The following is an 82,599-nucleotide window of genomic DNA, read 5'->3' as shown; positions in this document are numbered from 1 at the left end:
GTAAGCGTCCGCTGAATCCCATGCCTATTTTTTAATTTTGGTCGGATTTCCAGCGGTGTGGCAGTAATTCTTCTATTTGGGTGACTTTATGCGTCGGCAGCCTTTTCAGCACATCACTTAAATAGGCATACGGATCCAGTCCATTCAGCTTTGCTGACTGGATTAAAGTCATAATATTGGCAGCTCGTTGGCCGCTGCGCAGCGAGCCAGCAAATAGCCAGTTCTTACGTCCCAACGCCCAGGGGCGCATCTGATTTTCAATCCCTTGCGCAGCAATGCTGCTCATATCTATAGGCAAATTGCCATCATCCAGATAGCGGCAGAGTGCCTGCCAACGTTTTAGGCTGTAATTGATCGCCTTGGCAGTTGGAGAACTCGATGGCACCGCCAGATAATGTTGGTTGAGCCATTCATACAGTTGTTGCATCACCGGTTGGCTATGCTGTTGCCGGTATTCGCGGCGATGTTCTGCTGTACCATCGGTCTTTTTCCTGAGTTCTGCTTCTATGGCATACAGTTTCTGAATCAGCACTAATGCCTGTTCAGCGATCTGACTTTTCCCGGTCACATGCAGTTCATGGAATTTACGACGTGCATGTGCCATGCAGCCCACCTCAATGACCTGGCCTGATTTAAAGCGTGCTTTATAACCACTGTAATCATCACAGACCAGATGACCCTGCCAGCCATTCAGGAACGCTTCAGCATGCTGACCTGAACGACTATCCTGAAAGTCATAGATCACTGCCTGAACTGGATTGTACTGTGTAGTGGCATAGGCCCAGACATAACCTTTCTTCGGTTTTTTCTCATCATCACCCATCCGCATGATGGTGACCGGCGTTTCATCGGCATGGATCACCCGCTGTTGCAGCACCACCTGTTTTAAGGCATTGGCCAGAGGTTCCAGTTCCACACCGCAGCGACCAATCCAGTCAGATAAAGTAGATCTGGACAGATCAATGCCCGCCCGCTGATAGATCAGGCGCTGACGGTACAGCGGCAAATGATCGGCATACTTCGATACCAGCACATGGCTGAGCAATTCAGGTGAAGCAATGCCTTTATCAATCACATAGGCAGGCATCGCTTGCTGAGTCAGAGTGTCGCACTGATCACAGACCCATTTGCCACGGACATGCTGTTCCTTGTAGAACTGTGCCGGTCTGAAATGCAGTTTTTCACTGATATCTTCGCCGATACGACGTAACTGGCAGCCACAACTGCATTGGGTTGATGCAGGTTCATGCTCAATACGGATGGTGTGTAGATGATCTGGCAGCAGTCGACGTTTAGGTTTGTTGACTGTGGCTTTCTGTGTCGCTGCATCAGTTTTATCTGCATTTAATCGTTCTAATTCTAGATCAACGGCTGCGATATCCTCTTCGACCGCTTCGTCCCATAGATGGATTTGTTTTGCGTTGAGATGTTCGTTTTTACTGCCGAATTTATGCTTTTTAAACAGCGCCAGTTCATGCTCGTATTTTTGATTGAGAATAGAAAGATGCTGAACTTTGGCATCCAATTGCTGGTTTGATTTTTCTAATTCTTGATTTGATTGTGCCAGAGACTGATGCTGCATCGCCAACTGCCGGGTAAATTCCAGCAGTTGTTCATGGGTCAGTTGGCTTAAATCAGGCAGCATTTTCATGACCGCAGTATGCCTGAGGTCATGACGCAGAGGAAATAGAACGTTTGGAGAATAGCACAATGTAGCAGCCTAGTTTAGAGCATTGTTACCACTTGCTGTCGTCCAATGCGCTGCCAGGGCAAACCCTGAATGAGTGCCTGTAACTGTTCTGGACTGAGAGCTACGTTTTCACCCTGGTGAACTTTGGCCCAGTGGAATTTTCCCTGTTCCAGCCGCCTGGCACACAGCCAGATGCCCAGTCCATCATGTACCAGCACTTTCATACGATGGCCACGTTTATTACAGAACAGGTAGGCGCAATGCGGTTTGATTGAGCCAAAGGCTTTTATAATCTGCGCCATGGCCGTATCCATACCCGCACGCATGTCCATGGGCTGGGTAGACAACCAGATTTCATCGATACGGATCATTTGATCAAGCCCTGAAGTAAAAGCAGTAATTCAGTTGCAGACTCCACCGGCCATTCGATTTCGATCATCTGATCCCTTACGGAACCTTGTTCATCATGTAATGGAATCCTGATATGAGCGGTAGCTTTCTTCTCTGGCACAGGTGGCGGAGGTGCTTCTTGTTTGACTGGCGTCGGGTGAAGAATGACGGGAAGGAAGTCGGTCTGTGGAATGGATGAGATTGTTAATGATGGAACCATTGATCTGGACTGACGAATCCATTTATGCAACAGATTGGCATTGATCTGATGTTGCATTGCGACCTTAGCCACCGATGTATCTGGCTGCTGGCATTGCTGAATAAGTTGATGTTTAAATTCAGCCGTGAAGGTTCGACGGGGCTTTTTTAGCGTTGGTGCAGTGTCTATAACTGTCTTTAAATCCATAAATAGGTGTCCACTTAAATTTTAGTGGACACTATCGCGGTATTAATGAGTTAGAAAAAGTGGGGCTCAGCGGACGCTTACGATTGTCCTTATAAAACTCTAGTGATTTCCATTTTGGTTTCTTTTCAGATGTTGACCTTTCAATACCAAACATGCGATTACCATTTATTTTTATTGCTTACATGGATTTTTAGAATTAAAAAAGCACTTAAGAGAATCGCTCTTAAGTGCTTGATATATTTGGTGGGCCCAGACAGACTTGAACTGTCGACCAACGGATTATGAGTCCGCTGCTCTAACCAACTGAGCTATAGGCCCTAAATGCTGAAAACTTTATTTATCAATAAGTTCAGGCGTCATGAATACTAGCTAAGATTTTTTGGAAAGACAAGTAATTTTATGACCACTTGAACATTTAGGCAGCAATTATGAGTGAGTTGTCTAAACCAGAATATCGGCTATTTAAGACTTCAGTATAAGAGCCTTCTCAGGCTTGAGAAAATAACAGGCAATTCAAAACAAATGAACCTCTGAATTTCAACCTCATCTTATCAATCTCATCCTTAAATTGATAGATTTAACGTCTTAGTATATCTATAAGGTATCAAAATTCTTTATTAGATGAACAGAGATTTAGAGAAAAAAGCATTTAGCCGAAATAGAGGAAAGCACTAGAATTCAGACTTCATTTCTTCGTCTTTACGCAAATCCTGTTTGATTTCGATTAAAGACCATACAATTATGAGTGCCAAAATCAGCATAGACACTATAAAGGCTGCAATGTAAGTCATACTTTTCAATCTCAGCGTAGAAAGAATACGAAAATAGAAAAGACCTGTATAGGGTCTCTTCTTCGACAAAAGTCTAATAATTAAAATGTGTTCTGAATAGTCATTTTTTCACCATTTTAAGACTTTTTTTATATTCAGTAATACTCATAAAATATTAGTGTGATTTTTCTTATATATTTTAACTCTTAATTTTTAATTTAAAAAAAATGAATAAATCATAGATTTTTACATTATTCACCGATTTTATTGGAAAGCCTATTGACTGTATCATCGAACAAGATGAAATTATGCAGTTCTCTTCATACGGTTTTTACTTCTCTGTACTTATGCTAAATAAATTCCTTGGCGAATCTGCATTTAAACTTGCAGGTTGGCAATATCATGTCGAACCAGATGTGCTTGAAGACAAACAGGTCATTATTGGATTTGAACATACTTCAATGATGGATGCTGTGTTGTCAATTGCACTGTTCCAGATTTATGACCTCAAAATTCACACCCTAATTAAAAAAGAATTATTTAAAGGTCCATTCAAACCGCTATTAAAAGCTGTAGGGGGTATTCCAGTTGACCGCAAGGCCAATAAAGATATCGTGACCCAGATGGTGGAACATTTTCAGAACAATGAAAAGTTTAATCTGGTGATTGCACCAGAAGCAACACGGGCCAAACAGGGTGAAGCGCGCAAACCGATTCGCACCGGTTTCTGGCATATTGCCAAGGCTGCCAATGTACCGATCGTGCTGTTATATGCCAACTCCAAAACTAAGCAAGGTGGCATTCTGGGCAAGATCTATCCAACAGACCTTGCGCATGACCTGGCTTTGATCAAGCAACTTTATAAAGACAAAGTTGGTCTGGATATCGTTATTCCTGAATAAGCTTTTTAAAAGAAAAGTACGGGCATAAACAGCAATTTTGCTGTTATGCCTTGGTCATCTGTCTATATAAATGCATAAATAGAATTATAAATCCCCTTATCCTCTTTAGAATATTTTTCTCGATATTGCACTTTTTTTGTTTTTATCCTGAAATCTCAAATCCAGGCACTTTTTTTTAAAAAAACGCTTATGGTAGAATTTCGGCATTCTGATAGGCATACAGCCAATCTACAAGGAGCATAGTTCGCATGGCGGGTCATTCCAAGTGGGCCAATATTAAGCATCGCAAAGCAAAACAAGATGCGAGTCGTGGTAAAGTTTTTACCAAATACATTCGTGAATTAACCACTGCTGCAAAGCTTGGTGGTCCAGATACTGCAAGCAACCCTCGTCTACGTGCTGTGGTTGAAAAAGCATTATCAGTGAATATGACACGTGACGTGATCAACCGTGCCATTCAACGTGGTGCTGGTGGCGAAGATAACGACGACCTGAAAGAAGTGACCTACGAAGGTTATGGTGTAGGTGGTGTTGCGGTTATTGTTGAAACCATGACTGACAACTTGAACCGTACCGTACCTGACGTACGTCATTGCTTCTCTAAAACTGACGGTAACCTAGGCACCAACGGCTCGGTTGCCTTCCTGTTCACTAAACGTGGCGAGATCACTTTTGAAGATGTGTCTTTGGAAGATCAAATCATGGAAGTGGCATTAGAAGCAGGTGCTGAAGATATTGAAGTCACTGAAGATGAAATTCTGGTCATTACCACACCTGAAGCTTTCGGTGATGTTCAAGATGCTCTAACTGCTGCAGGTTTAAAATCCGATAACGCTGAAGTGGTGATGAGCCCTTCAACCAAAGCAGAAATCACAGACATCGATCAAGCGAAAAAAATCATGAAAATGATTGATATGCTTGAAGACTTGGATGATGTCCAGAACGTATATACCAACGTTGAATTCTCAGATGCCGTTTTAGCAGAACTGGATGCTTAACTATCACTGATTCAAAAAACGCACCCCTGGGTGCGTTTTTTATTGCTATCTGCCATGCTCATCTGGGATTAAACCTTATTGAGTAATCCGCTACAGTTAAAAACATTATATTCTTTAATGACAAAGCTCGAATGCAGCGCAACCACATGTTCAATTTTCCCAATCCGTTTGAGCAGGATTTCACTATAATTTTCCATATCACGTGCCACCACTTCGACAATAAAATCTGCCGACTGACCAGTGACCAAAAAGGCATTAATCACTTCAGGAATACTTTCCAGCTCTTCCAGAAATTTGGCAAAAGTGTCGCTATCATGTTTGCTTAAAGATACCTGTAACAGTACATGCAGGCTGAAACCCAATTTCTGGTAATTGATTTCACGCTTTAAGCCACTAATAATATTATGATCTATTAAGTGTTTGATCCTGCGATGCACCGAACTGACAGATAAATTTACCCGCTCGGACAGCTCATTCAAATTGACATCTTCATGCGTCAATATTTCCAGAATATGTTTATCGAAACGATCCAGTTCCATTTTTGTACTCTATATATCAATAAACAGTAAATGCAGAAATTTTTGCACTTTCTCTGTTATACAACAATTATTTATTTTTCACAAAAATTTAATATTCTGAAAATATTTTTCAAATTGTAGACGCTATTATAATAGCTTCGCAGATCCTACTATCATTCGCCTGACTCAACTGGCATCTTTCAAGCATATGAAAATAGATTCACACAAAGAGGCTTAAAATAGATAATCATCTAAATTTTTCAGCGATTTAAGATTATCAATACAATCGATAATTATAATTTCGGTGGTTATTGTCAATGTGGCTATTATCGATTGAGTTGGCGGATGGGCAGGTGAAAAATCATGCGTGGTTTTGCTATCTGTGGCAATCTGGATATGCGAGCATGATCGAAGGGATTTTCACTATTTTAAATGACTTTGACTGGGTAAATCTTATCTGGCTTTAATTCTGTTTGCTTCCTGAGAAATTTTCTCAGAATAATCCTTTCAATTAATCATCGCCTTAAAAAGCACATTTCATGCGCATTTTTAAATTTTGAAAGTAGCATTAAACCTATACACCACGCCAGTCTACCCGTGCATTACGTTCAGCTCGGTAAGTACGGCAAATATATTCACCTAGTGGCAGCTGATTCAAGTACTGCTGATAGTCACGATATTCTTCAGACAAGCTTTCAAAATTCTCCTTTTCCCACGGTGTACCTGGAATCGCCAAAAGCGGTGCCAACATGGAACAAACCGCAATATCTGCCAGACCTAAACGATTTCCGACAAAATAGTGCCCACCTTGACTGACCAGCATCTGGTTCAGTTGCTGTACAGCCACCTCAATATGCTGTTTGGATTCTGCTACGGTTTTTTCATTCAAGGCATAACCCTTGGCGACCATTGCTTTCAATAAAGGTTTGGAAAATTTTTCAAACTGGCGCAGATAGCCCTGCTCCCCAATTAAGATATCCAGAGACTCATGATCAGAAGTCAGCGCTTGAGAGAGCATCCAGCGGCGGACATGACGGCCTAATTCCAGCGTAATTTCATTAATTTCTAAAGCTTTATTTCGAAAATGTCCTTCTGCATACAATAAGCGGTGCTCTGGATAAGTATCATCCAGATATAAAGCAATCTGGGTGGAATCTGCGACCCAGCGGTCCTGATCGCGCAAAATAGGCAGACGATTCTGACCGGTTTTCAAGCGGGCAAAAGCGCGATGTACTCCGGGAATCAGATTGTGAGCAACATAATTCAGCTCTTTATGGTCCAGCATCCAACGTGCTTTTTCGCAAAAGTGAGATAACGGAAACTGGTATAAAGTTCGCATGTATACTCCATGTTTATGATTATTGGATTAGGGCATATGTAAGCCACTGTTTTATTCAGATACTTTAGTCACTCAATTTTAGAAAAACAATGTGATTTTTATTCAAAAGTAAAATACTGGGTGATTATATCTCCATATTTAACGGACTCATGACAAATTCTGCTAAGCCTGACAGCCCATATCAGGCAGCCAGAAGTATTTGATTGCAATAAACCGCAAGCGCATGACCTGACTTTAGCCGTGCTTTCATGTAAAATCGGGGGCAATTTTTATATAACGCTTTTGTGAGTTATTTCATGGGTTTTAATTGCGGTATTGTCGGCTTGCCGAACGTTGGTAAATCTACACTTTTCAATGCCTTAACCAAAGCTGCTATTGCTGCAGAAAACTTCCCTTTCTGTACGATCGAACCAAACACCGGGATTGTGCCTGTTCCTGATCCACGTTTAGACAAATTGGCAGAAATTGTTAAACCGCAACGTATTATTCCAACTACTATGGAATTTGTAGATATCGCAGGTCTGGTCGCAGGCGCATCTAAAGGCGAAGGCTTAGGCAACCAGTTCCTGGCAAACATTCGCGAAACTGATGCGATTGCTCATGTTGTGCGCTGTTTTGAAGATGAAAACGTCATTCATGTGAATGGTCGTATTGATCCACTAGATGACATCGCAACGATCAATACCGAACTTGCGCTTGCAGACCTAGACACTGTTGAGAAAGCTGTAACCCGTTTAACCAAATCTGCCAAGGGTGGTGACAAAGAAGCGATTGCCACTAAAGCAGTGCTGGAAAAGATCCTGCCTTTACTGAATGAAGGTAAACCGGCACGCGCAGCGAATTTGGATGATGACGAACGCAAGCTGGTACGTGGTTTTGGTTTAATGACGCTTAAACCAACCATGTATATTGCCAATGTTGCTGAAGACGGTTTTGAAAACAACCCGCATTTAGATGCAGTAAGAAAATTAGCTGCTGAAGAAAATGCGATTGTAGTTCCACTTTGCAACCAGATTGAAGCTGAAATTTCATTGCTTGAAGATGAAGACCGTGCTGAATTCCTGGAAGCGATGGGTATGGAAGAGCCGGGTTTAAACGTGGTCATTCGTGCAGGTTATTCACTGCTTGGCCTACAAACTTATTTCACCGCTGGCGTGCAAGAAGTTCGCGCCTGGACCGTGAAAGTTGGCGCAACTGCACCACAGGCAGCTGGTGTGATTCATACCGACTTTGAAAAAGGCTTTATCCGTGCAGAATGTATCGCTTATGATGATTTCGTGCAGTACAACGGCGAAGCTGGAGCGAAAGAAGCCGGTAAATGGCGTCTAGAAGGTAAAACTTACATCGTTCAGGATGGTGACGTTTTACACTTCCGTTTTAACGTTTAAGTATTTACTGTTTAAAAAAGCCCTTTCTTGGGGCTTTTTTATTGCTTTTAAAAGAGGGGACATACATATAACCACCTTGCTGTCAGCGCACAATATCAACACGCATTAACAATAATAATTATTCGCATATATAAAGGTTTAATTAAAGCGTATCTTAAATCTTATGAAAATTAACCCAGCTTTATTTTACGCAAAGAAACCTGACGATGAGCTATCTCCCGCCTGCATTGCCTTATGATGCCTATAAATGTGCTAGAACTTCATATCAATAGCAAGACCATGGCAATTTATTATTTATTATAAGTAAGCCTCATCAAACTTCTATCAATAATATCCATGCAGGTACAGCAGGCACAAAATGAGAAGCAGTAAATTATCGTTATCTGAAAGCGTTGAACATACTTTAAATCTTTGAGGAGATCGGCCATGTTTACACGCACGCTGATACAATACATGATTGGCAGCACACTCCTGATCTGTGATGTATTCGGCTTTTATTAGAACAAGTGTGGATGCCCTATTTTTAGAGTTTATTTTGCTAAAAAGCCAGGCTGAATGACTGGCTTTTTTGGGCAAATTTGAACAAATAGGGATTTATTGCATATTGGCAATCGCTGTACCCTTCTGTTTAGGATCAGTATTTCCCAGTGCAGGATTGGCAATCGCATTCTGGCATTGCAATTTATCCCGTTCATAATCTGCCTGCTTTTGTGACAGGCCATTACCATTTTCGATGATAGTGCGCGCCCAGATATCCAGACTGGTCAAGGCTTTACGGCACAGGGCATATTTCCCTTCAGTTACCGAATCTGTCATTTTGACATTAATGCGCCACTCTGTACTCAGTTTACGTACCGGTTGACGTACCTGACTTTCCAGCTGATCCACTTCTTTATGATAAACCAGTGGGTCCACTTCATTGATCAGCTGCCAGGCAGCCTTGGCATAAGTCGTCGCATCATTGCTCAGTTTAGGTGCCGGTTTAATTTCTGGCTTTTCAGTCGATTGACTGTCATTCCCACACGCTTGTAATAACATTGCCGTGCCTATTAAAGCAGCAGTCAGCATTGTGCGTGTCTTGAACATCCACATATCAGGCTCGCCAATTTAAACATTTCGGCCTATGCTATTAAATTCACGTAGAATACACAATCTCCATTTGACCCATCGTTCCACTCTTCTTCAAGGTGTGTCGTGTCTGAACCGAATCAACTCACTACCCAACCTGCTGGCTTCTGGCAAGGTGCAAAAGACAGCCAAGCAATTATCTTCACTTATTTACCAGTGTCGTTTGCGTTTGGTGTTTCAGCCACCCAGTTTGGCTTTACCGCCTGGGAAGCCTTGTTCCTGTCCTGCTCGATGTATGCAGGTGCCAGCCAGTTTTTGGTGGTCGCTCTCTTAGGCAGTGGAACATCTATCTGGATGACGGCATTAACGGTGATAGCTTTAGATATTCGCCATCTGCTTTATGGGCCGGCGCTGCAAAACCTGATTCAAGACCGGCTCAATTTAAAGAAAACAGCAATCTGGTCTTGGGGTCTGACCGATGAAGTCTTTGCCTCTGGCATGATCAAGCTCTCGCAACGGCGTCAAGAGTGGTCGGAATCATGGATGCTGGGTTTAAGCCTGTTTAGCTGGATGTCCTGGGCTCTCGGATCTTTCCTCGGTGGCTTATTTGCCGATCAGGTCAGCAACTTGCCACAGTTCTTGCAGGCTGCACTAGACTTCCTGTTACCTGCACTATTCCTGAGTTTCTTGTTGGCAGCCTTTGAAAAGAAACATACTTTTGTAGTAGCCGTCACAATTCTGGTGTCTGCGATTGCCTGTTACTTTATCGACTTGTCTGCCGCGATTTTTATCGGGATTAGTTCGGGTATTTTTGCCGGCCTGTTCAAGCACTATATTCTAAAACAGCCAGATCCTGAACACGCAGGAGATCAAGCATGAATCTAGAGATTATTCTGGTGGGAATTATCGTCGGCATTGCCAATTTCGCTTCCCGTTTCGGACCTTTTTTTGTGATTCAGAAATTTCAGCAAGGTTCGCAAAAACGTGGAGCATTGTGGCTAAAAATTGCTTTGGGCTCAATTGGTATTGCTGCGATCAGCTCCATGCTGGTGGTTGCTACCCTGCCACCTTTATTAGAAACACCGAATAAAAGTTTTGCGATGCTGGTCGGCTTTATTGTGCTCACGGTTTTGTACTTCAAGTTTAAACGGATCGTGATGGCGACCCTAACCGCAGCGCTGACCTATGGTCTGGTTTATACTTATGTCCCCATGCCTTTTTAGGCCTTAAACAATTGATCAATCAAGACAAAGGCTTATGCAAACTCATAGCATAGGTCTTTTTTTATATAACAATAAAAACAAGGAAGGATGCGCATGTTTGAAGTCAAACAGGTGATTGAAGGCAAAATCTTTATTCATCATCAGCGCGATGAAATGTTAACCGTGTTTCATCGATATGAATTACCGAGACAGTATTTTGAATGTTTTATCAATGCTCAAAATTTTACCGGACATTTTGTTAACGTGCACTGCCAACCTGCTGATGAAGTCCGTGTTGTTTACATACAGAAAAATGGCCAAAATAAAATCATAGCCATGTGGAATCACACTCAGCAAGTTTTACATTTGTATCCCAGCACCATCATTTTTAGTCGATGGAGCTGGATGCATCGGGTCATTCCTAATTTAATCAAAACTATAGCTATTTCCCTGATTTTGCTGACGGGCTTTTTCTTTCTGGTTAGCGCAAGTTTTGAACGTGCCGTGCGGGATGCAACCCTCTTTAGCTTCTGGGGTTTATTGTTAGCATCGATTTTGGTCGGATTACCAATGTTGATATTTTACCGTCATCGGCAAGCACAAACCCAGGAACTGCTACACCTATTCCCTCTAAGCTCAGCGCATCTTCTGGACATGGAAAAATTAAATCCACCAAGCCGGATTTATCCTTTAGCAAAACCAGTTGAGTCACTCACCAATACCTCAATTTCAAGCCCGGATAATATTAGAAAACTTTATAAATAAAATTGTTAGGCAATATCACAATTTTATATGAATCTTGGCTTAACTGCCGGCTCAGTTCTGCTATGCTAAAAGTCCATAAAATCAAGCATGGATGACACACATGAGCGTGACTATTGGTACTCCACTTCAATCTTCTGCCTACAAAGTTCTATTATTGGGTTCTGGTGAACTAGGCAAGGAAGTGGTGATTTCCCTGCAACGTCTTGGAGTCGAAATTCATGCTGCTGACCGTTATGATCATGCCCCTGCCATGCAGGTTGCGCATTATTCCTATACCTTGAATATGGCAGATGCCGGTGAATTAAAACAACTCATCAATCAAATCCAGCCACATTTAATCGTGCCTGAAATTGAAGCGATTGCAACCGAAGTTCTGCTTGAGATTGAAGCCGAGAACATTGCTACGGTCATTCCTTCTGCCAAAGCCGTCAATCTGACCATGAACCGTGAAGGTATTCGTCGTCTGGCTGCAGAAGAACTTGGTCTGCCCACTTCAGATTACCGTTTTGCCGACAGTTTAGAGTCTTTCCGTGCAGCCTGCGACGATGTCGGCTATCCAAATTTTGTGAAACCAGTGATGTCATCTTCAGGTAAAGGCCAGTCTCGTGTCACCTGCTTTGATGAAGTCGATGCGGCTTGGGAATATGCACAAACTGGAGGTCGGGTCAATCAGGGCACCGTCATTGTAGAATCACAGATTGACTTTGACTTTGAAATTACCTTATTGACTGTTCGTGCCAAAAATCCGGCAACTGGCGAAATCGAAACGTCTTACTGCGATCCAATCGGACATCGTCAGGACTCGGGCGACTATGTGGAAAGCTGGCAGCCTCAGCCGATGACTCCGGCAGCGCTGCAAGAATCCAAACGTATTGCCAATAAGGTTACTACAGCACTCGGTGGTTGCGGAATTTTTGGTGTGGAACTCTTTGTAAAAGGTGACAAGGTATGGTTTAGTGAGGTTTCCCCTCGTCCGCACGATACCGGACTGGTGACTTTAGCTTCACAATTCCAAAGTGAATTTGAGCTGCATGCACGTGCTATCTTAGGCTTGCCGGTGAATACTGCACGACATAGTATAGCTGCCAGCGCGGTGATTTATGCCGGAGTCGATGGACGCAATCTTTCCTTTTCTGGTCTGGATCTTGCTTTAGCAGACGGCAACACTGATTTGCGCCTGTTTGGCAAACCGGAAGGCTTTAAACGTCGCCGCATGGGTGTCGCCACTGCACGTGCAGAAACTATCGAACAGGCACGTGAACTGGCACTACAGGCAGCAAACCAAGTTAGTGTCAACCAGAACTAAACTGAAATACCAACGGACGACTGTACATGATCAACACCCATCCACTGCTGAATTACGCTAAAAGCAACCATGACATTAAAGCTATCAATCAATGGCGCAGTGATGTCGAAAATCAGCTTCAGGAAAGTTTTGAAAATGGCCAGTCGATTCGGGATATTATTCTGGCGCGCTCCAATCTGATCGATGAAGCCCTGCAGTTTCTCTGGCAGCATGCTGAACTGGATCAAACCGATTTGGCCCTGTTTGCTGTTGGGGGCTATGGTCGCCGTGAAATGCTGCCTTATTCTGATGTCGATATCATGATCTTGTCAGAAGATGACATTAGCCCAGAACAGGAACAGCTGATTTCTATATTTATTTCATCGCTATGGGATGTTGGGAATTTCAAACCGGGTATCAGTGTCCGTACCATCAATGAATGTGTCAATCAGGCCAGTAGTGACTTGAGTGTAGCTACCACCCTCATCGAAGCACGCCTGATAACTGGCAATGAAAATCTTTGCAAATGGCCACGTCGCATCGTGTCACGTACATGGACCGACAAAACCTTTTTTGATGCCAAGATGGATGAGCAGCACAAGCGTTATGCTCAGCACAACAATACTGAAAGCAATCTGGAACCGGATATTAAAAATGCGCCAGGCGGTATCCGTGACATTAACCAGATTGGCTGGATTGCCAAACGGCATTTCCGCGTCAACCGGATTTATGATCTGGTACATCTCGGTTTTATTTCAGAATTTGAACTCGGTGTGCTTGAGGAAGCAGAAAGTTTCCTCTGGGAAATCCGCCATCATCTGCACCGCTTGACCAAGCGCGATGAAAACCGCTTATTATTTGATTATCAACGTGATATTGCAGCCAAGTTCGGCTATGTGCGTGAAGAAGACCATCACCCAAATTATCCTATCGAACAGTTCATGAAGCGTTATTATCGCACTGCACAGCAGGTATCGACGCTGAACGAAATGTTGCTGGCTTATTTCAACGAATCGGTGATTACCCCGCGTTTGCCGCAATATGAACGCCAGATTGAAGAAATTAATGAAAATTTCAAACTGGTCGATGGCAAACTGGCTGTCCAGCATCACAAGATTTTCTCAGAAAATCCAAGCGCAATTCTGGAAATTTTCTATCTGTTGGCCAATCGTCCCGAGATCGAAGGCATACGTGCGCGTACCTTACGCCTGCTAACGTTGGCTGGAAAACGTATTGATCAGGATTTTCGTGATAATCCAGTGCATCAAGCGCTGTTCATGGCAATTATCCGCTCACCGCATCGGCTGTACGACACCATGGTCGCCATGAAGCGTTACGGTGTGCTCGGAAATTATATTCCGGCCTTTGGTCAGATTATGGGGCTGATGCAATATGATCTGTTCCACATCTATACGGTCGATGCGCATACTTTATTGTTGCTACGTAATTTAAACCGCTTTAAAGAACCTGAATTTGCCAAAGAATTCACGGTGGTCAGTTCAGTATTCCAGCGTCTGACCCGTCGTGACATCGTCTATCTGGCAGCAATTTTTCATGATATTGCCAAAGGTCGCGGTGGTGATCACAGTGAACTCGGCGCCAGCGATGCGATCAAGTTCTGCCGTAGTCACGGCTTTACCGAACGCGAAAGTAACCTGGTGGCCTGGCTGATCCAGAATCATCTGGTAATGTCTGTCACCGCCCAGAAAAAAGATATTTCCGATCCGGATGTGGTCAAGGAGTTCGCCGAAAAAATGGGCGACATGGAGCATCTGGATTATTTATACACCCTGACGGTAGCCGATATTAATGCCACCAATCCGAAGCTGTGGAATACCTGGCGCGCCTCGTTAATGCGTCAACTATATACTCAAGCACGTGACGTAATCCGTTCTGGTCTGGGCCGTCCGGTTGATTATCAAATGCTGATTGAAGATACCAAATTTGCAGCCAGTGAACTTCTGGTTCAGGACTTCTCACTGGATGAGGTCGAAAAAGTCTGGCAGGAACTTGGTGATGACTATTTCCTCAAAGAAACAGCAGATGAAATTGCCTGGCATACCCGTGCCATTTTACAGCACGGCGACAATCCTGCCCCGCTGGTGCTGATGCGGGCACATCGTAATTACGCCCAGGATGCGGTACAGATCTTCATTTATACGCAGGATCAACCCAACCTGTTTGCCACCACGGTGGCTATTCTGGATCGTATGAACCTGGATGTACAAGACGCACGGATTATTACTGCCACCAAAGCCTTCAGTCTGGACACCTATGTAGTACTCGACCGTTTTGGTACCTTATTGACCGATCCAGAACGCGAAGCCACAGTCATTGAAGCCCTAAAAGATGCCTTAAGTCATTCAGATGAATATCCGGGCTTGATGCAGCGCCGGATCCCACGTCAATTACGTCATTTCGATATTGAAAATACAGTCGATATCAGTATCAATCCTGCCTTGAATCAAAATATGGTTGAAATTGCCACCCTCGATCACCCTGGTTTACTTGCCAAAATCGGTGGTTTATTTATGATGCAAGGCCTGGATATCCACTCTGCCAAAATTGCCACACTTGGCGAACGTGCCGAAGATATATTCTTTGTCACCAAAAAGAATGGTATACCAATGACCCCAACGGAGTCTCAGGAATTTGCAGCTGCGCTCAAAGCTGCCCTGGATGAGGCTTCACATCAGGTCAGCGGCCAACACTAACATTTTGCTCGGTAACACATTCATGAACTCTAGCTTGTCTCTACTGCATCCTTATCCGTTTGAAAAGTTAAATCAGCTTTTTGCGGATATCCAGCCTGCTAATATGCCATTAATTCCCCTGTCGATTGGCGAACCAAAGCATCCTGCACCGGAGTTTGTGAAACAAGCCATTATTGATAATTTCAAGCATTTGTCGACGTATCCAAACAGCAAAGGCTTGCCGGAGCTACGTGAAAGTATCGCCCAATGGCTGACGCGCCGTTTTCAGCTAAATAGCATCAGTGCAGACAGCAATATCCTGCCTGTTTCCGGTACGCGTGAAGCGATTTTCTCGTTTGTACAGGCTTTGGTGAATCGTGAAGAGGCACCTTATGTGGTCATGCCGAATCCGTTTTACCAGATTTATGAAGGTGCAACACTGCTCGCAGGTGCCAAACCTTATTTCATCAACTGTACTGAGGAGAACAATTACCTTGGTGATTTTGATGCTGTTCCGGCAGAAGTCTGGGAAAAGACCGCACTATTATTTGTCTGTACCCCGGGCAATCCAACCGGTGCAGTGCTGTCGAAAGAACAGTTTAAAAAACTGATTGCCCTGTCGGATCAATACAACTTTGTGATTGCTTCAGACGAATGCTATTCGGAACTGTGGTTTGATCAGGCACCTGTAGGTTTACTGGAAGTTTGTGCTGAAATCGGTCGGGATAACTATAAAAACTGTGTGGTGTTCCATTCACTGTCTAAACGTTCTAACCTCCCGGGCATGCGTTCAGGTTTTGTTGCTGGTGACGCGAATCTGTTAAAACCTTATTTGCAATATCGTACTTACCACGGCGCGGCGATGCCGGTTCAACATCAACTGGCGTCGATTGCTGCCTGGGATGATGAAGCGCATGTGGAAGAAAACCGGGTGCAATACCGGGCCAAGTTTGATTTATTTCAACAGGAACTCGGACATTTATTGCCATTGAAAAAGCCAGATGCCGGCTTCTACTACTGGTTAAAAGTCGACAACGATGAAGCCTTTGCTAAACGCCTGATGGAAGAAGCACATATTAAAGTTCTTCCGGGTCGCTATTTATCCCGCGATACCGAACAGGGCAATCCGGGTGAAAATCATGTACGTCTAGCACTCGTAGCCGATCTGGCGCAATGTGAAGAGGTTATTCGACGGCTGAAAGCTATCCTCTAAGTTTTGATCAAAACTAAAAAACCCACTGGTTTAAAGTGGGTTTTTAATTGAAATCAGATGAGTTCTATTTTTATCTCATACTGAGAAAATGATGCTAATCATTACAATACTTTGGCAATTTCATCTTCAAGATCTTCAGGCTTGGTGGTCGGAGCAAAACGGTTCAATACCTTGCCATCACGTCCGATCAGGAACTTGGTAAAATTCCATTTAATCCCATTGCCTAAAATACCTTTGGAATTATTGGTCAAATAGCGAAAAATAGCATGTGCCTCAGGGCCTTTGACGTCCACCTTGGAAAACATCGGGAAAGATACCCCGTAATTTTTCTGGCAAAATTCACCAATCTGTTCATTAGAACCTGGATCTTGACCACCAAACTGGTTACATGGAAAGCCTAAAATTTCCAGACCTTGATCTTTATATTTTTCGTAGAGTTTTTCCAATCCTGAAAACTGGGGGGTAAAACCACACTTACTCGCTGTATTGACAATCAAAAGTACCTTGCCTTCATAATCCGCAAGCGCCTTGCTTTTGCCATTTAACAATTCAGCTTCAAACTGATAAATGTTAGTCATGGATAGGTTTCCTCATCATTTTTTTCTTGTGTTTCTAGATCTAGAGAAGCCGAGTTGACACAATAACGTAAGCCTGTCGGTTCCGGACCATCCGGAAAAACATGCCCTAAATGTGCGTCACAATGATGACAAACAATTTCGGTTCTGACCATTCCATGTGAAGTATCAGGTAATTCTTCTACTACTGAATTGCTGATAGGACGGTAGAAGCTTGGCCAGCCACAGCCGCTGTCATACTTGGTCTCTGATGAGAACAGCGGGGTGCCACAGCAACGGCAAACATAGGTTCCATCTTGCTTAGTATTCCAGTATTTTCCAGTAAATGCCGGCTCTGTGCCTTTCTCGCGGGTAATGCGAAATTCCTCAGGTGATAACTCTCTTTGCCACTCACGGTCTGTTTTATTGAGTTTTCCCATGCTTACGCACCTTTTTATCTTGCTATTTAAAATAGGATAATCCTATATTTACGTGATTCATTTTAAAAATTCTAGTCTTTATTCAATATTTTACAAAAGATAATAATGCCCATAAAAGCAAAAAGTAAGCAAATGCAAAATATATAAGTAAGCAATTTATGTATTAAATGATTCTATGTGAGCAAATTTAGTGATATCCTTAGTTTTAAATTTGCTCAGGATTAAAAAATGTCGCAAAAGAAGAGCGTAATTTTTAAAAATCTGCTGCCTGTGATCAAACAGTATCAACAGCTTGGATTTACGCATGAGAAAATTGTTGCACTACTCCGCGATGATCACCATCTCGATCTAGTCACAACTGAGACATTTAAAAGTTATTTATATCGTTATGCAAAAGTGACCTCCACTCCATCCGAGAACATCAAAATGCCGAACACTATCCAATCCCCTCGCGAAATCAAGAAATCATCCAAGCTTGATCATGTTTGCTACGACATTCGCGGACCTGTGTTACGAGCGGCCATAGAGATGGAAGAAGCTGGCCATAAAATCATTAAATTAAATATTGGTAACCCTGCCCCATTCGGCTTTGAAGCGCCGCAAGAAATTATCAATGATGTAGCTTTAAACCTGCCAAATGCGATTGGCTATACCGATTCCAAAGGGATTTTCCCGGCGCGTAAGGCCATCTGCCAGTATTACCAGCAAAAAGGTATTCTGGATATGCACGTCAATGACGTCTATGTCGGTAATGGGGTATCGGAACTGATCGTAATGGCCATGCAAGGCCTTCTGGATGATGGCGATGAAATGCTGATTCCGATGCCAGATTATCCGCTCTGGACGGCAGCAGTGAATCTGTCTGGTGGTACAGCGATTCACTATAAATGTGATGAAGAAAATCACTGGTATCCAGATATTGCCGACATGGAAAGCAAAATCACGCCGAATACCCGCGGCATTGTGATTATTAACCCGAATAACCCGACTGGTTCGGTTTACCCACGTCATGTCTTGCAACAAATCGTCGACTTGGCCAAGAAATATGACCTGATTTTATTTGCTGACGAAATCTATGACAAAATTGTCTACGATGGGATCGAGCATGTTGCTGTGGCTGCCTTGGCAGGTAATCAACTTTGCGTATCATTTAACGGCTTGTCTAAAGCGTATCGTATTGCCGGTTACCGTTCGGGCTGGATGGCAATCACTGGTGACAAGTCTCGTGCAGCAGATTATATCGAAGGTCTGGATATGCTGGCGTCGATGCGCCTGTGCGCCAATCATCAGGCACAATATGCGATTCAGACTGCGCTGGGCGGTTATCAGTCCATTAACGACCTGATTCGTCCAGGTGGGCGTTTATATGAACAGCGCAACATTGCCTGGGAAATGCTGAACGAGATCCCCGGGGTATCTTGTGTCAAGCCTGAAGGTGCAATGTACTGCTTCCCGAAACTGGATCCGAATGTGTATCCAATTCAGGACGATGAAAAACTGATGCTGGATTTGTTACGCGCAGAGAAAGTACTTCTGGTTCAAGGTACAGGCTTTAACTGGCCGACACCGGATCATTTCCGTGTAGTATTCCTGCCGGCTGAAAATGAACTGCGTGAAGCTATTACGCGTGTTGGCCGTTTCCTGGCCAAGATGCGTTAATTCCGGCACCAGACGATATAAAAAACCGCATTTTTAAATGCGGTTTTTTTTACTTTTTTGAAAAGTTCAGGTTTTAACTTATACATTTTAAAAAGCCTGGCGGTTTTCTTGCACAAATTTCTGTACTCCAGGGTTTCTTAACGGGCAATTCCTCCTCAACCATAAAAATTCATGTTATTTTTTGACCAAATATAAAATTCTATGAGTACACGGATGTCCTCAAATACAATAAAACTCAGCCTACTCCTCTGTCTTAGCATGTGCTTAGGTATTGGTATTCTTCGTTTTTCTTATACCGCCCTGTTACCTGGTACACGCGAAGCCTTTGGCTGGAGTACAGATTTTGCCAGTCTCTTGGGCAGTGCCAATTTGCTGGGCTATTTGATCGGCGCATTTACCGCCATGCGCCTGCCTCAAGACCGGAGTATGAGCACTTATATTCAAATTTCAGCCTTTGCCGGCATGTTCAGCCTGATGTGCTGTGCATTTTCTGGTTTTTCTGAAGCATGGTATATCGCTTGGCGGATTATTTCCGGGATCAGCGGTGGACTAATGATGATCTTATCGCCGAGTGTGGTCGCGCAATGCTGTGAACTTCAAGACCGTCTTAAAATCAACTTTATTGGTTTTAGCGGAATTGGAGTAGGTGTTTTAGTTGCAACCCTGTTTCTGCCTTATCTGGATCAAATTTCCATCCAGACTGCATGGCTGATCTTGTGGGGCTTTGCCCTGCTTATGTCTATTGTTTTAAGCTTACTACTACAGCAGTTTAAACCCTATCTTTCTCTACAGGCACCTGCTGTTACCGCTCATCTCCCTCTGAATAGTATTTTTTATAGTTTATTGACGGTCTACGCCTGTAGTGCATTCGCCTATATACCGCATTCACTCTTCTGGATTGATTATTTAAGCCAGCAGTTGGGATTGAGCTTGTTCTGGATTAATTTCAACTGGATTCTGTATGGACTCGGCAGTGCCTTGGGTGCTTTGAGTGCTTATGCACTGGCCAGAAAATGGGGTAATTTTGCTGCACTGAAAATTCTTTATAGCCTTTATATTATGGCCATTTTTATTGCGACTCTAGATGCCTATCCCTTACTCACTTTTAGCTCTTCCTTTTTTACCGGGATGCTAAATCCCGCTGTGGTCTTCCTGACCTCTTACACCATTCTACAACTGTATGGATTGGCTTATAAAAAACTCTGGAGTATTGCCACCTTATGTTTTGCCGCTGTTCAGCTGATCGGTGGTCTTAGTTTCAGTGCGCTACAGTATCTGGGATTAAGCTACCATCAGCAGTTTATATTGGCTGCATTTGTCCTTTTATTGGGAACAATGCAACTATTCTGGTATACAGGTTTCTCCAGACTCAAAACCAACAAACACATTCAGCCAGATTCTACTCAAGGAGAAGGTACCAAATAAGGATACGGATTGGTAGCCCCTTGCCCCCCTAAATAAATCCCATAATGTAAATGCGGCGGGGTATTTTTAGCATTACCCGTATTACCCACATAAGCAATGACTTCACCTGCCTCAACCCAGTCACCTTCCTGAATATGTTCTGCATAATCGTCCAGATGTGCATAATAATGTTGGCTCATATTTGGACCGGTCACCCAGATGATTTTTCCACCCAGATTATTGGTCCCAATCTTCCCTACAATACCTTGAGTCGCACTAAATACAGGTGTACCACGTTTGGCAAAAATATCTGTACCTTCATGTTTGCGACCAGCACTACGTGCTGCTCCCCAGGTATCATTGATTTGGCCGACTCTAACCCCTTCCACCGGAATCTGTAGCGGCGCTTCTAACTCGGTTCTTTGTAATTGCCAATATAGATATGGGCTTTTCCATCCCGCTGCCTGACCTGACGGCGGTGGCTGACAGGCCGTCAGTAAAAACCCCATAGACAACAGTAAGCTTATAATCCAAAGAAATTTCACCAATATTCGCATCTAATTAAATAAATGACTTTTATCTTAATCACAACCGCCTAATTTAAAATCATAATCCTGTTATTTTTAGTGATGATTTTATATAAGCTTTTAAATAACAAAACCCTCAAATGAGGGCTTTGTTATTTAGGTTAAAAAAGAGATTACCTGCGTTTTTTTGCGCGAGATGGTTTCGATGGTTGTTGTTGCTGTTGTTGCTCTTCGTTCTGAGCATTGTTCTGCTTGTCTTTTTGCTGGACCTGCTTATGCTTCGCTCTAGTTTTCGCCATTATATACTCCTTTAGAGAACCGTCTCTATATCACTGGAAGTTCCATTCATTACTGTACCGTGTATACAAAATAAGCCAATCGCTGAGCTGTATCCAAATACGTTAATGTAATACAAATTTCACTAAGTCATTCAGCTATGAGCGAATCATTTTGGGGCTTATTACACTTCTTACATAAATTTGCAGCCTGATACCCATTTTAACTTTCAGCTAAAATCACTTAAACTTTTAGTGAAAAAGCAGCTATAAAAAAACCCGCAGTTAATGCAGGTTTTGATTTATAAATTACAGTTTTAAGCATCCATGTTGTCAATGATGGCCTGACCAAACTCAGAACAACGAAGTAAAGTTGCACCTGGCATCAGGCGCTCGAAATCATAGGTCACCGTTTTTGCCGCAATTGCCCCTGAAATACCCTTAATGATCAGGTCGGCAGCTTCTGTCCAGCCCATATCGCGCAGCATCATTTCTGCAGACAGAATAATCGAGCCTGGATTCACCTTATCTTGTCCGGCATATTTAGGCGCTGTCCCGTGGGTTGCTTCATAGACTGCAATCGAACCGCCAATATTGGCACCTGGTGCAATCCCGATTCCCCCGACTTCCGCAGCAAGCGCATCAGAAATATAATCACCATTTAAGTTCAGTGTGGCAATCACGGAATAATCTGCCGGACGCATCAAGATTTGCTGCAAGAAAGCATCGGCAATGACATCCTTAATAATAATGTCTTTACCTGTTCTTGGATTTTTGATTTTAACCCACGGTCCACCATCCAAAAGCTCTCCACCAAAACGTTCTAGCGCAACTTCATAGCCCCATTCTTTAAACGCCCCTTCAGTGTATTTCATGATATTGCCTTTGTGTACCAAGGTCACACTCGGCTTGTCATTCTCAATAGCAAACTGGATAGCTTTACGCACCAGTCGCTGGCTACCCTCTTTGGAGACAGGCTTGATCCCGATCCCACAATTGTCTTCAAAACGAATGTTGGTTACACCCATTTCTTGTTTCAGAAACTTGATCACTTTTTTTGCTTCGGGAGAATCTGCTTTCCATTCAATTCCGGCATAAATATCTTCTGAATTCTCACGAAAAATGACCATGTCGGTCAGTTCCGGATGATGTACCGGTGACGGTACACCTTCAAACCAGCGTACCGGACGCACACAGACATATAAATCCAGTTCCTGGCGTAATGCCACGTTCAGGGAACGAATCCCCCCACCGACTGGCGTAGTCAGTGGACCCTTAATAGATATCACATAATCTCGCAGCGCTTCCAGAGTTTCTTCAGGCATATAAATGCCATAAATTTTATTAGCTTTTTCACCGCAGTAGACCTCCATCCATTCGATGGAACGCTTCCCGGCGTATGCTTTTTGCACAGCAGCATCTACCACAGCCTGCATTGTTGGTGTAATATCAACACCAATTCCATCCCCCTCAATAAATGGGATAATTGGATTATTTGGTACGTTGAGTGAAAGGTCTGCATTTACGGTAATTTTGGTACCATCCACAGGTACTACGATTTTTTGATATCCCATTATTAGTATTCTCCCTAATGCCGCTGACAAATCTTAAATAATTGCCAATTAGGCAATACTTTCAGCTGTTCTTAACGCATAATATTCTAATCCAGATTTGTTGTTTTTGAGATTTATACGGGAAATAACAAAGTTTCCCTTTTAAATAAACCTCTACATTTTTTAAATTAATGTAATTATAGAAGTTATTTCCTATGAAAATCGTCATTCTAAACAAACCTTATGACGTCCTCTCCCAATTCCGTCCGGATGAAAAGCATCCTACCATGGCCGATTTCGTCAACGACAAAGATCTGCGTCTTGCTGGCCGTTTGGACATGGACTCAGAAGGTCTGGTTTTTCTCACCGATCACGGTGGTCTCAACCAATATATCACCAATCCTGCCAATAAAAAGTTTAAAACTTATATGGTGCAGGTTGAAGGTGATATCACTGACGAGGCCCTTGAACAGCTTCGTAAAGGTGTTGAGCTGAAAGATGGCATGACGCTTCCTGCACGTGCTGAAAAAGTGTCTGAACCGGAATGGTTGTGGGAGCGTAATCCTCCTGTTCGTTTCCGTGCCTCTGTTCCGACGTCTTGGGTTGAGATTTCCATCTGTGAAGGTCGTAACCGTCAGGTTCGTCGCATGACTTCTGCTGTCGGCTTCCCGACCTTACGTTTGATCCGTACCAAAATTGGTGAGATTGATTTGGTTCGTATGGGATTGCAGCCGGGTGAGACCAGAGAAATTGAGCCATTACTTTACCCTGACTTCCAGAATATCCCTGCTGAAGAACCATATCGTTCACGTTCTTATGTGAAGAAGCCGGGGGGTACGGGTGGCAAACCAATCGTTCGCAAGAACAAAGATGGTTCCGTGAAAAAGTCTGGCACCAAACGCATCTGGCAAATGGACGAAAGCGAAAAGCCGAAACGTCGCACCAATGGTACTACTCGTCCAAATACCAAGGCACCACGTGGTCGTGGCCGGGGTCGTGGTTAAAGCTCAGCCTATTCATCAGGTAGTGACAGGCTAAATACCACGCCAGACGGCGTATTTTCTACAGTTGCTCCCCCCTGATGGAGCTGCATAATCGACTGCACAATGGCAAGGCCCAGACCACCCGTCTGGGCTTTTTCATGTCGGCTGTCATCTATCTGGTAAAAACGCTCAAATAAATGCGGATGATGCTCATCTGCAATCCATACCTCTGGCGTCAGCACCGATATTTTAATGCTATGGTTCAGTCGCTGTGCCGACACACTAATCTCACTCCCCGGCTGACCATAAGTAATGGCATTGCTGATCAGATTGGCAACTGCGCGCTGTAATAATGCGGTGCTGGCAGTCAGACTTAAATCTGATGGAACATTAATTTTTAAATGCATCTGCTTTTCTTCAGCCAGAAAACTGAAGTACTCAAGTAATTCTTGCAGCATCTCATTCAGATTGAAATGCTGTTTTTCAACCGTAAATCCACCATGCTCTACCCGCGCGATAAACAGCATGCTTTCAATCATCTGGCTTAGACGTTCATATTCTTCTAGGTTGGAATAGAGCAGATTTTCCAGTTCAGCAAGCTCGCGCGGCCGCGATAACAGAATCTGTGTTTGCCCGATTAGATTGTTTAATGGCGTGCGAAGTTCGTGCGAAATATCCTCAGAAAAACGTGCCAACTGCTGATATGCAGACTGAATATTACCGAGCATATCGTTCATGGCCTGACTCAGCTCTTGCACCTCCAGCGTATTACTCTGAACATCAATGTGCTGATTGGGCTGCTGAATATTGACCTGTGCTGTCGCCAGCATCAGCTGACGCATTGACTTTAGAATATAGCGTCCAGCCAGCCAGGCCATAAAGGTCGAGAGCAATATACCAAGCAGACTATAGAGCACCAGCTTTGATAAATAGGTTGCCAGTGCCCTTTGTCCTTCTGCCAACTGTTTACCTGCTACCAGCTGGTAGCTGCGACCCTCAAACTGCACCTGTTTAAAAGCCAGACGTGTTGAAGGATGTTCAGCCTGATTATTCTGAAACTGTAATTTGGAGGAATAATGCAATGCCGGAATATGAACCTGCAAAGGATTGATTTCGATCAGACGACTTTTTTGATGCTGCAGCAACAGTAAATTATCTTCCTGTCCCAGCATATTTTCATATAATTTGGGATGCTGGACCAGAAGTTTGAAACTCTGGGCATCTTCAAGAAAAATCTCAATCCGGGAAATACGAGCGGCCAGCGCCTGATCCTGCTGGGTCTGAATCATCTGTTGCATATTTTGATAAGACAGCAACGCCACACTCAGAAACACCACGCAAGACACCAGTGCAAATGCAATACTTAAACGTGTTGCCAACGGCAATAACACTGGGTTTTTCATGGACATTCATCTAGCTTATAACCCATGCCACGTACGGTATGGATCAGTTTTGGCGTGTAATGATCATCAATTTTGCTACGCAGCCTGCGAATAGCCACATCCACCACATTAGTATCAGTATTAAAATTAATATTCCAGACCATGGACGCAATCTGGCTCCGGGTCATCACCTGTCCCTGATGTTCCATTAACAATTGCAACAGCGCAAATTCTTTCTGGCTCAAGTCGATCTTTTGTCCGTTACGGTAAACCTCATGCTTTAAGCGGTTCAATACCAGATCTGAAACCTGATAGGCCTCCTGCTCCAGACGCGGCACACGGCGCAACAGACTTTTGATTCGGGCCAGTAATTCAATATAGGAAAAAGGCTTGGTCAGATAATCATCGGCACCAAGCTCCAGTCCTTTAACCCGATCTAGCACATGATCACGTGCAGTGAGCATTAATACCGGAATCTGGCTAAAAGTTCGCAGGGTGTGTAATACCTGCCAGCCGTCCAGGTCCGGCAGCATCACATCAAGCAGCACCAGATCAAAAGACTGTTGCTGCAAACACGATAATGCACGCACGCCATTTTCTGCGATGGCCGTACTATAACCTGACTCATTCAGTCCTTTTGCCAGATATTCAGCAATCTTGACTTCATCTTCTACAATTAAAATATGCATGTCAGTAGTTTAGCTGTTTTTAGCTAGTTCTAGATTACAAATTGGTAATCTGATTGTCATGCTGCACTGGCGGATTTTTTTCTAAGATAGCCCCAGTAGCCAATTGCATGAAAGATAACCATGAAAATTTCAATCGCCAACACAACCCTGACCTTGCTCAGCAGCGTATTACTACTCAGCTCAGTGGCGCATGCAGAATTTAAAACGGCGCCAGTCATGTCGCTAGAAGTAGCAAAGCTCATGGCCAGCAACGTCATGCTTGCTTGTCAGCAACAGGCCAAGCCGGCGGCAGTCGTTATTCTAGATCAGGGTGGCAACCTGCTGGCCAGCCAGCGCCATGAATCTGTCGGCATTCACAACCTGATTGCAGCGGAACGGAAAGCTTTCACCGCGTATTCAACTAAAACCAGCACACTGGATTTTATGCGCAATGCCCAGAAAAATCCGGATGCACAGAATCTGAATAGCTTGCCTGAATTGCTATTACTGGGTGGTGGTGTCCCTGTCATTTACCAAAACCAGATTGTAGGCGCAGTAGGCGTCGCAGGTGCAGGCGGCTCAGCACAGGATCATCAATGTGCTAATAGCGGCATTCAAACCACCTTAAAGCAGCTTTGATATCTTTTAATTAGTAATTTTTTATTCCTTTGATTAAACATTATTCCGTCATTCCAACGAGGAACACAACATGAAAAAAATCTTAATCGCGACTCTTGCCACTACTGCAGCAACTCTTTCTTTTGCCCAGAATCCGCTGAGTGTACACGTGCTGAATCTGGAAAATGGCTTGCCTTCTCCAAATGTAGAAGTGACGCTGGAAACACAGAAAAATGGCAAATGGGTACAGCTTTCACAAGCAAGGACCAATCCTCAGGGTCGTATCACAGCACTGTACCCAGAGAATAAAACCTTTGATAAAGGAATCTACAAAGTGACTTTTAAAACTGGTGACTGGTTTAAAACCCAAAAGCAAAACAGCTTTTTCCCGGAAGTACCGGTGATTTTTGAAGTAGATGGCTCAGTCAATCACTATCATATCCCGCTGCTATTAAGCCCCTATGGTTATTCAACCTATCGCGGCAACTAAGCTCTCCCACTTAAGGCCCACCCTCTTTGGGCCTTCCTTTTTTTTCTTGTTATTCTTTTATTGAAATGCCATTTACGATTCATATTTAGTGATCTAAAAAATAAAATGTATTCAAAAAAGGAGATTTGTATTGGATCAGCAAGTTAACCGGATGTTTAATCAGGACCAAGATGTCTTTGCGATACATTGACTGCTATAGCAGAACGCAAAGCCAATAATGGTCGTACTAGCATTTTATGATATTCAAATGAGGAATCAGCATCATTAAATCGCAAGCTAAATTCAATGGAATTTCCTGACTGCTCATTAAATAAATATCATGTTGATATTTAGTCAATAAAAAAACCGATGCCTAAGCATCGGTTTTAAAGTTTGAAATTGAATTAAGCTTTAAGCCACTTTTCAGCTTTGGCCTGATCTTCAACTTTCAGTTCAACTTCGGTCAGTTTAGAACCGCCTGCCTGAACTTCAAAAGTCATCAGCTCATCTCGACGGAACGCGTATACTGTAAAACTACCGTTCTGTTTTGCATAGCTTTCGAGAAGCTTGGTCGTGGCTTTTAGACCGTCAATCGCAATAATCACGTCATTGGCAGAAAGACCGGCCTGTACAGCCACAGCATCACGACGCGCAGATTGAACCAGTACGCCTTCCGGCTTATCTGCCAGCTTTAAGCCAAATGGCAAAGACTTGTCATTTTTCAGGCTATAACCAATACCAAACTCAGGTAAGAGCTGATCCAGCGGCAGTTCATCTGTCGTATTGATCAAGTGATTAATCTGTTCTGACCAATCATCACCTGTCAGTTCTTTGCATAATTCAAAGATTGTCCGTTCGTGCACCTGAATACCATTTTGCGCATTTTCATACAAACGGCGCATTAAGGCATCCAGACTTGAACCACGTAAACGCAGTCCCAAGTCCAGACAAAGTGCTACCAGACAACCTTTGTTGTAATAGCTGGTTCCGGCATTATTGGAGTTTTCATCCTGACGGTAGAATTTCACCCAGGCATCAAAACTGGATTCAGACACTGACTGAATCGCACGTCCCGGATTCTGCAAATAACGGTCAATCTGTGCTTTTAACAAAGCAATATATGATTCCTGATTAATCACGCCGCTACGCAGCAAAATCAAATCATCGTAATAGGAAGTAAAGCCTTCAAAGATCCACAGCAAAGACGTATAGCCTTCTCTGTTTAGATCATAGTTCACGAAGTTTTCAGGTCGAATAAACTTCACCAACCATGAATGGAAATATTCATGGCTACATAAGCCGAGGAAACGCTGATAATCTTTTGAAGGTTCTTCAGGTTCATTGGCTTTCGGCAAGTCATCGCGTGGTGTAATCAGGCTGGTCGAGTTCGGATGTTCCAGCCCCCCATAGCTGTTGCCGGTTGCCATCGTCATAAAAGTATAGTCCGCAAACGGTGCTGAACCAAACATGGAAATTTCTGTACGACAGATTTTTTCAATGTCCTGCTGCATACGCGTAGCATTCATGGCGTGTTTACCGGACACTACAAATTCATGTGGAATACCATTTGCTTCAAAACTGAAACGGGTTTGTTCTGCCAGCTCAAATGGCGCATCAATCAGTTCGGCATAGTTTTTAGCTTTCAGCGTGAAACGGCCTTTGACCAGACTTTTGGCCTGCATGCCGGTTGCCAATTGGAAATGCTTTAATTCATCTGGCAGGAAGATTTCCAGTTCAATTTCTTTATTTTCCTGACCTTCCAGCCCCAGACATGCACAAGCCGGGTTCACGTAGAGACGATTTTGATCCACGTATGCACCACGAACGGACAGGTCATAGGCATAGACATCATATTCCACCGTAATCAGCTCATGATCGGTGTTGAATAAACGCCATTTATTCTTTTCAAACTTCTGGATTTGTAGCTGGCGCCCATCTTCATCATAAGCCTTGACCGCTTCAATATGTTTGGAAAATTCCCGGATCAGATAGCTTCCTGGAATCCAGGTCGGCAATGACAAGACTTGCGTCGGATCAGCAAGAAAGCGAACAGTTACGTGAATAAGATGCTGACGATAATCGTCAAATTCGATTTGATAATGCAACATAATAGACGATATAAAATTAAAATAAATGAGATATAGCTTAGCTTAGCATTTTTTAAGCCAGGATGGTTTAGCTGTCTTATTTGTCTACATTTACGACTAGCTATCTGTATAAAAAAGGCATAGCATGCGTGAAAATTAAATCGTTCAACACCCAGCGGGTTATCAAGGAACACCATTGAAATACATCATCTCACTGATTGCGGTTTTCAGTTTATTTATTTCTGCATTTTCCCATGCTGCCCTACTCAATATTGTGCCTGAAAGCGTTGAAGCTGAAGCCTGGACCATTCTGGATTCACAATCTGGTCAAGTTATTGCCGAGCACAATGCTGATGTTCAGCGTGCTCCGGCCTCGCTAACCAAAATGATGGTGGCTTATATTGCCTTGAAGGAAATTGAGGCCAGAAAATTAAATAAAAATGAAGTTTTAACCGCGACTTCTGTGGTGAAAACTGTGATGTGGGATGAGTCACAGATGTACCTGAAAGAAGGTGATCAGATTTCAGTCGATCAGCTTCTGGCGGGCTTAATTATCATGTCTGCCAATGATGCTGCAGTCACGCTGGCTGAGAAAATTTCGGGTGGTATTCCGCAGTTTGTTGAACGCATGAATCAGGAAGCCAAAATGCTGGGCATGCAGCATACCAATTTCCAGAATCCGGCAGGTATTACCATGCCTGAACATTATTCTACTGCCGCAGATTTGGCCAGACTATCTATGGCAGTCGTCAATGAAACTCCGGATTATCTGTATTATTCCAAACAGCCAAGCTTTACCTATAACCGACATTTTCATCGCGCAACCAACCGTGTGCTTCAGGTAGATCCTACGGTGGATGGTTTAAAAACCGGTTTTACCCGTGCAGCAGGCTACAACCTGGCGCTGACGGCCAATCGTGTCACGGCAGATCTTGAAATGCCGAACCGACGTCTGATTGTGGTAGTACTGGGTACTAAAAGTGCGGCAAAACGCGCTGAAGTATCGCATAAGCTGATGAATCTGGCCTATACCTATACCCGCAATGAAGTAGCGATCAAAGATAAACAGCTACTGGCTGAGCTGCCTGTAATCAAATCAACCTTAAAAATGTTTAAGGTGCAGACCAAGCAACCGCAGATTATTACCACCTCTTTATATGATCAGGGGTATAGTATCGACCTGAATCAATTCGACCAGACCAATCAACGTATTATGCTGAATACTGGTGATGGCATTTTAAGAAGTATCGAACCTTTACAAGAAACCCAGACTCATATCAGTGTGGAAGTAAAGGCATCTGAGCTCATTGCGCCCTTGGCGACTATCATGCCTCTGGCAACCATTCAGGTCTATCAAAATAACCAGTTAATCCGTACTATCCTGATTGAAGATCATGTCGAAATTGAAGAAGCTAACCTGTTTCAGAAATTCTTTAGCTGGCTGCAAGGTTTATTTACTTTCTTTTCAGACTCTACACCAAGCGTAAAGCTTTATCCTCTAAATAAATAATAGCGCTAGCTGTCAAGTTAACTGTTCTTTAAGCCAGAAGATTTTTTCGCTGATCTTCTGGCAGATTTTCCTTTCTCCCTGCCTCACACCCTCAAGACAGGGAAACTTACCTGCCCTCACAGAATTGCTACGTTTTGTAATGTGTATAACAATTTTAACCAAGACGCGATCTGGCCCATGCCATAGTATATTTTCTTTCTATTTCTCTTATTTTTATTAAAAAAATAAACAGGTTAATCATATATGACAGCACATAAAATCGTGATTGTGGGTGGCGGTGCCGGTGGTCTGGAACTGGCGACTCAGTTGGGTGATAGCTTGGGTAAAAGCGGTAAGGCCCAGATTATTCTGGTCGATCAAAAACTGACACATATCTGGAAACCGCTGCTGCATGAAGTGGCTGCAGGTACCTTAAATCCACATCAAGAAGAAACCAATTATTTTGCTCATTCAGCAGCACATCATTATGAATTTGTCTTGGGTACATTCACAGGACTAGATCGTGAAGCCAAACAGATTCTGGTCGAAACAGAATATTTCTCCAAAACAGCCCAATCCAAGAAAAACCAGCATATTTCCTATGACACACTGGTACTGGCCTTGGGTTCTACCTCGAATGATTTTAATACCGAAGGGGTAAGACAGTTCTGTCATTTTCTCGACAGCCGTAAACAGGCGGATGTTTTTCAGCAGGACATGTTGCATCTCTATCTGAACGCACAGCATGAAGCTTCGAATCGTGAACTGAATATCGCGATTATTGGTGCCGGAGCAACCGGAGTAGAACTGGCAGCGGAGCTGGTAGAAGCCAAACATAATTTCTTTAAATATGGTTTAAACAAGGTTGACCCGAAAAAAGTAAAAATCACCTTAATTGAAGCGGCGGATCGCATTCTGACGGCACTCTCACCTAGAGTTGCTGAACACACCATGCAACAAATGGAAAAGTTTGGCATTGAAGTCTTGACCGGTCATCGGGTGGCCAAGGTCGATGAAGACAAGATTTATTTTGCAGATGGTTCAAGTCTGGATGCCGAGATTAAAGTCTGGGCCGCCGGTATCAAAGCACCTGAAGTCTTAGTGCAACTACAAGATATGGAAAAGGACAATATTCACCGATTGAAAGTCTATTCCACCCTGCAAACCAAATCTGATCCAGACATCTTTGCTTTTGGTGACTGTGCACATTGCCAACCTGCAGCAGATGAACCGGTATTGGGTCCACGCGCACAAGTCGCCAGCCAGCAGGCCAACTTTCTGGCCAATGCCTTAAAAGCCCGGATCAATGAGGAAAACTATTTGCCCATGTTTAAATTTTCTGACAAGGGTTCACTCATTTCCCTAAGTCAGAATAAAGCCGTTGGGGAATTACTCGGTCAGGTCAATGTGCAAGGCTTTGTCGCCAAATCAATGTATGTGTCCTTGTACCGGATTCATCAGGCAACCATTCATGGGTATGCGCATGCGGGCATTCTAACCGCAAAAGATTTTGTTACACGGAAAATATCTCCAAAGCTGAAATTGCATTGAAATTCCAGAATTTGACCCAATCAATGAAAAAATCGTCAATAAAATTGTCGAATTGCGTTTTTTTGCTAATTTTAGTCTACAAAAACGCAATTTCACTTTATGATGTACCCTTAAAAAATTGAATGGATCAATTAACATGACTGCTATTGCAAATAACCACGTGGTTTCTTTCCACTACACATTGACTAACGCAGAGGGTGAAACTCTCGATCAATCTCAAGGTGAACCACTTGCCTATTTGCACGGTGCAGGTAATATCATCCCAGGATTAGAAAACGCGCTAGAAGGTAAAACTGTAGGTGATAAATTCACTGTAAACGTTCCAGCTGCTGAAGGTTATGGCGAATACAATCCAGACCTAGTTCAAGAAGTTCCTGCGCAAATGTTCCAAGGCGTAGACAATATTCAAGCAGGTATGCAGTTCCAGGCTCAAACTGATGACGGCGTGCAAATCGTAACTGTTAAAGCAGTTGAAGGCGACAATGTTGTTGTTGATGCTAACTTCCCACTTGCTGGTCAAGATCTGACTTTTGAAGTTGAAATCGTATCTGTTCGTGAAGCTTCTCAAGAAGAATTAGATCACGGCCATGTACATGGTGCAGGTGGTCACCAACACTAAGATCTTCTGATCGGGTGTGATAAAGGGCAAAGTGCAAACTTTGCCCTTTTTTGTTGCCAAGAAAAATAACTCAAACAATGTCCATCAAAAAATGAGCCATAAAAAAGGCAGGATCAATACCCTGCCCTTTTAATCCCATCAAGATCTTTTTTCAAAGAATAATCATTGGATTATTTGTTTTGGTTATAAATCTGCATTGCTGCTGGCAACTGTTGACGCATCTGTCCAATACGCTGGCTATTCGATGGATGCGTAGACAGGAAAGCGACTCCGCCCCCACCTTCTAATTTATTCATTTTTTCCCACAGGGTAATGGCTGCATTCGGGTTATAGCCTGCACGCGCCATCAGCATCAAACCGCCTTGGTCAGCACGACTTTCCAGATTACGCGAGTACGGCAAACCAATCCCGATCTGACTACCCAGCTGTGCAGCTGCAGCGCCGCCCTGACCTACACCTGCTGCACTCAGGCCAATTCCCAAGGCCAGGTCAGTGAGGGCCTGCGCGCCGATTTTCTGCTTAGAGTGCTCTTCTAAGGCATGTACCATTTCATGACCCATAATTGCTGCAATTTCAGCATCAGTCAGATTCAGTTTATTCACAATACCAGTGTAGAATACGACTTTACCACCCGGGGCAACAAAGGCATTGACCTGGTCAGATTTAAGTACAGCCAGTTGCCACTGGAATGGCGTACCGGTTTGATTCATTTGGTTAGCAATCGGCTTCAAGCGATTAAACACGGTATTAATACGTTTATATGTGGCTGAACTGGTATCCAGCTGACCTTTATTGCGCGCATCATTCACCATGGCATTATAGCTTTGGCTGGCAGATGCATTTAAAGTCGCAGTATCCGCCCCGGCAATATCGGCAATGGTAGTACAACCCGACAATGTCACCACTGTGGCAGTGGCCATACTTAATAAAAGTTTATTCTTCATTATAATTAACTCTACCTTAGCTCAAGCTTAATTTACATTGTAAAAATTATAAGGGAAAGCATGCAGTAGCTAAACGTATAATTACTCCATCTTCTTATAAATTATGTAATTTTTAAGCCAAGTACTGTATCGCTAACCAGTAAATCAGACAAATAATATTTAAGCCCAGATACACCTGACTGAGAGGTTTTATTTTCTGTTCAAGTATTTCATCTTTACGTTTGAAATATAAAAAAGCATTTTGTAGCAAGATAACAGGCACCAGAATGCAGGCAATAATGACGCTGAGACCAATGAGTGCAGTATAAATAATCTCAGGATTTTGGGTTTGCGCACGAATAATCATCATGGCAATTGTTGGTGCCCCGCCCATCGCGAATAATAATGAATAAAACATGGTCGCCGATATATTTTTTTGCATCCTGATGCTCATTTTTCTTTCTTTATATATCGATATGTTAAAGCACATCACGCCGGATTACCGATGCAACTTTAGTCTTGAAATAACTACATAATTTCAACCTATAAAAAAACCCATCCGAAGATGGGTTTTTTTATTGAAGCTTAAAACAAATTAAGCATCGAATGGATGGCGAAGAATGATGGTTTCTTCACGGTCTGGACCCGTTGAAATGATGTCGATTGGACATTCAATCAATTGCTCAAGACGTTTTACATAGTTCAATGCAGCTTGTGGCAACTGATCCAGTGATTTCGCACCAAAAGTTGACTCAGACCAGCCTGGCATAGTTTCGTAAATCGGTTTTAAAGTTTCGAATGCAAGCGCATCAGAAGAACCGACACAACCAGAATCTGCAGCTTCATAGCCTACACAGATTTTCACTTCTTCCAAACCGTCTAGAACGTCAAGTTTAGTCAGGCAAATACCAGAAAGTGAGTTTACATCGACTGAACGGCGTAGAATTTCAGCATCGAACCAGCCACAACGACGTTGACGGCCAGTAGAGGCACCAAATTCATTACCAATCGTACCGAGGTGTTTACCAATCGCATCACCTGTGTCATTTGCAGCGTCATACACCAACTCAGTTGGGAATGGACCTGCACCTACACGGGTTGTGTACGCTTTGGTAATACCCAGTACATAATCAAGATGCAATGGACCCAGACCTGAACCAGAGCTTACGCCACCAGCAGTTGTATTCGAAGAAGTTACATACGGATATGTACCGTGGTCAACGTCAAGAAGTGAACCTTGCGCGCCTTCGAACATGATGTTGTCACCGTTTTTACGGTAGTTATGCAACTCAGTAGTTACGTCCACAACCAGGGGAGCAACAACCTTACGCCATTCGTCACACAGTGCCAGCACATCTTCTAGTTTAACTGCTTCAACACCGTAGTATTGAGTTAACTGGAAGTTATGGTAGTCCAGTAGTTCAGTCAGCTGAGCTGTAAGATGTTCACCACCACGTACCAGGTCAGCAACACGTACTGCACGACGTGCCACTTTATCTTCGTATGCAGGACCGATACCACGACCTGTCGTACCAATCTTCGCATTACCACGTTTTTTCTCACGCGCCTGATCAAGTGCGATGTGGTTTGGCAGGATAAGTGGACAGTTTGGAGAAATGCGTAAACGTTCTTTAACAGGAACGCCTTCTTTTTCAAGAATGTCCATCTCTTTGATGAGCGCTTCAGGAGAAAGAACCACACCGTTACCAATTAAGCACAATACGTTTTCACGTAAAATACCTGATGGAATGAGGTGTAAGACAGTTTTCTTACCACCAACCACAAGAGTGTGACCTGCGTTATGTCCGCCTTGATAACGAACTACCGCTGCCGCTTGATCTGTGAGCAGGTCGACGATTTTACCTTTACCTTCGTCGCCCCATTGGGTACCAAGTACCACAACATTCTTGCCCATAATAGCCTCATTACATCATGCTGTTAAAGTTGAAAGCCCCACTCAGTGACATGAACACTGAGCCAAGCAATTAAATCGTTTTGACTGTCCACTCGCCATCTACACGCACCAGCTGGTGCGTCGCATATGGTACAGAGCTTAAATCATCATTACCCAGTAACTGAATTACACTCAAGCCTTGTGCACGGAGGTTCTGAATTGCCTTCAGAAGATCTGCATCGTTGCCTTTAGGTGCAACTACCACCTGTATCGTATCAAACTGGCCTGCACTTAAAGCATATAAGTCACACGAGAAGCCAGTTGCAGGACGGGCACGCCCAAAATGCTCACCAATGCCATCATAACGGCCGCCTTGTGCCAGTGCAGCTGCACGGTTCGGCGCATACACGGCATACATCAGACCAGTATGATAATGGTACGAACGCAATTCAACTACATCAATACCAATGCTCAAGTTTGGCCAACGGGTCTGAACTTCATCCCTGGTGATTTGTAGTGCCTCAAAAGCTTGCTTGAATGCCGGATTTGCCAGCACTTCGGCGCTTAGATTTGCTTGCAATGCATCCAGGTCACTGGCATAGCGCCCAAGTGCATAAAAATCCTGACCAAATTTCAGCTCTGCCGTGAATTCTTCTAATTCCGGTAAAGCCTTGCGTTGGTATAAATCAGATAATTGCTGCTCAGCAACTTTGTTCAGGCCTGCTTGAGCCACCAGACTGCGGAATAAACCGACATGACCTAAGTCCAGATGAATACCATCTGCCTGGCCTGCCTCCTGAATCAGACTGATCATCAAGTCGACCATTTCAACATCGGCATCGATGCTGTCTGAACCAAATAGCTCTGCACCCAACTGTAGTGGCGCACGCGAGGTATTAAAGCCGCGAGGTTTGGTATGCAGGACGGTTCCTGCATAACAGTACCGTGCAACACCTTCCACTGGATGTACATGCGCATCAATACGAGCCACTTGTGGTGTCATATCGGCACGCACACCAAGTAAACGACCAGAAAGCTGATCGATCACCTTGAAAGTGGCTAAGTCTAAATCTTGATTCGATTCTGAGAGAGAAGATAGAGATTCGATGTATTCAATGAATGGCGTGTACACCAGCTGATAACCTCGAGATGCAAGGAAATCCAGTGATTTACGGCGCAGGCTTTCAATGACTTGCGCTTGTTCTGGTAATACATCAGCTACACCATCAGGTAATAACCATGTCTCTGAAATGGGCATGTTGTAAACCTAAATTCTTGTCAGCGCGGAACGAATCCGCATAAAAAAATCGGGAGCACACCCGATTTCTCCTAGTCTAGCACGATAGTTTTGGCTGTGCATCGCAAATTTTATAATTTTCGCCACCTGATGAAAGGATCAACAATTGTGTCAACTATCAGCATTTTATTGCATCTTAAAAACACAAAACCCAGCATTAAACCAAGGATAGTCCTATCATAATTTTTACCGTTTACACTGAGATTTCAGTTTTATCCCGTGACGGCAGAGAATTTAAGTTAAATAATGCATCTGGAACTTATTATCAGAAACCAGATCTGCTCATCCGCGTCTGAAAAACAATCGCGCGTAATCAAATGAGAATTGGGTCTATCAGCTGTGCCAGTACTTGACTTTATCCCCTCCATTTCACAGTTTATGCAAAATGGTTTTATCTGGCTGAATGCTCTCTATAGTCTGGTACTGCCCCCTTTCAAATGATCTTTAAAGGGGGTGGGATGATTTCTGGGGATCAACCACTTTAGTCAGTAAACTGACCAGCTCCGCATTTTGCAACTCAACCTGCTGAAGCTTTGTTGTGGTCTGATCCAGTACTTCCTGTTGGACATGCATTTTTTTGGCCAGATCCTGCATAATTTCCAGAGTCTTTTTTAAGTTTTCTTCAAGATGCGCGACTTTTTCTTCAACTGGCACACCTTGCTCGGTACGTGGCTCATCATTCTGATTAAACTGCAGCCAGATCAGAAAAATCACCGCCAAAGTCAGCAGTATAATAAAACCCCAAACCATCATCATGTGCTTGCTCTTATTTCATTTTATTGTTTTTATCTTAACGAAAAATACTGCAGATAATCTAACTAATTCAGCTTCAAATACTGATTTTCGATCAATTACAGCCAAATTCTCCTAAAAATTGGCTGGCAAAATATTCTGGACATGAAAAAAGCACCTTATCTTCGGTGCTTTAGGGATTTAAATAACTCGAACTTAATGAAATGATTCACATAAATCTAATAAACGGTTGGCATAGCCCCATTCATTATCATACCAGGCAAAAACTTTAGCTTGGTGTCCAACCACCAGCGTCTGAGTCAAATCCACAATCAGTGAATATGGAGAATGATTAAAATCACTGGATACCAAAGGCTCATCTGTTACCGCCATGATTTCTGCGAAGTCCTGCCGGGCAGCCTTGATCAGAACTTCATTCAGCTTGTGATCGGTAATCGGTGACTGAGAAACAAAGGTCAAATCAATTGCAGCGACATTAATAGTCGGCACCCGAATCGAATAACCATCGATACGATCTTCCATTTTCGGCATTACCCGCTTTAAGGCACCCAGTGCGCTCGAAGTCGTAGGAATGATGTTATGGCCCGAGGCACGTGCACGACGCAAATCACGATGTGCATGATCCAGTACCGATTGATCCGCCGTAACAGCATGGATTTCGGTCATCAGGGCGCTATTGATACCAAATGCATCATCGACAATTTTGACCAGTGGTACCAAAGCCTGTGTAGTACAAGAAACACTGGAAATGATCTGATCCGATGCTTTGACTTCATGATGATTGACACCATAGACAATCGCAGCATCCACCGTATCAAAAGGTGCGGCACCGATAATCACACGTTTCGCCCCTGCCTGAATATGCTGGGTCGCGGCTTCACGGGAACGGAACAGCCCGGTACATTCCAGCACCACATCTACAGCCAGATTTTGCCAAGGCAGTTTTGCCGGCTCGGCTTCACACAAAACCTGTACTTTTAAAGCGGCATCTTTATAGCTGATATGCAGATAAATATGTTCAGCATCATAGCTAAGATCTACCTGCCCTGAAAAACGGCCATGGGTTGAGTCATATTTAAACAGATGAATCAGGGTTTCAACATCGGCAATATCGTTAATGGCTACGATTTCAAAGTTAAAATCTTTCGGATTTTCAAACCATGCACGTAGTACATTCCGTCCAATACGCCCAAATCCATTGATTGCCACTCGTTGCATGACTCAACCTTTAATATGCCTATTTTAGAACTCTTCTATGTTAAAGGATTTCTTGCGCCGTACATTAAAAAACTTCAGTGAAAATACTGATTTTCGATTATTTTCTTTCTGATAGATCAGGTTCTCTCTGCATCATTTAAAATTCCAGTTATTTTTCAAGAGATGAAATTATCGGAATTTTGCCCTTAGAAAGATTCAATTTAACTATTTAGCAAAAAACCTAAGCACATAAATCCTTAGCAATTGGTTTTAAAATGATTGGTGCGTACTGCTTTTTCCGTTATAATTTGGCGTTTTAAATTTTTAAGCCCCACATTGCAGCAGAGCTTTTGTATGCTTGTCAGACTGTGGTGTTTTTGCCAAATCGGAAATTATGGAGTGACTTGGTTGTGAGTACTCGTTTTATGACATCAGCTGAAATTCGTGAAGCATTTTTGCGTTACTTTGAATCGCAAGGGCATACACGTGTCGCGTCGAGTTCTCTAGTACCCGCCAATGACCCAACTTTGCTGTTCACCAATGCGGGTATGAACCAGTTTAAAGATTGCTTCTTAGGTCTAGAAAAACGCGATTATGTCCGTGCCGTATCATCACAGAAATGCGTACGCGCAGGTGGTAAACACAACGACTTGGACAATGTGGGTTATACCGCCCGTCATCATACTTTCTTTGAAATGCTAGGTAACTTCTCGTTTGGTGACTACTTCAAGCGTGATGCGATCAAATTTGCCTGGGAATTCTTAACGAGCGATGAATGGTTAGCACTACCTAAAGATAAACTCTACGCCACTGTGTACCACACTGATGACGAAGCATTTGATATCTGGAACAAAGAAATCGGTCTAGATGCCAGCCGTATTATCCGCATTGGCGACAACAAAGGCGGTCAATACGCATCAGACAACTTCTGGGCAATGGGCGATACCGGTCCTTGCGGTCCTTGTTCTGAAATTTTCTTTGACCACGGTGATCATATCTGGGGTGGCCTGCCGGGCACGCCTGAAGAAGATGGTGACCGCTTCATCGAAATCTGGAACAACGTTTTCATGCAGTTCAACCGTACTGCAGATGGTGTGTTACACCCTCTTCCAGCACCTTCTGTTGATACAGGTATGGGTTTGGAGCGTATTTCTGCTGTTCTTCAGCACGTTAACTCAAATTATGAAATCGACCTGTTCCAGCACTTGTTAAAAGCGTCTGCTGAAATCATCGGTTTAGACACTTCTGAACTTGAAGCGAAAGCACAAGCTGAAGGCAAGCCCGTGGATTACCCTGCATCTTTAAAAGTGGTTGCTGACCATGCACGTTCATGCTGCTTCCTGATAGCTGACGGTGTAAACCCTTCAAATGAAGGTCGTGGTTATGTACTGCGTCGTATTATCCGTCGTGCAGTTCGTCATGGTAACAAACTGGGTGCGACTGGTTCATTCTTCCATAAAATGCTTCAGCCTTTAATTGATGTGATGGGCGCAGCTTATCCTGAACTTGAAGCAAACAAAGCACGCATCGAAGCACAACTGCTGAAAGAAGAAGAACAGTTTGCTAAAACACTTGAGCAAGGTCTGAAATTGCTTGAAGGCGAATTGGCAAATCTGAAAGGTTCTGTGATTCCAGGTGAAGTGGTATTTAAACTTTACGACACTTACGGTTTCCCGACTGACCTTACAGCGGATATCGCACGTGAACGTGATTTAACAATTGACGAAGCTGGTTTCGAAACTGAAATGGCTGCACAACGTCAACGCGCTCGTGATGCAGGCAAATTCGCAATCGACTATAACTCTGTTGTGAAAGTTGAAGGTGAAACTCAGTTTGAAGGTTATGACGCCACTGCTGGTCAAGGTCAAATCATCGCAATCTATAAAGATGGCGAGCAAGTTGACGAAGTAGTTGAAGGCGACGAAGCACTGATCGTATTGAACCAGACTCCTTTCTATGCAGAAAGCGGTGGTCAAATCGGTGATACAGGACTCTTCAAAAACGATACCGGTATTTTCGAAGTTCAGGATACCAAGAAATCTGGCGGTGCATTTGTACACCAAGGGATCGTGACCATGGGTAACTTGAAAGTTACTCAAAATGTAGAAGCAACGGTAAAAGCAGACATTCGTGCCGCAACTGCACGCAACCACTCTGCAACTCACTTGTTACACGCTGCTCTTCGTCAAATCCTGGGTGCACACGTCCAGCAAAAAGGCTCATTGGTTGCATCTGACATTTTACGTTTCGACTTTGCCAATGACCAGCCTGTGACTTTTGAACAGCTTCAAGAAATTGAACGTCTTGTGAATGCTGAAGTAATTGCCAATACTCCAGTTACGACTGAACTGCTCGACATCGAATCTGCAAAAGCCAAAGGTGCGATGATGCTGTTCGGTGAAAAATACGGTGAAGAAGTTCGCGTACTGTCTATGGGTTCTGTGATTGAAGAGAAAAACTTCTCCATCGAACTGTGTGGCGGTATTCATGTGAAGCGCACTGGCGATATCGGTCTGTTTAAGATCACTTCTGAAGGTGGTGTGGCAGCGGGTGTACGTCGTATCGAAGCAGTGACTGGTACCAAAGCAGTTGAAGTAGCTCAAAAAGCGGATCGTGATATCAACACTATTAATAGCCTATTAAAAGCTCAAAAAGATCAAACGATTGAGAAAGTTGAAGCGCTGGTTGATACAGCATCAAGCTTGCAAAAACAGATTGAACAACTCAATCAAAAATTGGCAAGCCTGCAAGCCGGTGAACTTTTAGGCCAGGTTCAAGAAATTGCAGGTCGTCAAACACTCATCACAACGGTTCAGGGGATGGATGCGAAATCACTGCGTAACCTCCATGACGGCGTGAAATCTAAATTAGAAAATGCAGTTATTGTTCTTGCAGGTGTAGAGGGTGACAAGGTGAGCTTGATCGCATCTGTTGCAAAAGACTTTACTGCTTCTATTAAAGCAGGTGACATCATCAAACACTTGGCAACTGAGCTCGGTGGTAAAGGTGGTGGTAAACCTGACTTGGCACAAGGTGGCGCACCACTTAACGAGAAGTTTGCTTCAGTGATGGCTGATTTACCAGCTTGGCTTGCAGCAAAATAAAAACTTCATTTTGTGTAACTGACCCTGATAGGAATATCAGGGTCATGGTTTATATGGAACAACTATGGCATTAATCGTTCAAAAATATGGCGGTACCTCTATGGGTACTCCAGAGCGCATTTTAAATGTTGCTCGTCGTGTAAAGCGCTGGCATGACCACGGCCACAAGGTAGTGGTGGTTGTATCGGCAATGAGTGGCGAGACCAATCGTCTGCTTGCTTTAGCGAAAGCCATTACCGAAACCCCTGATCCGCGTGAACTAGACCAAATGGTTTCTACGGGTGAACAGGTAACGATTTCCATGCTTGCAATGGCGTTGAATTCGATCGGGGTTGAAGCTAAATCTTTGACTGGACGCCAGGTTGGCATTAAGACTGACAGCGCATTTACCAAAGCCCGTATCGAGTCGATTGATACTGACGTATTGACTAAAAATCTGGACGCGGGTCGTGTAATTGTAGTTGCCGGCTTCCAGGGCTTTGATGCTGACGGCAACACAACAACTTTAGGTCGTGGCGGTTCTGATACTTCAGGTGTGGCACTGGCTGCTGCACTCAAAGCTGACGAATGCCAAATCTATACTGACGTTGATGGCGTATATACCACTGACCCTCGCGTTGCACCAAAAGCGAAAAAAGTCGACCGTATTTCGTTTGAAGAAATGCTAGAAATGGCATCACTTGGTTCAAAAGTTCTACAAATTCGCTCTGTTGAATTTGCGGGTAAATACCAAGTACCTTTACGCGTACTTTCAAGCTTTGACAATGACAATGATGGCGCGTTTGACGAAGAATTTAAAAACAACGTTGGCACACTTATTACGACTGAATTGGAAGACAACATGGAACAGCCAATTATCTCTGGTATCGCGTTTAACCGTGACGAAGCTAAACTGACTATCCTAGGTGTGCCTGATATTCCAGGTATTGCATCTAAAATCTTAGCACCGATTGGCGCTGCGAATATCGAAGTCGATATGATCATCCAAAACGTAGAAGAAGATGGTACGACTGACTTCACATTCACTGTAAACCGTGGCGAACTTGTAAAAGCAAAAGCAATTCTTGAAGCAACCGCTAAAGAAATTGGCGCACGTGAAGTTGCGACTCGTGATGACATCGTAAAAGTATCGATCGTAGGTGTAGGCATGCGTTCTCATGCAGGTGTAGCGAGCAAAATGTTCACCGCCCTGGCTGACGAAGGTATTAACATCCTGATGATCTCGACTTCTGAAATCAAGATTTCAGTCATCATTGAAGAGAATTATCTTGAACTTGCTGTACGTTCATTGCATACCGCATTTGGTCTAGACCGTGAACAAGGCGAATCTAGCGCACGCGCTTAAGCGAAAAAACAAAATATTGTCATTGTTTGACACTATTTTATAAAACTCTACAAAAATGCAGAGCCGCTATAGTTTTTTTTATAGTGGCTCTGTTATATTAAGCATGAGGATTTTTAACCAACTGAGATAGATTAAAGTCTTTCATTCAGGTGACAGAATTTCTATCCAGATATTATTTTATAATTTTTGGTTGTGCTTTTTATTTTACATTCAATAGATTGCAGGTTTTGCATTTTGCAAGGAGAAAAACATGCTGATTCTGACTCGACGCGTCGGGGAAACTTTAATGATTGGTGACCAAGTCAGCGTGACTGTACTTGGTGTAAAAGGTAATCAGGTTCGTATTGGGGTGAATGCTCCTAAAGAAGTCTCTGTGCACCGTGAAGAGATATACCAGCGTATCCAGCATGAACGCGCAATGCATGAACATCTTCAACATATCGATCAAGATTACCAGCCTTCTTTTGAAGATGATAATCAGACACAAAATAACTTTAACCGTTAATTTTTGTGTAAATCATAAAGCGGCTTTTTTAGCCGCTTTAAATTTCTCTGCATGTTATATCAGTACTCTAAATAATTAAAAAATTTAATAAAGTCTAAAATTTTACCTCTTGCTGCAATGCTGCGATCACTTTTTTTACCGGTCCAAAACTGCGGCGATGTTCATCAATGACACCGTGCAGGGCAATCGCTTCAAAATGCGCCTTGGTTGGATAACCTTTATGCTTGGCAAACCCAAATTGCGGATGCTTCTGATCCATCTCGATCATCTGGTGATCTCGGGTTACTTTAGCCAGAATACTGGCTGCTGAAATTTCAGCATGCAGCGCATCACCCCCAACTACAGCATCACAGCTCATCGCAAGGCCCTGTGGAATCTTGTTGCCATCGACCAGTACATGCTCAGGCTGAACTGGCAAAGCTTCTACAGCGCGACGCATCGCCAGCAAAGAGGCCTGTAAAATATTATACTCATCAATCTCTGCTGCAGAAGCCTCAGCAATGGCCCATGCCAAGGCTTTTTCCCGAATTTCGATAAAAAGCTTTTCACGCTTCTTTTCAGTAAGCTTTTTTGAATCATTTAAACCCTCAACCGGGTTATTCGGATCCAAAATAACTGCCGCAGCGACAACCGAACCCACTAATGGCCCACGCCCTGCTTCATCTACACCAGCAATTTTCATGTCTTTCTTCCATAAAAAATAGGCTGAACCGGTCAGCCTATTTCAATTTAATCTTGGCTTAGTTTACAGCTTCAGCTACACAAGCGTTAATGGTTTTTGCCACTACATTGCCGACAATCGTCGCACGTGCTGCCGGGTCAATTGCTGCAGTTGCCAGATCTACCGCCGTTACGTTCTGTGGTGCTTTTTCACTGACACAGCCGCAAATTTCAGTCTGGATATCCTGTTTTTGTGTTGTAGTCATGAGACGTGTTGCTGTTTGCCATGCCGGAATATTATTCAGCTCAGTCGTACATTTTGCATTGATCGCGATTTTAAGCGCAGCCCCACCCAGTTGCTGAGTCGTGGTTTGGGTCTCAGGACTGCCTGTTGTTGCACAAGCCGATAAAACCAAAGCAATTGGAGCCAGTGCAATCAATAATTTTTTCACAGATCTGTTCCTTGTTTATTCATATATAAAGCGTGACGCTATTGTGCCGAAATTCACCTGAATAAGAAATCTAAAAATCATCCTGAATGTTTAATCTGCACCCAGCCATTTCAATGGATGTTGCATGAAAGCCACCATAGCGTTGCAGATTTGGAATTGCCGAGCTGATTCGCCCTTTGCTAAGGTGCATCCATCTTTGAGAGCCACAGAAAATCACATGGAAAAAGTACAATATTACACACGCACGGCGCAATGGCTGCACTGGATCATGGCGATTATCTTTATTGGGGTGTGGCTGATTGGTTTTTATAGCGGGAATTTTTTAAGTTATGAGGTCGATGGCAGCTTTAAAGGCGATGTCATCACTCTGCATAAAAATATCGCCACCACCATTATTTTCCTGCTGGTTGTACGAATCTTCTGGCGCTACACCCATCCTGCCCCTGAACTACCTGATACTATGTCATCCCGGGTGAAAACTTTAGCACATGCAGGTCATCTGGCTTTGTATTTCATGCTGATTGCCCTACCCGTCACCGGCTGTTTATATAGCTGGAGTCTGGGCTACCCAGTACCGGTACTGTATTTATTTAAGCTTCCGGCACTGATTACAGAAAATCCGGCTGTGACCGCCATCGCAAAACCTCTGCATATCTGGCTTTCCTGGGCGGTGGGACTCCTTTTAACCGGACATATTGCCGCAGCACTGAAACATCATTTTATCGATAAGGATCACGTACTCACCAGCATGATGCGACAATCTAAATCGTCTAAAAAATAAACTGCAAAACTACATTCAATCAGCTTTCATTGCAAAGCTGATTTTATTTCAAGAACTCGGTCATGCAGCCTTTCAGACTGTTTGCAATTGCTTGTTGAGTAAGCTTTGACTTTACCTCTTCATCGAGAGTTGCTTTAAGCAAAGTGCTGGCTGGAATATCTTTAAGCGCATGCTCACCCACACAGGAACACACATTCTGTTCAAGTTCAGCTTTATTTTTATCCTGCATAAAATAAGTCGAGGCGGTCCAGAATTTAGATGCTTTCAGCTCTTTTCCACATTGGTATTCAATCACGGGTTTTAAGGTACGTTGTGTCAAAGTCATATCCGCATTTGAGCAGGCAGATATCAACACGCTACTGATGAGTAGAATTACATGTTTCAATTTCATATCCATCTATAAAAACAAAGGCAGAGCGTACCCTGCCTTTTATTTGAAAACTTAAACCAGGGCACGGATCTGGTTGATCCATTGTTCTTTATCGGCCTCGGTAATAAAAGAGGCTTCAAATGAGTTGATGGCCAACTGCTTGAGTTCCTCATTACTTAAGTCCAGCGCTTCAGCAATGGCAATAAAATTGTCATTCATATAACCGCCAAAATAGGATGGATCATCTGAATTGACCGTAACATGCACGCCCTGCTGCAAGAGGCGATGGATATTATGCTGCTGCATGTCATCCACGACGCAAAGTTTCAGGTTTGACAACGGACAAACCGTCAATGGCATCTTTTCTGCAATCAGGCGTTGCATTAACTCAGAATCTTCTTCCGAACGAACTCCATGATCGATACGATTGACTTTGAGCAAATCCAGCGCCTCCCAGACATAGGCTGCCGGGCCTTCTTCTCCTGCATGCGCAACCACTAAGAAGCCTTCTTCTCGTGCTTTAGCAAAAACACGTTCAAACTTTGACGGTGGATGCCCGACTTCACTTGAATCCAGACCGACCGCAATGATCTGGTCTTTATAAGGCAAGGCCTGTTCCAGTGTTACAAATGCAGCATCTTCACTTAAATGACGCAAGAAACACATAATCAGATGTGAACTGATACCAAGTTTAGTTTTGGCATCATCACAGGCTTTTTGCAATCCGTTGATCACCGTTGCAAAAGCAACGCCACGATCAGTATGGGTTTGTGGATCAAAGAACATTTCAGTATGCACGACCCGGTCTTCAGCACATTTTTCAAAATACGCCCATGCCAGATCATAAAAATCCTGTTCATGAATCAGTACAGCAGCACCAGCATAATAAATATCAAGGAACGACTGAAGATTATGAAAGTTATACGCCTGTTTAACTTCCTCGACAGATTTATACGGGATAGCAATCTGATTACGCTGAGCGATTGCAAACATTAACTCAGGCTCAAAGGTGCCTTCAATATGCACATGAAGTTCTGCTTTTGGCAAAGCTCGAATCAACTCGAGACGGTTCATCATTTCTCCTCGTGAAACCCTTAAATAATAAAAAAAGGGTGCAAACTGAGTCTACACCCTTTCCAAATCCAGAAAAATTAGCCGCCAAATAGTGCGAATTTAAGCGTCCATAGTAGTGCAATAATCCAGACCATATACGGCACAGTTGCTGCTTTACCAGTCAGCAACTTGATCAATGCATAGCTAATAAAGCCCATTGCTATACCATCCGCAATCGAATAGGTAAATGGCATAAATACAATGGTTAAAAATGCAGGAACTGCTTCTGTAATATCTTCCCAATCAATATGTACGATGCCTTGAATCATTAAGACACCAACAAATAACAACGCTGGGGCTGTTGCAAAGCTTGGTACAGACTGTGCCAATGGCGCAAGGAACAAACAGGCAACAAACAGGATACCGACTACTACAGCGGTTAGACCTGTACGCCCACCAGCTGCTACACCTGCAGAAGATTCAATGTATGGTGTCGTCGATGAAGTCCCTAGAGCTGCACCTGCAACAATTGCAGTAGAGTCAGCAAAAAGTGCTTTTTTCAAACGTGGCAGTTTGCCATCTTTTAACAAACCTGCACGGTGCGAAACACCTACGAGTGTACCGGTGGAATCAAATAGATCGACCAGGAAGAAGACAAAAATCACGCCAATTAAACTGGCAGTGAACAGACCTTCAAAATTCATTTGCATGAATGTTGGAGCAAGTGATGGAATTGCACCCACTACACCCTGAAATTCATTATAACCTAGTGCAGTTGCAATAGCCGTCACCACCAGAATACTAATGATAATTGCACCACGGACTTTGAACTGGTGCATTACCACCACAAGCAAAAATCCTAAAAGTGCCAGTAATACCGAGGGTTGTTTCAGATCGCCCAAGCCGACTAAAGTAGCCGGATTATCCACAATAATACCGGCATTTTTTAACGCAACCAGCGCCAGGAATAATCCAATACCTCCTCCAATCGCGAGCTTTAGCGACATCGGAATAGCATTGACAATAGCCTCACGTATTTTGAACATGCTGATCGCAATAAAAACCAGACCTGACACAAAAACTGCGCCTAATGCGGTTTGCCAAGGCACTCCCATTCCCAAACATACAGAATAGGTAAAGAAGGCATTCAAGCCCATACCTGGTGCTAGGGCAATTGGATAATTCGCAATCAAACCCATGACCAAACAGCCAATTGCTGCTGCAAGACAAGTGGCAACAAAGACAGCCCCATGATCCATCCCCGTTTCGGACAAAATCATTGGATTGACAATAATGATGTAACACATCGTTAAGAACGTGGTTACACCTGCCAGAACTTCTGTGCGGAAACTGGTTTTGTTTTCACTCAGTTTGAACAGACGTTCAAGCATACTTTCTGAAGATGGATTAGGAGTCGTCATGACCTAGCCCCTATTGAGTAAACTTTATGCTTTAAGCATGCTGTCAAATAAATGAAATTTTATAAAAAAATTCATCAATTTTAAGGATGTGTTAGCAACGAATATGCCAGCATAGCCATTTGACGGGTTAAAATGTTGGAACAGCTTACAGCCCACCCAGGGCTATGCTATAAAAACCCAAAAAATCTAAACAAAAAAGCTGCATAATTTTTATGCAGCTTAATTTCAAGATTTAAATCAAATGGTTAACAAGATGATATCTGCTTCATCTTGATTGTGGGCAAATTATAACACACTGATTTCTTATTGCTTCTTAGATTTTTACAGTTTATTAGAAATTAATATATTCTAAGCGAATACTTTAAAAATTCATTATATTTATTATTAATTTAATTTTATTATTTTATTCAAATTTTAAACCCTGAAGCTAAGTAAGCTGGATTAATGCCGATGCCGGTTGGATTCCAATAATTTGTTTGAATCACGCCCCTCACTCAAGACATGACGGATCTTTTCATATTTCCTTATTTCTGAATGTTTATGGACGCAAAATCCCAATAAACTGATTATTAAGGCAAAGACAGGAATAGCATATATTTTCATTCTTATTATGCCGCTTTGTAACATTATGAAATTATGCTAACAAAAAACATAACAAACTTGTGACATACTTTACATTTAACCCGATGAAAGGCAGTTTTAAAGCCTTAAACCAATACTTTTCTGTATTTTTATTTACTATTACTTAATTAACTTGTAATTCTTTTTTTTAAACTTTTTTTTCATAAAGCTCTTTCAAATTAATAATAAGTATCTGTAATTAAAAGTTTTTTTAATTAATTTAGAAAAATAATTTTGAAATAGGACTATTCTGATAAATGAAATATCACGTATTTCATGAAGAGTATTTTGCATAATTTCATAGGGTTTTCCCCAAAGACCTCATCTTTATTTTTTGAGAAAAAACGTTAAATAAATGATATTTTTCGAGTTATTTAGATGTGTGTAGTGACAATTTTATTCTTGGGAAACTCTGCAGGCTATTCTTGAAAGCTCAATGGTGCCTTTCGCTAATTCTGTGCATCTGTCCTTTATCTGCCTCACAAAGTCAAATCATTAAAGATTATACATGTACCTTATAATAGGGCTCTCATATCCAGCATACTTGTACTCATGCTGGATATGGGAAATCGTTTATTTATGCACTCAGTTGTTCATCGCGCTTAAACACCAGTTCTTTCTTGAGTGAACTGTCTGCATCGAAGTAATAACCATCGACATTAAAAGCTTTTAGCCCTTCAATCCGATCAATTTTATTTTCAATTATAAAACGTGCCATAAGACCGCGTGCTTTTTTAGCATAAAAACTAATCACTTTATATTTGCCATTTTTCTGATCTAGAAATACCGGCTTGATAATATCTGCCTGAATTTTGCGCTCATTAACCGATTTATAATATTCATCAGACGCGATATTGACCAGAATTTCAGACTTTACTGCTGCCAAGTCTTGATTAATCAGATCAGTAATATGATGAGCCCAGAAATCATATAAGTTATGCCCCCGGATATTGGCCAATTTAGTACCCATTTCCAGGCGATAAGGCATCATCAGATCCAGAGGACGCAAGAGCCCATATAAACCGGACAGCATCCGCAAATGGTCTTGGGCATAATGCAGGTCTTCATTCTTCAAATTATAAGCATCAAGACCTGTATAGACATCGCCTTTGAATGCAAAAATCGCCTGACGGGCATTGGCCAAATTAAAATCTGGTTGCCAGTCATTAAAACGTGCAGCATTTAAACTAGCAATTTTTTCACTGACACTCATTAAGCTTGAAATTTCTGATGCAGAAAGTGTGCGACAAACTTTAACCAAATCCTGCGAATGCTGTAATAATCTCGCTTGAGTAAATTGGTCAGTTGGTAGGGGGGTATTGTAATCAAGAGTTTTAGCTGGAGAAATTAAAGCGAGCATGGCAACCTGGTCAAAAAATGATTAATCAAACTATATCAGTAGACTTATTTTAATTCCAATTCATGTTTTTATTCACCATAATCGTTAAAATGCGAAATTCTCCTGTTAATCATCGGTTTTTATATGTCCGAGCAAATTTTTCTTCAAGGACCGGCAGGTCAGATTGAAGTTTTTGTGGATTATCCTCAGGGTGAAGTGAAAGGATTCGCGGTAGTTTGTCACCCTCATCCATTGCAAGGTGGAACACCACAACACAAGGTTCCGGTTTTACTGGCACAAATGTATCTGGAACGTGATTGTATTGTATATCGTCCAAGTTTCCGTGGTTCTGGTCAAAGTGAAGGTATACACGACGAGGGCTTCGGTGAGACCGACGATGTATTGGAAGTCATCCGGTTCGCCCGTACTCAACATATTGCCCTGCCTTTTTATGCAGGCGGTTTTAGTTTTGGTGCGCATGTTATGGCGAAGAGCTACGCAGCTTTGCCAATAGAACTACAACCGAAGCAAACCATTTTATGTGGACTACCGACCGCTACTGTTGCCGGTATTCGCCATTATATTACACCAGCAATTAAAGGCGACATTCTGTTCATTCATGGGGAAGCCGATGAAGTAACTTTGCTGTCAGATATGATTGAATGGGCAAAACCACAGCGTCATCTAGTGACCGTATTGCCTGGTGCCAACCATTTCTTTACCGGCTACTTAAAGCAATTGCGAATTGCAATGATCCGGTACTTAGCGCTTGGCTGAATAAAAAAACCCATCAGATGATGGGTTTTTTTATTCAGAGATAAAATTTTCTGCAAGAATTTCATAAATCACTGCCCGATATTTGGGTTTATCCAGATAACTGGTAATTTTTCCGCGCAAGCGCTCTGCAATTTTCCGGCTCGCCCAGTTTTCTTCAGCTACTTGATAGCTTAAACCTTTAATATCTAATGTATTGAAAGCATATTCCACAATACAACGCACTGCCTCGTGTCCATAATGATGACCATGCGCAGTTTCACGGATCCAAATACCAACTTCAGGTATTTCGTCATGAAGTCGATGTAAACCACATAGTCCAATAAATTCTTGTGTTTCTATATGACGGATCACATATATATATTCTTTATGATCGGTCATATTTTCCAGCCAATTTTGCCAGATTGCTGCAAAACCCTGTTCAGATTCTGGTACATCCCACGCCATAAAACGTGTCAGACTCGGTGTGATCGAAGCATAAGCTTCTACGGCATCAACCGGTTTAAAATAATTCAGGATCAGACGTTCACTTTCGAGTTGAGGGCGAATTTTATTAGAGTAATACATAGGAATGAACTTATTGACCATATCAGTGCCACCTTGAAAACGACTCATAACAGTATAAAATTCGTGTAAATAAAAGCAGCTTAAGATCCTTTATCATTATTAATCCTGTAGGAGCTGAAACTCCTTAACTTAAATAGTATCTTTATTATTCAATTTTTTTAAAACCCGTACTTCAAACCAAGCTGCAACTGGTAATCACCAGAATCAAGAGCATTGCCATTGACATCTCCAAAGATGTTCCAGTTCTGACCACTTTGATAATTAAAGCCTATACCATACAACAGATAGTCCTTATCAAAGCTCGGTGGCGTGAACAGGACATTGCGAGTGCTATCCACATTCATTGACAACGCAACCTTGTCATAATCACGGCTAAATGCATTGGCATATTCACCATAACCAGTCAGCACCACGTTTGGAGTAAGCTGATAATCCAGTCGCACCCCGACATGAGCTTTGGTTTCAGCGATACTCACATCACTCACCGCCACACCCAACACATTTACTTCTTTAACCCCATCGAGATCAACAGTGTTATAGCTCAGTGCCAGATAAGGACTTACACTCAATTGCTCGGTGAAGTAATCATAACCGATCTCGCCATATACACCGTATTTGCTCAGATCAGCTTTTGATCGGGAATCTACAGATGCCACAGCATCGGTAAGCACACGCTTGAATTCCACATCCCCCCAACCAAACTGCATATTACCCGCAACATACAGATTGTCAGCAGCTTGCCATTTCAGGTAGGCACCCAGGTTAGTGACATCAGCATCAGCAGATGCTTTGGTTTGCTCAAAATCAGACTTGTCCTGATACTCGCTTATATAAGCGCCTACCGCCAAGTCATCCCGAACCATCGTATCCGCGCCCACACTCAGCACACTGACATGAGATTCAACATCATCCCAACCGTTTGCAGAATTCTGGTTGTTCAGGTAACTGGCATTCGCCCAAACCCCGCCTTGTCCCGCATACAACAACTGATGTGAACGCTGTGCAATCTGAGCATTCACCAGTGAATCATTGCGTAGCAGTACAGATGGAGTTTCAACAAACACCGCACCTGAATTGGAATTCAGGATTGCCTGAGCCGCTTCACGGCTTTGAACGGACTGGATTGTTCCCACATACTTGGTCAGATCAGTCACCTGACCATTTAAGGCCTGGGTATTTGCCTTGTCCATCAGGTCATTTAAAAGCTTGCCCGATACCACAGAGATACCACTTGATACCGTACCCGCAGCAACCGCGTTGGCATAATCCACATCAACTGTCACCTTATTGGCATGATGCTCCAAGCCTGATACCGCAAGGAATGGCGAAACCGATTTATACTGCTCGAATGTGCCAGTAACCTTGTTGGCAGTTAAAACGGTATGCTCGCCTTTGGTCAAGATATTACGACTGGCAGCAGACACGTCAAGCGAACCCGCCAATGCAGCATTACCTTTAATAGTGAGGTAGTGATGCAGATTATAGTTCAAGATACCTGATGCATTTTGGGTATAGTTGCCATTTACTGTCAGACGACCATCGGCAGTCGTTACCTTACCGCTGTTGACCACTGACCCCACTGTACCATTACCCGAAAGTACACCCGCCTTAGTGACACTTACTGGACTGGTGATTGAACCTGTAACACGCAGCTTGCCATTTTCGACACTGGTTGAACCCTGGTAGGTATTAGCGCCTGACAGAACCAGAATGCCATTACCTTTTTTGGTCAGGCCTGCATCACCCCCAATATTGTTGGAAAAGACACTGGTACCGATCACATTGGCATCAAAATTATCACCAAACTCTTTGCTGAATAACCTAATCCCTTTCAACGAGCCTTCAAGATCTAAACGTCCCCATCCAGTAGTGCTGTTATAAAGCTTGTTCTCCTCTGAACCATCATCCAGATAATCAGCATTGGTCAACAATACTTGACGTACCTGATCAGCATTTAGCCAGGGATATTTAGACCATACCAATGCTGCAGTTGTAGTCACTTGAGGCGCTGCAGCTGAAGTTCCTGAAAAATACACCAACCCTTGCAGTTTATTGCTATACAAAGGGCCGAACCTGAAATCCGCAGCCAAACACCAGCGAGCAGAATCCCCGCAGGCATTCGCCCCCTTACCATCAGCATTACGGAAAAGTTTTTGACCTGTTTCATCTAGACCCGTCACACTTATCACACCTTTTTCAACAGCTTCATTGCCCGCTGGTAGCAATGATTCAACCGAAGGATTGGCAAACCCGTCATTACCTGTAGCAAACACCACCAGAGCATCCCCCCTGACTAGTTCGACAGTGTAATCAACCAGACGCTGTTTATAATCGCCAGATGCAAACATCGTCGCAAAAGAAGCATTAAATAACTTCACAGCATATTTTTTATTCAGGTCATTCATGGCCTGAAGATGACCTGCAGTTGTTGCATAACCCAATTCACGATCGGCAGACTGAATGCCATATATTTGTGAAATATCTTTTGCCAGTCCTTCTGTCATGGCTTTTTCCATAAAATTAGATTGATCCGGAATCTTGCCTGCTATGATTTGAGCAACCAATGTCCCATGCAGACTAGGGCTTACGTCTTGTAAAGAAATGCCGGCTGTCGTTAAATCTTCAACCCTAAAAGTACCCGCCTGATAATCATTAATGTATTTCAATACTTTCTCTACAGAATCCTGCAAATAAGTATTTTTCTGGACACCCGTATCTGCTACACCAATTGCGATCTTATTATTACCTTTCGCAATATCAACAACATCAAACTTGGATTTATCATAAGTGTAAGGAGTTGGTGTTGGTGTTGGTGTTGGTGTTGGTGTTGGTGTTGGTGTTGGTGTTGGTGTTGGTGTTGGTGTTGTACCATTTCCATTATCTAGATCATTGTCAAGTGGCTGAGAAGTTACATTAGGCAAAGATTTAGATCCACCACATCCAGTTAGCATGAGGCTAACGACAGCGAATGCAAGAGCCGTTGGAACTGTTTTGATGTTCATACTTACGCCTATTATTATATTTATTATGGTCTTATAGATTTAGGAGAGTATGGCGAAATTTGCTGCCTAAAAATGAAGATAAAGTAGAATTTAGTCTTCAGACTTCGTTCCTTCTCAGCAAAGTTTTATCTATTACTCACAGGTCAAAATTACGCAAAGCTAAAAACTATTTTTTAAAATTTTGATATTTAGTTCGAACCTAATTTAAGAGTTTTTATTGGGTTATTTTCTCTTAAATTCGACTTCACCGCCTTTGACTGGGTTTACCAAAAATATTTTGAAAAATCAGACTCTCTGATCAAAAAATTTAATCGAAAATTTAAGTTTAGTAAGTGAGTAAATATATTTAAATTGTTAATGAATGAAACTGGTCTTGAGTAAAACCATACTCTTCTCAGCCATACGTGGCACATCATCAAGATATGATAACAATTAAGATTCAGGCAATTTCGCAGTGTATAAGTCGAAATAGTACTAAATACACTTAGCAAGTCAGTCACATAAAAGCCATCGGAGCTTTGTGATTAATGAAAGTAAAATTTGCGGGATGTGAGGTGATTGACTTAATCACTCGAACTTGGCTGGAACGAAGATAATGTATGTGGATAAAAGCCAGGATTTTGACTCACCCAAAAAAGAATAGAGGAAAACCAAACTCAGGTTGATATTTCCAATAAATATCATTCGAAATCCCACTATACACGTGTGAACTGGCACCGATGTAAGGTCAGTCACTTAGCTGAAAATATATGTGCGTGGATGAAATAACCTTGAAGTATTGCAATATAAGCTAACAAGCTAGAGTAGAACTTTTGAAGTTTAGGGGCTCCAGCTTGTACTTTGTCTGATGGCTATTAGGAAATATTAACAGTCCCTAATTCTTCCATTCAAACTCACTAAAACTTTCCTGTTTTTTAAGCGATGCTTCAACAGCCTGTGCCAGCTGGTTTAACAAGCTTTGCTCGGTAATCCGATCCAGCCAGTCCTGTTCTTCATCCGGATATGAAGCAATTTCACAGACCAGATGGCCCTGTTCATCTCTGGTTTCACAACTTACCGATAATGGCAGCTCATGCTCATCTACGCTTACTGCCACTTGTGCACCACTTTGACTTAAGGTCTGAAAACCGTATTTACCTAATTCCTCAGCAAGTAAATGTGCTACGTATTCCTGAGTTTCTTGACCATCCCGTGGTTGCTGGCTTTGGGTATTGGCCATGAATTTTAATTTTCGCATCGCTACTTCCAAATGGCTTTTTTCTTATATGGGTTTAGCATAAGCAATATAAACAAAACAGCCAAGCAAAAGCTTGGCTGTTTCACATAAATTTAAGAATTATTCTGTGACTTCAATCGTCAGGCCGGCCTGTGAAGTCAGTTCAGTAAAGGTTGGAAAGCTGGTCGCTACTGTTTCCGTTCCCACAATACGAATTTCTTCAGAATTACGTAAGCCTGCAATTGAGAAACTCATGGCAATTCGGTGATCATGATGTGACTCGATTTCACCACCGCTAAAGATTGGTGACCAGTCACCTGCTTTACCTTTACCTTCAATGATGATGCCATCTTCTGTTGGTGTACAATCAATGCCCATGGTTTTCAGGCCATCAGCCATCACCTGAATCCGGTCAGATTCTTTGACACGCAGTTCTGCAGCACCGGTCAGAATCGTTTGACCTTCGGCACATGCAGCGGCAATGAACAGTGCCGGGAATTCATCAATCGCCAATGGCACCTGATCTTCCGGCATATGAATGCCTTTTAAGGTACGTGTACCGCGAATACGGATATCTGCAATCGGTTCACCACCTGCAATACGCTCGTTTTCAACCGTAATATCCGCACCCATCTGTTTCAGGATTTCGATCACACCGGTACGGGTGGGGTTGATACCTACAGCTTCTAAAGTCACATCCGAGTTTTCGGTAATCGCAGCCCCAACCATAAAGAAAGCAGCAGATGAAATATCAGATGGAACCTGAATATTGGTACCGACTAACTTACCGCCACCTTGCAGTGAAATACGGTTACCTTCAGTTTTCACGTCATAACCAAAAGCACGCAGCATACGTTCAGTATGGTCACGGGTGGGTTCAGGCTCAGTTACCGAAGTTTCACCCTCAGCCCAAAGACCTGCCAGCAGAATACCTGATTTCACCTGGGCAGAAGCCATTGGCAAATCGTACTGGATTCCTTTCAGGTTTTGATTTCCAGTAATCGATACCGGTGGCGTACCGCGTTCACCCGTAGTCTGAATCTGTGCACCCATTTCACGTAAAGGCTTAGCAATCCGTTCCATGGGACGCTTGGACAATGAAGCATCACCGGTCATGACTGAGTCAAATTTCTGCGCTGCCAGCATGCCAGACAGCAAACGCATCGAAGTGCCCGAGTTACCCATATATAGCGCAGATTGTGGTGCTTTCAGGCCATGCATACCTACACCGTGAATGGTCACTTCACCATTTTTAGGACCTTCAATACTCACCCCCATATCACGGAAAGCTTGCAGAGTCGCTAAAGCATCTTCACCTTCAAGGAAACCGGTGACATGCGTAGTGCCTTCAGCAATCGCACCAAACATGATGGAACGGTGTGACACAGATTTGTCACCTGGCACGGTAAATTTGCCCTGGAATTTCTTGGCACCCGGCTGAATGGTAAATTGTTGTGTCACGTTATTTTTCTCCATGAAAGGTTTCTTGGCGAGCATATGGTTGAAATGCTGGCGTGCTGCCTGTGCATGTCCCAGTAAGCCCATCAATGCTTGGGAATCTTCATCTTCAATCAGCTTGCGGATAATTGCCAGCTGGGCCTCAAAGCCATCCACGGCATTGAGAATTGCTTTTTTGTTGGCAAAAAAGATGTCATGCCACATTTGTGGATCACTGGCCGCAATACGCGAAAAGTCACGAAAGCCACCGGCAGCATAACGAAAAATATCTAGATTGTCTTCGCGCTTGGCCAGTTGTTCGACCAGGTTAAACGCCATCAAGTGCGGAAGATGACTGGTATGGGCCAGCACTTCATCGTGCTTTTCTACATCCATACAGATCACTTCCGCTTTTGCTGCCTGCCACAGTTGAATCAGTTTATCGACTGCCCATGCTGCACTGGTCGGTAATGGTGTCAAAATCACCTTGTGATTGGCGAACAGATCGACCTTACCAGCATGCACCCCGGTATGCTCGGCACCCGCAATCGGATGTCCAGGTACAAAACCTGCTGGTAATGCTTCACCAAATACAGCCTTGGCTGCATCCACCACATTACCTTTGGTACTACCGACATCCGTAATAATAGTACCTTCAGCCAGATGTGGCTTGATGGTTTCCAATACCTTTTGCGTGGCACGTACCGGCAAAGCCAGGACAATCAGATCCGCACCTTTGACCGCCTCCACAGGATCTGCATAACCTTGGGAAATTAATCCCAAGGCTTTGGCATCTTCCAGCGTTTTTTGTGAGCGTGTCGATGCCACGATGTCATTGGCTAAATGCTCGGCCTTAATCACACGTGCCAGACTTGAACCAATCAGCCCAAGTCCGATGAAGGCAACTTTTTCAAACAGTGGCTGCGACATAACTTAAGCTTTCGCCTCTAAGCCGAGTACTTTGCCAAGTGCAGCAAGGAATTTGGCATTTTCAGCTTCAGTACCAATTGATACGCGCAGATGGTTCGGAATACCCACTGGACGAACAATTACGCCTTCTTTCAGCAATTTGTTAAATGTTTCTGCTGGATCAGCCTGTACATCGACCAGAATAAAGTTGGCACGGGATGGTACATAGTTCAGACCCAGAGCTTTAAAGCCCGCTTCAAGCTGTGCCATACCTGCCTTGTTCACTTCACGAGATTTCTCGATGAATGCTTCATCTTTCAGCGCAGCAACTGCAGCTACCATTGCTAAATGGTTAACATTAAATGGCTGACGGATACGGTTCAGGTAATCCGTTACTTCAACAGACGACAATGCGAAGCCAACGCGCAGTGCAGCCAGACCATAACACTTAGATAATGTACGGCTGACAATCAGGTTTGGATACTGCTTCAGGAATTTCAGGCTATTGAAGTTTTCTGGGAAATATTCCACATAAGCTTCATCCAGCACCACGATGACATTGGCCGGTACTTTCTGCATGAAAGCTTCAAATTCAGCTTCTTCGAACCAGGTGCCTGTCGGATTATTCGGATTGGCAATGAAGATCAGCTTGGTATTGTCTTTTATTGCTGCAGCCATGGCTTCCAGGTCATGCGAGAAGCCTTTTGCTGGTACTTCAATCGCTTCGGCATGGATTGCTTGCGTTACCAATGCATATACAGCGAATGCATGCTGGCTGTAAATCACGGAATCTTTTTCAGAAACGAATGCGCGGGCAAACATTTCCAGCAAGTCATTTGAACCATTGCCCAAAGTAATCTGGTCATGATTAAAACCAAACTGAGCCTTGATCTGGTCTTTCAGAATAAAACCACCACCGTCAGGATAACGGCCAATTTCCGCCAGTTCGGCAGCAACTGCTTCCTTGACTTTATCTGAACAGCCCAACGGGTTTTCATTTGAAGCCAGTTTCACGATATCAGTGATGCCCAACTCACGCTCAAGTTCACTGATCGGTTTACCTGGTTGATATGGTCTTAATTTAGAGATGCCTGGATTGGCTGGGACAAACGACATTTTATACTTCCGATTTACAGATGAAACAGCGATCAGCACCCTCGCACTGATCACGAAAGGCTGCTTTTATAAAACAGCTGCAGGATATGAACCAAGCACGCGAACTTCTTTCACGAGCGGGCGAATTTCTTCAATCGCTGCTCTCACATGCTCCTGTTCAATATGACCTTCAAGATCAATGAAGAACACATAAGCCCATTTTTCAGGAAGTGCAGGACGGGTTTCAATACTGGTAAGACTAATGTTGTGTTTGGCAAATGGCGCCAGAATTTCTAGCAATGCACCAGCACGGTCATGTGCTGATACCAGCAGTGAAGTTTTGTCATTACCGCTTTGTGGTACTTTTTCACGACCAATCACCAGAAAACGTGTGGTGTTTTCCGGATTGTCCTCGATATTGCTGTGCATGATCTCAAGATTGTAGATGTTCGCAGCAATTTCAGAGGCAATTGCGGCAGAGTGCCACTCATTCTGAATACGTCGTGCAGCTTCGGCATTTGAGCTGAGTGCAACACGCTCTACCCCTGGATAATGGGCATCTAGCCATTTACGGCATTGTGCCAGAGTTTGCTGATGTGCATAAATCTGCTTGATACTGTCTTTACGGGTATTTTCCGAGATCAGGAACTGGTGATGAATCGGTAATTCAACTTCACCAATGACATTCAGATGCGAGGTTTTGAAACAGTCCAAAGTATGGTTCACCACACCTTCAGACGAGTTTTCAACCGGTACCAGACCATAATGTGCACTGCCCGCCTCTACTTCACGAAACACTTCATCAATGGTGGGTAATGGACGAACCACGGCATCATGACCAAAGTGTTTGAGTACTGCCGAGTGTGTGTAGGTACCAATAGGTCCAAGGAAAGCAATACTTTGTGGTGCTTCAAGCGCTAAACATGCTGACATGATTTCGCGAAACAGACGTGCCATGGTGGTATCCGACAATGGCCCCTCATTGCGCTCCATAACATTGCGCAGGACTTGTGCTTCACGTTCCGGACGGTAAAACAGCGGATTTTCTTCAGAAGCAAATTTCGCTTTTGCGACTGCCTCGGCCAAACGCGCGCGACGGTTAATCAACTGCTGGATCTGCTGATCAACTGAATCGATATCTTCACGAATTTTAGCCAAATCTAAAGAAGCCGTTGTGTTTTGATCGTCGTTGATCATCGTGATGTCGCCCTGTATAAACCTTATCTGTGCAGTATAACAATAGTGTGCTGTAAATGTTACACAATATAACTTTAGTAGATTAATTCTTAAAAATAAGGAGTTGATTTTAACCGTTCATCACTTTAGTCATATCTGGTAACATTTCTTTCACTATTTCCACCGAATTTACATTATCAAATTGTAAACTTTGCATGCTCATCTTAACTGATTTTTATCAAGATGAAATATCACTATTTCTTAATCTAGATAACGGTTTTAAGCATAAGAAAATTAAAATAATTGCGATATGACCTTAGCTTTTAAGAGAATGATATCTGATATAGATTTCACAATAAAATGCACTCTATCCAACCTCATTTTTCTAGGTTTATCTTTGACTTAGCTAATATTTTTACATTCCACCACCACTTGATTACAAAGCGGAGACGATTTTTTAACCAATCGTAGATAGTCTAATTTAAAACATACGTTTGGGTGTCAGTCATGCCAAAAAGAATAGCTGTACTTGTAACGAATAATTTTGAAGACCAGGAATATCTTGAACCTGTTGCAGCCTTGCTGGCAGCACAGCATAGCATCTGCAACATTGAGCTCAATGCAGGAAAAATAGTCTACGGCCTGCATGGTCAGTCAAGTGTGACAATTGACCGCGGCATCGAACAAATCAGTATTGATGATTTTGATGCCTTACTGATTCCTGGCGGTGAATCTGCAGTTTCTTTATCTACCGATCTCCGGGTGCTGCAATTTATCCAAGCCTTTAATCAGGCCAAAAAAACCATCTTTAGTTTATGTGATGCCTCTTTACTCCTGTGCGAAGCAGATGTACTGAAAAATCGAATTATTACCAGTATTCGCGCGCATGCTAGCCGTGTACGGCATGCCGGTGGCACTTACTATGATGTCGAGCTGGTAAATGACAATAATCAGTTGATTTCATCACGCCTGCCCAATGATTTACCTATTTTTATTAATGAATGTTTGAATGTCTTAAAATCATAAAAATTAAAAGAACATTTACCATTTGGATTATTTCTCGCGTAAAAAAGAGCCCTTCAGGACTCTTTTTAGTACTTGAGCAGTTAACGCCCCAGCAGCCCCCGTGCCACGATTTCCTTCATGATTTCATTGGTACCGCCATAAATCCGCTGGATTCGTGCATCCACAAAGAAACGTGAAATCGGATATTCGGTCATATAGCCATAACCACCAAAGAGCTGGAGCAAATTGTCAGCAATTTTCATCTGCATATCGGTCGAAAAGCTCTTCAAAGCGGCTGCAGTTTCTACGTCCAGTTTATCCTGCATATACAGCTCGACATTCTGGTTATAAAAAGCTGCTGTTGCCAGTTCATCAATTTTGGCCTGTGCCAGAACAAAACGGGTATTCTGGAACTGAGCAATCGCCTGACCAAAAGCCTGGCGTTCTTTCACATATTGCGTCGTTACATCGATAGAACCACGAATCGCACCCAAAGCTGTCGCAGCAATAGCTGTGCGTTCGCGTGGTAGTTCTTGCATCAGATAAGCAAAGCCCTGACCTGCTTGCCCCAGCAACTGCTCTTTAGGCACTTTGACATTATCAAAAAACAGCTCAGAAGTGTCCTGAGAATGCAGGCCAATTTTGTCCAGATTTTGACCCTTTTTAAAGCCTTCCAGATGCGTATCGACCAGCATTAAAGACACACCTTTGGCACGGGCTTGCGGATCAGTCTTCACTGCCAAAACTACCAGATCGGCATGCTGGCCATTAGAAATAAAGGTTTTGGAACCATTCAGCAAATAATGATCATCCTGCAAGATGGCATTAGTACGCATGGCCTGCAAATCTGAGCCTGCGCCCGGCTCGGTCATGCCAATCGCACCCACTACTTCGCCTGAAACCATTTTTGGCAACCAGTATTTTTTCTGTTCTTCAGTCCCAATATGCAGAATATACGGTGCAGCAATATCTGAATGGCAAGACAAACCGGTTGAAATTGCGCTATAGCCTGCTCGTGCCGACTCTTCAATCAGCATCAGGGAGTAATGCGTCGGCACACCATAGCCGCCATATTCTTCTGGGACATCGACACACAAGAATCCATTTTCACCCAGCGCATTCCAGACTGAACGCGGCATCATGCCCTCACGCTCCCACTGTTCATAGTAAGGTGCTACATGTTCGTTCATAAAGCGTTTGAAATTGTCGCGGAAAAGTTCCAGGTCAGCATCGTAAGCCAGCATTCTTGTATCCTTATGGTGTTTATCATTTTATTTCCTGTCCACAGGCTAACTATTTTTATAGCTACTGTCATGTGCCTGATGGGTTTTTTTGCTAACTTCACAGTCAAATAAAAAAACAAAAAGGAAGCTGAAGCTTCCTTTTTTAAGATCTTAAAGACTCATTCTAACTTAGTGAGCGCTATTGCCTTCTTGCGCCATTTTTTCATCAATTTCAGCTGGATTTGCTAATGCATAGTTGAGCTTATCCATATCTAACTGACCAACCCATTTCGCCACAACTAAAGTAGCCAAAGAGTTACCGACCAGGTTAGTCAAAGCACGCGCTTCAGACATGAAACGGTCAATACCCAAAATCAAGGCCAGGCCCGCAACAGGAATATTTCCTACAGCTGCCAGAGTTGCCGCCATAACAATAAAGCCCGAACCGGTGACACCTGCTGCACCTTTAGAAGAAATTAACAATACTAGAAGCAAGGTAATCTGGTGAGATAAATCAAGCTGTGTATTGGTGGCTTGTGCAATAAAGATCGCTGCCATGGTCAGGTAAATTGACGTACCATCCAGGTTAAATGAATAACCTGTTGGAATCACCAGACCAACCACTGATTTTTCAGCACCCGCAAGCTCCAGTTTCTTCAGCATACGAGGCAGTACCGACTCAGAGGAGGACGTACCGAGTACAATCAGCAACTCTTCACGAATCAGGCGGATCATCTTCATGATGCTAAAACCTGTGAAACGCGCAATTGAACCCAAAACAATGAAAATAAACAGCAAACATGTGATATAGAAACAGATGATCAGTTGAGCCAACTGCGCCAGTGATCCAATACCGTATTTACCAATTGTGAATGCCATGGCTCCGAATGCACCAATTGGAGCAAGTTTCATGATCATATTCACGATGTTAAAGAACACATGTGAAATCTGGTCAATCAGTTTAAGTACCGGCTTCCCTTGTGCACCCAATTTATGCAGCGCAAAACCGAACAGGATCGCGAATAAAAGTACTTGCAGGATTTCACCTTCAGCGAAAGCTCCCACTACCGTATTCGGAATAATATTCATCAGGAAATCAAGGGTAGACTGCGACTCGCCTGAAGCTACATACTTCGAGATTCCCGCAGTATCCAGACTGGCTGGATCAACGTTCATGCCGACGCCTGGCTTCACGATGTTAATGACCAGCAGACCAATCACCAAAGCAATCGTTGAAACGATTTCAAAGTAAAGTAGAGCCACACCACCAGTTTTACCAACTGATTTCATGCTCTCCATGCCTGCGATACCACTAACCACAGTACAGAAAATCACAGGAGCGATGATCATTTTGATTAAACGGATAAATGCATCACCAAGTGGCTTTAGCTGCTCACCTAGACCCGGAACATATTGTTCTGCACCATTAATAATTTGTGTACCACTTGGCGAGAAATGTCCGACCAGGATACCCGCAATAATGGCTACGATCACTTGAAAATAAAGCGACTTATAAATTGGTTTTTTAGCCATAACCTTACTTCGCGATATACTTCTAAAAAGAAGCAATATTCAGTTTTTACTTATTTAAGAAAATAAGCGTCCAATACTTGATTGTCTGAAACAAAAAAGTGCCTATGTATCAAGAATTAATCTGATACTAAAAATAGAATGTGTATGTACGTTTAACAATCACAGCAACCCTGGTCTTCAAAAAGAAGTCAGCGCATTGATCAGGAGATGAAGCAAACACAAATAATCACGGGAAATTTTAACTGCTTTTTAGACTTTTGTTTAACCCGAAATGTTAATTTTGGCTAAATAATAGGCAATATTCCTTATACTATAGTCTTATAAAACTATAATAATTCTGCAAAATAAGAAGGTGAAATACCAATATCAGCGTAAAATATGCCAATACTTGATGAATATGACTGATCTATCTGTATGAACACAAAGCGAAATATTTATAAAGATACCGAACATCCTTTTGCCCAGTTTATTCGTATTATTGGCAAGGGAAAAAATGGTGCACGCTCCTTAAGCTATGAAGAAGCTTATCAGGCTTTTAGCATGATCCTGAACAATCAAGTATTGGATGTACAGCTTGGTGCTTTTCTGATGCTATTACGGGTCAAGGAAGAATCCGTCGATGAATTAGCAGGTTTTGTTCAGGCAACCCGTGATCAGCTTAACTTCAAAGCACTGGAGGTCGATCTGGACTGGTCCTCTTATGCTGGAAAACGCAAACATTACCCATGGTTTATTCTGTCTGCCCTTACTCTGGCCAAGCAGGGCTATAAGATTGTCATGCACGGTGCATCAGGCCATACCATGAATCGTGTTTACACCGAACAGGTGCTGACTTACTTAGGCTATCCAATCTGCCAGAATGATGTGGAAGTTGAGCAGCAGCTTGAAGAAAGACACTTCGCCTATCTACCTTTAGAGGTAATTTCTCCGATTCTGTCTGAGCTGATTGCACTGCGAAATGTCATGGGACTGCGCTCTCCAATTCACACGCTGGCACGCCTGATCAATCCCTTTAATGCCAAAGCAACTTTACAGGCCATTTTCCATCCGGCTTATCGGAGTTCACATCAGCAATCGGCTTACCGCTTAGGTTATAAAAACAGTGCGGTGATTAAAGGTGAAGGCGGTGAATTTGAACGTAACCCGGATGCCAAAACCTTAATCTGCGGGATTAAAGAGGGTGAGCTGTATGAGCATGAATTGCCGAAACTAACCGACAATCGCAGCCCGATTGAAGAAGAACTAGATTTATCCGTGTTTAAAGAAGTCTGGGAAGGCAAACATTCACATGAATATGGTGAAGTTGCAGTGGTTGAAACCATGGGCATTGCCCTGTATACCATGGGCGAATGTGACAGCTATGAAGCAGCGATGCAAAAAGCCAAAGAATTCTGGGATAGCCGTCTTTCAGTTTGATGCTACTACTCAGGCTTTATGACAGACATTAAAAAAGACCACATTGATGGTCTTTTTTAATGTCTGGATTAGACAAAACGGATCGGCTTGAATTCCGGCTCATGCTGGTGATGATCATCATCACATTGTTCGCCTTCTTCTTTAGTGCCACGATCGATATAACCACTACGTTCAGTTTCTGGCAGGTTTTTCATTTCCCAGGCATATACCGCCTGCATGCAGGTCTGACGCTGTTCCTGAGTCAAAGCCACACCGTTTGGCCATTTGCCAATTTCAATGGCTGTTCTTAAGCGTTCTACAATCTCAGGATTGAGTACGGCAAGCATTTGTTCAATATTCATGGTTAATCCTGCTTAAAATAATCGAAGTCCTGATTCCAGCCCAGTTTGGTTCGGCATGCATTATAGAAGTCATAACCTGGCGGATGCAGAAGATGCAGTTTAAAGGGATGCTTACGAATATGGACGCTATCTCCAACATTCAAAGACACACTGTGCTGTCCATCCGCACTCACCATCGGCAGTACGCGATTTTCACGAATCAGTAATTTAATTTCACTATGCCCTCCAACCACAATCGGCCGTGAAGACAAGGTATGCGGATGCATCGGCACCAGCGCAATCGCATCCATACTCGGATGAACAATCGGCCCACCTCCCGACAGCGCATAGGCGGTAGAACCAGTCGGTGTAGAGATAATCAGGCCATCACTATGCTGACGATAGACATATTGTCCATCAATATTCAGCTCAAAATCAATCATGTGTACTGATTTGCCTGAGTGTAAAACCACATCATTCAAGGCAATGGCATCATAAATGATTTCACCTTTAGAGCGAACTTCCACTTCCAGCAGGAAACGGCGCTCTGCCTGAAAGTCGCCTTTGAGCACCTGATCCAGCTTAAAGATCACTTCGGTCGGCTTGATATCTGTCAAAAAACCCAGACGACCACGGTTGACTCCAATTACAGGTGTATTGTATTTCACCAGTGCCCGAGCAGCGTGTAAAAGTGAGCCATCCCCACCCACCACAATTACCAGATCAACTACTTCGCCTAGCAAGGCCCGGCTGACAGTCTGAGTATTTTGATAAGGTACCAGTTCAGCTGTATCGGCATCAAAAACAGGATGTAGACCTAAATTGAGCAGATGATCATGAATCAGGCATAAGGTTTCAACCACTGAAGATTTATCCGGGCGTCCGATTAACCCGATATTTCGAAATGTCTTGTGGGAAATTTGCACCAGTGTCGTCGCTCCGCTTCGAATCCTGCTTATCATATCATTAAGCATGAATAGGATGACAATTTATAACATGATAAAGCCGTGTAGGATTTAATTTGAAATAGACTGAAATTAAGGAGAAAATGTGAAGTTTAATTTTAATTTTAATCTCAATATTTGATTAAATATTGCAAAATAACGAAAAGCTTCGCATGATTAGCACAATTTCACAGGGTCTTATTATCATTTATGAAATCTGAACGAGGTATGGGGTTAATTGCCTTAATCTTCTCCATTCTAGTCATTTCTGCATTTGTAGCATTTAGCATCTATTTGATTAGATTAGATAATATCGTGCGTGAAAAATTCGAAGGTCAACGCTGGGACATTCCAGCCAAGGTTTTCGCACGCCCGATGGAAGTGTATGTCAATGCCCCCGTCAGTCAGCAGGATTTCCAGCAAGAACTCAAATTATTAGGTTATAAAAATTCAGATAGTTATACTAAATCTGGCAGCTTTGTCAGCACTGGCAATACCCTGTATGTACATACTCGTGGCTTTGATTTTGGTGACCGGGTTGAACCTGAACAGGTATTAAAAGTCAGTTTTAGTGGCGATCAGATTGCTGAAGTAAGCGCGACCAAGCCTTCTTCTAGCGGCATTGCCCGTCTGGAACCTCTATTGATTGGCGGTATTTACCCGCAGCATAATGAAGACCGTGTGTTAATTAAACTTAATAGGGTTCCTAAACCTTTAATTGACGCCTTAATTGCCACTGAAGACCGTAATTTTTACCATCATTATGGTGTATCTCCTCGCGGGATTGCGCGTGCAGTGGTCAGCAACATTACCGGTGGTAAACGTCAGGGCGGTTCAACTCTGACCCAGCAGCTAGTCAAAAATTTCTATTTAACCCCTGAACGTACTTTAAAGCGTAAGGTTAATGAAGCCTTTATGGCGATGCTGATTGAATTGCATTATGACAAAGATGAAATTCTGGAAGCCTATTTAAACGAAGTGAATCTAGGCCAAAATGGTAACTATTCCATTAATGGTTATGGTCTGGCCTCACAGTTCTATTTTGGTCTGCCGCTACGTGAACTGAATATTTCCCAACAGGCTTTTTTAGTAGGTCTGGTTCAGGGTCCAAGCCTGTATAACCCGTGGCGTAATCCGGAAATTGCCAAAAAACGTCGTGATGTGGTCCTACACAACATGCTGGTCATGGGTTATCTGACCGAGGATCAGTATGAAACAGAAAAAGCCCGCCCTCTTAATGTCATTTCAAAACCGACTTTAGGTCCAGCGCGTTTTCCGGATTTCCTGGATATCGTTCGCCGTCAGTTACGTACCGACTATCAGGAAACCGATTTAACCAATCAGGGTCTGCGAATATTTACCACTTTAGATCCTTTAGCCCAAACCCGGATTCAAGAAAGTTTTAAAGATACCGTGGCACGCTTAAGTAAATCCAATCCAGGACGCCTGAAAGATTTACAGGGTGCGGTATTGGTAGCACATCCGGAAAATGGAGAACTGGTAGCCGCTGTGGGTTCTACCCAAGATTTTACTGGCTTTAACCGTACAGTAGATGCCAAGCGTCAGGTCGGCTCGCTATTGAAACCGGTCATTTTTCTGACTGCACTGGAGTCTAATCGCTACAACTGGGCCAGTCCGATCGAAGACAGTGAAATCAGTATCAAGAGTGACGGAAAAACCTGGACACCCAAAAATTATAGCGGGCGCGGACATGGCATGGTGCCGATGATTCAGGCGCTCTCCCAATCCTATAACCTGTCGACCGTTCGTTTAGGTCAGGAATTTGGCCTGTCGACTTTTATTAATCATCTCAAACAATTTGGCGTGACTTCAAACATACCTTCCTATCCATCTATCTATCTGGGTGCAGTGGATATGTCGCCTATGGAAGTTATGAATATCTATGGGAATTTTGCTACAGGCGGCTTTAGATATCCAGTAAAAGCCATCCGTTCTGTGGTCGATGCCAATGGCCGATCTCTCGATCGTTATAGTCTGAGTGTACAACCAACCATTGATCCGGCTGCCGCTTATGCCCTGAATTATGGCTTGCAGCAGGTTATGGCGAGTGGTACAGGTCGTGCGGCGTATAGCAGCTTGCCACGGAGTCTGAATCTTGCCGGAAAATCCGGTACGACCAATGATAGTCGAGACTCATGGTTTGCTGGATATTCGGGAAATTATATGACTGTGGTCTGGCTGGGGCTGGATAACAATAAAGTCACTGGATTAACCGGTTCTTCAGGTGCTTTGCCGGTTTGGACCAATGTCATGAAACAGTTACGTCAGAAACCGGTGAACCTGCCACAGCCGAATGAAATACAATGGCACTGGCTGGATCGTTATACGGGTTTATTGTCTGCGCAAGGTTGTGAAGGTGCCATGTACATCCCAATTTCGCGGCATGCCCTGCCAAGTCAGGCAACTCCCTGCGGAATCTCGCATTATGCGACTGAGCCTTATGATATTAACTCAGAACCTCCAGCATCTGATGCAGAACAGGATGACATGAATCGCTATATACAAGAAAGTGAAACAGAAATAGAACGTGATCTTGAAAGCGAAACACGTATTATCGCCAGTGGAAGTTATAGCCAATAATTGAGTCCATGTATATGTTTAAAAAAATCCTCCCTGGTTTGCTCATCCTCAGTCTGGTGGGCTGCCAAACCATAGTAGAGCCTGAAAAGCCAGTAAGCCCTGCCAAGCCTGCAACGGAAAAGCCTAAAACACCTACACCAGACGGTGTAGTGATTACGCCTTATGAGCGTCCTGAGATCAAACGTCAGAAGATTGTAATTCCTGAGCAAAAGCAGAAAAGCCAAAAATTTGATGATGGCCGTAATTTGCCGGCATTCAAAAGTCTGATGCAGCAAACCCAGCAGGCATACAGCAAGCAGCAGTACGATCAAGCTGAAGCGTCTGCAACTCAGGCACAGCGACTGGCTCCTCAGGCATCCGAAACGTATTTGTATTTGGGCATGATTGCCAACCGTAAAAATCAGCCAGCACGTGCGGATGCCTTTGCCTTACGGGGCCTGAGTTATGCCCAATCCAGTGCCATGAAAAAGCAGCTCTGGCAAGTTCGTCTCAAATCTGCACAGCAGCAAAAAAATGCCAAAGCGATTCAGCAAGCCCAGCAGGCATTAAAAAAGCTTTAAAGTCATTTTTTATAGAATCTGACCTACCAAAAGAAAGCTTATGTTCAAATACAGCATTTACACATAACGAATGCCGGCAATGCCATAGGCATGCTGGCATTTTGCATCATGCAGGTCTTCCGTTCTTAATCCACCTAAAGCAAAAACCGGAATCTGTACCTGCTCTGCCATTTGTTTGAATCGCTCCCAGCCTAGCGCAGGAGTGTCCGGATGCGTCTCGGTCGCCAGTACCGGACTGAGGAGCGCAGCTTCACACCCGATCTGTTCTGCATGTATCAAAGCGCTCTGGTCGTGGCAAGCTGCCAAGTAACGATAACCAGTTTTAAGATCACTTAGGTTGAAGTCCATCAGTTGGGTTTGTTTTAGATGAATCGTGCGAATCGTCTGCTGCTGCAATTCATTCAAGTATGACCAAAGCTGCTGATTAACAATTAACTTGGAGAGTTGATCTACCGGACATTGTGCTAATTGCATGATCCGTTCAGACGTTGGGTCTACGCGCCAATACAGCATTTGGTCTGTATCCAGACTTGATAAGATATTCAGATCTTCAGAAATCTTGATCCGCTGCGGCCATTGCAGCTTTTGAATCATAGACTGATTGGCTTTCGGAAAATTCAGCTGTCCAAGTTCTTCCCGACAATACCAGCGCCAAGGCTGTTTAATTTCAGCCAGTTGCGCAGGCTGTAATGAAGCGTGGAAAATATGCAAATTGACGATGATATCTTCATACTCATGGGAGATAAAATCAGAGGCATGCCAGCGTTCAATATCAATACCGACCTCTTCCATCACTTCGCGTCGGCAGGCTTCTACTGGTAATTCACCCTTTTCAACTTTTCCGCCTGGAAATTCATATTTATTGCCCTGATGCTGCCTGGCTTCACGCCAGCCGACTAGAACTTGATTTTGATAAAATAAAAGAGCAATTGCGACATGAATCGTAGCTTTAGTCATGATGTACAGAACCGGTAAAGTTTTACAGATTGTAAGCAAATTAGAGTTTTTTATAAATTGCTCAATATTTCGTTGACAGACCTATTCGATAATGATTATCATTTAAATCAATCCAAAACACACCACGGAGTCGACGGAATGAACGCCCCATTTAGCCTATTTACCCGTAACAATGATACTCATCATGCCTTGCCAATGCTGCACTCCAACAATCTGTTTGCACTGGGTCGTGAAATCCGGATCATGCATGCTGGCGAAGAATATCGTTTGCGTCTGACCCGCAACAACCGTCTCATTCTGACCAAATAATTAAATCAGTTCTAATAATAACAAACGTGGGAAGCAGCAGTATGAATCAGCGCATACTGCTTTTTTATTTTGCCCATCATGAAATTTCACTTTCAGGCTTAAAATTCAATGACACTTTAAGTCCGCCCAAGTCCGATGGCACATAATCAATTTTGGCTGCATGCAGTGCCATAATTTTCTGGCAAATCGATAGGCCTAAACCTGAACCCTGAGTGCGTGTTCCTAATGCCCGATAAAAACGTTCGCCCAAACGTTCCAGTACATCGGCAGCAATTCCCTCTCCTGAGTTTTCGATCAGTAACTGTGGATGCGATGTTTTAACCATTCTAATCTTAACCCGTCCCTGTGACGGCGTATAACGAATGGCATTGTCGACCAGATTGCGAATACAGCTAAACATCAGCTCTGGATTCGCTTCAATAACGACATCTTCAAGGTTGAGATTCCAGTGAATGTCCTTTTCCTGTGCAAAAGGCTGTAAGGCCTGTAAAGCCTCCTGAACCAGATTTTTAAGATTGACCGCCTGCATAGGTAATTGCCCGGTTCGCTCCGGATCAAGTCGCGCCAGTAAAAGTAAGTTTTCCAGCACCTGCGTACCACGGTTGACATCATTCTGGATCAACTGCAATGCTTGAGGCAGCTGAGCATCATCTTGATATTTGCGTTTTAAAACCTGTAGACGCATTTGAATGGCAGACAGTGGCGAACGCAGCTCATGTGAAGCATCTGCAGTAAAACGCTGTTCGGCAGCCAATGATTTCTCCAGCCGGCCGAGCATAGCATTTAGCTGGCGTACAATCGGTTGCAGCTCAGTGATTTCAGGATCAGGCATTTTGATCGGACTGAGATCCTGGGCAGTTTTAGAACCAATGGCACGCGAAATCTTGTTTAATGGCCGCAACTGGCGTTTGACCGAGACCCTTAGAATCAGCCATTGCATGAGCCATAAAATAAATAAAATCCCGGCAAAACCGAGTGTGGTTTGCCAAAGCTCATTGAAGCGTACTGCAAGCGGCTGTACGATTTTTACCTGTAAACCGTCCTCTTCTTCATTCAGGATACGGATAAAACGGCCATTTTCATAAGCAAACTGAAAGCCATTCTTATGTGTCACGGGAATGGCATTAACTAGCTCATGATTAACAGAAGTAGTCAGTACCTGCTGATCAAGTAACAGAATATATTGGATATCAAACTCTTCGCTGAGCTCATCAACCTGGGTGTCTTTGGCTTGGGTGACATCACCGAGTAACAGCTCAGAAATCTGTTCCATTAATTCATCATGCAACTGATTGGCCTGATAACTGGCAATCCCCAATAACAACAGCCAGGCCAATACTCCAGCCAATATGGAACTGAACAGCGCATGTTTAATTAACCTAGTTTGCAAGGAAATTGGAGCCGACATGAGCTTAGGCCTCAGCTTTATGCATGCGATAGCCCAGACCGCGAATGGTTTTTATCATCTGACTGCCAATTTTTTTACGTAGCTGATAGATAAATACTTCAATGGCATTACTTTCAATTTCATCTCCCCAGGCATACAGCGATTCTTCCAGCTGCTCACGGGTGACAATATGTTCAGGCTGCTGCATCAACTTGTATAGAATCTGAAATTCCTTCGCAGTCAGATTGATCGCTTGTCCCGCTTTGGTCAGGGTTTTGGCCTGAGTGTCCAGACTGAGATCCTGCCAGTGCAGAATATGATTCGGTGTTTGCTGTTTCAGTCTGAGCTGGGCTCGTACCCGTGCGGAAAGCTCTTCCAGGCTAAAAGGCTTGACCAGATAATCATTGGCCCCCAAATCAAGGCCTTGAACCCGGTCGTTGATGCTGTCTTTGGCGGTGATAAAAATTACCGGGGTATCTCGCTGTTGGCTACGCAAACTTTTTAGAATATCGTCACCTGTTGCATTCGGCAGACCACGATCCAGCAAAATACAATCGTACTGATGCTGCTCAATCGCCAGAATAGCATGATCACCACGCTCAACCCGATCAACTACATAACCATCCATTTCCAGCCAGGTTTGGATACTTTCTGCCTGAGACTGATCATCCTCTGCCAAAAGAATACGCATGCTGTGCTCCCTCTGCTTATTTATTCTATCTTGCCCTGAAAAAGCACCAGACTCAAAAAAGCCACATGCTTTTTGGTAACTTGCATGTGGCTTTTTGTTGCTGTGTTCAGATTAATTTTGGTAACTTAGTCGAGATTAAAAGCGAACCTGTTCAACATCAATTTCAACACGTTTTGCCGGTTTATAGTCAATATCAATTTCACCTGTAATCACTACCGGGGTTTTGGCTGAAATCGGTTTACCTTGCCAAAGTTCATCATCAATTTCAACAGTTATAGTACCTGTGCTGTCACGGAACTGGTATTTTTCATCCCCGACTGCTTTTACGATATAACCTTTGAGCTGGACTTTGCTGTCATCTTTCATCGCAAGTGCCTGTTTGACCGTAGTCGATTTGGCAAAAGCGGCCTGATTCACAACTGTTTCGCTACTTGCTACTGCAGCAGTTGCAATAGAACCCATCAATGCAGCTGCCAAAACTGTATTTATCATCATTTTCATCGCAATCACCTCTTTTAAAGTTCTGCCCTTGTTTCGATGATGCTATTAAAACAGCCAAAGATGAATTGAATCTTAAGATTGCCTCATTTTTAAAATTAATTTAAGGGTACCACTCTCAGGACTTCTTCAAGCGTAGTGACACCTTCCAGAATCTTGCGCGCGCCGGCAATTCTGAGCGGCTCTACCCCTTCTTTTTTGGCCTGCTGACGCAGCTCGTTCAGGTTAGCATCGGCACCAATCAACTGTTTGGTGGTCAGACTCAGCGGCATAAACTCATAAATCCCGATACGGCCTTTATAGCCGGTATGCCGGCATTCTTCACAGCCTACCGCCTTAAAGACAAATTCTGGCCGAGGTAAAGGATAATCCGTGGCTAGATGTTGCCACTCCTGCTCGTTCAGGAAACTTTCCTGTTTGCAGTGTGGACACAGCTGACGTACCAGACGCTGGGCCAAAATCCCAAGTATAGTCGCGGCCGTCAGAAAAGGTTGCACCCCCAGATCATGCAGACGGGTCAGACTCGACGGTGCATCATTGGTATGTAAAGTCGATAGAACCAGGTGACCGGTCAATGCCGCCTGAATCGCCATATTGGCAGTATCCTGATCACGGATCTCCCCGACCATGATAATGTCCGGATCTTGACGCATCAGCGCACGCACGCCATCAGCAAAACCGAGATCAATACCATTATTGACCTGCATCTGGTTAAAGCTGGGTTCCAGCATCTCGATCGGATCTTCAATGGTACAAACGTTAACCTGTTCCGTCGCCAGCTGCTTCAGGGTTGAATAAAGCGTAGTAGTTTTACCGGAACCGGTCGGGCCCGTTACCAGAATAATGCCATGACTGTGGCTGGTCAGATTGTTCCAGTCGTTGAGCAGATGACCTTCAAAACCGAGTTGCTGAAAGCTTCTGACCAGTACTTCCGGATCGAAAATACGCATTACCAGTTTTTCACCAAAGGCCGTCGGCAAGGTCGATAAACGTAGTTCAGTTTCCTGTCCTTTCGGCGTGCGGGTTTTTAGTCGGCCATCCTGCGGTTTACGTTTTTCTGCCACATTCATCCGGCCCAGAATCTTGATCCGGGAAATGACCGCGGTCAGGGTATTGGCCGGCATGTTGTAAATCGTATGCAGTACGCCATCAATCCGGAAACGGATCTTGCCCGTATCTTTACGCGGTTCCATGTGAATATCACTGGCGCCCTGCTCAAAGGCAAATTGCAGCACCCAGTCCACCAGTTTGACAATATGCTGGTCATTGGCGTCCGGATTCTGGGAATCGCCCAGTTGCAGCAAGGCTTCGACGCCCTTATTTTCCCGGTCATAGGCAGAGGATTTCTGCGATCCACTCACTGCACGGCTGACCTGATAATACTCAACCATATAACGCTGGAGCTGTTCCGGATTAAGCAGTACCCGTTCAATTTTCTTCGGTGCAATATTCTGCTGAAGATTCGACATCCATTCAGTTTTATAAGGCTGATCTGTAGCGATCAGAACTTTGTCTGCCTGAATTTCTACTGCCAGAATACGGTTACGTAATGCATATTCCTGTGACATGACATTGGTCAATGCCTGCACATCAGCTTTGAGTGGATCAATGATATAGAACATCAAGCCGGTTTTTTCTGCCAGCCATTGACATAAACGGTTCAGGGTGAGTGTCGTTTGAGGATGGGATTGATCGACCAGATGAAAATTGGCGATCCACTGCAAAGGATGCCATTTTAATTGTTCACGTTGCCGATGCGTCGTCTGTACCAGCATTCGGTCGCGTTCACTGATTTTACCGTCTTTAAAAAGTTGCTCTAAACACCAGGCTGTATCAATTTCAAAGTCAAATTTCATTATTATCAGTCCCCAAACTTGACTCCACTATAACAACTTTTTGCAGTTTTTCGCAGGCTCTATCTACACTGGCCGATCCACTATGTTCCTATTTCTTCATGCAATGCCAAAACCATCACATTGTTTCGGAACATAACCATTTCCTGCTTGTTTAAGCTGGAGTTTATCTTCTATATTTTAACCAGTCCGTCTTAAATCGCTGAGGCCGAATATGGATTTTAGCGCAGTGCCCCTTAATAGCATCAGCTCTTTCCAGGACCTTATAACCCTCTTGGCTGCCGCACTTGGCTGTGGCCTGCTTATAGGCCTGGAACGAGAACGTCATAAACAGCGCGAAAGCCACCCCAGTTTTGCAGGATTACGCTCCTTTGCGCTCAGTGCTCTGCTGGGCGCACTCTGTTTTTTATTCGGCATGGTCATCGGGCTGGCTGGTGCGCTTATTATTGGAGGGATAGTCATTTTTTCCCTTCGTAATCAGCCTGAAGACCCGGGCATTACTACAGAACTCGCCTTCCTCATGACTTATTTTATAGGGGCAATGTGTCTTTGGAATATTCCGCTGTCTGCGGGACTGGCCGTCTTGTTAACCATTATTTTGATGGCCAAGCACTCCATGCATGATTTTGCGGGAAAATGGATTAAAGAGGCTGAATTCAGGGATGGACTGTTACTACTTGCACTTATACTGATCGGTTTGCCGCTTACCCCTGACCGTCCATTATGGGGAGAAGTTCTTAACCCCTATGTTATCTTGAAATTACTGACCCTGATTTTAGTCGTGCAAGCTTTAGCCCATATTGCGAAACGTTTTTTATCCACTAAAAATGCCCTGATGCTCTCTTCACTGGCCTCAGGCTTTGTTTCCAGTACTGCGACCGTTGCCCAATTAGGCCTGCAGGTACGCAAAGGTGAAATGGATGCGCAGCCAAATGCCGGGGCTGCACTGATGTCATGTGTCTCTACCCTGGTCTTGCTGCTTATTGTCGTTGGAGGTGTGTCTTGGGCCTGGCTTAAACTCTTGCTCCTTCCTTCCGTTGTGGGCATGGTTATTCTGGTCGCCTGCGCATTTTTATTATTGCGCAAGGCCAAACCGGTCCAAGAGCTCGAATCTGCGGACAGCCCGATGTTCAGCCTAAAAGAAGCTGTCATTATTGCAGTGACTTTAACCCTGATTCAGGCCGGAATTTATGCGCTGGAATTGTGGCTTGGCAATGCCGGCTTATTGGCCGGCACCTTGCTTGCTTCATTATTTGAGGTTCATGCCGCAATGGCAGGTGTGGTGATTCAGGGAGATCCTTCCAACACCCATCTTATTTATGCCCTATTATTAGGTCTGGGTGCCCATGCAGTGGCCAAATCAGTAAATGCTGCCCTGACTGGTGGATTTAAATTTGCCCTGTATTTTGCCCCAGTCCAGCTTATTCAAATGGCAGTATTGATTGGACTAGTGTGGTGGAGTCTATAAATCAGGAGGGAGCGTGATGAATAGCAGTAATTATCACTTGCTGAGTATGAACTTTGAAATGGGTATCTACCGTAGCAAACTTCATCCCATAAATCCGTTCCTTATCATCCTGATAGGCTGGCCTTGGATCTAGAGATAAAACCGCTTCCAGCTCCTGAATACCCTGTGGTGAGATTTTCCCGCATTTCAGTAAATGCAGTTTTTGCTGCTCCGCCTCTTCACTCCAGATGACGGCTTTACGCTCAGGCTCATCCTGCGCATAACCACTTTGCGCTTCAACAATCGCATCCGAATATTGAATATAAGGTTTGATATCTACAATGGGTGTGCCATCGAGTAAGTCACTCCCTGTGACATATACCCGGACATGCTTGCCCACCTTACTAACTTCTTTGAGTTTAACGACTGAAAGGCCAATTGGTGAGGGACGATACATACTGCGCGTAGCAAATACGCCTATTTTCTTGTTGCCGCCCAAACGTGGCGGACGAACCTGTGGACGAAACTGGCTGCTCTCGTGTTGGTTTTTATTGTCATGAAATTGCCAGACTAACCAGAGATGGCTGAATTCTTCAATTCCCTCAAAGGCGAGCAGATCATTATAGGGTCCGGCCATTTCAATATAACTTTCGACCTGAACCAGATTGGGCTGGCGCGGGATACCAAATTTTTCTTTGTAGGGAGAACGCATATAGCCAATAATCGGTAGCGTCAGTTCAGTCATCATCACTTTTTTTGATAAGCTCAATTAAATATATTCAGTTTATCGAGAATGAATTTAGATTAGAATAGCAAGCTGTTCTAATTTGATAACTTATTGAGACCTTTAATGGCTGCTTTTAACGTCGAAAAGATTACTCACGTCCACCACTGGAATGATACTTTATTCTCTTTTAAAACGACTCGTGATCCTGCTTTGCGTTTTAAAAACGGTCAGTTTGTAATGATCGGCCTTGAAGTCAATGGCAAGCCGTTAATGCGCGCATACTCAATTGCAAGCGCCAACTACGAAGAAGAGTTAGAGTTTTTCTCAATTAAAGTGCCTGATGGTCCACTGACTTCGATTTTACAGAAAGTTAAAGTCGGCGATGAGATTTTGATTTCCAAAAAACCGACAGGCACATTGGTACTGGATGACCTGAATCCAGGCAAAAACCTGTATCTTCTTTCTTCAGGTACAGGACTTGCGCCATTTTTGTCCACTATTCGCGATCCTGAAACTTACGAACGTTTTGAAAAAATTATCGTGGTTCACGGTACGCGTTTTATTTCAGAACTGGCTTATCAAGATTTAATCCTGAATGAAGTGCCAAATCATGAGTTCTTCTCGGAACTTGGCGCAAAAGAAAAACTGATCTATTACCCAACCGTAACTCGTGAAGAATATCCAAATCAAGGTCGGGTCACGACTGCGATTGAAACCGGTGAACTGTTTGAAAAAATCGGTCTGCCACGTTTCAATCCGGAAACTGACCGTGCCATGTTATGTGGTAGCCCAGCCTTCCTTGACGATGTTGCTGCACTTCTTGATCAACATGGCCTGAAAGAATCTCCACGTATGGGCGTTCTAGGCGACTACGTGATTGAACGTGCGTTCGTTGAAAAATAAGATTCAATGTCATTAAAAAACCGGGCATTAAAGTCCGGTTTTTTATTGTCTTAAATTTGAACCTGCTTCGAAGATGTTCGCTCTATGAATGCCTGCTTAACCACTTGGTATCCGGCCGTCAACCCCAAGCCTGCCATAATTATCGCCACAATAATATCTGGCAACATACTACCCGTCCCAAACACCCCGACAGCCGCCAAAATCACGGCAGCATTTCCGATCGCATCATTTCGGCTACAGAGCCAGACCGATTTCATATTGGCATCCCCATCTCGAAAAGCATATAAAATTACTGCTGTAATCACGTTAGCAATTAAGGCCAGCACACCAATAACTCCCATAGTCAGCGCTTCAGGCGGTATACCTTGTATAAAAGCGTAGATGACTTTTCCGATCACCACCAAGCCAAATACAGCCATGGTCAATCCTTTAATCAGGGCAACTGTTGCGCGCCAATACAGGCTTGCCCCTAATACAGCCAGTGAAATCCCATAATTTACTGCATCTCCAAAAAAATCTAGCGCATCTGCCCATAATGCGGATGAATGCGCATAAGCACCACCCACTAGTTCTACAATGAACAAGGTCAAATTAATGAATAATGCAATCCATAAGGCGGTTCTGAATTTGCTATTGGGCGTGGATGGTGCAGGTTCATGACTACAACTACAAGCCATATGATTCTCCGAGGATTTTCTATATAAAATACGCTATAGTCATTAGAAACTATGGAGTAACTCCAAGGTCAAGCCTGAGGTGTTTATGTCACATTATCTCATTTCAGAAATCGCGACTAAGACCGGTTTAAGTACCGACAGCATTCGCTTTTACGAGAAAAAAGGTTTGATACAGCCGAATTTTCGAGCAAGTAATCAGTATCGTTATTATGCTGAAGAAGCCTTGAAACGTTTAATTTTTATCAAACGTTGCCGTACCCTAGGCATGTCTTTAAAAGAAATCGAACATCTGATTAAACTGGAGCAGAACCCTGAACAGGACTGCTGTGAAGTCAATCAGATGATTGATCGGCATCTTCTGGAAATTTCAAATAAAATTAAAGAATTACAAATATTTGAGCAACAGCTGATGCTGCTTCGTGACAGCTGCAATACGCCCACCACAATCGATCATTGCCAGATTTTAAAAACTTTAGAATCGCTTGAAAATACATAAAACTTTCTGGAATTCTTAACTTTATGAGTGCTTCATTTTTAACTTGAAATTTAGTTGAATTACTCCAATTCCGAGTTATTTACTAGGTTGAATCCTGATTTTAGATGGTTAGAATAAAGCCGTACTTTTTTTATGTCTTTCAATTTGATCATGAGCATTTCTCACGTTACCGAACTTCTCTCACCTGCAGGCTCATTAAAAAATATGCGCTATGCCTTTGCTTATGGTGCAGACGCAGTCTATGCAGGCCAGCCGCGTTATAGCCTGCGGGTTCGTAATAATGAATTTGACCATGAAAATCTCGCGATTGGTATTAAAGAAGCCCATGAATTAGGCAAAAAATTCTACGTGGTCGTCAATATTCAGCCACATAACTCCAAGCTGAAAAATTTCATTCGTGACTTAGCTCCTGTGGTTGACATGCAGCCGGATGCACTGATCATGTCCGATCCCGGTCTGATTATGCTGGTCCGTGAACATTTCCCGCATATGGATATTCACCTGTCGGTACAGGCCAATGCCGTGAACTGGGCAACCGTCAAATTCTGGAAGAACATGGGATTGACCCGTGTCATTCTGTCACGTGAACTGTCGATTGAAGAAATTGCAGAAATCAAACAGCAAGTGCCGGATATGGAGATTGAAGTCTTTGTTCATGGCGCACTGTGCATGGCCTATTCTGGCCGTTGCATGCTGTCTGGCTATATGAACAAACGTGATGCCAATCAGGGTGCCTGCACCAATGCCTGCCGTTGGGAATATAAAGTGCTGGATGCCAAGGAAGATGAAACCGGTGATGTGATTCCAGTGAAAAATCTGGATTCAGGCTGCTGCTCCAAAGATGCCGACGAAGCACATATGCAGGCACAACACCAATTCAACGAGCCAGTGCTGTTACAGCGCAATGAAGAAGACATGTTTGCCGCAGAAGAAGATGAACACGGCACTTATTTCATGAATTCCAAAGATCTGCGCGCGGTTCAGCATGTCGAACGTCTTACCAAAATTGGTGTACATTCCTTAAAAATTGAAGGCCGGACCAAGTCCTATTTCTACTGTGCGCGTACTGCCCAGATTTATCGTAAAGCAATTGATGATGCCCTTGCTGGTAAGCCGTTTGATCCATCCTTGATGACCCAGCTTGAAGGTCTGGCGAATCGTGGTTATACCGAAGGTTTCCTGCGCCGTCATGTGCATAGCGAATATCAAAACTATGAGAATGGTTCATCCAGTTTCGATCATCAGCAGTTCTGTGGTGAAGTGTTAGAACGTAATGGAGACTACATCAAGATTGATGTGAAAAACCGTTTTGTCCTCGGTGATTCACTGGAACTGATGACGACTAGAGGCAATATCACCTTTACTTTAACGGAAATGAAAGACAAAAAAGGTAATCTGATTGAAGATGCCAAAGGCTCAGGTCATATCGTCGAGATTCCGGCCCCAGCAGATGTAGATATGCAATATGCCCTGCTCATCCGTAATCTGCCAAGTTCGAGTGCGGATATTTCGGCATCTTCACTGGCTTATCAGGCGGGTTAAATATGGCACTGCTGATTACCGACAAATGCATCAATTGCGATATGTGTTTACCGGAATGCCCGAATGAAGCGATTTACGAGGGTGAAAAGTTCTATGAAATTGACGTAAAACGTTGTACGGAATGCGTCGGTTTTTATGAACATCAGACCTGTGTAGATGTCTGCCCGATTGAATGCATTATTCCTCATCCGGAGCATCGTGAAACACAGGAACAATTACTGGAGAAGTTTAAGAGCTTGAAGCTGTTTGAAGCTTAAACAAAAAGTAAAACAATTGATTTATTCGTGATTCTAAAAACAACCTTGGGGAAAGCAGAAAAAATAAGGGTTGAAAACAAAAAAAGTGTGGAGAAAAGGAACGGCTACAAGCGATTGGGGACGCTTTTGGCTGATCTAACAAGAAGTAAAAAAAGGAACTCTGGTGTTAGCATCCTGAGTTCCTATAAAGCGAAAATAATAATAACTCTTTGAGATAAAGCACCTGGAATTTGGGGATTCCAGGTGCTCTTTTTTTTTACTGTCCTGAACGGATGATGTAATCAAATGCAGACAGCGAGGCTTTTGCACCTTCACCGGTCGCAATGATGATCTGCTTGTAAGGCACAGTGGTACAGTCACCTGCAGCAAACACACCTTTCACATTGGTTTCGTTGCGATCGTTAATCACAATCTCGCCACGACTAGTCAGCTCAACCGAAGTCTCTTTCAGGAAGTC

The 82,599-nt window shown here is 43.4% G+C and carries 76 protein-coding genes and 1 tRNA gene; 32 read left to right on the top strand and 45 right to left on the bottom strand.

Translation table 11 applies throughout. The annotated features are described in order from the left end of the window. Positions 1–31: 31 nt before the first annotated feature. The 4 genes from tnpC to AY607_RS04270 all read right to left on the bottom strand — a co-directional run bounded on the left by tnpC (position 32) and on the right by AY607_RS04270 (position 2,804). The gene (gene tnpC, locus AY607_RS04285) at positions 32–1,651 is read right to left on the bottom strand and encodes an IS66 family transposase (RefSeq protein ID WP_064101870.1); all 1,620 of its coding nucleotides are present in this window, start codon (positions 1,649–1,651) and stop codon (positions 32–34) included. Between the two features lie 74 nt (positions 1,652–1,725). Further along, positions 1,726–2,061, bottom strand: a complete 336-nt coding sequence (gene tnpB / locus AY607_RS04280; protein WP_064101869.1) for an IS66 family insertion sequence element accessory protein TnpB — start codon at positions 2,059–2,061, stop codon at positions 1,726–1,728. Further along, a complete protein-coding gene (gene tnpA / locus AY607_RS04275) occupies positions 2,058–2,486 on the bottom strand; it encodes an IS66-like element accessory protein TnpA (RefSeq protein WP_004783683.1) in 429 nt (142 codons plus the stop codon). Before tnpA ends, tnpB begins: the two co-directional genes overlap by 4 nt. A 241-nt stretch (positions 2,487–2,727) precedes the next feature. Then, a tRNA-Ile gene (locus AY607_RS04270) sits at positions 2,728–2,804 on the bottom strand. A 799-nt stretch (positions 2,805–3,603) separates the two neighbouring features. Between AY607_RS04270 and AY607_RS04265 the strand changes: the two genes are divergently transcribed. Both AY607_RS04265 and AY607_RS04260 read left to right on the top strand, forming a co-directional pair. Then, a complete protein-coding gene (locus AY607_RS04265; protein ID WP_064096678.1) occupies positions 3,604–4,158 on the top strand; it encodes a 1-acyl-sn-glycerol-3-phosphate acyltransferase in 555 nt (184 codons plus the stop codon). Between the two features lie 248 nt (positions 4,159–4,406). Further along, positions 4,407–5,156 (top strand): YebC/PmpR family DNA-binding transcriptional regulator, encoded by a 750-nt coding sequence (locus AY607_RS04260; protein WP_004731522.1) that lies wholly within the window; start codon positions 4,407–4,409, stop codon positions 5,154–5,156. A gap of 68 nt (positions 5,157–5,224) precedes the next feature. On the opposite strand, the gene AY607_RS04255 is transcribed toward AY607_RS04260, so the two are convergent. Further along, positions 5,225–5,695, bottom strand: coding sequence for an Lrp/AsnC family transcriptional regulator (locus AY607_RS04255; protein WP_004645518.1), 471 nt, complete (start codon positions 5,693–5,695; stop codon positions 5,225–5,227). A gap of 553 nt (positions 5,696–6,248) precedes the next feature. Then, positions 6,249–7,013 (bottom strand): glutathione S-transferase family protein, encoded by a 765-nt coding sequence (locus AY607_RS04250; protein WP_064101868.1) that lies wholly within the window; start codon positions 7,011–7,013, stop codon positions 6,249–6,251. Between the two features lie 296 nt (positions 7,014–7,309). Between AY607_RS04250 and ychF the strand changes: the two genes are divergently transcribed. Continuing rightward, positions 7,310–8,401 carry a redox-regulated ATPase YchF gene (gene ychF / locus AY607_RS04245; RefSeq protein ID WP_064096662.1) on the top strand — a complete coding sequence of 364 codons (1,092 nt, stop codon included), beginning with the start codon at positions 7,310–7,312 and terminating at the stop codon, positions 8,399–8,401. 594 nt (positions 8,402–8,995) lie between these two features. Here the strand turns inward: ychF and AY607_RS04240 are convergent. Beyond that, positions 8,996–9,493 (bottom strand): hypothetical protein, encoded by a 498-nt coding sequence (locus tag AY607_RS04240; RefSeq protein WP_064096661.1) that lies wholly within the window; start codon positions 9,491–9,493, stop codon positions 8,996–8,998. Between the two features lie 102 nt (positions 9,494–9,595). On the opposite strand from AY607_RS04240, the gene AY607_RS04235 reads away from it, so the two are divergent. The 6 genes from AY607_RS04235 (at position 9,596) to dapC (ending at position 16,627) form a co-directional block, all read left to right on the top strand. Continuing rightward, positions 9,596–10,348, top strand: coding sequence for an AzlC family ABC transporter permease (locus AY607_RS04235; protein WP_064101867.1), 753 nt, complete (start codon positions 9,596–9,598; stop codon positions 10,346–10,348). Continuing rightward, positions 10,345–10,692: an L-valine transporter subunit YgaH gene (gene ygaH / locus AY607_RS04230; protein ID WP_064096659.1), complete on the top strand. Its 348-nt coding sequence runs from the start codon at positions 10,345–10,347 to the stop codon at positions 10,690–10,692. The genes AY607_RS04235 and ygaH overlap by 4 nt, the downstream gene beginning before the upstream one ends. 93 nt (positions 10,693–10,785) lie before the next feature. Further along, a complete protein-coding gene (locus AY607_RS04225; RefSeq protein WP_064101866.1) occupies positions 10,786–11,436 on the top strand; it encodes a hypothetical protein in 651 nt (216 codons plus the stop codon). 91 nt (positions 11,437–11,527) lie between these two features. Next, positions 11,528–12,742, top strand: coding sequence for a formate-dependent phosphoribosylglycinamide formyltransferase (purT, locus tag AY607_RS04220; protein ID WP_171255276.1), 1,215 nt, complete (start codon positions 11,528–11,530; stop codon positions 12,740–12,742). A gap of 26 nt (positions 12,743–12,768) precedes the next feature. Beyond that, positions 12,769–15,435, top strand: a complete 2,667-nt coding sequence (glnD, locus tag AY607_RS04215) for a [protein-PII] uridylyltransferase (protein WP_064101864.1) — start codon at positions 12,769–12,771, stop codon at positions 15,433–15,435. A gap of 22 nt (positions 15,436–15,457) precedes the next feature. Further along, positions 15,458–16,627: a succinyldiaminopimelate transaminase gene (gene dapC, locus AY607_RS04210; RefSeq protein ID WP_064101863.1), complete on the top strand. Its 1,170-nt coding sequence runs from the start codon at positions 15,458–15,460 to the stop codon at positions 16,625–16,627. Positions 16,628–16,728: 101 nt separating this feature from the next. Here the strand turns inward: dapC and AY607_RS04205 are convergent, their stop codons facing one another. Further along, positions 16,729–17,205: a glutathione peroxidase gene (locus tag AY607_RS04205; protein ID WP_064096654.1), complete on the bottom strand. Its 477-nt coding sequence runs from the start codon at positions 17,203–17,205 to the stop codon at positions 16,729–16,731. Then, the gene (gene msrB, locus AY607_RS04200) at positions 17,202–17,621 is read right to left on the bottom strand and encodes a peptide-methionine (R)-S-oxide reductase MsrB (protein ID WP_064096653.1); all 420 of its coding nucleotides are present in this window, start codon (positions 17,619–17,621) and stop codon (positions 17,202–17,204) included. Before msrB ends, AY607_RS04205 begins: the two co-directional genes overlap by 4 nt. Positions 17,622–17,849: 228 nt before the next feature. On the opposite strand from msrB, the gene AY607_RS04195 reads away from it, so the two are divergent. Then, complete coding sequence (locus tag AY607_RS04195) at positions 17,850–19,280, top strand: pyridoxal phosphate-dependent aminotransferase (RefSeq protein WP_064101862.1); 1,431 nt, start codon at positions 17,850–17,852, stop codon at positions 19,278–19,280. Positions 19,281–19,493: 213 nt separating this feature from the next. Beyond that, positions 19,494–20,705, top strand: a complete 1,212-nt coding sequence (locus tag AY607_RS04190) for a YbfB/YjiJ family MFS transporter (RefSeq protein ID WP_064101861.1) — start codon at positions 19,494–19,496, stop codon at positions 20,703–20,705. Here AY607_RS04190 and AY607_RS04185 read toward each other — a convergent pair. The 3 genes from AY607_RS04185 to icd all read right to left on the bottom strand — a co-directional run bounded on the left by AY607_RS04185 (position 20,684) and on the right by icd (position 23,060). Then, positions 20,684–21,241: a M23 family metallopeptidase gene (locus AY607_RS04185; protein ID WP_064101860.1), complete on the bottom strand. Its 558-nt coding sequence runs from the start codon at positions 21,239–21,241 to the stop codon at positions 20,684–20,686. The two genes, AY607_RS04190 and AY607_RS04185, sit on opposite strands and share 22 nt — an antisense overlap. 143 nt (positions 21,242–21,384) lie before the next feature. Further along, the gene (locus AY607_RS15300) at positions 21,385–21,510 is read right to left on the bottom strand and encodes a hypothetical protein (protein ID WP_263600643.1); all 126 of its coding nucleotides are present in this window, start codon (positions 21,508–21,510) and stop codon (positions 21,385–21,387) included. Between the two features lie 293 nt (positions 21,511–21,803). Continuing rightward, positions 21,804–23,060: an NADP-dependent isocitrate dehydrogenase gene (gene icd / locus AY607_RS04180; protein ID WP_064096649.1), complete on the bottom strand. Its 1,257-nt coding sequence runs from the start codon at positions 23,058–23,060 to the stop codon at positions 21,804–21,806. A gap of 194 nt (positions 23,061–23,254) precedes the next feature. Here icd and AY607_RS04175 point away from each other — a divergent pair, with 194 nt between their 5' ends. Beyond that, positions 23,255–24,043: an rRNA large subunit pseudouridine synthase E gene (locus tag AY607_RS04175; protein ID WP_064101859.1), complete on the top strand. Its 789-nt coding sequence runs from the start codon at positions 23,255–23,257 to the stop codon at positions 24,041–24,043. Between the two features lie 8 nt (positions 24,044–24,051). Here the strand turns inward: AY607_RS04175 and AY607_RS04170 are convergent, their stop codons facing one another. Next, complete coding sequence (locus tag AY607_RS04170; RefSeq protein ID WP_064101858.1) at positions 24,052–25,425, bottom strand: heavy metal sensor histidine kinase; 1,374 nt, start codon at positions 25,423–25,425, stop codon at positions 24,052–24,054. Next, positions 25,422–26,093 carry a heavy metal response regulator transcription factor gene (locus AY607_RS04165; protein ID WP_064101857.1) on the bottom strand — a complete coding sequence of 224 codons (672 nt, stop codon included), beginning with the start codon at positions 26,091–26,093 and terminating at the stop codon, positions 25,422–25,424. The genes AY607_RS04170 and AY607_RS04165 overlap by 4 nt, the downstream gene beginning before the upstream one ends. Before the next feature lie 120 nt (positions 26,094–26,213). Between AY607_RS04165 and AY607_RS04160 the strand changes: the two genes are divergently transcribed. Then, positions 26,214–26,711, top strand: coding sequence for a GlcG/HbpS family heme-binding protein (locus AY607_RS04160; RefSeq protein WP_064101856.1), 498 nt, complete (start codon positions 26,214–26,216; stop codon positions 26,709–26,711). Positions 26,712–26,781: 70 nt separating this feature from the next. Further along, positions 26,782–27,180, top strand: a complete 399-nt coding sequence (gene uraH, locus AY607_RS04155) for a hydroxyisourate hydrolase (RefSeq protein ID WP_064101855.1) — start codon at positions 26,782–26,784, stop codon at positions 27,178–27,180. 383 nt (positions 27,181–27,563) lie between these two features. Here the strand turns inward: uraH and AY607_RS04150 are convergent, their stop codons facing one another. Next, the gene (locus tag AY607_RS04150) at positions 27,564–29,267 is read right to left on the bottom strand and encodes a M61 family metallopeptidase (protein WP_064101854.1); all 1,704 of its coding nucleotides are present in this window, start codon (positions 29,265–29,267) and stop codon (positions 27,564–27,566) included. 175 nt (positions 29,268–29,442) lie between these two features. On the opposite strand from AY607_RS04150, the gene AY607_RS04145 reads away from it, so the two are divergent. The 3 genes from AY607_RS04145 (at position 29,443) to slyD (ending at position 32,905) form a co-directional block, all read left to right on the top strand. Beyond that, the gene (locus tag AY607_RS04145; RefSeq protein ID WP_064101853.1) at positions 29,443–30,756 is read left to right on the top strand and encodes a D-alanyl-D-alanine carboxypeptidase family protein; all 1,314 of its coding nucleotides are present in this window, start codon (positions 29,443–29,445) and stop codon (positions 30,754–30,756) included. Between the two features lie 243 nt (positions 30,757–30,999). After that, the gene (locus AY607_RS04140; RefSeq protein WP_064096641.1) at positions 31,000–32,286 is read left to right on the top strand and encodes an NAD(P)/FAD-dependent oxidoreductase; all 1,287 of its coding nucleotides are present in this window, start codon (positions 31,000–31,002) and stop codon (positions 32,284–32,286) included. Positions 32,287–32,422: 136 nt separating this feature from the next. Further along, positions 32,423–32,905 (top strand): peptidylprolyl isomerase, encoded by a 483-nt coding sequence (slyD, locus tag AY607_RS04135; protein WP_064096640.1) that lies wholly within the window; start codon positions 32,423–32,425, stop codon positions 32,903–32,905. Between the two features lie 170 nt (positions 32,906–33,075). Here slyD and AY607_RS04130 read toward each other — a convergent pair whose 3' ends face one another. The 6 genes from AY607_RS04130 to AY607_RS04105 form a co-directional block, all read right to left on the bottom strand. Further along, the gene (locus AY607_RS04130; protein ID WP_064096639.1) at positions 33,076–33,849 is read right to left on the bottom strand and encodes a M48 family metallopeptidase; all 774 of its coding nucleotides are present in this window, start codon (positions 33,847–33,849) and stop codon (positions 33,076–33,078) included. 112 nt (positions 33,850–33,961) lie between these two features. Continuing rightward, positions 33,962–34,270: a hypothetical protein gene (locus tag AY607_RS04125; protein ID WP_064096638.1), complete on the bottom strand. Its 309-nt coding sequence runs from the start codon at positions 34,268–34,270 to the stop codon at positions 33,962–33,964. Between the two features lie 153 nt (positions 34,271–34,423). Continuing rightward, positions 34,424–35,743, bottom strand: a complete 1,320-nt coding sequence (locus tag AY607_RS04120; protein WP_064096637.1) for an adenylosuccinate synthase — start codon at positions 35,741–35,743, stop codon at positions 34,424–34,426. A gap of 70 nt (positions 35,744–35,813) precedes the next feature. Further along, on the bottom strand, positions 35,814–36,980 hold the full coding sequence (locus AY607_RS04115) for an ATP phosphoribosyltransferase regulatory subunit (protein ID WP_064096636.1): 1,167 nt from the start codon (positions 36,978–36,980) through the stop codon (positions 35,814–35,816). 483 nt (positions 36,981–37,463) lie between these two features. Then, positions 37,464–37,775, bottom strand: a complete 312-nt coding sequence (locus tag AY607_RS04110; protein WP_064096635.1) for a hypothetical protein — start codon at positions 37,773–37,775, stop codon at positions 37,464–37,466. Positions 37,776–37,967: 192 nt separating this feature from the next. Further along, the gene (locus AY607_RS04105; protein WP_064096634.1) at positions 37,968–38,990 is read right to left on the bottom strand and encodes a type I glyceraldehyde-3-phosphate dehydrogenase; all 1,023 of its coding nucleotides are present in this window, start codon (positions 38,988–38,990) and stop codon (positions 37,968–37,970) included. Between the two features lie 389 nt (positions 38,991–39,379). On the opposite strand from AY607_RS04105, the gene alaS reads away from it, so the two are divergent. The 3 genes from alaS (at position 39,380) to csrA (ending at position 43,923) form a co-directional block, all read left to right on the top strand. After that, a complete protein-coding gene (gene alaS, locus AY607_RS04100; RefSeq protein WP_171255275.1) occupies positions 39,380–42,073 on the top strand; it encodes an alanine--tRNA ligase in 2,694 nt (897 codons plus the stop codon). Positions 42,074–42,137: 64 nt separating this feature from the next. After that, positions 42,138–43,418 (top strand): aspartate kinase, encoded by a 1,281-nt coding sequence (locus AY607_RS04095; RefSeq protein WP_064101851.1) that lies wholly within the window; start codon positions 42,138–42,140, stop codon positions 43,416–43,418. Positions 43,419–43,668: 250 nt separating this feature from the next. Beyond that, positions 43,669–43,923, top strand: a complete 255-nt coding sequence (csrA, locus tag AY607_RS04090; protein ID WP_064096631.1) for a carbon storage regulator CsrA — start codon at positions 43,669–43,671, stop codon at positions 43,921–43,923. Between the two features lie 94 nt (positions 43,924–44,017). On the opposite strand, the gene rnhB is transcribed toward csrA, so the two are convergent. Both rnhB and AY607_RS04080 read right to left on the bottom strand, forming a co-directional pair. Then, positions 44,018–44,641 carry a ribonuclease HII gene (gene rnhB / locus AY607_RS04085; RefSeq protein WP_264753788.1) on the bottom strand — a complete coding sequence of 208 codons (624 nt, stop codon included), beginning with the start codon at positions 44,639–44,641 and terminating at the stop codon, positions 44,018–44,020. Positions 44,642–44,663: 22 nt separating this feature from the next. Next, a complete protein-coding gene (locus tag AY607_RS04080) occupies positions 44,664–45,035 on the bottom strand; it encodes a hypothetical protein (protein WP_064096629.1) in 372 nt (123 codons plus the stop codon). A gap of 217 nt (positions 45,036–45,252) precedes the next feature. Between AY607_RS04080 and AY607_RS04075 the strand changes: the two genes are divergently transcribed. Continuing rightward, positions 45,253–45,816 (top strand): cytochrome b, encoded by a 564-nt coding sequence (locus AY607_RS04075; protein WP_064101849.1) that lies wholly within the window; start codon positions 45,253–45,255, stop codon positions 45,814–45,816. Between the two features lie 43 nt (positions 45,817–45,859). On the opposite strand, the gene AY607_RS04070 is transcribed toward AY607_RS04075, so the two are convergent. The 4 genes from AY607_RS04070 to yaaA form a co-directional block, all read right to left on the bottom strand. After that, a complete protein-coding gene (locus tag AY607_RS04070) occupies positions 45,860–46,213 on the bottom strand; it encodes a hypothetical protein (RefSeq protein WP_081408795.1) in 354 nt (117 codons plus the stop codon). 45 nt (positions 46,214–46,258) lie between these two features. Beyond that, positions 46,259–47,260 (bottom strand): adenosine deaminase, encoded by a 1,002-nt coding sequence (locus tag AY607_RS04065; RefSeq protein WP_064101848.1) that lies wholly within the window; start codon positions 47,258–47,260, stop codon positions 46,259–46,261. 77 nt (positions 47,261–47,337) lie between these two features. Beyond that, positions 47,338–48,660, bottom strand: a complete 1,323-nt coding sequence (locus tag AY607_RS04060) for an NCS2 family permease (protein WP_064096627.1) — start codon at positions 48,658–48,660, stop codon at positions 47,338–47,340. A 1,198-nt stretch (positions 48,661–49,858) separates the two neighbouring features. Beyond that, on the bottom strand, positions 49,859–50,641 hold the full coding sequence (yaaA, locus tag AY607_RS04055; RefSeq protein ID WP_064101847.1) for a peroxide stress protein YaaA: 783 nt from the start codon (positions 50,639–50,641) through the stop codon (positions 49,859–49,861). Between the two features lie 123 nt (positions 50,642–50,764). Here yaaA and AY607_RS04050 point away from each other — a divergent pair, with 123 nt between their 5' ends. Next, positions 50,765–51,397, top strand: coding sequence for an alpha/beta hydrolase (locus tag AY607_RS04050; protein WP_064101846.1), 633 nt, complete (start codon positions 50,765–50,767; stop codon positions 51,395–51,397). Positions 51,398–51,427: 30 nt separating this feature from the next. Here AY607_RS04050 and AY607_RS04045 read toward each other — a convergent pair whose 3' ends face one another. The 6 genes from AY607_RS04045 to pheA form a co-directional block, all read right to left on the bottom strand. Beyond that, a complete protein-coding gene (locus tag AY607_RS04045) occupies positions 51,428–51,982 on the bottom strand; it encodes a GNAT family N-acetyltransferase (RefSeq protein ID WP_227509954.1) in 555 nt (184 codons plus the stop codon). 137 nt (positions 51,983–52,119) lie between these two features. Then, positions 52,120–54,963: an autotransporter domain-containing protein gene (locus AY607_RS04040; protein ID WP_064101845.1), complete on the bottom strand. Its 2,844-nt coding sequence runs from the start codon at positions 54,961–54,963 to the stop codon at positions 52,120–52,122. A gap of 874 nt (positions 54,964–55,837) precedes the next feature. Continuing rightward, positions 55,838–56,200 (bottom strand): hypothetical protein, encoded by a 363-nt coding sequence (locus AY607_RS04035; protein ID WP_064096623.1) that lies wholly within the window; start codon positions 56,198–56,200, stop codon positions 55,838–55,840. A 99-nt stretch (positions 56,201–56,299) separates the two neighbouring features. Then, positions 56,300–58,546 (bottom strand): bifunctional prephenate dehydrogenase/3-phosphoshikimate 1-carboxyvinyltransferase, encoded by a 2,247-nt coding sequence (locus AY607_RS04030; RefSeq protein ID WP_064101844.1) that lies wholly within the window; start codon positions 58,544–58,546, stop codon positions 56,300–56,302. Positions 58,547–58,549: 3 nt separating this feature from the next. Next, the gene (gene hisC, locus AY607_RS04025) at positions 58,550–59,641 is read right to left on the bottom strand and encodes a histidinol-phosphate transaminase (RefSeq protein WP_064101843.1); all 1,092 of its coding nucleotides are present in this window, start codon (positions 59,639–59,641) and stop codon (positions 58,550–58,552) included. Positions 59,642–59,707: 66 nt separating this feature from the next. Beyond that, positions 59,708–60,817, bottom strand: a complete 1,110-nt coding sequence (gene pheA, locus AY607_RS04020; protein ID WP_064096620.1) for a prephenate dehydratase — start codon at positions 60,815–60,817, stop codon at positions 59,708–59,710. A gap of 486 nt (positions 60,818–61,303) precedes the next feature. Here pheA and AY607_RS04015 point away from each other — a divergent pair, with 486 nt between their 5' ends. Then, the gene (locus AY607_RS04015; RefSeq protein WP_064101842.1) at positions 61,304–61,822 is read left to right on the top strand and encodes a DJ-1/PfpI family protein; all 519 of its coding nucleotides are present in this window, start codon (positions 61,304–61,306) and stop codon (positions 61,820–61,822) included. Between the two features lie 80 nt (positions 61,823–61,902). Here AY607_RS04015 and AY607_RS04010 read toward each other — a convergent pair whose 3' ends face one another. Both AY607_RS04010 and AY607_RS04005 read right to left on the bottom strand, forming a co-directional pair. Beyond that, the gene (locus AY607_RS04010; protein ID WP_064101841.1) at positions 61,903–63,045 is read right to left on the bottom strand and encodes an acyl-CoA dehydrogenase family protein; all 1,143 of its coding nucleotides are present in this window, start codon (positions 63,043–63,045) and stop codon (positions 61,903–61,905) included. 168 nt (positions 63,046–63,213) lie between these two features. Continuing rightward, positions 63,214–64,557 (bottom strand): dicarboxylate/amino acid:cation symporter, encoded by a 1,344-nt coding sequence (locus tag AY607_RS04005; protein ID WP_064101840.1) that lies wholly within the window; start codon positions 64,555–64,557, stop codon positions 63,214–63,216. A 414-nt stretch (positions 64,558–64,971) separates the two neighbouring features. On the opposite strand from AY607_RS04005, the gene AY607_RS04000 reads away from it, so the two are divergent. Further along, positions 64,972–65,973, top strand: coding sequence for a glycosyl transferase family protein (locus tag AY607_RS04000; protein WP_064101839.1), 1,002 nt, complete (start codon positions 64,972–64,974; stop codon positions 65,971–65,973). 68 nt (positions 65,974–66,041) lie between these two features. On the opposite strand, the gene AY607_RS03995 is transcribed toward AY607_RS04000, so the two are convergent. Together AY607_RS03995 and AY607_RS03990 are read right to left on the bottom strand one after the other, a co-directional pair. Continuing rightward, the gene (locus tag AY607_RS03995; RefSeq protein ID WP_064096615.1) at positions 66,042–66,314 is read right to left on the bottom strand and encodes a YeaC family protein; all 273 of its coding nucleotides are present in this window, start codon (positions 66,312–66,314) and stop codon (positions 66,042–66,044) included. A 2-nt stretch (positions 66,315–66,316) separates the two neighbouring features. Next, positions 66,317–67,255 carry an NAD(+) kinase gene (locus AY607_RS03990; RefSeq protein WP_064101838.1) on the bottom strand — a complete coding sequence of 313 codons (939 nt, stop codon included), beginning with the start codon at positions 67,253–67,255 and terminating at the stop codon, positions 66,317–66,319. A 192-nt stretch (positions 67,256–67,447) separates the two neighbouring features. On the opposite strand from AY607_RS03990, the gene mrcB reads away from it, so the two are divergent. Together mrcB and AY607_RS03980 are read left to right on the top strand one after the other, a co-directional pair. Beyond that, the gene (gene mrcB, locus AY607_RS03985) at positions 67,448–69,838 is read left to right on the top strand and encodes a penicillin-binding protein 1B (protein ID WP_064096614.1); all 2,391 of its coding nucleotides are present in this window, start codon (positions 67,448–67,450) and stop codon (positions 69,836–69,838) included. Positions 69,839–69,852: 14 nt separating this feature from the next. Next, positions 69,853–70,398 carry a tetratricopeptide repeat protein gene (locus AY607_RS03980; protein WP_064101837.1) on the top strand — a complete coding sequence of 182 codons (546 nt, stop codon included), beginning with the start codon at positions 69,853–69,855 and terminating at the stop codon, positions 70,396–70,398. A 57-nt stretch (positions 70,399–70,455) separates the two neighbouring features. Here AY607_RS03980 and AY607_RS03975 read toward each other — a convergent pair whose 3' ends face one another. Further along, positions 70,456–71,355, bottom strand: coding sequence for an NUDIX domain-containing protein (locus AY607_RS03975; protein WP_064096612.1), 900 nt, complete (start codon positions 71,353–71,355; stop codon positions 70,456–70,458). A gap of 138 nt (positions 71,356–71,493) precedes the next feature. Here AY607_RS03975 and hemP point away from each other — a divergent pair, with 138 nt between their 5' ends. After that, positions 71,494–71,664: a hemin uptake protein HemP gene (gene hemP / locus AY607_RS03970; protein ID WP_004645578.1), complete on the top strand. Its 171-nt coding sequence runs from the start codon at positions 71,494–71,496 to the stop codon at positions 71,662–71,664. Positions 71,665–71,740: 76 nt separating this feature from the next. Here the strand turns inward: hemP and AY607_RS03965 are convergent, their stop codons facing one another. The 4 genes from AY607_RS03965 to AY607_RS03950 all read right to left on the bottom strand — a co-directional run bounded on the left by AY607_RS03965 (position 71,741) and on the right by AY607_RS03950 (position 76,096). Continuing rightward, positions 71,741–73,072 carry an ATP-binding protein gene (locus tag AY607_RS03965; RefSeq protein WP_064096611.1) on the bottom strand — a complete coding sequence of 444 codons (1,332 nt, stop codon included), beginning with the start codon at positions 73,070–73,072 and terminating at the stop codon, positions 71,741–71,743. Between the two features lie 4 nt (positions 73,073–73,076). Beyond that, positions 73,077–73,742, bottom strand: coding sequence for a response regulator transcription factor (locus AY607_RS03960; protein ID WP_064096610.1), 666 nt, complete (start codon positions 73,740–73,742; stop codon positions 73,077–73,079). Positions 73,743–73,877: 135 nt separating this feature from the next. Beyond that, on the bottom strand, positions 73,878–74,243 hold the full coding sequence (locus AY607_RS03955; RefSeq protein WP_064096609.1) for a NirD/YgiW/YdeI family stress tolerance protein: 366 nt from the start codon (positions 74,241–74,243) through the stop codon (positions 73,878–73,880). 95 nt (positions 74,244–74,338) lie between these two features. Next, positions 74,339–76,096 (bottom strand): GspE/PulE family protein, encoded by a 1,758-nt coding sequence (locus tag AY607_RS03950; protein ID WP_064101836.1) that lies wholly within the window; start codon positions 76,094–76,096, stop codon positions 74,339–74,341. Between the two features lie 211 nt (positions 76,097–76,307). Here AY607_RS03950 and AY607_RS03945 point away from each other — a divergent pair, with 211 nt between their 5' ends. Further along, the gene (locus AY607_RS03945; protein ID WP_064101835.1) at positions 76,308–77,561 is read left to right on the top strand and encodes an MgtC/SapB family protein; all 1,254 of its coding nucleotides are present in this window, start codon (positions 76,308–76,310) and stop codon (positions 77,559–77,561) included. Between the two features lies 1 nt (position 77,562). On the opposite strand, the gene tsaA is transcribed toward AY607_RS03945, so the two are convergent. Then, entirely contained in the window at positions 77,563–78,285 is a 723-nt protein-coding gene (gene tsaA, locus AY607_RS03940; RefSeq protein ID WP_064096674.1) for a tRNA (N6-threonylcarbamoyladenosine(37)-N6)-methyltransferase TrmO, read from the bottom strand. A 105-nt stretch (positions 78,286–78,390) separates the two neighbouring features. Here tsaA and AY607_RS03935 point away from each other — a divergent pair, with 105 nt between their 5' ends. Then, a complete protein-coding gene (locus tag AY607_RS03935; protein ID WP_064096606.1) occupies positions 78,391–79,170 on the top strand; it encodes a ferredoxin--NADP reductase in 780 nt (259 codons plus the stop codon). A gap of 50 nt (positions 79,171–79,220) precedes the next feature. Here AY607_RS03935 and AY607_RS03930 read toward each other — a convergent pair whose 3' ends face one another. Next, a complete protein-coding gene (locus AY607_RS03930; protein ID WP_064096605.1) occupies positions 79,221–79,847 on the bottom strand; it encodes a cation transporter in 627 nt (208 codons plus the stop codon). A gap of 85 nt (positions 79,848–79,932) precedes the next feature. Here AY607_RS03930 and AY607_RS03925 point away from each other — a divergent pair, with 85 nt between their 5' ends. The 3 genes from AY607_RS03925 (at position 79,933) to AY607_RS03915 (ending at position 82,142) form a co-directional block, all read left to right on the top strand. Then, a complete protein-coding gene (locus AY607_RS03925) occupies positions 79,933–80,343 on the top strand; it encodes a Cd(II)/Pb(II)-responsive transcriptional regulator (RefSeq protein ID WP_064096604.1) in 411 nt (136 codons plus the stop codon). Positions 80,344–80,475: 132 nt separating this feature from the next. Further along, positions 80,476–81,885, top strand: a complete 1,410-nt coding sequence (gene yegQ, locus AY607_RS03920) for a tRNA 5-hydroxyuridine modification protein YegQ (protein ID WP_064096603.1) — start codon at positions 80,476–80,478, stop codon at positions 81,883–81,885. A 2-nt stretch (positions 81,886–81,887) separates the two neighbouring features. Next, positions 81,888–82,142, top strand: coding sequence for a YfhL family 4Fe-4S dicluster ferredoxin (locus tag AY607_RS03915; protein WP_064096602.1), 255 nt, complete (start codon positions 81,888–81,890; stop codon positions 82,140–82,142). A gap of 256 nt (positions 82,143–82,398) precedes the next feature. Here the strand turns inward: AY607_RS03915 and AY607_RS03910 are convergent. Then, on the bottom strand, positions 82,399–82,599 hold a 201-nt coding region (locus AY607_RS03910), incomplete at its 5' end, for an FAD-dependent oxidoreductase (protein WP_171255274.1).

Source organism: Acinetobacter sp. SFA, from assembly GCF_001647535.1.
GTDB lineage: Bacteria > Pseudomonadota > Gammaproteobacteria > Pseudomonadales > Moraxellaceae > Acinetobacter > Acinetobacter pecorum.
The sequence above is the reverse complement of the archived record's forward strand: the minus strand, read 5'-3'. Positions and strand labels throughout refer to the sequence as shown.

What these genes read in the sequence shown, in the direction of transcription:
- tnpC (WP_064101870.1), bottom strand. Translation starts at nt 1,651, where the DNA reads ATGAAAATGCTGCCTGATTTAAGCCAACTGACCCATGAACAACTGCTG.
- tnpB (WP_064101869.1), bottom strand. Translation starts at nt 2,061, where the DNA reads ATGATCCGTATCGATGAAATCTGGTTGTCTACCCAGCCCATGGACATG.
- tnpA (WP_004783683.1), bottom strand. Translation starts at nt 2,486, where the DNA reads ATGGATTTAAAGACAGTTATAGACACTGCACCAACGCTAAAAAAGCCC.
- AY607_RS04265 (WP_064096678.1), top strand. Translation starts at nt 3,604, where the DNA reads ATGCTAAATAAATTCCTTGGCGAATCTGCATTTAAACTTGCAGGTTGG.
- AY607_RS04260 (WP_004731522.1), top strand. Translation starts at nt 4,407, where the DNA reads ATGGCGGGTCATTCCAAGTGGGCCAATATTAAGCATCGCAAAGCAAAA.
- AY607_RS04255 (WP_004645518.1), bottom strand. Translation starts at nt 5,695, where the DNA reads ATGGAACTGGATCGTTTCGATAAACATATTCTGGAAATATTGACGCAT.
- AY607_RS04250 (WP_064101868.1), bottom strand. Translation starts at nt 7,013, where the DNA reads ATGCGAACTTTATACCAGTTTCCGTTATCTCACTTTTGCGAAAAAGCA.
- ychF (WP_064096662.1), top strand. Translation starts at nt 7,310, where the DNA reads ATGGGTTTTAATTGCGGTATTGTCGGCTTGCCGAACGTTGGTAAATCT.
- AY607_RS04240 (WP_064096661.1), bottom strand. Translation starts at nt 9,493, where the DNA reads ATGTGGATGTTCAAGACACGCACAATGCTGACTGCTGCTTTAATAGGC.
- ygaH (WP_064096659.1), top strand. Translation starts at nt 10,345, where the DNA reads ATGAATCTAGAGATTATTCTGGTGGGAATTATCGTCGGCATTGCCAAT.
- AY607_RS04225 (WP_064101866.1), top strand. Translation starts at nt 10,786, where the DNA reads ATGTTTGAAGTCAAACAGGTGATTGAAGGCAAAATCTTTATTCATCAT.
- purT (WP_171255276.1), top strand. Translation starts at nt 11,528, where the DNA reads ATGACACACATGAGCGTGACTATTGGTACTCCACTTCAATCTTCTGCC.
- glnD (WP_064101864.1), top strand. Translation starts at nt 12,769, where the DNA reads ATGATCAACACCCATCCACTGCTGAATTACGCTAAAAGCAACCATGAC.
- dapC (WP_064101863.1), top strand. Translation starts at nt 15,458, where the DNA reads ATGAACTCTAGCTTGTCTCTACTGCATCCTTATCCGTTTGAAAAGTTA.
- AY607_RS04205 (WP_064096654.1), bottom strand. Translation starts at nt 17,205, where the DNA reads ATGACTAACATTTATCAGTTTGAAGCTGAATTGTTAAATGGCAAAAGC.
- msrB (WP_064096653.1), bottom strand. Translation starts at nt 17,621, where the DNA reads ATGGGAAAACTCAATAAAACAGACCGTGAGTGGCAAAGAGAGTTATCA.
- AY607_RS04195 (WP_064101862.1), top strand. Translation starts at nt 17,850, where the DNA reads ATGTCGCAAAAGAAGAGCGTAATTTTTAAAAATCTGCTGCCTGTGATC.
- AY607_RS04190 (WP_064101861.1), top strand. Translation starts at nt 19,494, where the DNA reads ATGTCCTCAAATACAATAAAACTCAGCCTACTCCTCTGTCTTAGCATG.
- AY607_RS04185 (WP_064101860.1), bottom strand. Translation starts at nt 21,241, where the DNA reads ATGCGAATATTGGTGAAATTTCTTTGGATTATAAGCTTACTGTTGTCT.
- AY607_RS15300 (WP_263600643.1), bottom strand. Translation starts at nt 21,510, where the DNA reads ATGGCGAAAACTAGAGCGAAGCATAAGCAGGTCCAGCAAAAAGACAAG.
- icd (WP_064096649.1), bottom strand. Translation starts at nt 23,060, where the DNA reads ATGGGATATCAAAAAATCGTAGTACCTGTGGATGGTACCAAAATTACC.
- AY607_RS04175 (WP_064101859.1), top strand. Translation starts at nt 23,255, where the DNA reads ATGAAAATCGTCATTCTAAACAAACCTTATGACGTCCTCTCCCAATTC.
- AY607_RS04170 (WP_064101858.1), bottom strand. Translation starts at nt 25,425, where the DNA reads ATGAAAAACCCAGTGTTATTGCCGTTGGCAACACGTTTAAGTATTGCA.
- AY607_RS04165 (WP_064101857.1), bottom strand. Translation starts at nt 26,093, where the DNA reads ATGCATATTTTAATTGTAGAAGATGAAGTCAAGATTGCTGAATATCTG.
- AY607_RS04160 (WP_064101856.1), top strand. Translation starts at nt 26,214, where the DNA reads ATGAAAATTTCAATCGCCAACACAACCCTGACCTTGCTCAGCAGCGTA.
- uraH (WP_064101855.1), top strand. Translation starts at nt 26,782, where the DNA reads ATGAAAAAAATCTTAATCGCGACTCTTGCCACTACTGCAGCAACTCTT.
- AY607_RS04150 (WP_064101854.1), bottom strand. Translation starts at nt 29,267, where the DNA reads ATGTTGCATTATCAAATCGAATTTGACGATTATCGTCAGCATCTTATT.
- AY607_RS04140 (WP_064096641.1), top strand. Translation starts at nt 31,000, where the DNA reads ATGACAGCACATAAAATCGTGATTGTGGGTGGCGGTGCCGGTGGTCTG.
- slyD (WP_064096640.1), top strand. Translation starts at nt 32,423, where the DNA reads ATGACTGCTATTGCAAATAACCACGTGGTTTCTTTCCACTACACATTG.
- AY607_RS04130 (WP_064096639.1), bottom strand. Translation starts at nt 33,849, where the DNA reads ATGAAGAATAAACTTTTATTAAGTATGGCCACTGCCACAGTGGTGACA.
- AY607_RS04125 (WP_064096638.1), bottom strand. Translation starts at nt 34,270, where the DNA reads ATGCAAAAAAATATATCGGCGACCATGTTTTATTCATTATTATTCGCG.
- AY607_RS04120 (WP_064096637.1), bottom strand. Translation starts at nt 35,743, where the DNA reads ATGGGCAAGAATGTTGTGGTACTTGGTACCCAATGGGGCGACGAAGGT.
- AY607_RS04115 (WP_064096636.1), bottom strand. Translation starts at nt 36,980, where the DNA reads ATGCCCATTTCAGAGACATGGTTATTACCTGATGGTGTAGCTGATGTA.
- AY607_RS04110 (WP_064096635.1), bottom strand. Translation starts at nt 37,775, where the DNA reads ATGATGATGGTTTGGGGTTTTATTATACTGCTGACTTTGGCGGTGATT.
- AY607_RS04105 (WP_064096634.1), bottom strand. Translation starts at nt 38,990, where the DNA reads ATGCAACGAGTGGCAATCAATGGATTTGGGCGTATTGGACGGAATGTA.
- AY607_RS04095 (WP_064101851.1), top strand. Translation starts at nt 42,138, where the DNA reads ATGGCATTAATCGTTCAAAAATATGGCGGTACCTCTATGGGTACTCCA.
- csrA (WP_064096631.1), top strand. Translation starts at nt 43,669, where the DNA reads ATGCTGATTCTGACTCGACGCGTCGGGGAAACTTTAATGATTGGTGAC.
- AY607_RS04075 (WP_064101849.1), top strand. Translation starts at nt 45,253, where the DNA reads ATGGAAAAAGTACAATATTACACACGCACGGCGCAATGGCTGCACTGG.
- AY607_RS04070 (WP_081408795.1), bottom strand. Translation starts at nt 46,213, where the DNA reads ATGGATATGAAATTGAAACATGTAATTCTACTCATCAGTAGCGTGTTG.
- AY607_RS04065 (WP_064101848.1), bottom strand. Translation starts at nt 47,260, where the DNA reads ATGAACCGTCTCGAGTTGATTCGAGCTTTGCCAAAAGCAGAACTTCAT.
- AY607_RS04060 (WP_064096627.1), bottom strand. Translation starts at nt 48,660, where the DNA reads ATGACGACTCCTAATCCATCTTCAGAAAGTATGCTTGAACGTCTGTTC.
- yaaA (WP_064101847.1), bottom strand. Translation starts at nt 50,641, where the DNA reads ATGCTCGCTTTAATTTCTCCAGCTAAAACTCTTGATTACAATACCCCC.
- AY607_RS04050 (WP_064101846.1), top strand. Translation starts at nt 50,765, where the DNA reads ATGTCCGAGCAAATTTTTCTTCAAGGACCGGCAGGTCAGATTGAAGTT.
- AY607_RS04045 (WP_227509954.1), bottom strand. Translation starts at nt 51,982, where the DNA reads ATGGTCAATAAGTTCATTCCTATGTATTACTCTAATAAAATTCGCCCT.
- AY607_RS04040 (WP_064101845.1), bottom strand. Translation starts at nt 54,963, where the DNA reads ATGAACATCAAAACAGTTCCAACGGCTCTTGCATTCGCTGTCGTTAGC.
- AY607_RS04035 (WP_064096623.1), bottom strand. Translation starts at nt 56,200, where the DNA reads ATGCGAAAATTAAAATTCATGGCCAATACCCAAAGCCAGCAACCACGG.
- AY607_RS04030 (WP_064101844.1), bottom strand. Translation starts at nt 58,546, where the DNA reads ATGTCGCAGCCACTGTTTGAAAAAGTTGCCTTCATCGGACTTGGGCTG.
- hisC (WP_064101843.1), bottom strand. Translation starts at nt 59,641, where the DNA reads ATGTCGTTTGTCCCAGCCAATCCAGGCATCTCTAAATTAAGACCATAT.
- pheA (WP_064096620.1), bottom strand. Translation starts at nt 60,817, where the DNA reads ATGATCAACGACGATCAAAACACAACGGCTTCTTTAGATTTGGCTAAA.
- AY607_RS04015 (WP_064101842.1), top strand. Translation starts at nt 61,304, where the DNA reads ATGCCAAAAAGAATAGCTGTACTTGTAACGAATAATTTTGAAGACCAG.
- AY607_RS04010 (WP_064101841.1), bottom strand. Translation starts at nt 63,045, where the DNA reads ATGCTGGCTTACGATGCTGACCTGGAACTTTTCCGCGACAATTTCAAA.
- AY607_RS04005 (WP_064101840.1), bottom strand. Translation starts at nt 64,557, where the DNA reads ATGGCTAAAAAACCAATTTATAAGTCGCTTTATTTTCAAGTGATCGTA.
- AY607_RS04000 (WP_064101839.1), top strand. Translation starts at nt 64,972, where the DNA reads ATGAACACAAAGCGAAATATTTATAAAGATACCGAACATCCTTTTGCC.
- AY607_RS03995 (WP_064096615.1), bottom strand. Translation starts at nt 66,314, where the DNA reads ATGAATATTGAACAAATGCTTGCCGTACTCAATCCTGAGATTGTAGAA.
- AY607_RS03990 (WP_064101838.1), bottom strand. Translation starts at nt 67,255, where the DNA reads ATGATAAGCAGGATTCGAAGCGGAGCGACGACACTGGTGCAAATTTCC.
- mrcB (WP_064096614.1), top strand. Translation starts at nt 67,448, where the DNA reads ATGAAATCTGAACGAGGTATGGGGTTAATTGCCTTAATCTTCTCCATT.
- AY607_RS03980 (WP_064101837.1), top strand. Translation starts at nt 69,853, where the DNA reads ATGTTTAAAAAAATCCTCCCTGGTTTGCTCATCCTCAGTCTGGTGGGC.
- AY607_RS03975 (WP_064096612.1), bottom strand. Translation starts at nt 71,355, where the DNA reads ATGACTAAAGCTACGATTCATGTCGCAATTGCTCTTTTATTTTATCAA.
- hemP (WP_004645578.1), top strand. Translation starts at nt 71,494, where the DNA reads ATGAACGCCCCATTTAGCCTATTTACCCGTAACAATGATACTCATCAT.
- AY607_RS03965 (WP_064096611.1), bottom strand. Translation starts at nt 73,072, where the DNA reads ATGTCGGCTCCAATTTCCTTGCAAACTAGGTTAATTAAACATGCGCTG.
- AY607_RS03960 (WP_064096610.1), bottom strand. Translation starts at nt 73,742, where the DNA reads ATGCGTATTCTTTTGGCAGAGGATGATCAGTCTCAGGCAGAAAGTATC.
- AY607_RS03955 (WP_064096609.1), bottom strand. Translation starts at nt 74,243, where the DNA reads ATGAAAATGATGATAAATACAGTTTTGGCAGCTGCATTGATGGGTTCT.
- AY607_RS03950 (WP_064101836.1), bottom strand. Translation starts at nt 76,096, where the DNA reads ATGAAATTTGACTTTGAAATTGATACAGCCTGGTGTTTAGAGCAACTT.
- AY607_RS03945 (WP_064101835.1), top strand. Translation starts at nt 76,308, where the DNA reads ATGGATTTTAGCGCAGTGCCCCTTAATAGCATCAGCTCTTTCCAGGAC.
- tsaA (WP_064096674.1), bottom strand. Translation starts at nt 78,285, where the DNA reads ATGACTGAACTGACGCTACCGATTATTGGCTATATGCGTTCTCCCTAC.
- AY607_RS03935 (WP_064096606.1), top strand. Translation starts at nt 78,391, where the DNA reads ATGGCTGCTTTTAACGTCGAAAAGATTACTCACGTCCACCACTGGAAT.
- AY607_RS03930 (WP_064096605.1), bottom strand. Translation starts at nt 79,847, where the DNA reads ATGGCTTGTAGTTGTAGTCATGAACCTGCACCATCCACGCCCAATAGC.
- AY607_RS03925 (WP_064096604.1), top strand. Translation starts at nt 79,933, where the DNA reads ATGTCACATTATCTCATTTCAGAAATCGCGACTAAGACCGGTTTAAGT.
- yegQ (WP_064096603.1), top strand. Translation starts at nt 80,476, where the DNA reads ATGTCTTTCAATTTGATCATGAGCATTTCTCACGTTACCGAACTTCTC.
- AY607_RS03915 (WP_064096602.1), top strand. Translation starts at nt 81,888, where the DNA reads ATGGCACTGCTGATTACCGACAAATGCATCAATTGCGATATGTGTTTA.